The 98,480-nt window shown below is 70.8% G+C and carries 81 protein-coding genes, 3 tRNA genes and 10 pseudogenes; 47 read left to right on the forward strand and 47 right to left on the reverse strand.

Features of this window, described 5'->3' with window-relative positions; all coding sequences use genetic code 11:
• Nucleotides 1–55: 55 nt before the first annotated feature.
• Both ACTWQO_RS31740 and ACTWQO_RS31745 read right to left on the reverse strand, forming a co-directional pair.
• Nucleotides 56–904: pseudogene (locus ACTWQO_RS31740) on the reverse strand (HAMP domain-containing protein); the annotation flags it as partial.
• Nucleotides 901–1,590, reverse strand: a complete 690-nt coding sequence (locus ACTWQO_RS31745) for a response regulator transcription factor (RefSeq protein WP_443240821.1) — start codon at nucleotides 1,588–1,590, stop codon at nucleotides 901–903. The gene ACTWQO_RS31745 and the pseudogene ACTWQO_RS31740, both read right to left, overlap by 4 nt.
• Nucleotides 1,591–1,875: 285 nt before the next feature.
• Between ACTWQO_RS31745 and ACTWQO_RS31750 the strand changes: the two genes are divergently transcribed.
• The 6 genes and pseudogenes from ACTWQO_RS31750 to ACTWQO_RS31775 form a co-directional block, all read left to right on the forward strand.
• Nucleotides 1,876–2,481: a carbonic anhydrase gene (locus ACTWQO_RS31750; RefSeq protein WP_443240822.1), complete on the forward strand. Its 606-nt coding sequence runs from the start codon at nucleotides 1,876–1,878 to the stop codon at nucleotides 2,479–2,481.
• Nucleotides 2,478–4,211: a SulP family inorganic anion transporter gene (locus ACTWQO_RS31755; protein WP_443240823.1), complete on the forward strand. Its 1,734-nt coding sequence runs from the start codon at nucleotides 2,478–2,480 to the stop codon at nucleotides 4,209–4,211. The genes ACTWQO_RS31750 and ACTWQO_RS31755 overlap by 4 nt, the downstream gene beginning before the upstream one ends.
• A 30-nt stretch (nucleotides 4,212–4,241) precedes the next feature.
• The gene (locus ACTWQO_RS31760; RefSeq protein ID WP_443240824.1) at nucleotides 4,242–5,168 is read left to right on the forward strand and encodes an oxidoreductase; all 927 of its coding nucleotides are present in this window, start codon (nucleotides 4,242–4,244) and stop codon (nucleotides 5,166–5,168) included.
• A 69-nt stretch (nucleotides 5,169–5,237) separates the two neighbouring features.
• On the forward strand, nucleotides 5,238–5,648 hold the full coding sequence (locus ACTWQO_RS31765) for a VOC family protein (RefSeq protein ID WP_443240825.1): 411 nt from the start codon (nucleotides 5,238–5,240) through the stop codon (nucleotides 5,646–5,648).
• Between the two features lie 87 nt (nucleotides 5,649–5,735).
• Nucleotides 5,736–6,023, forward strand: coding sequence for a hypothetical protein (locus ACTWQO_RS31770; protein WP_443240826.1), 288 nt, complete (start codon nucleotides 5,736–5,738; stop codon nucleotides 6,021–6,023).
• 81 nt (nucleotides 6,024–6,104) lie between these two features.
• Nucleotides 6,105–6,203 (forward strand): annotated as a pseudogene (locus ACTWQO_RS31775) (excalibur calcium-binding domain-containing protein); the annotation flags it as partial.
• A gap of 108 nt (nucleotides 6,204–6,311) precedes the next feature.
• Here ACTWQO_RS31775 and ACTWQO_RS31780 read toward each other — a convergent pair.
• From ACTWQO_RS31780 to ACTWQO_RS31805, 6 genes are all read right to left on the reverse strand, one after another.
• Nucleotides 6,312–7,376, reverse strand: a complete 1,065-nt coding sequence (locus ACTWQO_RS31780) for an LLM class flavin-dependent oxidoreductase (RefSeq protein ID WP_443240827.1) — start codon at nucleotides 7,374–7,376, stop codon at nucleotides 6,312–6,314.
• Between the two features lie 128 nt (nucleotides 7,377–7,504).
• The gene (locus ACTWQO_RS31785) at nucleotides 7,505–8,272 is read right to left on the reverse strand and encodes an SDR family NAD(P)-dependent oxidoreductase (RefSeq protein ID WP_443240828.1); all 768 of its coding nucleotides are present in this window, start codon (nucleotides 8,270–8,272) and stop codon (nucleotides 7,505–7,507) included.
• 93 nt (nucleotides 8,273–8,365) lie between these two features.
• Nucleotides 8,366–8,947 carry a TetR/AcrR family transcriptional regulator gene (locus ACTWQO_RS31790; protein ID WP_443240829.1) on the reverse strand — a complete coding sequence of 194 codons (582 nt, stop codon included), beginning with the start codon at nucleotides 8,945–8,947 and terminating at the stop codon, nucleotides 8,366–8,368.
• Nucleotides 8,948–9,015: 68 nt separating this feature from the next.
• The gene (gene nirD / locus ACTWQO_RS31795; RefSeq protein ID WP_443240830.1) at nucleotides 9,016–9,369 is read right to left on the reverse strand and encodes a nitrite reductase small subunit NirD; all 354 of its coding nucleotides are present in this window, start codon (nucleotides 9,367–9,369) and stop codon (nucleotides 9,016–9,018) included.
• The gene (nirB, locus tag ACTWQO_RS31800) at nucleotides 9,366–11,972 is read right to left on the reverse strand and encodes a nitrite reductase large subunit NirB (protein WP_443240831.1); all 2,607 of its coding nucleotides are present in this window, start codon (nucleotides 11,970–11,972) and stop codon (nucleotides 9,366–9,368) included. Before nirB ends, nirD begins: the two co-directional genes overlap by 4 nt.
• Nucleotides 11,972–13,186 (reverse strand): NAD(P)/FAD-dependent oxidoreductase, encoded by a 1,215-nt coding sequence (locus tag ACTWQO_RS31805; RefSeq protein WP_443240832.1) that lies wholly within the window; start codon nucleotides 13,184–13,186, stop codon nucleotides 11,972–11,974. Before ACTWQO_RS31805 ends, nirB begins: the two co-directional genes overlap by 1 nt.
• 247 nt (nucleotides 13,187–13,433) lie before the next feature.
• Between ACTWQO_RS31805 and ACTWQO_RS31810 the strand changes: the two genes are divergently transcribed.
• Both ACTWQO_RS31810 and ACTWQO_RS31815 read left to right on the forward strand, forming a co-directional pair.
• The gene (locus ACTWQO_RS31810) at nucleotides 13,434–14,762 is read left to right on the forward strand and encodes a sensor histidine kinase (RefSeq protein WP_443240833.1); all 1,329 of its coding nucleotides are present in this window, start codon (nucleotides 13,434–13,436) and stop codon (nucleotides 14,760–14,762) included.
• Between the two features lie 15 nt (nucleotides 14,763–14,777).
• Nucleotides 14,778–15,425 carry a LuxR C-terminal-related transcriptional regulator gene (locus tag ACTWQO_RS31815; RefSeq protein ID WP_443240834.1) on the forward strand — a complete coding sequence of 216 codons (648 nt, stop codon included), beginning with the start codon at nucleotides 14,778–14,780 and terminating at the stop codon, nucleotides 15,423–15,425.
• 62 nt (nucleotides 15,426–15,487) lie between these two features.
• Here ACTWQO_RS31815 and ACTWQO_RS31820 read toward each other — a convergent pair whose 3' ends face one another.
• The 3 genes from ACTWQO_RS31820 to ACTWQO_RS31830 form a co-directional block, all read right to left on the reverse strand.
• Complete coding sequence (locus tag ACTWQO_RS31820) at nucleotides 15,488–16,621, reverse strand: polyprenyl synthetase family protein (RefSeq protein WP_443240835.1); 1,134 nt, start codon at nucleotides 16,619–16,621, stop codon at nucleotides 15,488–15,490.
• Nucleotides 16,622–16,739: 118 nt separating this feature from the next.
• On the reverse strand, nucleotides 16,740–17,402 hold the full coding sequence (locus ACTWQO_RS31825) for a class F sortase (protein ID WP_443240836.1): 663 nt from the start codon (nucleotides 17,400–17,402) through the stop codon (nucleotides 16,740–16,742).
• A gap of 142 nt (nucleotides 17,403–17,544) precedes the next feature.
• Nucleotides 17,545–18,066, reverse strand: coding sequence for a hypothetical protein (locus tag ACTWQO_RS31830; protein WP_443240837.1), 522 nt, complete (start codon nucleotides 18,064–18,066; stop codon nucleotides 17,545–17,547).
• 275 nt (nucleotides 18,067–18,341) lie between these two features.
• On the opposite strand from ACTWQO_RS31830, the gene ACTWQO_RS31835 reads away from it, so the two are divergent.
• Nucleotides 18,342–18,971: an NADPH-dependent FMN reductase gene (locus ACTWQO_RS31835; protein ID WP_443240838.1), complete on the forward strand. Its 630-nt coding sequence runs from the start codon at nucleotides 18,342–18,344 to the stop codon at nucleotides 18,969–18,971.
• 24 nt (nucleotides 18,972–18,995) lie between these two features.
• On the opposite strand, the gene ACTWQO_RS31840 is transcribed toward ACTWQO_RS31835, so the two are convergent.
• Nucleotides 18,996–19,433, reverse strand: coding sequence for a nuclear transport factor 2 family protein (locus ACTWQO_RS31840; RefSeq protein WP_443240839.1), 438 nt, complete (start codon nucleotides 19,431–19,433; stop codon nucleotides 18,996–18,998).
• A 51-nt stretch (nucleotides 19,434–19,484) separates the two neighbouring features.
• Between ACTWQO_RS31840 and ACTWQO_RS31845 the strand changes: the two genes are divergently transcribed.
• Complete coding sequence (locus ACTWQO_RS31845) at nucleotides 19,485–19,967, forward strand: MarR family winged helix-turn-helix transcriptional regulator (RefSeq protein ID WP_443240840.1); 483 nt, start codon at nucleotides 19,485–19,487, stop codon at nucleotides 19,965–19,967.
• A gap of 29 nt (nucleotides 19,968–19,996) precedes the next feature.
• Here the strand turns inward: ACTWQO_RS31845 and ACTWQO_RS31850 are convergent, their stop codons facing one another.
• Nucleotides 19,997–21,661 carry a M4 family metallopeptidase gene (locus ACTWQO_RS31850; RefSeq protein WP_443240841.1) on the reverse strand — a complete coding sequence of 555 codons (1,665 nt, stop codon included), beginning with the start codon at nucleotides 21,659–21,661 and terminating at the stop codon, nucleotides 19,997–19,999.
• A 142-nt stretch (nucleotides 21,662–21,803) separates the two neighbouring features.
• On the opposite strand from ACTWQO_RS31850, the gene ACTWQO_RS31855 reads away from it, so the two are divergent.
• The gene (locus ACTWQO_RS31855) at nucleotides 21,804–22,232 is read left to right on the forward strand and encodes a gamma-glutamylcyclotransferase family protein (RefSeq protein ID WP_443240842.1); all 429 of its coding nucleotides are present in this window, start codon (nucleotides 21,804–21,806) and stop codon (nucleotides 22,230–22,232) included.
• 6 nt (nucleotides 22,233–22,238) lie between these two features.
• Here ACTWQO_RS31855 and ACTWQO_RS31860 read toward each other — a convergent pair whose 3' ends face one another.
• The gene (locus tag ACTWQO_RS31860; RefSeq protein WP_443240896.1) at nucleotides 22,239–24,332 is read right to left on the reverse strand and encodes a molybdopterin oxidoreductase family protein; all 2,094 of its coding nucleotides are present in this window, start codon (nucleotides 24,330–24,332) and stop codon (nucleotides 22,239–22,241) included.
• A gap of 367 nt (nucleotides 24,333–24,699) precedes the next feature.
• Between ACTWQO_RS31860 and ACTWQO_RS31865 the strand changes: the two genes are divergently transcribed.
• Genes ACTWQO_RS31865 through ACTWQO_RS31875 form a run of 3 tightly spaced genes read left to right on the forward strand, consistent with a single transcriptional unit; the run spans nucleotide 24,700 to nucleotide 28,265 of the window.
• Entirely contained in the window at nucleotides 24,700–26,214 is a 1,515-nt protein-coding gene (locus tag ACTWQO_RS31865) for an amino acid adenylation domain-containing protein (RefSeq protein WP_443240843.1), read from the forward strand.
• Nucleotides 26,211–27,479, forward strand: a complete 1,269-nt coding sequence (locus ACTWQO_RS31870) for a hypothetical protein (RefSeq protein ID WP_443240844.1) — start codon at nucleotides 26,211–26,213, stop codon at nucleotides 27,477–27,479. The genes ACTWQO_RS31865 and ACTWQO_RS31870 overlap by 4 nt, the downstream gene beginning before the upstream one ends.
• A gap of 18 nt (nucleotides 27,480–27,497) precedes the next feature.
• The gene (locus tag ACTWQO_RS31875; RefSeq protein ID WP_443240845.1) at nucleotides 27,498–28,265 is read left to right on the forward strand and encodes an enoyl-CoA hydratase-related protein; all 768 of its coding nucleotides are present in this window, start codon (nucleotides 27,498–27,500) and stop codon (nucleotides 28,263–28,265) included.
• Here the strand turns inward: ACTWQO_RS31875 and ACTWQO_RS31880 are convergent.
• Nucleotides 28,252–28,929, reverse strand: a complete 678-nt coding sequence (locus ACTWQO_RS31880) for a SanA/YdcF family protein (protein WP_443240846.1) — start codon at nucleotides 28,927–28,929, stop codon at nucleotides 28,252–28,254. The genes ACTWQO_RS31875 and ACTWQO_RS31880 overlap by 14 nt on opposite strands.
• 207 nt (nucleotides 28,930–29,136) lie before the next feature.
• Between ACTWQO_RS31880 and ACTWQO_RS31885 the strand changes: the two genes are divergently transcribed.
• The 5 genes from ACTWQO_RS31885 (at nucleotide 29,137) to ACTWQO_RS31905 (ending at nucleotide 36,207) form a co-directional block, all read left to right on the forward strand.
• The gene (locus tag ACTWQO_RS31885) at nucleotides 29,137–30,045 is read left to right on the forward strand and encodes a sirohydrochlorin chelatase (RefSeq protein WP_443240847.1); all 909 of its coding nucleotides are present in this window, start codon (nucleotides 29,137–29,139) and stop codon (nucleotides 30,043–30,045) included.
• Between the two features lie 61 nt (nucleotides 30,046–30,106).
• On the forward strand, nucleotides 30,107–31,363 hold the full coding sequence (locus ACTWQO_RS31890) for a deoxyguanosinetriphosphate triphosphohydrolase (protein ID WP_443240848.1): 1,257 nt from the start codon (nucleotides 30,107–30,109) through the stop codon (nucleotides 31,361–31,363).
• Between the two features lie 146 nt (nucleotides 31,364–31,509).
• A complete protein-coding gene (locus tag ACTWQO_RS31895; protein WP_443240849.1) occupies nucleotides 31,510–32,775 on the forward strand; it encodes an NAD(P)/FAD-dependent oxidoreductase in 1,266 nt (421 codons plus the stop codon).
• Between the two features lie 29 nt (nucleotides 32,776–32,804).
• On the forward strand, nucleotides 32,805–34,703 hold the full coding sequence (gene dnaG / locus ACTWQO_RS31900) for a DNA primase (protein WP_443240850.1): 1,899 nt from the start codon (nucleotides 32,805–32,807) through the stop codon (nucleotides 34,701–34,703).
• A 235-nt stretch (nucleotides 34,704–34,938) separates the two neighbouring features.
• On the forward strand, nucleotides 34,939–36,207 hold the full coding sequence (locus ACTWQO_RS31905) for an RNA polymerase sigma factor (protein WP_443240851.1): 1,269 nt from the start codon (nucleotides 34,939–34,941) through the stop codon (nucleotides 36,205–36,207).
• A 178-nt stretch (nucleotides 36,208–36,385) separates the two neighbouring features.
• Here the strand turns inward: ACTWQO_RS31905 and ACTWQO_RS31910 are convergent, their stop codons facing one another.
• The 4 genes from ACTWQO_RS31910 to ACTWQO_RS31925 form a co-directional block, all read right to left on the reverse strand.
• The gene (locus ACTWQO_RS31910) at nucleotides 36,386–38,314 is read right to left on the reverse strand and encodes an ABC transporter ATP-binding protein (RefSeq protein WP_443240852.1); all 1,929 of its coding nucleotides are present in this window, start codon (nucleotides 38,312–38,314) and stop codon (nucleotides 36,386–36,388) included.
• Nucleotides 38,314–40,047 carry an ABC transporter ATP-binding protein gene (locus tag ACTWQO_RS31915; RefSeq protein WP_443240853.1) on the reverse strand — a complete coding sequence of 578 codons (1,734 nt, stop codon included), beginning with the start codon at nucleotides 40,045–40,047 and terminating at the stop codon, nucleotides 38,314–38,316. Before ACTWQO_RS31915 ends, ACTWQO_RS31910 begins: the two co-directional genes overlap by 1 nt.
• A gap of 172 nt (nucleotides 40,048–40,219) precedes the next feature.
• Nucleotides 40,220–41,674, reverse strand: coding sequence for an FGGY family carbohydrate kinase (locus tag ACTWQO_RS31920; protein ID WP_443240854.1), 1,455 nt, complete (start codon nucleotides 41,672–41,674; stop codon nucleotides 40,220–40,222).
• A gap of 151 nt (nucleotides 41,675–41,825) precedes the next feature.
• The gene (locus ACTWQO_RS31925; protein ID WP_210574173.1) at nucleotides 41,826–42,125 is read right to left on the reverse strand and encodes a YtxH domain-containing protein; all 300 of its coding nucleotides are present in this window, start codon (nucleotides 42,123–42,125) and stop codon (nucleotides 41,826–41,828) included.
• Between the two features lie 156 nt (nucleotides 42,126–42,281).
• Here ACTWQO_RS31925 and ACTWQO_RS31930 point away from each other — a divergent pair.
• The 3 genes from ACTWQO_RS31930 (at nucleotide 42,282) to ACTWQO_RS31940 (ending at nucleotide 42,676) form a co-directional block, all read left to right on the forward strand.
• Nucleotides 42,282–42,354 (forward strand) — tRNA-Asn (locus tag ACTWQO_RS31930).
• A 6-nt stretch (nucleotides 42,355–42,360) separates the two neighbouring features.
• A tRNA-Asn gene (locus ACTWQO_RS31935) sits at nucleotides 42,361–42,433 on the forward strand.
• Nucleotides 42,434–42,599: 166 nt separating this feature from the next.
• Nucleotides 42,600–42,676 (forward strand) — tRNA-Ile (locus ACTWQO_RS31940).
• Between the two features lie 400 nt (nucleotides 42,677–43,076).
• Here ACTWQO_RS31940 and ACTWQO_RS31945 read toward each other — a convergent pair.
• Both ACTWQO_RS31945 and ACTWQO_RS31950 read right to left on the reverse strand, forming a co-directional pair.
• Nucleotides 43,077–43,646, reverse strand: coding sequence for a dihydrofolate reductase family protein (locus tag ACTWQO_RS31945; RefSeq protein WP_443240855.1), 570 nt, complete (start codon nucleotides 43,644–43,646; stop codon nucleotides 43,077–43,079).
• A 276-nt stretch (nucleotides 43,647–43,922) separates the two neighbouring features.
• The gene (locus ACTWQO_RS31950; RefSeq protein WP_443240856.1) at nucleotides 43,923–44,105 is read right to left on the reverse strand and encodes a hypothetical protein; all 183 of its coding nucleotides are present in this window, start codon (nucleotides 44,103–44,105) and stop codon (nucleotides 43,923–43,925) included.
• Nucleotides 44,106–44,607: 502 nt separating this feature from the next.
• On the opposite strand from ACTWQO_RS31950, the gene ACTWQO_RS31955 reads away from it, so the two are divergent.
• On the forward strand, nucleotides 44,608–44,781 hold the full coding sequence (locus ACTWQO_RS31955; RefSeq protein WP_443240857.1) for a hypothetical protein: 174 nt from the start codon (nucleotides 44,608–44,610) through the stop codon (nucleotides 44,779–44,781).
• A 346-nt stretch (nucleotides 44,782–45,127) separates the two neighbouring features.
• On the opposite strand, the gene ACTWQO_RS31960 is transcribed toward ACTWQO_RS31955, so the two are convergent.
• Both ACTWQO_RS31960 and ACTWQO_RS31965 read right to left on the reverse strand, forming a co-directional pair.
• Nucleotides 45,128–46,042, reverse strand: coding sequence for a hypothetical protein (locus ACTWQO_RS31960; RefSeq protein ID WP_443240858.1), 915 nt, complete (start codon nucleotides 46,040–46,042; stop codon nucleotides 45,128–45,130).
• Between the two features lie 32 nt (nucleotides 46,043–46,074).
• On the reverse strand, nucleotides 46,075–46,509 hold the full coding sequence (locus ACTWQO_RS31965; protein WP_443240859.1) for a peptidase inhibitor family I36 protein: 435 nt from the start codon (nucleotides 46,507–46,509) through the stop codon (nucleotides 46,075–46,077).
• 363 nt (nucleotides 46,510–46,872) lie between these two features.
• Between ACTWQO_RS31965 and ACTWQO_RS31970 the strand changes: the two genes are divergently transcribed.
• The 3 genes and pseudogenes from ACTWQO_RS31970 to ACTWQO_RS31980 all read left to right on the forward strand — a co-directional run.
• On the forward strand, nucleotides 46,873–47,694 hold the full coding sequence (locus ACTWQO_RS31970) for an ArsR/SmtB family transcription factor (RefSeq protein WP_443240860.1): 822 nt from the start codon (nucleotides 46,873–46,875) through the stop codon (nucleotides 47,692–47,694).
• Between the two features lie 149 nt (nucleotides 47,695–47,843).
• Nucleotides 47,844–48,257, forward strand: a pseudogene (locus ACTWQO_RS31975) (DUF6349 family protein); the annotation flags it as partial.
• A pseudogene (locus ACTWQO_RS31980) lies at nucleotides 48,253–48,372 on the forward strand (MerR family transcriptional regulator); the annotation flags it as partial. The pseudogenes ACTWQO_RS31975 and ACTWQO_RS31980, both read left to right, overlap by 5 nt.
• Before the next feature lie 246 nt (nucleotides 48,373–48,618).
• Here the strand turns inward: ACTWQO_RS31980 and ACTWQO_RS31985 are convergent.
• Nucleotides 48,619–48,837, reverse strand: a pseudogene (locus tag ACTWQO_RS31985) (YceI family protein); the annotation flags it as partial.
• A 108-nt stretch (nucleotides 48,838–48,945) separates the two neighbouring features.
• On the reverse strand, nucleotides 48,946–50,661 hold the full coding sequence (locus tag ACTWQO_RS31990) for an LPXTG cell wall anchor domain-containing protein (protein ID WP_443240861.1): 1,716 nt from the start codon (nucleotides 50,659–50,661) through the stop codon (nucleotides 48,946–48,948).
• Between the two features lie 457 nt (nucleotides 50,662–51,118).
• Between ACTWQO_RS31990 and ACTWQO_RS31995 the strand changes: the two genes are divergently transcribed.
• The 3 genes from ACTWQO_RS31995 to ACTWQO_RS32005 all read left to right on the forward strand — a co-directional run bounded on the left by ACTWQO_RS31995 (nucleotide 51,119) and on the right by ACTWQO_RS32005 (nucleotide 55,711).
• Nucleotides 51,119–51,559 carry an Lrp/AsnC family transcriptional regulator gene (locus ACTWQO_RS31995; RefSeq protein ID WP_443240862.1) on the forward strand — a complete coding sequence of 147 codons (441 nt, stop codon included), beginning with the start codon at nucleotides 51,119–51,121 and terminating at the stop codon, nucleotides 51,557–51,559.
• A 386-nt stretch (nucleotides 51,560–51,945) separates the two neighbouring features.
• Nucleotides 51,946–54,897 (forward strand): aminotransferase, encoded by a 2,952-nt coding sequence (locus tag ACTWQO_RS32000; RefSeq protein WP_443240863.1) that lies wholly within the window; start codon nucleotides 51,946–51,948, stop codon nucleotides 54,895–54,897.
• Nucleotides 54,898–55,201: 304 nt separating this feature from the next.
• A complete protein-coding gene (locus tag ACTWQO_RS32005) occupies nucleotides 55,202–55,711 on the forward strand; it encodes a hypothetical protein (RefSeq protein ID WP_443240864.1) in 510 nt (169 codons plus the stop codon).
• A 171-nt stretch (nucleotides 55,712–55,882) separates the two neighbouring features.
• Here the strand turns inward: ACTWQO_RS32005 and ACTWQO_RS32010 are convergent, their stop codons facing one another.
• From ACTWQO_RS32010 to ACTWQO_RS32020, 3 genes are all read right to left on the reverse strand, one after another.
• Entirely contained in the window at nucleotides 55,883–56,539 is a 657-nt protein-coding gene (locus ACTWQO_RS32010; protein WP_443240865.1) for a DUF3105 domain-containing protein, read from the reverse strand.
• 104 nt (nucleotides 56,540–56,643) lie between these two features.
• A complete protein-coding gene (locus ACTWQO_RS32015) occupies nucleotides 56,644–57,072 on the reverse strand; it encodes a hypothetical protein (protein WP_443240867.1) in 429 nt (142 codons plus the stop codon).
• A 113-nt stretch (nucleotides 57,073–57,185) separates the two neighbouring features.
• Nucleotides 57,186–58,304, reverse strand: coding sequence for a CapA family protein (locus ACTWQO_RS32020; protein ID WP_443240868.1), 1,119 nt, complete (start codon nucleotides 58,302–58,304; stop codon nucleotides 57,186–57,188).
• 256 nt (nucleotides 58,305–58,560) lie between these two features.
• Between ACTWQO_RS32020 and ACTWQO_RS32025 the strand changes: the two genes are divergently transcribed.
• Nucleotides 58,561–59,697, forward strand: a complete 1,137-nt coding sequence (locus tag ACTWQO_RS32025; RefSeq protein WP_443240869.1) for a hypothetical protein — start codon at nucleotides 58,561–58,563, stop codon at nucleotides 59,695–59,697.
• 125 nt (nucleotides 59,698–59,822) lie between these two features.
• Here ACTWQO_RS32025 and ACTWQO_RS32030 read toward each other — a convergent pair whose 3' ends face one another.
• Nucleotides 59,823–60,377: a TIGR03086 family metal-binding protein gene (locus ACTWQO_RS32030; RefSeq protein ID WP_443240870.1), complete on the reverse strand. Its 555-nt coding sequence runs from the start codon at nucleotides 60,375–60,377 to the stop codon at nucleotides 59,823–59,825.
• 91 nt (nucleotides 60,378–60,468) lie between these two features.
• On the opposite strand from ACTWQO_RS32030, the gene ACTWQO_RS32035 reads away from it, so the two are divergent.
• The 5 genes from ACTWQO_RS32035 (at nucleotide 60,469) to ACTWQO_RS32055 (ending at nucleotide 64,614) form a co-directional block, all read left to right on the forward strand.
• On the forward strand, nucleotides 60,469–60,792 hold the full coding sequence (locus ACTWQO_RS32035) for an ArsR/SmtB family transcription factor (protein WP_301979890.1): 324 nt from the start codon (nucleotides 60,469–60,471) through the stop codon (nucleotides 60,790–60,792).
• Nucleotides 60,789–61,226, forward strand: coding sequence for an SRPBCC family protein (locus tag ACTWQO_RS32040; protein WP_443240871.1), 438 nt, complete (start codon nucleotides 60,789–60,791; stop codon nucleotides 61,224–61,226). The genes ACTWQO_RS32035 and ACTWQO_RS32040 overlap by 4 nt, the downstream gene beginning before the upstream one ends.
• 16 nt (nucleotides 61,227–61,242) lie before the next feature.
• Nucleotides 61,243–61,920, forward strand: coding sequence for a response regulator transcription factor (locus ACTWQO_RS32045; protein ID WP_443240872.1), 678 nt, complete (start codon nucleotides 61,243–61,245; stop codon nucleotides 61,918–61,920).
• Entirely contained in the window at nucleotides 61,910–63,148 is a 1,239-nt protein-coding gene (locus tag ACTWQO_RS32050) for a sensor histidine kinase (RefSeq protein ID WP_443240873.1), read from the forward strand. Before ACTWQO_RS32045 ends, ACTWQO_RS32050 begins: the two co-directional genes overlap by 11 nt.
• A gap of 152 nt (nucleotides 63,149–63,300) precedes the next feature.
• Complete coding sequence (locus ACTWQO_RS32055; protein WP_443240874.1) at nucleotides 63,301–64,614, forward strand: hypothetical protein; 1,314 nt, start codon at nucleotides 63,301–63,303, stop codon at nucleotides 64,612–64,614.
• A 100-nt stretch (nucleotides 64,615–64,714) separates the two neighbouring features.
• Here the strand turns inward: ACTWQO_RS32055 and ACTWQO_RS32060 are convergent, their stop codons facing one another.
• The 8 genes and pseudogenes from ACTWQO_RS32060 to ACTWQO_RS32095 all read right to left on the reverse strand — a co-directional run bounded on the left by ACTWQO_RS32060 (nucleotide 64,715) and on the right by ACTWQO_RS32095 (nucleotide 78,436).
• Nucleotides 64,715–65,755, reverse strand: coding sequence for a rod shape-determining protein (locus tag ACTWQO_RS32060; protein WP_443240875.1), 1,041 nt, complete (start codon nucleotides 65,753–65,755; stop codon nucleotides 64,715–64,717).
• Nucleotides 65,756–66,134: 379 nt separating this feature from the next.
• Nucleotides 66,135–71,027, reverse strand: coding sequence for an SAV_2336 N-terminal domain-related protein (locus tag ACTWQO_RS32065; RefSeq protein WP_443240876.1), 4,893 nt, complete (start codon nucleotides 71,025–71,027; stop codon nucleotides 66,135–66,137).
• Entirely contained in the window at nucleotides 71,017–72,024 is a 1,008-nt protein-coding gene (locus ACTWQO_RS32070; RefSeq protein WP_443240877.1) for an AAA family ATPase, read from the reverse strand. The genes ACTWQO_RS32065 and ACTWQO_RS32070 overlap by 11 nt, the downstream gene beginning before the upstream one ends.
• 65 nt (nucleotides 72,025–72,089) lie before the next feature.
• Complete coding sequence (locus tag ACTWQO_RS32075) at nucleotides 72,090–73,754, reverse strand: VMAP-C domain-containing protein (RefSeq protein ID WP_443240878.1); 1,665 nt, start codon at nucleotides 73,752–73,754, stop codon at nucleotides 72,090–72,092.
• On the reverse strand, nucleotides 73,751–74,101 hold the full coding sequence (locus ACTWQO_RS32080; RefSeq protein ID WP_443240897.1) for a CU044_2847 family protein: 351 nt from the start codon (nucleotides 74,099–74,101) through the stop codon (nucleotides 73,751–73,753). The genes ACTWQO_RS32075 and ACTWQO_RS32080 overlap by 4 nt, the downstream gene beginning before the upstream one ends.
• A gap of 89 nt (nucleotides 74,102–74,190) precedes the next feature.
• Nucleotides 74,191–75,552, reverse strand: coding sequence for a carboxyl transferase domain-containing protein (locus ACTWQO_RS32085; RefSeq protein WP_443240879.1), 1,362 nt, complete (start codon nucleotides 75,550–75,552; stop codon nucleotides 74,191–74,193).
• Nucleotides 75,545–76,983 (reverse strand): annotated as a pseudogene (locus ACTWQO_RS32090) (acyl-CoA synthetase). Before ACTWQO_RS32090 ends, ACTWQO_RS32085 begins: the two are co-directional and overlap by 8 nt.
• A 73-nt stretch (nucleotides 76,984–77,056) precedes the next feature.
• Nucleotides 77,057–78,436: an SLC13 family permease gene (locus ACTWQO_RS32095; protein ID WP_443240880.1), complete on the reverse strand. Its 1,380-nt coding sequence runs from the start codon at nucleotides 78,434–78,436 to the stop codon at nucleotides 77,057–77,059.
• Nucleotides 78,437–78,649: 213 nt separating this feature from the next.
• Here ACTWQO_RS32095 and ACTWQO_RS32100 point away from each other — a divergent pair, with 213 nt between their 5' ends.
• Entirely contained in the window at nucleotides 78,650–79,357 is a 708-nt protein-coding gene (locus ACTWQO_RS32100; RefSeq protein ID WP_443240881.1) for a FadR/GntR family transcriptional regulator, read from the forward strand.
• Here ACTWQO_RS32100 and ACTWQO_RS32105 read toward each other — a convergent pair.
• Entirely contained in the window at nucleotides 79,254–80,852 is a 1,599-nt protein-coding gene (locus tag ACTWQO_RS32105; protein ID WP_443240882.1) for an alpha/beta hydrolase, read from the reverse strand. The two genes, ACTWQO_RS32100 and ACTWQO_RS32105, sit on opposite strands and share 104 nt — an antisense overlap.
• Before the next feature lie 89 nt (nucleotides 80,853–80,941).
• Nucleotides 80,942–82,192 (reverse strand): serine hydrolase domain-containing protein, encoded by a 1,251-nt coding sequence (locus ACTWQO_RS32110; protein WP_443240883.1) that lies wholly within the window; start codon nucleotides 82,190–82,192, stop codon nucleotides 80,942–80,944.
• A 197-nt stretch (nucleotides 82,193–82,389) separates the two neighbouring features.
• Here ACTWQO_RS32110 and ACTWQO_RS32115 point away from each other — a divergent pair, with 197 nt between their 5' ends.
• The 3 genes and pseudogenes from ACTWQO_RS32115 to ACTWQO_RS32125 all read left to right on the forward strand — a co-directional run.
• Nucleotides 82,390–83,898, forward strand: a complete 1,509-nt coding sequence (locus ACTWQO_RS32115) for a serine/threonine-protein kinase (protein ID WP_443240884.1) — start codon at nucleotides 82,390–82,392, stop codon at nucleotides 83,896–83,898.
• 172 nt (nucleotides 83,899–84,070) lie between these two features.
• A complete protein-coding gene (locus tag ACTWQO_RS32120) occupies nucleotides 84,071–86,398 on the forward strand; it encodes a glycosyltransferase (protein ID WP_443240885.1) in 2,328 nt (775 codons plus the stop codon).
• Nucleotides 86,395–87,459, forward strand: a pseudogene (locus ACTWQO_RS32125) (acyltransferase family protein); the annotation flags it as partial. The gene ACTWQO_RS32120 and the pseudogene ACTWQO_RS32125, both read left to right, overlap by 4 nt.
• 37 nt (nucleotides 87,460–87,496) lie before the next feature.
• Here ACTWQO_RS32125 and ACTWQO_RS32130 read toward each other — a convergent pair.
• Nucleotides 87,497–88,711: a MerR family transcriptional regulator gene (locus ACTWQO_RS32130; protein WP_443240886.1), complete on the reverse strand. Its 1,215-nt coding sequence runs from the start codon at nucleotides 88,709–88,711 to the stop codon at nucleotides 87,497–87,499.
• Between the two features lie 141 nt (nucleotides 88,712–88,852).
• Here ACTWQO_RS32130 and ACTWQO_RS32135 point away from each other — a divergent pair, with 141 nt between their 5' ends.
• From ACTWQO_RS32135 to ACTWQO_RS32145, 3 genes and pseudogenes are all read left to right on the forward strand, one after another.
• Nucleotides 88,853–89,725 (forward strand): ATP-grasp domain-containing protein, encoded by an 873-nt coding sequence (locus ACTWQO_RS32135; protein WP_443240887.1) that lies wholly within the window; start codon nucleotides 88,853–88,855, stop codon nucleotides 89,723–89,725.
• Between the two features lie 383 nt (nucleotides 89,726–90,108).
• Nucleotides 90,109–90,414 carry a hypothetical protein gene (locus tag ACTWQO_RS32140; RefSeq protein ID WP_443240888.1) on the forward strand — a complete coding sequence of 102 codons (306 nt, stop codon included), beginning with the start codon at nucleotides 90,109–90,111 and terminating at the stop codon, nucleotides 90,412–90,414.
• Nucleotides 90,415–90,628: 214 nt separating this feature from the next.
• A pseudogene (locus ACTWQO_RS32145) lies at nucleotides 90,629–90,742 on the forward strand (NUDIX hydrolase); the annotation flags it as partial.
• A gap of 148 nt (nucleotides 90,743–90,890) precedes the next feature.
• Here ACTWQO_RS32145 and ACTWQO_RS32150 read toward each other — a convergent pair.
• The gene (locus ACTWQO_RS32150) at nucleotides 90,891–91,061 is read right to left on the reverse strand and encodes a hypothetical protein (protein WP_443240900.1); all 171 of its coding nucleotides are present in this window, start codon (nucleotides 91,059–91,061) and stop codon (nucleotides 90,891–90,893) included.
• On the opposite strand from ACTWQO_RS32150, the gene ACTWQO_RS32155 reads away from it, so the two are divergent.
• The 5 genes and pseudogenes from ACTWQO_RS32155 to ACTWQO_RS32175 all read left to right on the forward strand — a co-directional run bounded on the left by ACTWQO_RS32155 (nucleotide 91,060) and on the right by ACTWQO_RS32175 (nucleotide 94,266).
• On the forward strand, nucleotides 91,060–91,671 hold the full coding sequence (locus ACTWQO_RS32155; RefSeq protein WP_443240889.1) for a GNAT family N-acetyltransferase: 612 nt from the start codon (nucleotides 91,060–91,062) through the stop codon (nucleotides 91,669–91,671). The genes ACTWQO_RS32150 and ACTWQO_RS32155 overlap by 2 nt on opposite strands.
• Nucleotides 91,672–91,834: 163 nt before the next feature.
• Nucleotides 91,835–92,170, forward strand: a pseudogene (locus ACTWQO_RS32160) (DUF998 domain-containing protein); the annotation flags it as partial.
• Nucleotides 92,137–92,541, forward strand: a complete 405-nt coding sequence (locus tag ACTWQO_RS32165; protein ID WP_443240898.1) for a DUF998 domain-containing protein — start codon at nucleotides 92,137–92,139, stop codon at nucleotides 92,539–92,541. The pseudogene ACTWQO_RS32160 and the gene ACTWQO_RS32165, both read left to right, overlap by 34 nt.
• Nucleotides 92,542–92,574: 33 nt before the next feature.
• On the forward strand, nucleotides 92,575–92,946 hold the full coding sequence (locus ACTWQO_RS32170; RefSeq protein WP_443240890.1) for a YciI family protein: 372 nt from the start codon (nucleotides 92,575–92,577) through the stop codon (nucleotides 92,944–92,946).
• A 24-nt stretch (nucleotides 92,947–92,970) separates the two neighbouring features.
• Complete coding sequence (locus ACTWQO_RS32175; protein ID WP_443240891.1) at nucleotides 92,971–94,266, forward strand: RNA polymerase sigma factor; 1,296 nt, start codon at nucleotides 92,971–92,973, stop codon at nucleotides 94,264–94,266.
• A gap of 156 nt (nucleotides 94,267–94,422) precedes the next feature.
• On the opposite strand, the gene ACTWQO_RS32180 is transcribed toward ACTWQO_RS32175, so the two are convergent.
• The 6 genes and pseudogenes from ACTWQO_RS32180 to ACTWQO_RS32205 form a co-directional block, all read right to left on the reverse strand.
• Entirely contained in the window at nucleotides 94,423–95,013 is a 591-nt protein-coding gene (locus ACTWQO_RS32180) for a hypothetical protein (RefSeq protein WP_443240892.1), read from the reverse strand.
• Nucleotides 94,901–95,848, reverse strand: coding sequence for an FkbM family methyltransferase (locus ACTWQO_RS32185; protein WP_443240893.1), 948 nt, complete (start codon nucleotides 95,846–95,848; stop codon nucleotides 94,901–94,903). Before ACTWQO_RS32185 ends, ACTWQO_RS32180 begins: the two co-directional genes overlap by 113 nt.
• Nucleotides 95,845–96,120 carry a Trm112 family protein gene (locus ACTWQO_RS32190; RefSeq protein ID WP_443240894.1) on the reverse strand — a complete coding sequence of 92 codons (276 nt, stop codon included), beginning with the start codon at nucleotides 96,118–96,120 and terminating at the stop codon, nucleotides 95,845–95,847. The genes ACTWQO_RS32185 and ACTWQO_RS32190 overlap by 4 nt, the downstream gene beginning before the upstream one ends.
• Nucleotides 96,117–97,037, reverse strand: a complete 921-nt coding sequence (locus ACTWQO_RS32195) for a hypothetical protein (protein WP_443240899.1) — start codon at nucleotides 97,035–97,037, stop codon at nucleotides 96,117–96,119. The genes ACTWQO_RS32190 and ACTWQO_RS32195 overlap by 4 nt, the downstream gene beginning before the upstream one ends.
• 15 nt (nucleotides 97,038–97,052) lie before the next feature.
• Nucleotides 97,053–97,802: a class I SAM-dependent methyltransferase gene (locus ACTWQO_RS32200; RefSeq protein ID WP_443240895.1), complete on the reverse strand. Its 750-nt coding sequence runs from the start codon at nucleotides 97,800–97,802 to the stop codon at nucleotides 97,053–97,055.
• Nucleotides 97,799–98,480 (reverse strand): annotated as a pseudogene (locus ACTWQO_RS32205) (condensation protein); the annotation flags it as partial. The pseudogene ACTWQO_RS32205 and the gene ACTWQO_RS32200, both read right to left, overlap by 4 nt.

The following is a 98,480-nucleotide window of genomic DNA, read 5'->3' on the forward strand; positions in this document are numbered from 1 at the left end:
CCAGCCGGGCCATCGCCAGCAGGCCCTCGACCATCCGGGACAGCCGGTCCGTCTAGGTGACGGCGGCGGCGAGGCTGCCCCGGCCGCGCGCGGAGACGTTCGGCTCCAGGTTCTCCAGCCGCAGCCGCAGTGCCGCGAGCGGTGTCTTGAGCTGGTGCGAGGCCTCGCCCGCGAAGGCGTGCTGGGAGTCGAGGAGATGGGCGAGCCGGGCCGCCGTACGGTTGAACGCGGCGGCCAGCCTGCGGACTTCGGGCGGGCCCTTGGTGATCGTCACCGGCTCGGCGCAGCCGCCGTCCGCCAACGCATGCGTGGCCCGCTCCAGTTCACGGATGGGGCGGCCGGTCCAGCGGGCGATGCCGAAGCCGACCAGGGTGACCGCGGCGAGGACCCCGAGCCCGCCGAGCGCGAGCAGTAGCCACACATGGTGGACGCGTTCATGCACCGTGCGCGTGGGCACCGTGAGCCATACGGCACCCCGCGTCCCCTCCCCGACGGGCGCGGCGACGGAGAGGTACTCGACCCCGCCGATGGTCGACGTGCGGACATCCACCGTGGACGTGCCCCGGAGCGCCGCCGCGATCCCGGGACGGGTCGGCAGTGCGCGCACCGCCTGCCCGTTCAGCGGGTGCGAGGTGGCGAGCAGGGTGCCCGAGGCGTCCACGACCACCACCTTCCCGCCGATGCGTGCGGCGCAGTGCACCGCCCGGCCGGGCAGGTCCCGTTCGGCCCGGCCGGCCGTCATGGACAGCGCGGCATACGCGGACACCGACTCGGCCTCGTCCTTCGCCAGGCCCACCACCCGCTCCCGCTCGGCCCGCGAATACACGAAGCCCAGCGGGATCTCCAGGCAGAGCAGCACCAGGGCGGCCAGGCTGAGATAGCTGAACAGCAGCCGACGTGTCATGTCGGCTCGTTCGGCCCGGTCTGCACCGCCAGCCGGAAGCCGATCCCGCGCAGGGTCTGGATCCAGGCCGGGTGTCCCAACTTCCGCCGCAGCGCGGCGACATGGACGTCCAGGGTCTTGGTCGGGCCCTCGTAGTGCGGGTCCCACACCCGGTCGAGGATCTGCTGCCGGGAGTAGACCGCGCCCGGGTCCTCGGTGAGCAGCGCCAGCAGTTCGAACTCCTTGGGAGTGAGGGGGATCTGCACCTCACCGACCCAGACCTGGCGGGTACGGCGGTCCACCACGAGCGGGCCGGGCTCGTACGCCGGTTCCGGCGCGGGCTCCTGCGTGCGCTGCGTCCGCCGGGTCACCGCCCGCACCCGCGCCACCAACTCCCGTACGCTGAACGGTTTCGCGAGATAGTCGTCGGCGCCCAGCTCCAGGCCCAGCACGCGATCGGCCTCCTCGCCGCGCGCGCTGAGGATGACGATGGGGACGTCGGAGGTCTGCCGGATGCCCCGGCAGACGTCGATGCCGTCCATGTCCGGCAGCCCCAGATCGAGCAGGACCACATCGCCGTACGGACCTCTCAGACCCTCGGTGCCGGTGGCGACGCGATCGACCGTCAGCCCGAAGTGCCCGAGCCCCTCGGCGAGCGGCTCGGCGATCGTCTCGTCGTCCTCGATGAGCAACACGCGTAGGCCCATAGGTCCCGTCTCTCCGTGAATCCGGACAACAACACGACGACGTGTATGACATGTCGTGGAGTTGACACGCTACGAGGGATGTCTACCGTGCGTCGAGCGAATGCGGCACAGTGTGACCAGCCGCTCAGAAAGCGTTTGTCAGTCGCTATTTCCGCGCGTGTCACCGGCCCCGGGACAAAGAATGTCCGGCTGCTGGCCGGGCTCTGGTGTTCGCTTAACCTTCCTCTGGCCATCGCCCCTCTACGGTGTCGTGCACTGACCGAACTCCCAGTCGAGGAGGCATCGTTGAAGGCGTTGCTGGACCGTGCCCGCTCGTTCAAACGGCACGTGGATTTCGAGAGCGGCGAATACCGGAAACTGGCCGAGGGGCAAAATCCCGAGGTCCTCTTCATTACCTGCTCGGACTCCCGGGTCATACCGGCGCTCATCACCGGCGCCCGTCCCGGAGAGATATTCGAGTTGCGCAACGCGGGCAATATCGTGCCGTCGTACGGGCAGCACGGCGCCGGTGGCGAGGCCGCCACCGTCGAATACGCGCTGGAGGTGCTCGGAGTTCAGGACATCGTCGTGTGCGGTCACTCACACTGCGGGGCGATGGGCGCGCTCAAGTCCGGCGACGACCTGACCGCGCTGCCGGGCGTGGACGCCTGGCTCCGTCCGGCCCGCCCCGAGCTGGCGTCGGTGCTGGCCGGCCCGTCCGACGATCCGTCGCTGCCGGAGGTGGCGCAGCGCAACGTCGTCAACCAGCTGGCCGCGCTGCGGAGTTACCCGGTGGTGCGGCAGCGGCTCGACGCGGGCCGGCTGCGGCTGCACGGCTGGTACTACGAGGTCGACACCGGCTCGGTGGCCGAACTGGACGACGACGGCCGCTTCCGGGTGCACGCCGGATGAGCGGGGCGCATGCGCGAGGCCGGACACCGGGGCGAGCGACGGCGGGCGCGAAGGTGACGAAGGGAACGAAAAGCGCACGCACCGCCGGCGCAAAGGGCACGCGTCCCGACCTCGCCACCGAGATCACCGCCTCCCTCGTCGTCTTCCTCGTCGCCCTGCCGCTGTGTATCGGCGTGGCGGTCGCGTCCGGCGTACGGGCCGAGCTCGGGATCATCTCCGGGGTCATCGGCGGCCTGGTGGTGGGCGCGATCCGGGGCAGTACGCTCCAGGTCAGCGGGCCCGCCGCAGGACTCGCCGCACTGGTCGCGGAGACCGTCGCGGAGCACGGCGTGGCCATGCTCGGCGTGATCGTCCTGTGCTCGGGGCTGCTGCAGATCATCCTCGGCCTGGTCCGGCTCGGGCGGTTGTTCCAGGCGATCTCCCTCGCCGTCATCCAGGGCATGCTGGCCGGCATCGGACTGCCGCTGATGTTCAGCCAGGCCTATCCGATGGCCGACGCCAAGGCCCCCGGCACCCCGATCGAGAACATGGCCGGCATCCCGGCGCTGCTCGGCGACATCCTGACGGACCGGCAGGCGATGATCGCCGCCCTGCTCGGGGTCGTCACCATCGTGCTCAGCTTCCTGTGGAAGAAGGTGCCGGGGCCGCTGCGGAAGATCCCGGCCGCCCTGATCGCCGTAGGCATCGGCATCACGGTCGCCGCACTGCCCGGCTTCGATGTGAAGACCCTTCAGGTCGGCAGCCTGCTCGACTCGGTGCGGCCGCCGGGCGCCGAGCAGTTCGCGGGCCTCGCCGACGCGGCGATCATCACGTCCGTCCTCACCTTCACGGTCATCGCCTCCGCGGAGAGCCTGTTCACCGCGGCGGCCGTGGACCGTATGCACAGCGGCCCGCGCACCCGCTACAACACGGAGCTCATGGCGCAGGGCGCCGGCAACACCCTCGCCGGCCTGCTGGGCGCGCTCCCGATCACGGCGGTCGTCGCCCGCAGCTCGGCGAACGTCCAGGCCGGCGCGAAGACCCGGCTCTCCCGCACCCTGCACGGCCTGTGGCTGCTCGCGTTCGCGCTGCTGCTGCCACAGGTCCTCGCCCTGATCCCGGTCTCGGTGCTCGCCGGGGTCCTCGTGCACAGCGGCTGGAAGCTGTTCGCGCCCGAGGAGTTCCCGAAGATGTGGCGGCAGGACCGGGGCGAGTTCGTGGTGATGACGGTGACCACGCTGGTGATCGTGGCGACCGCGCTGCTCGAAGGCGTGATCGTCGGACTCGGCGCCGGGATCGTGCTGGCCGCGCTGCGCATGTCGCAGACCGTGATCCGGCAGCACATCGAGGAGGACACCGCCAAGGTCGTCATGGCCGGCAACGCCACCTTCCTGCGGCTGCCCAAGGTCATCGAGGCGCTGGAGGCCGCCGCCACGTCCGGCAAGCCGAGGATCCGCCTCGACCTGACCGGCGTGACCCATCTGGACCACGCCTGCCGCAACCAGATCGAGGAGTTCACCGCCCAGCAACGGGGGACGGGCATACGGGTGGAACTGCTGATGCCGGGCCCGGCGAAAGCGGCGGAGCCCGCTCCCACCCCCGCCGAACCGGCTCCAGCGCCCGCCGAGCAGGCCCCCGTCGACGCCGACACGGCCCCGCTGCCCGCCCCGGGCCCCGGAGCCGAATGGTTCTACCTGGACACGCGCCCCCTTCCGGCCGATTACGCCGACCGCCCGCCGCTCGTAGGCTGAGCCTCAGCCGTCAGCGGAGGGAGCTCGGCCATGGCCGGCTGGAACACGATGGAGATTCCCGATCAGCACGGCCGCGTCGCCGTCGTCACCGGCGCCAACAGCGGCCTCGGGTACGTCACCGCGCGGGAGCTGGCCCGCAAGGGCGCCCGCGTGGTGCTGGCCTGCCGCAGCGAGGCCCGCGGCACCGAGGCCGGCGACCGGCTGGTCACCGAAGCGCCGGGCGCGGATGTGGAGTACGGCCGACTGGATCTGGCGGACCTGGGTTCCGTACGGGACTTCGCGGCCTGGTACCCGTACGACCGTCTCGATCTGCTGATCAACAACGCCGGGGTGATGGCGCTGCCGTACGGGACGACGGCGGACGGCTTCGAGACGCAGTTCGGGGTCAATCACCTGGGCCACTTCGCGCTCACGGGACGGCTGCTGCCGGTGCTGCTCGCCACGCCCGGGGCGCGGGTGGTGACCGTCTCCAGCACGATGCACGCCCTGTCCAACATCGACATCGACGACCTCAACAGCGAGCGCCGCTACAGCCGTTGGATCGCCTACGCCCGCTCCAAGACGGCCAACCTGCTCCACACGCACGAGCTGGCGCGCAGGGCGGCGGCTGCCGACGCGGATCTCGTGGCCGCCGCGGCGCACCCCGGTTACGCCGCCACCAACCTCCAGACCGCCGGCCCCCGAATGGCGGGCAGCAAGCTCAGCGAACGGTTCATGCTCCTCGGCAACCGCATCTTCGCCCAGCCCGCCACGACCGGCGCCCTGCCCACGCTCTACGCCGCCACCGCCCCCGACGTGAGCCCCGACTCCTTCACCGGCTCGTCGCTCGCGGGCTGGCGGGGCGCACCGGGCCGGGCCTGGCGCGCGCCGTGGACGCTCAACGACCGGGCGGGGGAACGCCTTTGGGAGGCGTCGGAGAGGATGACCGGGGTGGCGTACGACGGCTTGAAGGTCTGAAGAGTCGGTCGTGACCGGCCCCTGTCGCCGCAGGACGCCAGTGGGTCGCGGCATGCCTACACTCCCGCTATGGCCGTGACCTTCTTCGCCGTGACCCTCGACTGTCCCGACCCCGATGCGCTGGCCCGCTTCTACCAGGGCTTCCTCGGCGGCAAGCGGGCCGTGTCCGACGAGGGCGACTTCGCCGTGCTCGTCCTGGACGGCGGCGAAGTCCGCATCGACTTCCAGCAGGCAGCCAACCCACAGCCACCCCGCTGGCCGGACCCGGCCGCCCCGCGCCGCCATCACCTGGAATTCGCCATCGACGAGGACATGCCCACCATGGAACGCCGCCTCCTCGAACTCGGCGCGACCGTGCAGGAACACCAGCCCGGCGACGACCAGTTCCGGGTGTTCGCCGACCCCGCCGGTCACCTGTTCTGCGTGGCGCCGCGCGAGACGACGTATGTGCACGGGGAGTTGCTCGACGCCGAGCACTGAAGCATCACAAGATGGTCACTTGACCTTCACAACTGTGGGCGCGGCAATACGGTCATCCCCTCGTGTAACACCTTTGGGGGAATGAGCATGAGCAACGCGTACATCACACCGCCCTTGCCGCCACAACCGCCCACCTCCAGGCCCACGCCCAAGTGGGCCAGGAAGCGGTACGTCCTGCCGGCGCTCGCGGTGGCGCTGTTCATCGGCGTCGGGATAGGCAACAGCGGCCAGGACACGACGACGGACCAGGCACAGCCCGCGTCCGCCAAGCCACGGCCCACCGTCACCGTCACGGCAACGGCGACCGCCAAGAAGGCGGTGGAGCCCGAAGCTGCGACCACCGTGACCGCCACGAAGACCTTCGAGGTCACTTAGACCGTCACGACTCAGCCCGCCGCCGACGGCGCCGGATCCAGTGACGACGACGGCTCCGGCAGCGTCTACTACGACAACTGCGACGCGGCCCGCGCCGCCGGTGCCGCTCCCGTGCAGGTGGGCGATCCCGGCTACGGTCGCCATCTCGACCGCGACGGCGACGGCGTCGGTTGCGAGTGACTGCGACGAGGCGTTGCACTCCAGGAAGATGGGGGCGCCCTGCTCTCTGGGTGTCATGACGCGCAGTGGCTGAGCTGCGGCATCGGTGGTTGTGGTCGGGCGGTCCACTCAGGCGAGGAGTTCCGCGAGCTGAGCCATCTCGGTGGGCGGGTCGATCACGGGTTGGATGAGGAGTTCGTCGATGCCGGCCTGTTCCAGGGTGGTGATGCGGGCGAGGAGGTCGTCGCGGGTGCCGACCAGGGCCAGGGTGTTCATCAGCGAAGGCAGAATCAGGTCCCGGTCCTGCGGTGTGATGCGTCCGAGGTAGTTGGGGTAGAGCTTGGTGTGCCGGTCCGGCGCGGTGGCCGTGGTGCCGCGCCGGTCGAGGAGCCGCCGTACCGCCTGGCGTTCCTCGGGGCCGAGTTGCTCGGCGAAGGCGGGTGTGTCGGCGGCTGTGTCGGCGGCGAAGGCCAGCAGCGACAGGACGAGGTGGCCCGTCGCATCCCGGGCCGCGTCGCCGTGCGGGTCCTCATCCTCGTCGAGCAGGTGGAGCGAGGTGACCACATAGGAGTCCGTGTGGGAATCGGCGTCGCGGAGTGTGTCTTGGGCGGCGTGGCGGCGGGCGTCGTGCAGCGCGTGCCAAGCGTTGGGGTCCAGCAGGCCGAAGGAGATGAGGCCGGTGTTGCGGCGGCCGGCGACGGCGGCAGCCTTCGGCCCGAGCGCGGCCACGACGAACTCGATCGGGTCGGCGGTGTTCACATGTGTCCCGGTGTGCAGGAACTGGATGTCGCGGACCCGGTCACCTTCGCGGTACACGGTCGACCGTCCGGCGCACAGGTGCTGCAGTGCGGTGGTGAAGCTCTCCAGCGTGCCCGCTGTGGTCGGCCGCATGCCCAGGGTGCGACGGGCGGTGTTTCCGGTGCCGACCCCGCAGATGATCCGGCCCGGTGCCAGGGCGTTGAGGCTGGCGAGCCCGCTCGCTGCGGCCGGGGCGGAGCGCAGTCCCGGAGAGGTCACGCCGATGCCCAGCCGGACGCGACGGGTGGCCTTCGCACACAGGCTCAAGGCGACGAAGGGATCCCCGTGGACCATCGGGGTGTCGTTGACCCAGATGCTGTGCAAGCCCAACTCCTCGGCCCGCACAGCGAGATCTTCCACACCGGGCTGCGCGGCGACGACGACGCCAGCTCGCATCAAGCCTCCAAGGTATGAGGATCGATTCGAACTCGCTCAGCATGACAGGCAACGGCGGCAGCCCGGCGGGTCCGGCACCGGTCAGCAAGGCGCCGGGCCTGCCTCCCCACACCGGCCGCCACCCCGCTTCACGCCGTCGCCCCGCTGTCCACCACCAGGTCCGTCCCCACCACCGACGCCGCGTCGTCGGACGCCAGATACAGGACGGCCGCGGCGATCTCCTCCGTCGCCGAGATGCGGCCCAGCGGCAGCGTGGTCTTCGCGCGCTCGGTGCGGTCGGCCTCCGTCTCGCCCGGCCGCAGGGACATCGGGGTGTCGACGGCGCCGGGGCTGACCGCGTTGACGCGGATGCCGTCGTGGATGTGGTCGAGGGCGGCGCCTCGGGTGAGGACCGAGACGGCGGCTTTGGAGGCGGCGTACGCGGCGGCGCCGGGGTGGCGGGTGTGGACGCCGAAGGTGGAGGCGATGTTGACGATCGCGCCGCCGGACGGCTGGGTGCGCATCTGGCGGATCTCGGCCTGAAGGGCCAGGAACACGCCGGTGACATTGATGTCGAGCTGTTCGCGCCAGTCCTCCTCCGGCAGTTCGGCCAGCGGCTGCCCGCCGCGGAAGACGCCCGCGTTGTTGACCGCCACGTCCAGCGAGCCGAAGCGGTCCACGGTGGCCTCGACGACGGCCTGCAGATCGGCGGCGCTCGCGACGTCGGCGGGGATGGCCAGCGCCTTGCCGCCCGCCCGCTCGATCAGGGCCACCGTCTCGTCGAGCGGTTCCTGTCGGCGTCCGGCCACGACCACCTGCGCCCCCTCGCCGGCGAACGCGAGGGCCGTCGCCCTGCCGATGCCGGAGCCCCCGCCCGTGACGAGAACGGTCCTGCCGGTGAAGCGAGTCCTGGTCATGATCTCCCCTATTCTTGACCGATCGGTTCAGTATGGCCTCAAAAAAAGAGGCTCCAAACAAGAGGCCTCAAAAAGAGCCGCCCACCCCGCGGCTCAGTCGAGCAGCACCAGCGCCTGTTCCGCCGCGTCCCGCACCCGCGCCGGGTCCGGTGACGCCTTGCCCACCAGTCGCAGGCCCTGCAGCAGCACCAGCAGCAGGCGGGCGAGCGTCAAAGGGTCACGGTCGGCGGGCAGTTCGGCCTGCGCCTGGGCGCGGATCAGTGCCGAGTGCAGCGCCGTCTCCAGGTGGTCCCAGTTGCGCTCGACCTGCCGTGCGGCGGCCGGGTCGTGCGGGGCGAGTTCGGCGGCGGTGTTGGTGATGAAACAGCCGTTCCGGCGCAGGTTCTCGGCGGAGGCCTCATCCGCGTAGCGCCGCACGAGGGCCCGTACGGCGGGCAGTACCGGGCCCGGCTGGGACAGCTCCCGCAGCAGGTCCGGGAGCTGCTCCACATAGCGTGCCAGTGCCTTCAGGTACAGCTCGTGCTTGTTGCCGAAGGTTGCGTAGATGCTGGCGCGGCCGATGCCGAGGTGCTCGACGAGGTCGGACATGGACGTCGCCTCGTAGCCGCGCTGCCAGAACAGCTCCAGGGCTGCCTGCAGCGCGGCGTCCGGATCGAACTCCTTGGTCCTGGCCACGTAGTGCAGCCTAGGTTCAATGAGAACGATCGGTCAAGAAATCTTCTTCGGGGACGAGGAAAACTCTCTCAAGAAGCGGCGCGCACCTCGTACGCCGTGATCCGCACCGCGTCATCGTCCAGGCACTGCCCGGTCTCCAGGTCGAAGCGCTGCTTCAGCAGGGGGGAGGCGACGAAGGGGCGGCCCTGGTGGGAGCCGGTCAGGCCGCGGGAGAGCACTGCCGCGCCGCCGAACGGGTCGCGGTTGTCGACGGCGTACAGGTTGCCCGCCCGGTCGCGGAAGAGGGCGGCCTGCCGACCGTCCGGCAGCAGGGCGGCCACGCCGCGGCCCGGCAGCAGGACGTTCAGGTCGCAGACGGTGAACCAGCTGTCGTCGAGGCGGAGTTGGACCTTCAGATCGGTCGTCTCGGGGGCCAGGGTCATCGCTGGGCGGTTCCTTCCAGGACGTCATCGGCGGGGCGCAGTCCGATGGACAGCAGCGGCAGGTCGGGCTTGATCTGGTCGCGCTCGGGGACGAAGCCGACGACCGGGTCGGGGGTGTCCGGCGCGTTCACGAAGGACACGAACCGGGCGAGCTTCTCCGGGTCGTTGATGGTGTCGGACCACTCGTCGCGGTAGTTGGCGACGTGCGCGGTCATCAGCGTCTCCAGCTCCTCGCAGATGCCGAGGGAGTCCTCGACGACCACATCGCGTACGTGGTCCAGGCCGCCCGGGATCCGCTCCAGCCAGGTCGAGGTGCGCTCCAGGCGGTCGGCGGTGCGGATGTAGAACATCAGGAAGCGGTCGATCAGCTTGATCAGCTCGGCGTCCGTCAGGTCCTGCGCGAGCAGGTCCGCGTGGCGCGGGGTCGCGCCGCCGTTGCCGGCGACGTACAGGTTCCAGCCGTTGGACGTGGCGATCACGCCGAAGTCCTTCGACTGGGCCTCCGCGCACTCGCGGGCGCACCCGGAGACCGCTGACTTCAGCTTGTGGGGGGACCTGAGCCCCCGGTAGCGCAGCTCCAGATCGATCGCCATCCGGACGGAGTCCTGGACGCCGTAGCGGCACCAGGTCTGGCCGACGCAGGACTTCACCGTGCGCAGGGACTTGCCGTAGGCGTGGCCGGACTCGAAGCCGGCGTCCACCAACCTGGTCCAGATCAGCGGGAGTTGCTCGACCCGCGCGCCGAACATGTCGATACGCTGGCCGCCGGTGATCTTCGTGTAGAGGCCGAAGTCGCGGGCGATCTCGCCGATGACGATCAGGCCTTCGGGGGTGATCTCACCGCCGGGGATGCGCGGGACGACCGAGTACGAGCCGTTCTTCTGGAGGTTGGCGAGGAAGTGGTCGTTGCTGTCCTGGAGGGCCGCCTGCTCGCCGTCGAGGACGTAGCCGCTCGCGCCGATCGTGGGGGCGAGGGAGGCGATGATCGACGCCACCGCGGGCTTGCAGATCTCGCAGCCGTCGCCGCCCCGGGCGTCCTCGCGGCCGTAGCGGTCCAGCAGGTCCTGGTAGGTGTTGATGCGCAGGGCGAGGACGATCTCGTACAGCTCCTCGCGGGTCTGTGAGAAGCAGCCGCACAGGCCCTTGTCGACCTCGACGCCGCTGGCCTCCAGCTCCGCGGTGACCAGCTGGCCGAGCACCTTGACGCAACTGCCGCAGCCCGTACCGGCCTTGGTGCACTTCTTCACCTCGGGCACGGTCGTGCACTGGTGGTCGGTGACCGCGCCGCGGATCGTGCCCTTGGAGACGTTGTGGCAGGAGCAGATGACCGCGTCGTCCGGCAGCGCGGACGGGCCGAGCTGGGCGCCGCCACTCGCGCCGGCCGGCAGGACCAGCGACTCGGGCGAGATCGGCGGGACCGAGCCGGTCAGCGCGCGCAGGGTGCCGTACGCGTCCGCGTCGCCGACCAGGATGCCGCCGAGCAGCGTGCCGTCGCGGCCGATGACGAGCTTCTTGTACAGGCCGGCGCGGGAGTCGGAGTAGACGACGTCGAGGCAGTCGTCGGTGGCGCCGTGCGCGTCACCGAAGGACGCCACGTCCACGCCGAGCAGCTTCAGCTTGGTGGACAGGTCGGCGCCGGTGAACTCCGCGTCGTCCTGCGCGATGGTCGCGGCGGCCGTCTCCGCCTGCTCGTAGCCCGGCGCCACCAGGCCGTACACCCGGCCGTCCGACGCCAGCGCGCACTCGCCGATCGCGAACACGTGCGGGTCGGAGACCGTACGGCACTGCTCGTCGACCGTGATGCCGCCGCGCTCGCCGACCGTCAGGCCGCAGTCGCGGGCCAGCTGGTCGCGGGGGCGGACACCGGCGCTGAACACGACCAGGTCGGTGGCGAGTTCGGAGCCGTCGGACAGCTTCATGCCGGTCACGGCGCCGTCCGCGTCGACCACGATCTCCTGCGTGCCGACGCCCGTGTGGACGCTCAGGCCCATGTCCTCGATGGTGCGCAGCAGCGCCGCGCCGCCGCCGTCGTCCACCTGGACGGGCATCAACCGGGGCGCGAACTCCACGATGTGGGACGTGAGTCCGAGGCCCTGCAGCGCGCCCGCCGCCTCCAGGCCGAGCAGACCGCCGCCGACGACCGCGCCGGTCGTCGCCGTCTTCGCGTACTCCTCGATCGCGAGCAGATCCTCGATCGTGCGGTAGACGAAACAGCCGGTGGCGTCCTTGTTGGGGACGGGCGGCACGAAGGGGAAGGAGCCGGTGGCGAGGACGAGGGTGTCGTACTCGAAGACCTCACCGGACCTGGCCGTGACCTTCTTCGCCTCGCGGTCCACGGAGACGGCCGGGTCGCCGACGCGCAGCTCGATCGCGTGCTTCTCGATGAACTCCATGTCGGTCATCGACAGGTCCTCGGGCGTCTTGCCCGAGAAGTACGAGGTGAGGCCGACGCGGTCGTACGCGGGACGCGGCTCCTCGCACAGCACGACCACGCGGTGCGTGGCGGTCAGGCCGCGCTCGGCCAGCGCTTCGAGGAAGCGCTGGCCGACCATGCCATGGCCGACGAGCACGATCGTGGGGGTGGCCCCCAGGGTGGCGGTCATCAGGAGCCTCCATCGTTGGTGAGCAGGTGGAGCAGGGGGGCACCGTCGGCGGGGAGCGGCTCTGCTCCCTCCCAGGCGCGGGCGAGGGCGCCGACGGTGCCGAGTTCGCCGACGAGTACGCCGCCGACCACGCGGTCGTCGCGGACGACGACCTTGCGGTAGGTGCCGCGGGTGGCGTCGGCGAGCTGGACGACGTCGTCGCCCGGCAGCGGCACGGTCTCGCCGAACGCGGCGAGGTCGAACGCGTCCGTCCCGTTCAGCGTGAGCCGGGTCAGCGAACGGGTGCCGGAGTAGCGCGCGCCCGCGTCCCCCGCCAGCATTTCGGCCAGGACGTCGGCCTGTTCGAGAGCCGGAGTGGCGAGCCCGTACAGGACGCCGTCGTGCTGGGCGCAGTCGCCGATCGCCCGGATGTGCGGGTCGGACGTGCGCAGTTCGTCGTCGACGATGACGCCCTTGCGCACCGCGAGCCCGGCGATCTGGGCGAGGCCCACACGCGGGTGGACCCCGCAGGCGAGGACGACGAGGTCGGCGTCGAGGGCGTATCCGTCGGCCATCTCCACCGAGCGGACCGCGCCGCCGACGCAGCGCACGTCGCGTACCCGGCACTCGGTGTGGACCTCGACGCCGAGTTCCTTCAGGTGCCGCAGCACCAGCTTCGAGGCGTTCGGGTCGAGCTGGCGCTCCATGAGCCGCTCGGACTGCTGGGCGAGGACGACCTGGGCGCCGCGCATGGCGAGCGCGCGGGCCGCGGAGACCCCGAGAAGCCCGCCGCCGATGACGACCGCCCGCACACCCGGCCGTACCGCCTTGGACAGGCCGAGGCAGTCGTCCATGGTGCGGAACGCGTGCACGCCCTCGGGCAGCACATGGTCGGGGGTGAACAGGCCGCGCAGCGGTGGGAGCACGGGGTTGGAGCCGGTGGCCAGGACCAGCGTGTCGTAGGGGACCGTCGAGCCGTCCTCGCACTCCACCTGCCGCCCGGCGCGGTCGATCCCGGTGACCCGGGCCCGGACCAGCCCGGCGGGGGAGGGCAGGGCGATCACCTCGGGGGCGTACCGGCCGGCCAGCACCTCGGCGAGCAGCACCCGGTTGTACGGCCGGTGCTCCTCCTCGCCGATCAGCGTCACTGGCGTGCCGAGCTCACCGAGCCGCCGGGCGAGACGTACGCCCGCGAGGCCGGCGCCGATCACCACCACACGCGTATTCGAGGTCATGCCCTTGAGCGTGCGGTGCCGGTGTTACCCGGCCGCATCACGTCTGTTTCCCGTGAGGAACGCTGCCCTCAGCGACGGCCGGGGGTGTGTGTGAGGGTTCGGACGATGCGCAGGTCGCTGGCTGTGAGGCGATGCCGGTGCGGGTAACCGAACCACCGGTTTCCGTGCGGCCACCATCGTCTACGAACCGGGGGCGGGCCAGCCTGGAGGCGTCGGCTTTCAGCAGCTCACGCCCAGGAGGCACACGATGGACACCGCCTTGCTCAGGTTGCTGTCCATGGATGGCCTCCGTACGCTCGTCGCCCGCCTCCGGGCTCTCGCCAGGGCCACCTTCGGCCGCCGCGCCCTGGCCGCCGCGCTGTACGTGCTGCTGGCGTTTCCGCTCGCCTACGTCGGGTTTCTGCTCACGCTGGTCGGGCTGGCCGTCGGCGGGGCGCTGTCGGTGACCACGCTGGGGCTGTGGCTGATGGCGGGGACCGTGCGGGGTGCGCTGGCACTGGGCGCGGTGCAGCGGCGGCTGGCACGGCGGCTGCTCGGGGTGCAGATCGAGGAGCCGGTGCGGGCGGAGGGCCGCGGGATCTTCGCGTGGCGGCGAGCCGTGCTGGGGGACCGGGTCGGATGGCGGGCGGTGGGGTGCGCGCTGCTGACCCCGTTCACCGCCGTACTCGGGGTGATCGCCGTCGGCATCGGATACGTGTACGGCGTGCTGCTCACGCTGCACCCGCTGCTCGCGCGCGTGAACTACGAGACGGTGCACCACCCGGACGGTTCGGCGTCCCGCGTGTCCCTGGAGTTCTTCGGCCACCAGGTCGACACCTGGCCGCGCTGGCTGATCCCGCTCACCCTCGGACTGCTGCTGCTCGCCGTCGCCCCCTGGCTCCTCCGGTACGCGCTCACCCCCCACCGCCTCGTACTGACCGCGCTGCTCGGCCCGAGCGCCGCGGACCGCCGTATCCGCGCCCTGGAGGAGACCCGCGCACACGCCGTCGAGGACGCCGCCGCCACCCTCCGCCGTATCGAGCGCGACCTGCACGACGGCACCCAGGCCCGGCTGGTCGGCCTCACCATGCACCTCACCATGATCCGCGAGCTGATCGCCGCCGACGCCGCGCCCGACCGGCTCCTCTCCGTCGTCGACACCGCCCAGGGCAACGCCACCCAGGCCATCACCGACCTGCGCCACCTGGTCAAGGGCATCCATCCCCCCGTACTCGACGAAGGCCTGCCCGCGGCGCTCGCCACCCTCGCCGCCGACAGCGCGCTGCCGGTCGCCCTCACCACCGACATCCGCACCCGCCCCACCCCGGCCGTCGAATCCATCGCCTACTTCTGCGCCGCCGAACTCCTCGCCAACGCCGCCAAGCACAGCCGCGCCGCATCCGCCACCGTCGACGTCACCGGCCGCGACGGCCTGCTGCGGCTGCGCGTCACCGACGACGGACGCGGCGGCGCCGCCCTCGGCAAGGGCTCCGGCCTCACCGGACTGCTGGCCCGCGCCCGCACCGTCGACGGCACACTCACCTGCGACAGCCCGCCGGGAGGGCCTACGGTGGTCACCGTCGAGCTGCCCCTGTGACGTGACGGGAGTGGGATGCGCGTCGTCATCGCCGAGGACTCGGCCCTGCTGCGGGACGGACTGGTCCAGCTGCTGGCGCTCCGGCAGGTCGAGGCCGTCGCGGCCGTCGCGGACGCCGACGCCCTGCTGGCCGCCGTCGCCGAGCACGCCCCTGACGTCGCCGTCGTCGACATCCGGCTGCCGCCCACCCAGACCGACGAGGGCGTACGAGCGGCCGTACGGCTGCGTGAGGAGCACCCCGGCACCGGTGTGCTGCTCTTCTCGCAGTACGTCGAGACCGCACACGCCGCCCGACTGCTCGGCAACCCTGCCGGGGTCGGGTATCTGCTGAAGGAACGGGTCGCGAACATCGCCGAGTTCGTCGGCGCGCTGGAGCGGATCGCGGCCGGTGGCACCGCCCTCGACCCCGAGGTGGTCGCCCAGCTCTTCGGCGCGAGCCGCCGCAGCAACGCCCTCGACACGCTCACGCCCCGCGAACGCGAGGTGCTGGAGCTGATGGCCGAGGGCCGCACCAACCACGCCATCGCCACGGCCTTCACCGTCTCCGAACGCGCCGTCGAGAAACACGTCGCCAACATCTTCACCAAGCTCGACCTGCCGCCGTCGGAGACGGGGAACCGACGGGTGCTGGCGGTGCTGCGGTATCTGGAGAGCGCGGGATGAGACTCGTGGGAGCGGCAGTCTTCATGCGGCGGTCTTCATGCGGGTGACGAGGACGGCGTACGTCATCCGCCTGCCCGTTGCCGGACCGTCTCGTGGAGCCGGTCGATGAGGTGGCCCTTGCGCTCGATCGTCACATCGAAGTACGCCGCACTGCGCGCCGAACGGCACACGCGATGTACGCCATCCTTGGCGGAGCGCTTCAACTCAACTGCCTCGCCGGAGAGTTCGAGAAGGGTCTGCTGAAGTCCCGGATGACCGAGCACGAACGACTTCAGCTGCTCACCCTGCGCGGGCGGCCGGGCGGAGTCGGTCAGCTCCAGGAAGACGCGGTTGCTCAAGCCGTCGAAGTCCTCGTGGGTGTTGGCGCCGCCGAGCTCCGGCACGACGTCGGTGAGGTCGTTGAAGAGCTGGCTCGCCAGCCCGAGTCGGCGCATCGCGTCGTCCAGCGTGCGCCGCTCGTCCTCGACGACACCGAGCCCGGCGACCGCCGCGTCCAGCGGCATCCGGAACAGCGTCCCGGTCTTCAGCGCCGCCACCGACTCCCAGAACCGCACCCGCTCCCCGTGCGACGCGGCAAGCAGCTCGGCGCGGGTGCGGGCGGCCCGTGTCGACATATCGCCCGCCTGGCCGGTGAAGCCGTTGCCCACCGCGCGGACGAGGCCGGCCACCACCGCCGGATCGGCCGCGTGCCGCAGCGCCGCCATGATCAGCCAGGAGGCGGTGTTGAGCGCGAGCGGCACCCCGTGGGTGACGTGCAGTGCGGGCTCGCCGTACCGTACGTCGCTGCCGTCCTGGATGTCGTCGAGCACGACCGCGGCCTTGAGGAGGATGCGTACGGCTATGGCGGTGCGGCGGATGAGTGCGAGGTCGGGGGTGTCGTCGCCGGTCTCGCGCGGGAAGCCGCGGTAGTTGCGGTAGGCCCAGTAGACGATCGAGGGCCGCAAGGGGGGCCCGCCGTGACCGGGTGCTCGTGGAGCCGGAGGCAGGGCCGCCTGTCCCACTTTGGATGCGAGGGCATCGGCGACCGGTGCGTAGAGGGAACGGCTCAGGGCCGCGCCGTACAGGTCCCCCTCGGTGGGAAGCGACCCGATGAACGCGCGCAGGTCGTCCTCCAGCAGCGTGGCGTCGTGCCGCACCACCGCCTCGACTTCGGCCGTCCCTGTGGTCGTCGTCGCCGTACGTGCCGTGGCTGCCATGTCCACCTCCCCGCCCTGATGGCCACGGTCCGCCGAGCTCACGGTTGCGGTCCAGATCCACTTTTCGCCATATCTGTATGGGTATGTGGGGGCGTATGGGGTCCATGTGAGGGCTGAGTCATCGACTGCCCGTCAGGTGCGCGAAGACGACCACGTTCCCCTGATAGCCCGTCGTCCGTGAGTAGCCCCCGCCGCAGGTGATCACCCGTAGCTCGGGCCGCTTCGCTGCCCCGTACACCTTCTCGTCGGGGAAGTCCTTCGCGTCGTACACCTCGACGGCGTCCACGGTGAACACGGCAACCCCGCCGTCGCGCCGGTCCACCTCCACCGTGCTGCCCCGCTTCAGGGCGCCGAGGCCGTAGAAGACGGCGGGTCCGTCGGCGTTGTCGACGTGGCCGGCGACGATGGCGGTACCCGTCTCGCCCGGGGTGGTGCCGGCCTCGTACCAGCCGGCGAGGTTCTTCCGCTCAGACGGCGGGACGTCGAGACTGCCGGTCTTGGTCAGCCCGAGGCCCATCAGGGGGGCGTCCACGCGGAGCGAGGGGATACGGATGCGGTCGGGAGGGGATGGGGGCAGCGCGGGGATGGCGGATACGGCGGAGTGCCGTACGGACGCTTCGGCGTGTGCTTCCTGTGCTTCCTGTGCTTCCCGGGCGGACGGCTGCGGAGGGGCGTGCGTCCGGGCGCCGCTGCTGAGCAGCCAGGCGCCGGTGCACAGGGCGGTCAGCGTCACGGTCGCTATCGCGCCATTGGCTATGGCGGCTTTGCCCGACCTGCGCATGACGACCTCCCGGCCCCTTGAACTGGCCCCTTGAACTGGCCCTTTGAAACTGGACCCGATCCCCCTCCGGGCCGCGAGGGGCGTCGGACCCGGAGGGGGAGGGGACGTGCGGTACCGGCGGACGGACAGCGGAGGGTGTCCGTCAGAACCCGTCGCCTCTCGCCCGGCGATGCAGGAGCCAGGTACCGCCCGCGGCGGCGACGGCCAGAGCCGCAATGCCGGCCGCGGTCTGCACGGGATCGGGGCCCAGGGCGCCGCCGACCCCCGTCTTCACGCTTCCTCTGGGATGCACCTGCTCACGGGGCGCCGTCAGCGTGACCACCAGGTCGCCGGTCACCCGCTTGCCGTCCTCGGCGCAGGTCGCGACGATCTCGTACGTCCCCGGCTGCGCGCTCGGCGGCACCCTGAACTGCCCGATGGCGTTGTCCTTGTGGGTGCTCGGCGCGAGCGTGAACGTACCGGCGCCGACCGCACTGGCATCACCCGCCGCCGTACCCGTGTCGCCGCACGCCGTCGTGTTCACCGAGACCTGGCCGCCCGGCACGACGGAGGACGGAAACACGTCCAGACTCCCGGCGTCCGCCGCGTACGCGGGCACGCTGCCGAGGCCCGCGACGGTGACGGCGAGTGCGGCACCGGACAGCAGGCGGGCGGTACGTCGCATTCGGTGCTCCCTCGAGATCAGCGGTGGTTTCCCTTCCGAGGTAAAAGGCAGGACGCCGAGCGCGCTTCCTGAGAGGGCGGCGGAAATGGGGTGAATGGGTGCGGGGCGGGTCGTCCGGGGGCGTCCTGGGCTGGCATTTCGGCAGGTCACCGGCGTGTGCGAGGCGGCCGTCGGTAAAGAACGCGAAGGAGGCGGGGCGGGGGTGTGAACGGGTGACCCGGGAGCGGTGGGCCGGTCCTTGACCTCAAGTTAGGTTGAGATACGAGGCTGGGCGCATGCAGACGAAATCCACTCCTGAATCCGCTCCTGAATCCACTCTCGAGTCCGCTCAGGACACTCCCCTGAACCTGACCTTCGTCATCGGCAGCAACCGCCACGGCCGCTTCGGCCCCGTCGTCGCCGACTGGCTGCTCGCCCGCCTCCGGGACCGGGACGACCTGATCCCGCAGGTCGTGGACGTAGCCGAGATCTCCCTCCCGACATCCCTCGCCCCGACCCCGCAGGCCACCGCCGAACTGTCCACGGTCACCCCGAAACTGGCGGCCGCCGACGCGTTCGTCGTCCTGACCCCTGAGTACAACCACTCCTACCCGGCCGGCCTCAAGAACCTCATCGACTGGCACTACACCGAATGGCGCGCCAAGCCCGTCGCCCTCGTCTCCTACGGCGGCCTGGCAGGAGGCCTCCGCGCCGTCGAACACCTCCGCCAGATCTTCGCCGAACTCCACGCCGTGACGATCCGGGACACGGTGTCCTTCCACAACGCGGGGGCGTCCTTCGACGACAACGGACGCCTGAAGGATCCGTCCGCGGCGGACGCGGCGGCGAAGGGGATGCTGGATCAGTTGGTGTGGTGGGGGAGGGCGTTGCGGGAGGCCAAGGGGCGGTGGCCGTATGCGGGGTAGGCGCCCCGGTCACCCCTCCACCGCCTAGATGAGTGAGTCCGAAGCCGCAGGGCGGAGGCGCTCGTAGCAGTCGTAGTTGCGCTGAGCAATGATCTTTCCGTCGCGGAATTCGAGGAACGCCGCGATGTGGGCGCGCAGCACCTGCCCTGCGGTCAGGTCGCCGAGGGATACGGCCAGCGTGCCGGACCACGTGACTTCCAGAGCGACCTGGGCGCCGGCGGCGACCGCGTTGATCACTTCGAAGTGCTGCTCGGCGAGCAGCTTGCGTCCCTGCTGCGCGGCGGCGATCAGGTCCGGCAGACGGCGGACGGTGCCGTCCGGGAAGAGCGCGTTGGGCAGCTGGGTGTGGACCGCGTCCGGGTGGAAGAAAGCAGCAAGTTCCTCGCCTGCGGCGAAGTGGGACACCGCCTGGTGGTAGCGGACGGCGGTGCGGATGTTGGGGTGCTCGTGGAGCTCCGACATACCAACAACCATAGTTGCACAACCAAGGTTGTCAAATGGCAGAGTGGACCCATGCAGCAGCCACTCGATCCACATGACCTCGACACCGGCACCCTCGCCCTCTTCGCGGGCTTCGCCGCCGCCTCCGCCGTCCAGGACGAACTCGCCGCCCACGGCTTCCCCGACCTGCGCATGTCCCACGGCTACGTCTTCCAGCACCTCCTCCACGCCCGGCCCACCATCGGCGACCTCGCCGAGAAGCTCGACATGACCCAGCAGGGCGCCTCCAAAGCGGTCGCCGAACTCGAGCGCCTCGGCTACACCGAACGCCTCTCCGACCCCCACGACGCCCGTATCCGCCGCGTCACGCTCACCCGCCGCGGCCACGAAGCCGTCGCCGCCGCCCGCCATGCCCGGGCGGCACTGGAAGAACGCCTCCGGCACCGCTTCGGGGCCACGACCCTCGACGCCGCCCGCACCCTGCTCGCCGACCTCCTCGACGACCTCGGAGGCGCTGCGGCCGTCCAGCGCCGCGAGGTCAGGCCGCCCCGCTAGCCGTCGACGAAGCGGCCGCTTCCCGCCACTCACCCCACGTTCACTGCACTCCAAGCCGCAGCCACGGCGTCATGCTCAACACTCCCAGCCCCATAAAGATCCGAGGCCGCCCTCAACGTAGCCCCCCGAGCCCCCGCATAATCCGTCGACGACGTCATATACACCGTCAACGCCCGGTACCAGACCGCCCCCAACTTCCCCCGCCCGATCCCCGCAACCGAAGACCCGTCACACGTAGGCGAGTTGTGAGCAACCCCGCCGATCGTCTTCGGCCCGCTCCCCTCCGCCAGCAGATACGCGAAGTGGTTGCCGACCCCCGACGAGTAGTGGACGTCCAGCTTCCCGGTCCCCGCGCTCCAGCAGTCCACCGAGTTGCCGTCCTTGGACGGCCGGTCCATGTACCGCAGCGCATCCCGCCCCAGCCCCGAGCGGACGATCTTCTCGCCGATCAACCAGTCACCGGGATCCTTGGCATTCGCCGCGTAGAACTCCACCAGCGTCCCGAAGATGTCCGACGTCGCCTCGTTCAGCCCGCCCGACTCGCCCGAGTACGTCAGCGCCGCCGTCGCCGACGTCACCCCGTGCGACATCTCGTGCCCCGCCACATCCAACGACACCAACGGACCGAGCTGCGTCCCGTCACCGTCCCCGTAGGTCATGCAGAAGCAACTGTCGTCCCAGAAGGCGTTGTTGTACCGCGTCCCGTAGTGCACGCGGTTGTACGAGCCCACGCCGTCGCCGCGGATTCCGGAACGCCCGTGCATGTTCTTGTAGTAGTCCCAGGTGACGTCGGTGCCGTACTGCGCGTCCACCGCCGCCGACGCGCGGTCGGTCGTCGCGCCCGTGCCCCAGTGGTTGTCGGTGTCCGTGAACACCGTGGCGGGGGCGCGGCTGAGGCAGATCGTCGTCAGCAGGCACAGGTCCGTCTTGTTCGCCGCGTCGCCGGTGTACGTGTCTCCGCGCGTCGGGTCCTTCAGCTGGTACGTCGACCCCGTCGCCGTCGTCTCCAACGGCACCGTGCCCGCGTACAGCGACTCCCCGTCACCCGTCGCCGTCTCCAGGACATCCCACGCGTCGATCTGCTCACCCGTGACGGCATCGGTCAGCACCGTTCGCGCGACCGGGTTGCCGAGCGAGTCCTGAGCCGTCGCGTCCGTCCGCCAGGCCAGCTTCGGGGCGCCGTGCAGGGCGTCGACGACCAGCTGCGGCCTTGACGTCAACTTCTTCAGCGTCTCGCCCAAGTTGGCCGCCCGCAGCGCGTTCGCCGCCAGGTCCGCCGCCCGGGGGCCCGACAACTTGGGCGTCACGCTCGACAGCGCCACCGCCTGCCGGGTCGCGCGCGAGACACTTCGGTACGCCCCGTCCGGATCCAGGTGCACGACGAAGTCGCCGCCCAGCACTGGTAGGTGACGGTACGTCCGGTCGTACCGGACGTGTTGCGTGCCGTCCGGGTCGACGATCACGTCCCGGACCTTTGTCTCCTGCGCAGAGGTGAGGCCCAGGGACGACGCGTGCTGAGCGAGCGCCGCTGCCGCGTGCTCCAGCGCCTTGGCTCGGGTCGGTTGGTCGGTGGCGTCCGCGGTGGGGGAGAGGACGGCGGCCAGCAGAGCGGCTGCGGTGGCCGCCGTGCCGGCCGCGGTGAGACGGGAACCTCGGATGGTCCGGGTCCGTGTCCGTATACGTATACGGCTCATGGGTCTCCTCAGGGAGGCGCCTGGGGCGGGCGCGTGGGGACGGGGGCGTGATCGTTTCTGCGGTCCTGCGATTCAAGGGGCCGCTGACCTGCCATGTCCATGGCGCTGATGAGGAGATGTGTGAGGAGAGAGAATCGTTTCTGTGAGATCCGCGAGACTTCCGTTCTTCGTCTACGGCACCCTCCGCCCCGGCGAGCCCAACCACGACCTCTTCCTGCGCGGCCGCACCGAGGCCGAGGAGCCGGCACGGCTCACGGGCGCGCTGCTCTACGACGGGCCCGGATATCCGTATGCCGTGGAGGATGTGGGCGGCCGCTTCGTGTGCGGGGAGCTCGTCACCGCGCGCCCCGAGGCTTACGGCGAACTCCTCGCCGCCCTGGACCAGTTGGAGGAGTACGCCCCCGGCGACCCGCGCAACCTCTACGAGCGCGTCGTGCGTGACGTGACGCGCGAGGCGGACGGGACGGCCGTATGCGCCTGGGTGTACGTCGCGGCGCCCGCAGTCGCCGTACGACTGCGGGCGCGCGGGAAGCTCATCGAGGGCGGGGACTGGCGGGCCGCCCGGCGCTGAGCCGGACTACGGCTTCACCGTCTCCAGACGAACCGCACACGCCTTGAACTCCGGCATGCGGGAGGTCGGGTCGAGGGCCGGGTTCGTCAGCGTGTTGGCGCGGCCCTCGCCCGACCAGTGGAAGGGCATGAAGACCGTGTCCGGGCGGATCGTCGTGGTGATCCGCGCGGGGGCCACCGCTCGCCCCCGCCGGGACACGACCGCCAACGCGTCGCCCTCTTTGGCGCCGAGCCGCTCGGCCAGCCGCGGATGCAGCTCCACGAACGGCCCCGGCGCCGCGGCGTTCAGCTCGTCCACGCGCCGCGTCTGGGCGCCGGACTGGTATTGGGCCACGACCCGGCCCGTCGTCAGGAGCACCGGGTACTCGTCGTCCGGCTCCTCAGCGATCGCCCGGTGCGAGACGGGGACGAAGCGGGCGCGGCCGTCCTCGGTGGCGAAGCGGTCGAGGAAGAGGCGGGGGGTGCCGGGGTGGTCGCCGGCGCCGGAGGTGTCCGCCGGGGTCGGACACGGCCAGAACACCCCGTTCTCCTCGATCAGCCTGCGGTAGGTGATGCCGGAGTAGTCCGCGGGGCCGCCCGCGCTCGCCCGGCGCAGCTCCTCGAAGACCTCCTCGGGGTCGGTCGGGAAGCCCTTCTCCACGCCGAGCCGGTCGGCCAGTTCGTGCATGACGTCGAGGTCGCTGCGGATGCCGTCGGGCGGGGTGATGGCCTGCCGGCGCAACAGCACCCTGCCCTCCAGGTTCGTCGTCGTGCCCGTCTCCTCCGCCCACTGGGTGACCGGGAGGACCACGTCGGCCAGGGCTGCCGTCTCGGACAGTACAACGTCACATACCGCAAGGAAGTCGAGAGACTTGATGCGCTCCTCGATGTGCGCGGCCCGCGGCGCCGACACCACCGGGTTCGACCCCATCAGCAGCAGCGACTTGATGTCCGAACCCAGCGAGTCCAGCAGCTCGTACGCACTCCGCCCCGGCCCCGGCAGCGAGTCCGGGTCGACGCCCCACACCTCCGCCACATGCTGCCGCGCCGCTGGGTCGGTCAGCTTGCGGTAGCCGGGCAACTGGTCGGCCTTCTGGCCGTGTTCGCGCCCGCCCTGTCCATTGCCCTGCCCGGTCAGACAGCCGTACCCGGACAGCGGGCGGCCCGCCCGGCCGGTCGCCAGGCACAGGTTGATCCACGCGCCCACCGTGTCCGTGCCCTTGGACTGCTGCTCGGGCCCGCGCGCGGTGAGCACCATCGCGGCCTCGGGCTCGCAGAACATCCGTACGGCCTCGCGGAGTTGGGGCACATGGACGCCGGTGATCCGCTCCACGTACTCCGGCCAGTGCGCCATCGCGGCGGCCCGGGCTTCCTCCCAGCCGGTCGTACGCTCGCGGATGTACTCCTCGTCGGTGCGGCCCTCGGCGACGATCAGGTGCAGCAGGCCCAGGGCGAGTGCGAGGTCGGTGCCGGGCCGGGGCGCCAGGTGCAGGTCCGCCTGCTCGGCGGTCTTCGTGCGGCGCGGGTCGATGACGATCAGCGTGCCGCCGTTCTCGCGCAGCTCGCTGAAGAAGCGGAGCGCCGGCGGCATCGTCTCCGCGAGGTTCGAGCCGACGAGGATCACGCAGCCCGTCTTCGGGATGTCCTCCAGGGGGAAGGGGAGGCCGCGGTCGAGGCCGAACGCCTTCATCCCGGCCGCCGCCGCCGAGGACATGCAGAAGCGCCCGTTGTAGTCGATCTGTGAGGTGCCCAGCACCACCCGCGCGAACTTGCCGAGCGTGTACGCCTTCTCGTTCGTCAGTCCGCCGCCGCCGAAGACCCCGCACGCGTCCGGACCATGTTCCGTGCGCGTGCGGGACAGCCCCTCGGCGATCCGGTCCAGTGCCTCGTCCCAGGACGCGGGCACGAGCTTGCCCTCGGCGCGCACCAACGGGGAGGTCAGACGCACCCGGGACGAGAGCACCGCCGGCGCCGTACGGCCCTTGCCGCACAGCGCACCCCGGTTCACCGGGAAGTCCACGCGCTCGGTCACCTCGACGGTCCCGTCAGGGGCCGGCGTCAGATTCATCCCGCACTGCAGGGCGCAGTACGGGCAGTGCGTGGGCGTCGCGGAGTTCTGCATGTCATTCAGCATGCTTCGTCCTTGTTACGGGTCAGGACGGCCCTTTGTTACACGGCCGGGACAGCGACCTCCCCGCCGCCGCCGGACCGGCGTGAGGCGCACGGCAGCCCACCCCTGAGTCGCCGCCGGTCGGTGCGGAAGTTGCCTTTGATGTGAAAGGCGTCACATGTGGCTCGTTTCTTACTGTAGTTGGCCGATCGCAGGTTGTTGAGCGTTGGAGTACAGGCCCCCTACAGTCGGGCCTTCGCGCGACTCCGTACGGCGTTCGACATACCGGGCATGCCCGCCGCTCATCCCGGATCCGGCAAGGCAAGCAACCGCCATCGAAACAGCCCGTCAAGCGAAACAGCCAGGAGGTACCCCAGTCATGCCCCTGCGCCATTTGTCCCCCCATGACCAGCACCTTTTCCGGCGATACGGTCGTGGTCCCACGGTTCCCGTCCCGGACCCCCTCGTCCACCGCGCCGTCGAACGGCACGCCGCGGCCACCCCGCACGCCGTCGCCGCCGAACACCAGGGCGCGCTGATCACCTACGGCGAGCTGGACCGCCAGGCCGACGCGCTCGCCGCCCGCCTGGCCCGCGAGGGCATACGGCCCGGCGATCACGTCGGCCTCTTCGTGCGCCGCTCCCTCCCGATGCTCGTAGGCCTGCTCGGCATCCTGAAGGCGGGCGCCGCCTATGTCCCCCAGGACATCGGGCTCGCGCCCCCCGCCCAGCTGGCCCACGTCGTCCGCACCGCCCGCACCCGCGTCGTCCTCACCGTCGCGGAACACGCGGCCCGGATTCCGCGGGGCCCGCGCATGATCGCCCTGGACACACCCCTGCCCCCTGCGACCGTCCCCCGCCCGCACATCAGCCCCGACGACGGCTGCTACGTCCTGTTCACCTCCGGCACCACCGGCCGGCCCAACGGCGTGAAGGTCACCCACCGCAACGTCGCCAACATCCTCCTCACCGCCCCCGGCGACCTGGGCATCCGCCCCGGCGACCGGGTCGCCCAACTCCTCAACATCGCCTTCGACATGGCCGCCTGGGAGATCCTCGGCTGCCTCGCCCACGGCGGCACCCTAGTGATCCGCGGCAAGGACATCGCTGCGGCGGCCCGTACGGCCGACGTCCTGATCGCCACGCCGACCGTCCTGTCCGGCATCGACCCGGCCGCCTGCCCGCGTGTCCGCACGGTCGCGGTGGCGGGCGAACCCTGCCCGCGTCCGCTCGCCGACGCCTGGGCCGCCCGCGCCGCCTTCCACAACTGCTGCGGCCCCACCGAGACGACCATCGTCAACACGATGCGCCGCCACGACCCGGCCGACCCACTCCTCACCATCGGCCGGCCCACCCCCAACAACACGGTCTATGTCCTCGACGCCGCACGCAGTCCGCTGCCCATCGGCGAGATCGGCGAGATGTGGGCGGGCGGTGACTGCGTCTCGGCGGGATACCTCGGCGATGACCGGCTCAACGCCGAGAGATACGCCCCCGACCCCTTCCTCGGCGGCGACCGCCGAATGTTCCGCACCCGCGACCTCGGCCGCTGGACCCCCGACGGCGAACTGGAACACCTCGGCCGCACCGACGACCAGGTCAAGGTGCGCGGCTTCCGCGTCGAGCTCGACTCCGTGTCCTCGGTGCTGGAGTCGGTGCCGGGCTGCCGGCGCGCGGTGACCCTGAAGCGGGACGCCCGCACGCTGGTCTCCTTCGTCTGCCCCGCCGACGTCGACCCGGACACCGCCCGCGGCGCCGTCGCCGACGCCCTGCCGTACTACTGCGTGCCCGACGAGGTCCTGCCCCTGCCCTTCCTCCCCGAGACCGACCGCGGCAAGATCGACAAAACGGCGCTGCTGCGGATGGTCGAAGAGCGGATGGCGGTGGCCCGATGACCACCTCACCTCCGCGCACCCGGCGGGACACCACCGAGCTGCCCCCGCTCGTCTCCGGCCCTCGCCGCCTGCTCAAGCACCCACGCCTGATGCACTACAACCGGCTCGCGGCGCTGGTGATCCTGGCGAACCTCGCTTTCCTGTACGCCCGTTGGCCCTTGTCGACCGAGGCCCTCGGCCACGCGGCCCTCGCCAACCTCGCGCTCGCCGTCCTCGTACGACAGCAGTACGTCATCAACCTCTTCTTCCGGCTGGCGACCTGGGCGCCGACGCACTGGCCCCTGAAGATCCGCTGGACGCTGGGGAAGGTGTACCACTTCGGCGGGCTGCACGCGGGCGGGGCGCTGGCGGGGACGGGCTGGTTCCTGGCGCTCACGATCAGTACGACCCATGGGCCGGCCAGTGCGCCGCTCAGGACCGTGAGCTGGACCCTGATCGCCCTCCTCGCGGTCATCGTCGCCACCGCCCTGCCGCCCTTCCGCTCCCGCCACCACGACCACTTCGAGAAGATCCACCGCTTCGGCGGCTGGACCGCCCTGGCCCTCTTCTGGACGCACACGCTCCTGTCGTCACCGGGCCCGGCAGAAGTCACGGTCCTGTCGGTGGTCACCTTCAGCGTCGCCCTGCCCTGGCTACGGCTCCGCAAGGTCGCCGTCCGTCTCGAACGCCCCTCCCGCCACGTCGTACTGGCCCGCTTCGACCACGGCGAGACCCCCTTCGCGGGCTCCTCGACCGCGATCAGCCGCAGCCCGCTACGGGAATGGCACTCCTTCGCCAACGTCCCGGCCCCCGGTGAGCCCGGCTTCCGGCTCACCATCTCGCGGGCCGGCGACTGGACGGGCTCGTTCATCGACGACCTGCCGCCCAAGGTGTGGGTGAAGGGCATCACCACGGCCGGGGTCGCCAACATCGAGGTCCTGTTCAAGAAGGTGATCTACGTCGCGACCGGCAGCGGCATCGGCCCCTGCCTGCCCCATCTCCTCGCCGCCGAGGTCCCCTCCCGCCTGGTCTGGGCGACCCGCGACCCCCGCACGACGTACGGCGACGCCCTCGTCGACGAGATCCTCGCCGTCCAGCCCGACCCCGTCATCTGGGACACCTCCCGGCACGGCAAGCCCGACATGGTGCGCCTCGCGTACGCCGCGTACCGCGACTTCGGCGCCGAGGCGGTGATCTGCATCTCCAACAAGAAGCTCACCTGGCAGGTCGTACACGGGCTGGAGCGGCGCGGGATTCCGGCGTACGGCGCGATCTGGGACTCGTAACCCTCGAAGGGATTCCGTATGAGAAACGTGAAAGTCGAACAGCACGGCCGAGTGGTGACCGTCCGCCTGCACCGCCCGCACGTGCTCAACGCACTGAACTCCGAGTTGCTGACCGAACTCCTCGACGCTCTCCGCCCCTTGGACGCGGACCCCGAGGTCGGCTGCTTCGTCGTCACCGGCTCGGAGCAGGTGTTCGCCGCCGGCGCCGACATCAAGGAGATGGCGGGGAAGTCGGCCGCGGAGATGGCGGCGGAGGACTACTTCTCGGCGTGGGAGGAGTTCGCCGATCTCCGTACGCCGAAGATCGCCGCCGTCAACGGGCCTGCCCTGGGCGGCGGTTGCGAGCTGGCGATGATGTGTGACCTCGTCATCGCGGGCGAGTCGGCGGTGTTCGGTCAGCCGGAGATCAAGCTCGGGGTGATCCCGGGCATCGGCGGCACCCAGCGCCTGACCCGGCTGGTCGGCAAGGCCAAGGCGATGGACCTGATCCTCACCGGTCGCACCATGGACGCACGGGAGGCTGGACGCTGCGGTCTCGTCTCCCGCGTCGTACCCGACGACCAGGTCCTGCCGGAGGCCCTCGAAGCGGCCGCGACCATCGCCTCGTACGGCCGCGCGGCGGTCACCGCGGCCCGTGAATGCGTGAACCAGGCCCTGGAAACCGGCCTGCGAGACGGCATCCGCTTCGAACGCCGGGTGTTCCACGCCCTGTTCGCGACGGAGGACCAGAAGGAGGGCATGAGCGCGTTCCTGGAGAAACGCGCCCCGCACTTCACCGGGCGCTAGCGAGCGCCCGAGCCACCCCCGGTTCCCGCGGTCCGAGGAACCGGGGGTCCGGCTCGAACACGGCGTCCACGGCGGCCTTCCCGGCGGCGATCAGCTCCCGGACACCGCCGTAGTACCAGGTCGCGTCGTGCACGGCGTCCACCCCGACGCCGTACGACGACACCCCCGCCTCCTCACACAACGCGACCGCGCGCCGAATATGGAAGCCCTGACTGATCAACACAGCCCGGTCCACCCCGAAGATCTTCCTCGCGCGGACACAGGAGTCCCAGGTGTCGAACCCCGCGTAGTCACTCACGATGCGCACGTCCGGCACACCCCGCCGGGTCAGATAGCTGCGCATCGCGTCGGGCTCGTCATAGTCCTCGCGGCTGTTGTCGCCGGTGACGAGAACGACCTCGATACGGCCCTCGCGGTACAGCTCGGCCGCCGCGTCGAGCCGGTGCGCGAGATACGGCGACGGCTCGCCGTCCCACAGACCCGCGCCGAAGACGACCGCGACCTCGGTGCGGGGCACGTCCGCCGTGGTCCGCAGCCGGTCGCCGGCCACCACGTACATCCAGGTCGCGGGAAGCAGCGCCAGCACACACCCGAGCATCACGGCCTGCACCAGCCGCCGCTGCCCGGTACGGGTACGCGGCAGACGGGGTCTGCGCACCTTCACGGTCCCTCCCTGGTGGGTTCTCGACAGTGACAGACGTCCCGTACAGCGCTCCGGTTCGGCCCCGGCCATGTGACCAGCTTCACCATCCCCACCGAAACCGCAGGTCACGCCGCCTCACACACCCCGTGCCCCCCATCGTGAACCCCGCGAAAAGACCCGTGACGCCCACGCAACGGGGTGGCAACCTCCCGCCCCCACCATCGGTTCATGACGGCGTCGAAACACCTCCACGACGAGTCCACGACCCTCCCGCACGGGGCCCACCTCGACAGTACGGCGCACATCATGAACCGGATCACCAGCCAGCTCGCCGACCAGCTCAGCCTCGTCTCCCGCGACGGCAGGCGACGCCCCGAGCCGCCCGCCCTGGTCCTCGTGGCCCACGGCAGCCGCGACCCGCGCACCCTGCGCACGGTCACCGCCCTCGTCGACCGCGTCCGCGAACTGCGCCCCGGCCTGCCCGTCCGTCTCGGCCACATCGAGCTGAACGAGCCCCTGCTCCCGGACACCCTCGCCGCCCTCGGCACCTCCGAAGCCGTCCTCGTGCCGCTCCTCCTCAGCCGCGGCTACCACGTCAAGCGCGACATCCCCGACATGGCCGCCGCAGCCCCGGCCCGCACCCGCGTCGCCACCGCCCTGGGCCCTCACCCCCTCCTCGTGGACGCCCTGCACGACCGCCTGACCGAGGCAGGCTGGCGCAAGGGTGCGGAAAAGACCGGAGTGGTCCTGGCCGCGGCAGGCTCCCGCGACCCCGACGCGGCAACAGACACAGGCGTTACGGCACAACTGCTGGCCGACCGCTTGGGCGCACCGGTGATCCCCGCGTACGCGTCGGCAGCGAGGCCCACGGTCGAGGAAGCCGTACAAGCCCTGACATCCCGAGGCTGCCGCCGAGTAGCCGTAGCGAGCTACTTCACGGCCCCCGGCTACTTCGCGACCCAGTGCGCGGAGGCGGCCCCGTGGATAGCGTCGGCCCCCCTGGGCACCCACCCGGCGATGGCCCGCTTGGTCCTGCACCGATACGACGAAGCACTGACAACGCAGGGTGACTGGACGTACCTAAGGGGCGCGGGGAACGGCGCGACCAGCCACCCACAACCCGCACTCGCCGGCTAACCGCACCCGGCAGACGCCAAGGCGCACTCCACTCGCCACCACCGGCGATTACTGTCGAGACATGCCGTACGACCTGCAGTCAACCGAACGCTGGGCCCCCGAACCGGACAAACGCCCCGGCCGAACCGCCTTCCAACGCGACCGCGCCCGCATCCTGCATTCCTCCGCGCTCAGAAGGCTCGCCGGAAAGACCCAGGTCGTCACACCCGGCGAACGCAGCGCTTCGGCCTGGGACGCCAGTCCCCGCACCCGCCTCACCCACTCCCTGGAGTGCGCCCAGGTCGGCCGCGAACTGGGCGCAGCCCTCGGCTGCGACCCCGACCTGGTGGAAGCCGCCTGCCTCTCCCACGATCTCGGCCACCCCCCGTTCGGCCACAACGGCGAACAGGCCCTCAACGAATTCGCCGAGGACTGCGGCGGCTTCGAGGGCAACGCCCAGTCCCTGAGACTCCTCACCCGCATCGAGCCCAAACGGTTCACCCCAGAGGGCTCCGTCGGCCTCAACCTCACCCGAGCCGCCCTCGACGCGGCCACCAAATACCCCTGGCCCCGCGGCGCCCACCCCACCGACCCCAAGTCCCGGAAGTTCGGTGTCTACGACGACGACCGCCCGGTCTTCGAGTGGGTCCGCAAGGACGCCCCCGGCACCCGCACCTGCTTCGAGGCCCAGGTCATGGACTGGTCCGACGACGTGGCCTACTCCGTGCACGACGTCGAGGACGGCCTGCACGCCGGCCACATCGACCCCAACTGCCTGCACGCCGAACCGGAACGGCAGGCGGTCTTCTCGGTCGCCATCGGCCGCTACGTCCCCCCGGACACCGACCCCGCCGAACTCGCCGAGGCCCTCGACCGCCTCCTCGACGAGGACTGGTGGCCGCACGGCTACGACGGCACGGCCGTGGCCCAGGCCCGTCTCAAGGACGCCACCAGCCAGCTCATCGGCCGCTTCTGCCTGGGCGCCGAGGCCGCCACGCGCGCGGCGTACGGCACCGGCCGCCTGACGAGGTACGACGCCGAACTCGTCGTACCGCGCGAGGTCCGCCTCGAATGCGCCGTCCTCAAGGCGGTCGCCGACCGGTACGTCATGCAGCGCGCCGAACAGGAACGTCTCCGCGCCGACCAGCGCATCGTCGTCGCGGAACTCGCCGACGCGCTCACCACCCGCGCGCCCGACGGACTCGACCCCCAGTTCCGCGCGCTGTTCGACCGGGCGCCCGACGACCGCGCCCGCAAACGCGTGATCGTCGACCAGATCGCGTCGCTCACGGACGCGTCGGCGCGGTCGTTGCACCAGAGGTTCACGGGGCGGCAGTGAGGTGAAACAAGCCCGAATGTGACCCTGCGTGGCCTGATCGGGCCACTCCCTCTTCCCCCATCACGCTCCGTGCGGGACGCTCGCATGTGGCGACACCGTGCAGTGTTCAACTGGGGGAAACCCCCAGACCCCCGAGGAGGCATCAAGTGGTCGACGCGGATCAGACATTCGTCATCGTCGGAGGCGGACTGGCCGGCGCGAAGGCGGCCGAGACACTCCGCGCGGAGGGCTTCCACGGCCGCGTGATACTGATCTGCGACGAACGCGATCACCCGTACGAGCGCCCGCCGCTCTCCAAGGGCTATCTGCTCGGCAAGGAGGTGCGCGACAGCGTCTTCGTGCACGAGCCCGCCTGGTACGCCCGCAACGACATCGAGCTGCACCTCGGCCAGACCGTCGACGCCATCGACCGCACGGCGAAGACGGTCCGCTTCGGCGAGGACGGCACCGTTGTCCGCTACGACAAGCTGCTCCTCGCGACCGGCGCCGAGCCCCGCCGCCTGGACATCCCCGGCACGGACCTCGCGGGCGTCCACCACCTGCGCCGCCTCGCCCACGCCGAACGCCTCAAGGGCGTCCTGACCTCCCTGGGCCGCGACAACGGCCACCTCGTCATCGCCGGCGCCGGCTGGATCGGCCTGGAGGTCGCGGCGGCGGCCCGGGAGTACGGCGCCGAGGTCACCGTCGTCGAGCCGGAGCCGACCCCGCTGCACGGCGTCCTCGGCCCCGAGCTCGGCAACCTCTTCGCCGAGCTGCACCGGGAGCACGGTGTCCGCTTCCACTTCGGCGCGCGGCTGACGGAGATCGCCGGCCAGGACGGCATGGTCCTGGCCGCCCGCACCGACGACGGCGAGGAACACCCCGCGCACGACGTGCTCGCGGCGATCGGCGCCGCCCCCCGCGTCGCGCTCGCGGAGTCGGCCGGGCTCGACATCGCCGAGCGCGCCTACGGCGGCGGCGTGCTGGTCGACGAACAGCTGCGCACCTCCGACCCCGACATCTACGCGGCCGGCGATGTCGCCGCGTTCCCGCACGCCCTGTTCGGCACCCGGGTACGCGTCGAGCACTGGGCCAACGCCCTCAACGGCGGCCCGGCGGCGGCCCGCGCGATGCTCGGCCGGGACGTCACCTACGACCGCGTGCCCTATTTCTTCTCCGACCAGTACGACCTCGGGATGGAGTACTCCGGCTGGGCGCCCCCGGGCACGTATGACGAAGTGGTGATCCGGGGAGACGCCGGGAAGCGGGAATTCATCGCCTTCTGGGTGAAGGAGAACCGCGTGCTGGCCGGGATGAACGTGAATGTGTGGGACGTCACAGACCCGATCCAGCAGCTGATCCGGTCCAGGGCCCGGGTAGACACCGAGGCACTGGCGGATCCACACGTTCCACTCGAAAACCTCGTCCCGTAAGTGTCAGCGCACCACCGTAGAATTCACGCGTGGCAGGACGGATCAACGACGAGGACGTGAAGGCGGTTCGGGACGCGGTCCCGATCGACGCCGTCGTGTCCGAGTACCTCCAGCTGCGCCCCGCGGGCGGCGGCAACATGAAGGGCCTCTGCCCGTTCCACGACGAGAAGTCACCGTCCTTCCAGGTCAGCCCGAGCAAGGGACTCTTCCACTGCTTCGGCTGCCAGGAGGGCGGCGACACCATCACGTTCGTGATGAAGGTCGACCACCTCTCCTTCTCCGAGGCGGTCGAGCGCCTCGCCGGCCAGGCCGGCATCACCCTGCGGTACGAGGAGGGCGGGTACAACCCCTCCCACCAGCGGGGCGAACGCATCCGCCTGGTCGAGGCCCACAAGATCGCCGCCCAGTGGTATGTGGAGCAGCTGGCCACCAGCCCGGAGGCCGACACCGGCCGTAAGTTCCTCGCCGAGCGCGGCTTCGACCAGTCCGCCGCCGAGCACTTCTCCGTCGGCTACAGCCCCCAGGGCTGGGACCACCTCACCCGCTACCTCCGCGGAGAGGGCTTCTCCGACAAGGAACTGCTCCTGTCCGGCCTCTCCCAGGAGGGCCGCCGCGGCCCCATCGACCGCTTCCGCGGCCGGCTGATGTGGCCGATCCGCGACATCGCCGGCGACGTGGTCGGCTTCGGCGCCCGCAAGCTGTACGAGTCGGACAACGGCCCCAAGTACCTCAACACCCCCGACACGGCGATCTACCGGAAGTCCCAGGTCCTGTACGGCGTCGACCTCGCGAAGCAGCACATCGCCAAGACCAGCCGCGCGGTCGTCGTCGAGGGCTACACGGACGTCATGGCCTGCCACCTCGCCGGCGTCACCACCGCCATCGCCACCTGCGGCACGGCCTTCGGCGGCGATCACATCAAGATCCTCCGCCGCCTGCTGATGGACAACGGCTCGGCCCGCGTGATCTTCACCTTCGACGGCGACGCGGCCGGCCAGAAGGCGGCCCTGCGCGCCTTCGAGGACGACCAGAAGTTCGCCGCCGAGACGTACATCGCGATCGCGCCCGACGGCATGGACCCCTGCGAGCTGCGCCTGGCGAAGGGCGACGAGGCGGTGGCAGACCTGGTCGAACCCCGCACGCCCCTCTTCGAGTTCGCGCTCCGCCAGATCGTCAGCCGCTACGACCTCGACACCCCCGCGGGCCGCGCCTCGGCGCTGGACGAGTCGGCGCCGATCGTCGCCCGCATCAAGAACTCCGGCGCCCAGCACGAGGTCGCCGTCCAGCTCGCGGGCATGCTCGGCATCCTCGACACACAGTTCGTGGTCAAGCGGGTCGCCCAGCTGGCGCGCTGGGCCAGGGACCGCGGCGGCAAGGGCCCGGCCCCCGCCCAGCAGCGCCCCACGCAGCAGTACGACACGGTCCGCGCCCCCTCCGGCCCGGCCCTGAACCTCCGCAACCCGGTGTACGCCACCGAACGCGAACTCCTGAAACTCGCCCTCCAGCGCCCCGAGTTGGTCTCCCCGGCCTTCGACGCCTACGGCGTCGACGAGTTCACCGCCCCGCCCTACGCCGCCGTACGCCAGGCCGTCATGGACGCGGGCGGCGCGGAGTACGGCATCCAGGACCCGCAGGAATACCTGGTCCGCGTCCGTGAGGCCGCCCCCGACGACCAGGTCCGTTCGATGGTGACGGAGCTGGCGGTGGAGGCGATCATGCGCCGCACCGTCGACGAGATCTACGCCGGCGACCAGCTCGTCATGGTCCGCCGCCGCGCCGTGGACCGCCGCATCCAGGAGATCCAGGGCACCCTCACCCGCCTTACCAACGGCGGCGACCCTGCACAACTGGCGGCCGTACAGAACGAGTTGTGGGTGCTTCAACAGTACGGGCAGGCGCTGCGGGAGCGGGGCGTGGCGGCGCTCTAGCCCGCTTCCGGTTCCTCTTTGCCCTGGGCTGGTTCCCCGGCATATGACGGGGAACCCGACAAGAAGGCATCGGCCGGTCCCACAAGGAACCGGACGCCCTCGGATCGCCGCAGATCAGGGCGCGAACGAGCACCCGGGTTTTCCGCGAGGGTAACCACGCGGTCACGGACCGGACTCAAAAAGTCACCGCACGCCCCTCGTGGCGGCGATGTGTCGTACTCCACACTGGGTTCCGGTGCCTGAGTCCTCGGAGCGCGGCCGATCCGTCCCCAACGGATCCCACACCCCCGCGGTTCCGCTCATCGCGTACGGGACGGACAGCGGCGTGGCCGCCGACTCCGCCCCTGAAGCAGCGCTGCCGCACACCTCAGCAGCGATCATCCTGGAGGTCGCCCCCGTGCAGACCCAGACCCTGACCCAGACTGACATCACGGAGCCGGACGCGGAGACCGACGTGCTCGTCGCCGTTCCGCCGCAGAGCCGTGTCGTGCACCATCCCGAGGCGGAGCCGGAGGCCCCGCAGGAAACGGCGGAACCGGCCGTCGAAGCGGAAGCCGAGCCCGTGGAACCTCCGCGCCGCGCCGACACCAGCGGCCCGTCTTCGGACCTGTTCCGCCAGTACCTCCGCGAGATCGGCCGCATCCCCCTGCTCACCGCGGCCGAGGAGGTCGAACTCGCCCGCCGTGTCGAGGCCGGCCTGTTCGCCGAGGAGAAGCTCGCCGGCGCCTCCGACCTGGACAGCCAGCTCGCCCTCGACCTCGACAAACTCGTCGTCATGGGCCGGATGGCCAAGCGCCGCCTCATCGAGGCGAACCTGCGGCTCGTCGTGTCCGTCGCGAAACGGTACGTCGGCCGCGGGCTGACCATGCTCGACCTCGTCCAGGAGGGCAACCTCGGACTCATCCGCGCCGTCGAGAAGTTCGACTACGCCCGCGGCTACAAGTTCTCCACGTACGCCACCTGGTGGATCCGCCAGGCCATGTCCCGCGCGCTCGCCGACCAGGCCCGCACGATCCGAGTCCCGGTCCACGTGGTCGAGTTGATCAACCGCGTCGTCCGCGTCCAGCGCCGCATGCTCCAGGAACGCGGCTACGAACCCACCCCCGAAGAGGTCGCCGCCCACCTCGACCTCCCGCCCGAGCGCGTCAGCGAGGTCCTGCGCCTGGCCCAGGAACCCGTGTCGTTGCACGCCCCCGTGGGCGAGGAGGACGACGTAGCGCTCGGCGACCTGATAGAGGACGGGGACGCGGCGAGCCCGGTGGAGTCGGCGGCGTTCCTCCTCCTCCGAGAGCACCTGGAGGCCGTCCTCTCCACCCTCGGCGAACGCGAACGCAAGGTCGTCCAACTCCGCTACGGCCTGGCGGACGGCCGCCCCCGCACGTTGGAGGAGATCGGCCGCATCTTCGGCGTGACGCGGGAGCGGATCCGCCAGATCGAGTCGAAGACGTTGAACAAGCTGCGCGACCACGCGTTCGCGGATCAGCTAAGGGGCTATCTGGACTGATGCCGACTGCGGGCCGGTGGGGGCCGGTCGCGCAGTTCCCCGCGCCCCTGGGCGTTGCAGCTCGCGCAGCTGCGGGCATGCGTGCCGCCTGGGGCGGCACGGGTGGGCGCAGGCGGCACCCCGTCAGCGCCGGGCTGCGCCACGCCCCCCGCCCCAGCCCCGACGCCGGGAAACCCGCTCAGTCCACCTCAGCCACCGCCTGCGCGAACTGCGCCTTGTACAACCGCGCATAAGCCCCGTCGGCCGCCAACAACTCCCCGTGCGCCCCCTGTTCCACGATCGCCCCGTTCTCCATCACCAGAATCGTGTCGGCATCCCGAATCGTCGACAGCCGATGCGCGATGACGAACGACGTACGCCCATGTGCCAGCTTCGCCATCGCCTTCTGAATCAACACCTCGGTCCGTGTGTCCACAGAACTCGTCGCCTCGTCCAGCACCAGGATCACCGGATCGGACAGAAACGCCCGCGCGATGGTGATCAGCTGCTTCTCACCCGCGCTGACCCCCGTGCCCTCGTCGTCGATCACCGTGTCGTACCCGTCGGGCAGCGTCCGGACGAACCGGTCCGCGTGCGCCGCCCGAGCCGCCTCCTCGATCTCGCCCCGGGTGACCTCCCTGGACGCCCCGTACGCGATGTTCTCGGCGATGGTCCCGCCGAACAGCCACGTGTCCTGGAGCACCATGCCGATCCCGGCGCGCAGTTCGTCCCGGGACATACGCGCGATGTCGACGCCGTCGAGGGTGATCCGCCCGCCGGAGACGTCGTAGAACCGCATGAGCAGATTGACGAGGGTGGTCTTGCCGGCACCCGTGGGGCCCACGATCGCGACCGTGTGCCCGGGCTCGACCTTGAGGGAGAGGTCCTCGATGAGCGGCTTCTCGGGGTCGTACCGGAAGGACACATGCTCCAGCGCCACCCGCCCGCGCAGCTCCTCGGGCCGCTCGCCCGGCATCGGATCGGCCTCCTGCTCCTCGGCGTCGAGGAGTTCGAAGATCCGCTCGGAGGAGGCGACCCCGGACTGCACGAGGTTCGCCATCGACGCGACCTGCGTGAGCGGCATCGAGAACTGCCGGGAGTACTGGATGAAGGCCTGCACATCACCGATGGAAAGCGAGCCGGACGCGACCCGCAGGCCACCGACCACCGCGACCAGCACGTAGTTGATGTTCGACACGAACATCATCAGCGGCTGCATGATCCCGCTGTTGAACTGCGCCCGGAACCCGGCCTCGTACAACGCGTCGTTCTGCTCGGCGAACTGCTGCGCCGACTCGTCCTGCCGCCCGAAGACCTTCACCAGCGCGTGCCCGGTGTACATCTCCTCGACGTGCGCGTTGAGCTTCCCGGTGGACCGCCACTGCTGCACGAAGTGCGGCTGCGACCGCTTCCCGACCCGGGTGGCGACGACGAACGACAACGGCACGGTCACCAGCGCCACCAGCGCCAGGATCCACGACACCCAGAACATCATCGCGAGCACACCGATGATGGTGAGCACGGAGTTGATGAGCTGCCCCATCGACTGTTGCAACGTCTGCCCGATGTTGTCGATGTCGTTGGTGGCACGGGACAGCACCTCACCGCGCTGCCGCTTGTCGAAGTACGACAGCGGCAGCCGCGACAGCTTCGTCTGTACGTCCTCCCGCATCCGGTACATCGTCCGGTTCACGGAACGGTTCACCAGCCGCGTCGCCACCAGCATCAGCAGCCCCGCCACCACGAACACGCTCAGCGCGAGCAGCAGTACGGAGCCGACCGCATCGAAGTCGACGCCCTGACCCGGCGTGAAGTCCGTGCTGCGGAGCATGTCGGCGACCGAGCCGTCACCCCGCTCCCGCATGGCCTGGAGCACCTGCTCCTTGGTGGACCCGGCCTCGAACTGCCGCCCGACGATGCCCGCGAAGACCAGGTCGGTCGCGTGGCCGAGGATCTTCGGCCCGACCACCGACAGGCCGACGCTCACCACCACGCACAGCAGCAGCGCGTAGATCGTGAGCCGCTCCGGTCTGAACTGGGCGACGAGCCGTTTGCCCGACCCCTTGAAGTCCATCGAGCGGTGCTCGGGGCCGGTCCCGGCCATCATCCGCCCCATAGGCCCGGCCATCAGGCAGCCTCCGCTTCCGTCAGCTGGGAGAGCACGATCTCCCGATAGGTCTCGTTGTCCGCCATCAGCTCGTGGTGCCGGCCCGTCCCGACCACCCGCCCTTCGTCGAGTACGACGATCCGGTCCGCGTCCCGGATGGTCGCCACCCGCTGGGCGACGATCACGACGGTCGCCTCGGCGGTCTCCCGGGCGAGCGCTGCACGCAGCGCCGCGTCGGTCGCGTAGTCGAGCGCGGAGAAGGAGTCGTCGAAGAGATAGATCTCCGGCCGCTGGACCAGCGTCCGGGCGATCGCGAGCCGCTGCCGCTGACCACCGGAGACGTTCGTGCCGCCCTGCGAGATCGGTGCGTCGAGCCCGCCTTCGAGCCCCTCCACGAACTCCTTGGCCTGCGCCACCTCCAGCGCGTGCCACAGCTCCTCGTCCGTCGCGTCCGGATTGCCGTACCGCAGATTGGTCGCCACGGTGCCCGCGAAGAGATACGGCTTCTGCGGGACGAGCCCGACCGTCTTGGCCAGCAGCTTCGGATCGAGGGAGGCCACCTCGACGCCGTCGACGAGCACCTCCCCGTCGGTCGCGTCGAACAGCCGCGGCACCAGCCCCAGCAGCGTGGACTTGCCGCTGCCGGTCGAGCCGATCACGGCGGTCGTCTCACCGGGCCGGGCCACCAGGTCGACGGCCTTCAGCACCGGCTCCTCGGCACCCGGGTAGCGGAACCCGGCCCCGCGCAGTTCCAGATGCCCGTGCCGGAGCAGCTTGACCACGGGCGCGGTCGGCGGAACCACACTGGAGGAGGTGTCCAGCACCTCCTCGATGCGCTCGGCGCAGACCTCCGCGCGCGGCACCATCATGAACATGAAGGTGGCCATCATCACGGACATCACGATCTGCATCAGATAGGCGAGGAACGCCGTCAGATCGCCGATCTCCATCCGGCCGCTGTCGATGCGATGCGCGCCGAACCACACCACCGCGATCGACGACAGGTTCACCACCGTCATCACCATCGGGAACATCAGCGCCAGCAGCTTGCCGGTGGCCAGGGACATTTCGGTGAGCTCGGCGTTCGCGTGCCGGAAGCGCTGCTGCTCGTACTCGTCGCGGACGAAGGCGCGGATCACCCGGTTGCCGGTGATCTGCTCGCGCAGCACCCGGTTCACGGTGTCCAGCCGCTCCTGCATCGTCCGGAACAGCGGCCGCAGCCGCCGCACGATCAACGTCACGCAGATGCCCAGCACCGGCACCACCGCGACCAGCACCCCGGACAGCGGCACATCGAGCCCGAGCGCCAGCACGATGCCGCCCACGCACATGATCGGCGCCGACACCAGCAGCGTGAAGGTCATCAGCGCCAGCATCTGCACCTGCTGGACGTCATTGGTCGTACGCGTGATCAGCGTGGGCGCCCCGAAGTGACCGACCTCACGGGCGGAGAAGGACTGCACCCGGTCGAAGACGGCGCCCCGGATGTCGCGGCCGAGCGCCGCCGCCGTACGGGCGCCGTAGTACACGGCACCGATGTTGCAGACGACCTGCACCAGCGAGATGCCGATCATCAGGGCGCCGTAGGAAAGGATGTAGCCGGTGTCTCCGTTCACGACACCGTTGTCGATGATGTCCGCGTTGAGCGTGGGCAGGTAGAGGGTGGCGCAGGTCTGCAGGAACTGCAGCAGCACCAGCAGAGCGATGGGTTTCTGGTAGGGCCTGAGATAGGTCCGCAGAAGTCGTATGAGCACGCTACGTCTCTCGGAGTCGGCGGTGGGGGCGGTGGTTGCCCCTGGCCCCTATCGTCGAACACTCCACCCGCGTTACCTCAACCGATTAAGCCGTCAGCAGTGCTTCGTACGGCCTTATGGGTACGGATTCGAGCCGACTCCTACCGGTCTCTTACGTTCCGCAAGGCCGCACTCACATCCGGAACGCCCCGGGATGGGTCTGCTCCCGCACCGACACGAACTGCTGCCGCACCGCCTGTCCCACCGCCAGTTCCTCGCCGGGCTCCAGGATCTGCGCGGCCGGTCCCTGCCAGGCCGGCGGGGTGCGTGGGTCGAGGGTGCCCTGCGAGGTGCCGAGCGCCCACGCCGCCTGCCGGGCGGCACCGATCGCCCCGTAGTCCGCGGGCTGCGGTACGACGACCTGCGCCCCGAACAGCGCAGGCGCCGCGGCCTGTACGGCGGGCAGCTCGGCAGCGGCCCCGAGCAGGAACACCCGCCGCACCTCGACCCCCCGCCCCCGCAGCACATCCAGCGCATCCGCCAGCCCGCACAGCATCCCCTCGAACGCCGCCCGCGCCAGATGCTCCGCCTTCATCGACTCCCGTCTCAGCCCTGCGAGCGTCCCCGCGGTGTGCGGCAGACTCGGCGTCCGCTCACCCTCCAAATAGGGGAGGAGCACGAGTCCATGGGCGCCCGGCGTCGACTTCATCGCCAGGTCGGACAGGCTCTCCAGGTCGGGCAGCCCGAGCAGTTCGGCGGTCCCGCGCAGGGTCCGTACGGCATTGAGCGTCGTGACGACCGGCAGGTGCATGCCGGTCGCGTCGGCCAGCGAGGTGATCATCCCGGTCTGGTCGACGAGCGCCTCGGGATGCACGGCCATCACCGACCCCGAAGCTCCCAGCGACACGACGGCATCCCCGAGCCCGATCCCGAGCCCGAAAGCGGCGGCCATCGTCTCGCCGGTCCCGGCGGAGATCAGCAGCCCCTCCGGCGTCGTACCGGCCGCGTCGGACGGTCCGATCACCTCGGGCAGCATCGCCTGATGCCCGAGCGCCAGCTCGACGAGATCACCCCGGTAGGCGCCGGTCGCCGCGGACCAGTACCCGGTACCGGAAGCCCCGCCGCGATCGGTGGTCCTGCGCACGGGCCGCCCCAGCAACTGCCACACCAGCCAGTCGTGCGCCTGCATCAGCACCGCGGTTCGTACGGCGTTCTCGGGCTCGGTCTTCGCCAGCCACCGCAGCTTGGTCACGGGCTGAGCGGCCTGCGGCACACACCCCACCGCCTGCGCCCACGCCTCACGCCCGCCGAGCGCGTCGATCAGATCGGCCGCCGCGACCTGCGCCCGCTTGTCACCGCCGACCATCGCCGGCCGCACGGTGTTGCCCTGCGGGTCCAGCGGCACCAGCGCGTTCTGCTGCGCCGACACACCGATGGCCTGCACGCCTTCGAGGAGACCGCCCCCGGCCGCCTCACCGAGGGACAGCAGCCAGGCCTGCGGGTCGACGTCGGACGGTCGCGAGCCGCCTTCGGCGCCTTCGACCGGATGCGGGGCGTACCCCTGCCGGAGCACGGCTCCGGTGTCCGCGTCGCAGACGACGATGCGAGTGAAATCGGGCGCACTGTCCAGCCCGGCGACTATCCCCATGACACAAAATTCTGCCGCACGCGCCGCTGTGGTTGGGCCGGGGAGACCGTAGGGGTGCGTGTGGTCTGTTGAGTGCGGGTGCGTTGTGGCTGGTCGCGCAGTTCCCCGCGCCCCTTGGGACGTCGGCGCGCCCGGCATCGAAGAGGCAATGTTATGTGTTGCTGGTGCCCCAGTCGTCCTCTACTGCGCCGTTGGTGTTGCGGTCGCGCAGGGCGCGGACCCTTTCGGCTACCGAGTCGGGGACGTGGACCTTCTCGGTGACCGTGTGGTAGGCCTTGCCGGCGAACTGGCGGCCCTGTTGGGCGGCTGATTCGGCGGTGTTGCGGACGGCGGGGTTCTGGGAGATCTGCTGGGCGGACTTCTTCAGCTGCTCGTAGCGCTCGCGTCCGGCCCGCGTGCCCAGCACGTAACCCAGAGCGAGTCCGGCGACGAACGTGAGCCGGTAGCGCATGGCGGCCACCCTTCCTTGTCGAGTCCCTGGTGTCGGCGTCGCGCCGGGGGGAACCGATTGGCGGAGCACCCCCCTGCTTGCGCTAATGTATGTGTCGCAGCGAGCGCGCGCCCCCTGGCGAATACCCAGGGAGGTACGTTCGATGCAACGAGGCGATCCTCCGTAGCTCAATTGGCAGAGCAGCCGGCTGTTAACCGGCAGGTTACTGGTTCGAGTCCAGTCGGGGGAGCTTCGATCTTCCGTAGCTCAATTGGCAGAGCAGCCGGCTGTTAACCGGCAGGTTACTGGTTCGAGTCCAGTCGGGAGAGCACCTGATGAGGACCCCGTTGGGGTCCTTTTTCATGCCTGGTGGAACCGCCCAGGGCAGGCCGAAGTCCTCATGGGCGTGCGAAGTCGACCATCCGAGGCAGGAGATCGTATGAGCGGCTATGCTGCGGCAGACGGCGCGTACAAATGTGCGCGACACGCCGCTATGGGGCGGTAGCTCAGCCGGTTAGAGCAGCGGACTCATAATCCGTCGGCCGTGGGTTCGAGTCCCACCCGCCCCACCAAGCGGTCCCGGTGCAGAAACGATGTGACCTGGTCGTACGTGAAGGCTCCCGCTCGTTCGGGGGCCTTTCTTCGTCCCTCAAGATCGCTAGCTCGCTCGATGCTCGCCCGAAGTGAAATCACCCTACTCTGACGGCTCGACCCGCTGAAGGGGGCCGGGAAACCGGCCCCCTTCGCGCGCAACCTCGGCGGCCCTCACGGCCACGCCCAGTCGTTTCTGCATGATGTGGGCGCTCTCCTCGTCAGCGAGCGCTCGTGGCTCGCTGACGGGCACGCACGCGTTGCTGGTGCCACGTCAGGCAACGTTTGCCCTGTCCGCTACCGGCACCTCGGGGCGATGTCCCCCGTCGATATGTCCGCGCGTTCGGGGGCACGGCCAGCGCGGGGCAACGACAAATCACGTCAAGCCGTAACTCGCGTGGGCCGGTATCGCTGGGCGACCGCCCCCGACCGGAACTCATGGCGGTCCACGGGCTCGAGCTGGATGCGCTCGCGCAGACCGGCGAGCAACGTCGGCCCGTGTCCGGCAAGGACCGGCTGCACAAGGAACTCGTACTCGTCGATCAGTCCCAGATCTGCCAACGCCAGGGGGAGCGTCACGCCACCCACCCACAGGCCCTCGCCTGACTCCTGCTTGAGCCGCTGAACCGCTTGCCCCAAGTCGCCTCGCACCAGGTCGGCATTCCAATCGACCCCGCTCAGCGTGCTCGACACGACGTACTTCTTCGCCCGGTCGATGGTCTCGGCGAACGGGATCTGCCACTCATCCATCCAGTCAGGCCACGTGCCCGTGGTCGGCTTCCGCCACGCCGACTCCATCATCTCGTAGGTCACCCGGCCGAACAGCAGGGCATCGGCTCGCTCCATCTCAGCGGTCCAGTAGCGCATCGACTCCTCGTCCGGGGGGAGCCCTGCCTCGTGATGGCAGCAGCCGTCGAGCGTGACGTTGATCGAGTATCGAAGTGGTCTCATCTCGTTGCTCTCCCTTGATGCGCGCAGCGCGTTTTCACCGGACCGTACTCAGACGACTGTCGGCGCCATTTCTCATCGGCGCCCGATCCCACCTACTCAACACCGTCGTGATGCGAACCAGACCGCAGACCGAGCGCGCGACCGATTCGGCGCTCGGGGCACTTAGGTTCACAACGGGACGGCGCCCATAACGCTCGACTTCGATGCACGGTGCCACGTCACCTGCCGTCGGCTCAGGGCCAACGACGAACCTCGCAAACGTTGCCTGACGCGGCACTAGTTGAGTGCGGCAGCGACGTCCCGGGTCTCGATGTGCCAGCCCGCCGGCACCCGCCAGGAGTCCACACACAGCGTCCACGTGCGGTCGACCCTCCCTCCGGCCGGGATGGGCGTGGGCAGTTCGCGGGTCTGCTCGATCGTCTTCCAGTGAGGAACTCCACGGTCACGTCCTCGCACCACCGCTTGTCGGTCTCCGCGCGCTGAACCTTCCCGACCGTGAGCTCGGCAGGCATCCCCGGCCCCGGATTGCTCGGCGTTGGCCTTGGCGTCGTCTCAGGAGGGGTCTCGTTCTCAGGAGGGCTCGCGTTGGGGGCCTCCGGAGAGTGCGCAGGTGGCGCAGGCTTGTCGGACGCCCGCGGTGAGCCCGATGTCTCCGTGCCCTGGCCGAGAGGATCCGCCTCGCTGCTCGGCGGCGCCTCCGGCGGTTCCCCCGCGCCGGAGGCGACGACCTTGAACCTGCTGGTCTGGAGCGGGCCGCCGCCTCGCGCGTCCGCCTTGCCCTCTCCCTTGCCCTGGTCGTCTGAGCCCGGCTCCGGGCTCTGGGCAGCGCTGTCGGCGAAGCCGGGAGCTGCGCCTGACCAGTGAGCAGAGGGCGGCTCTGCGCGTCGTTGAGGCCGCGCTTCCCCGCCCGCTGCTCGCCCAACTGCCCGGCCAGCGGATCCCGGGCAGCAACTACCGCACGGTGCTCGCCGCCCTCGACTCCCGCACCCCCGCGCAGATCGCCCGACGGATCGGCCGCAGGTGGGTGGGCTGGGGCTTCGAACCCGCCTTCTACGACGGCCTGATCCGTAACCCCATCGGCGCGGTGATGGCGTTGATCCCCCCCGACGCCGTACTGCCCCGACCCGTCGTGTGAGGACGGTGTCATGGTCGACACGGGCTCCGAGTGCCGGGCCTGCGTCGAGCGACACATCAGCAAGATCGCCGTCAGCGAGTACCACCGGCCCCGGCGTGAGCGCGGATCCGGAACCGATTCGAGGTAGGGGACCAGGTCAGCGATCCGGTCCGCATCCGGCGGCCCCAGCTTCTCCAGCGCGGCAGGGATAGGGCAGATGCAACAGCAGGCACGGGACGTCCTCGTGATCATCTGGCTTCGACACCACAATGATCACGAACCCCCGTGCCTGCTCCGCTATCCGCCCCTACCGGCCTGATCGTCAACCCTCCACGCAGGCACGGAACTTGACGGAGCCCTGCCTGGGTCACCGGCGGAGGATCGCCTCCGCCCGTTTCAGTGCTTCGCTCTGGTAACTCGCCAATTCGGCCAGAAATGCTTGATCCATCTTCGGAAGAGTGGCAATGAGTGCACGTCGAACCCGCACAGCTGTTCCGGGGACATCGGCCTCGATGGCGCATTCTCCATCAGCCACGGCGACCGCTTTCTCGCGTTTCCGGAATTCTCCCTTCGACGACTCATTTCGGCGGTTGTTTTCCAGGAGGCGGCGATTCAGTGAGTCGCGTGCCTCCTCTGGAGTCCGGTACGCGTATCCGCGTGCCGCCATGCACAAACGCCAGGCAGACATTGCGGTTGTGAATTCCCGAGCCCTGGGTACCTTGGCGTCGAGGCGGCCGTTGAGAGCTTCGGGGGCGTAGTACATGCGGGCCCACACCGTGACGTCGCCGGTCAGGTCGCGGCGGGCTTCGGCGTCGCAGCCCTGCCGCCGTACTCGTACGGTCCCGGTGCCCGTCGAGACGTCGTCGCCAGAATCCGAGGGGCCGGAGAAGGCCAGGTCGAAGAGGCGTTTCCGGTCCGGCGTCAGGTCGGTGTAGTACGGGGCCGGTGGCGGCCCTGACTGCTGGGGCGTGGTGGCGATGGCATAGCCGTGGCTTCTGCGGCCGGGGAGGTCCACGACTGCGGCGGTGTCGTCGAGCGACGTCGGCAGCGGGGCCCGCTTTGCGGGGTAGGCGAAGCCCTTGTCCTTCATGCACCGGTGGACGAGCTTGTTGACCGCCGTATCCAGGGTCTGCTGCGCTCGTGGCCAACTCCCTGACCTGGTCACCATGTCGAGGGCCTCGGGGCTCAGCCGCCCGCTGAACGCAGGCGGCTTCGGCAGCGGCGTTGCCGCCGTGTCCGGCTGAGCGTCGGCGCAGCCGGACGCGGCGGCAAGGGCGGCCACGGTGAGCCACAGGACCCTTGAGGGTCGCCTCATCACCTCGGCGAGCACCAGTGGTTGGAGCTGATCGTGTCGTTGAACGCCGGGTCGTTGTAGCCGACGGGCGGCGCCGCCCCGAAGTCAGGAACCTGGTCGTTCCTGCCGAGGCTGTGATAGCGGCCGTTGTAACCGGCGTCCGTCCAGTAGTAGACCGTGCACTCCCTGCCGCGGTTGGCGATGGAACTGATGCAGTCATTCCAGGTGCCACCGCGGCACTGACTCTGCGCGAAGGCCGTGAAGTTGGGGTTATCGCCCGCGACGCGGCCCCGGGCACCGCCGTAGTTGCTGTTCACCCAGAAGCACGTATCTCCGGCCGCACAGGTGAGGAGCGGCTCCACCCTTTCGTCGGAGTTCGCCGTGGCGGGCGCTGCGGTGAGACCGCCGAGCACCAATAGCGTGGATCCTGCGGCTGCGGCCAGCATCTTTCGCATGGCTGTCCTCTCTTCTTTTGCGGATGCTTGGAGCTGTGCATCCTTTCCTGTCCGAAAAGAGAATGCAGCCACTCCCCGGAATGCTGGTAGAAGTATGCGGCTGAACGCAATATCCCTGGTCCGAGCCGGTCACGGCAAACGCCAACCACGGGTCTTGACCGTAAAAGAAGAGGTCAGGAGGGAAACGGAATGCTGAGGATCCATTTCGCCTCGGAGGATCTGGCCCACACGCGATTAGCCGAGGGCCCAGACCCGATGTGGGAGCTGTGTATCAGCCTCCACCGTCTCCAACGCCGTGACGCCTCCGTGCTCTTCGGGGCATGGCGACACCAAGTCGTGCCCCACGTCCCGGCTGCGACTCGCGTGCTCTCGGCCCTGGCGCCGGCGGTCGGCTACAGCTGCGACTTCCTCACACCGCGGACCGGCGCGGGTCTACCCGAGCAGACCCAGGCCCTGCGCGCGACGCCGCGCTCCCGCCTGCTGGGTGACCTGGAGACGTACACCCGGTTAAACCCCCAGCGGCATCTGCCGCGTTGGGCGGGGGATCTGGCCGACGGCGAGGCTCACCTCCTCGACATGATCGGGGACGTCGCCGACAGCTATTTCACCGCCTGCCTCGCGCCGTACTGGGAGCGGATACGCACCCAGGTCGGCAAGGATCTGCAGTTGCGCACCCGTACACTTGTCGCGGCCGGCTGGGATGCGGTCTTCAACACCCTGCATACGTCGGCTCGCTGGAGCTATCCGGTCCTGGAGCTCGACTATCCCGTCGATCAGGACATGCACCTGGAGGGTCGTGGGCTGTTGCTGCAGCCGTCGTTCTTCTGCCGGTACACACCCACCGCCCTCGTCGACCCCTTCTATGATCCGGTCCTCGTCTACCCCATCGAGCACCAACCCGACTGGGCCTCCCCCGGCACCGTCGACAACGGTCACAGGCCGCTCATCGCCATCCTGGGGACGGCACGGACCAGCTTGCTGCAGGCGGTGGCCGAGGGCACCGGCAGCACCACGGAGCTGGCCCGCCGTACCGGCCTGACCCCCTCCAACACCAGTCGCCATCTCACTGCGCTGCGCGAAGCCTGCCTTACCTCCAGCCAGCGCCACCACAGCGCCACTCTGCACTCGGTGACCGGCCTCGGTATCGCCCTGCTCAACGGCACGCTGCCGCAACTCCCCGCCTGACCGGCCCAGATCGGTCAACCGCTCTCCTCTGGAGCGCCATGAGTAACGACACCGGAGCTATCGCCCGCCAGCGCCACTCCGCCACCCTCCGGAACGTGGACAGAGAAGTCCTCCGCCAGACCTGATCCACCGGATACGCGGACCCAGGGTTCACCACCCAGTTCGGAACCCCTCCAGAACCCAGCTGCCACCACACGGCAACGTCCATCGTCAAAATCGTCACTGACACCAGATGGATGCACCGCGGCGCCTGCCTCGCCTGCCCCTGGGAAGGCCTTGAAAGTGGCGGGGCCTGGCCACGCGGAACGACAAGAGCTCCGAGACCTACCTCGCCGGTCTCCACCTACGAAGGGCGATCCCCTGAGTCCGCAGCCTCCGCCCCGCCATGTGACCTCAACTCAGAACAGGCCCTGGTAGGACTCCGTCAGGTTGCTGTGATGTGCGGGTACGCGGACCCCGGGACTGTCGGCCCGGCGAACCGCCGGGTGGGCTCGCGCAGGTCGACGCTGTGGCCCTTGCCGCCGGTCGGCGAGACCGGCGGCAAGGGCCGCGAACAACCTTGACCGGGAGCGGTATCTTCAGCTGCTCGCAGTGATCAACGGCTGGTCGCCGCCGGAAAACCTGGCACCGGTACTCGACTGGTTCATCCAGGCCTTGCGTGCCCGGATATCGGGGTAGCGGCCCGGTCGCGACGCGGCGTGGCCGGACCGGTTCCGAGTGGCGGCGCGGCCGCCGGTACCGCGGGAGGCGATGCCGCGCGGCTTGACGTCGACCGGCCCGCCGCAGCCGCCGGACTCCTCCCGATATCACGCTGTACGGCAGCCAGGACGGTGTCGACGTCCTGCTCAGCCACCAGGAGGCACGGCCACAGACGCCTCGGCCCCTGCTTCCCGAGTGAGGCAGAGGGCCGAGCCGTCTCCGCCGTCAGGCGAGCGGCGGAAGCTGTTCGCCCTGAGCGGCCTGGAGGTCGTTTCCGACGCGGAGCGTGGTGCCGATGGCGGCCATGCCGACCTGGACGACCTGGTTGTAGTTCATCGCGAAGTCCTCGCGCGGCAGTTCCACGGTGGCCCGCAACGCGGCCCGTGGGCCGCCCCACGGGTCGGGACCGGTGCCGAGGCAGGCCAGCTCCAGGTCAACGACCCGGGCCTTTCTTGTTTCCTGACCGCCGACGCCGGCGCGGAGGCCGACGGCCCGGCGCGCACGCCACGGGTCGGTGGTGTTGCTGCCGGGCCGTCAGTCACTCACGCGGTCTCACTTCCCGTGCAAACCCCTGCGGCGACGTCCGCGAAGCACCAGCACGCCGCCGGCAGCGATGACCAGCAGGCCACCGAGGGCGCTGTACGTGCCGGCGTTGCTCACCCCGGTGGAAGCCAGGTCGCCGGACGTGCTGCTCGGGGTCGGCTGGCCGACGGGTGCGCCGATCTCCCCCTGCGCACGGGTGCCGGTCGTACCGGAGGCGGAGACAACCGGCGTGGGGACGGTCGGCGTGGGGGCGGGCGTCGGCTTGTCAGCGCCGGCGGTCCCCGACGCGGGCTTCAGCTGAAGAGTCGTGATCGAGTACGGCGGCAGCTTCTGTGCGACCGCCGTGCCCCGCTTCGCCGTCGTCAGGGCGGTGTGTCCCTTGGCATACGAAACGGTCGTGACCGCCCCTGCGGCCGGGGTGAATCCGGCGTACGAGAGCGACACCTGCGCCGCGTTCTGCGGGCTCTTGTTGATCAGCATGACGTTCAGACCGCCGTTGCTGCTCCGCACCGCGTGCACAGCAACCGACGAGTTGCGCGAGGACGACTTGACCATGGTGTCGCCAGGCTGCGCCAGTGCGGTCAGCGAGCGGATGCCCCAGTAGGTGGGGAAGGGCGTGTCGCGCGGCGGTTCGCACTTCCCCCCGGCGCAGGTTCCAGCGGAGAGAATGCCCCCGTCCTGGTAGTCGGTCTGGCCGTGGACGGTGGTGGGTGCTTGGTCCGTGCCGTTGTGCAGGTTCCACCAGTCCACGTGGGTGGCACCCTGCTCGAACCAGGTCATGTAGGTGTCCGGCGCGAACAGGGCCGCGGCCTGGCTGGTCAAGGCGGGCGAGCCGACGCCGTCGGTCTCGGTGACCGCGATCTCCACCGAAGCGGCGCGCGAGCCCGTGTACTTGGCGATCAGCGAGCGCAGCTCGGACGTGGTGGCGGCGATCCGGGAGGGGGTGTTCAGCAGGTCGGACGTGGTGGTGCCGCCCGGATACCAGTGGACGATGACGAAGTCGATCGAGCTTCCCGCGATGGAGAGCACCGTGTTGTTCCAGTCGGCGGTGTCACCGGGAGCCTTCTCCTTGTCCGGCCAGCCGCCGGGGGTGGTGAGCACCGCTCCGATCTTCACCGTCGGGTCCACGGCCTTCATCGCCTTCGAGTAGGCGACCAGATTCTTCCCGTACTCCCTCGGGCTCTTGTCGGCGTGATCGTCTCTTTCCCAGCCCTTGCCGTCGCCGTAGTACCCGTTGCCGTAGACCTCGTTGCCGATCTCCCAGTACTTCACGCCGTAACCCTTGTCGACGTTGGCGTACTTGACCCAGTCGGCGGCCTCCTGGGGGGTGCCGGAACCGTAGTTCGCGGTCAGGATCGGCTGGGCGCCGACCCTCTTCGCGGTGGCCATGAAGTGGTCGAAGTCGGTGTTGGAGGGGATCCAGCCCTTGCCGTCGCCGGAGGTGTGGGTCTTCCAGTGGTATTCGTCCGCGCCTGAGCCGCCGGGATAGCGCAGCTGCCGAACTCCCGCGGCCTTCATCAGCGATGACACCTTGGCGGTCCCCATGTGCTCGTCGCCGAAGCCCGTGTTGAGGCCGATACCACTGCTGGGCACCGTGCCCAAGGAGGTACCGGCATCCACACGGATGCCGACGGTCGGCGCGGCGCCCGCGCTGGGCGCCAGGGCGCCGACACCGGCCGAGGCGGCGAGCACCGCCACCGCCCCCGCGACAAAATGCCGGAGCATCCGGCTACGGCCGGGCGTGCGACCCCGAGGCATCGGCTGCTCGGCGGATCTCGGGTCGTCTTGTGACACGTGGGGCTCCGATCGGGTGTTGACACAGAAGGCGTAGCGCCGCTGACCACGGCTCGCCCTCGTCGGTACGCCCCTGAGTGGCCACTCAGAGCGGAAAGGTTGCCATCTCAATCGTTTTTCGCCGAGATGCGGTCGCACCGTCTCACCGGACCCGGTGCCCCGGTGACCCCGTGACCCGGTGACATGCCCGGGCTCCCTTTCCACGCGCCTTCTGGTCGGGGCTTCGGCAGGACTGCGGGCGAGGCAGGTTCCATGTCCGGTGCCACGTGGTTTCCAAGATGTGGACGATTGATTCGAGCTTGCGAGCGATGAAATCGACGGCGCCTCACGCGTATTGCGCGTGAATCGATCGTATGCTTATCTGTTCACGCACTTGGGAGGTGATCTCATGGACGATATCGATCGGGCCATCCTGCGCGAACTGCAGACCGACGGCCGCATCCCCTACGCCGATCTCGGCCCGAAGGTCGGCCTGTCGGCGTCGGCCGCTCGGCAGCGGCTGCAGCGGCTGATCGACACCAAGGCGGTGCAGGTCGTCGGCGTCACTGACCCGATAGCGATGGGCGGGCAGGCCATGGCCCTGCTCGGGCTCCGCGTCGACGGCGATCCGCGAGCGGTGGCCGACGAACTCTCACGCCACGACGAGGTCGTCTACGCCGTCTTGACCGCTGGCACCTTCGACTTGTTCGCTGAGGCCGTCTGCAGGCATCCGCGTGACCTGCTGGACTTCGTCAACGACGTCGTGCGTCCCATCGAGGGCGTGACAAAGGTGGAGAGCTTCCCCTACTTCGGGATTCACACGCACCGGTTCTTCTGGAACGTCGGCTGAACAGCGCCCTGCTCACCGTTTCCCCGCCCTCAGTACGCGAGCGGCTCGTGTCGGCCTGAGGCCACTGTCGAGTTCGGCAACCGCCGCACACCTTTTGCTGGGCATGGCACGGCCGCCCGCAGATCAAGCACGTCATGTTCGAACACCGCCTGGCCGCAAGGACTGGCACCGCACGATCTTCGGGCACGATAGCCCGCCACACAGTCGGGGACCGTCCACCCGGGCCGACCTCCACCTCGTCGAGCGCGCCGACCCGCTCGACTCTGCCGCCGTCGAACTCCGATGGGCACCAGGAGATCGACCGCCGCGGCCTCGCCGAGGGCCAGGAGCACCCCGGCGCGTGACCGGGCTGTCGCGGGTCAACCAACTGACGAACGGAGAATTCGATGGGCATCTCCCCTGCCGAGTGGCTGGTGGCGCCGATGGTCGCAATCGAGGAGGAGCGGGCCGCGGCCCTCCTCACGGAGCGATTCGGCATCGAGGGAACACTCGAGGATCTGGGCAGCAACCACGACCGCAACTTCCGGGTGCGCACCGGGCTGGATGAGCACGGGTACGTCTTCAAGGTCTTCAACCCGGTCATCGACCGCGCGGTACTGAGGGCGCAGTCCGAGGCCACAGAGCGCCTCGCCCGGGCGCTGCCGGAGCTGCGGCTACCGCGGGCCCGGGTTGGAGCCGACGGGGAGCACATCCAGACCGTCTCTGTGGACGGCCAAGACTACGACTGCCAGTTGCTCGACTATGTTCCCGGTGAACCCATCATGGACAGCCGCTATCTGGCTCCGCGGGTGGTGGCGCGGCTGGGAGAGCTGGCCGGACGCATCACCGCGGCCCTGGAAGGCCTCGACGTGCCGATTCCGGAAAGGCCGATGCTGTGGGATCTGCGCAACGCCCTCGAAGTCGTCGAGGCCCTGGCCCCGCACATGGTCGACCAGCGAAGGGCCGAGCGGGTGCTGCGGGCTGCCCGCGCGGCACACCAACAGGTGGAACGGCGCGCTGCGCGGCTGCCCATACAGGTCATTCACGGTGATGTGACCGACAACAACGTGGTGTGCCGGACGGACCTGGACGGCCGCCCCATGCCGGTCGGGCTGATCGACTTCGGAGATCTCACGCACAGCTGGGCCGTGGCCGAGCTGGCGGTCGCCTGCACATCCGTCCTGCATCATCACGGGGCCACACCGGCTTCGGTGCTGCCCGCGGTCCGCGCGTTCCACGCCGTACGGCCGCTCGTGGGAGACGAGCTGGACGTGCTGTGGCCCCTGATCGTGCTGCGCGGCTGCGTGCTGGTGGTATGCGGGCAGCACGCCGCACTGCAGGACCCCGGCAACGGCTACGCTACGGCGGCCCTTGACCGTGAGTGGGCCATGTTCGAGGCCGGTGCCTCGGTACCGGCCGAGGTGATGGCGGCCCACTTCCGGCAGGTGATCGGCGAACCCGCCCCGCACAGCGATCCGCCGACCTCAGGCCACTCTCTTCTCCCCGAACTTCCCTCCGAAGCAACGGTGCTCGACCTGTCCGTCACCAGCGACGCGCTGCACGGCGGCGGCTGGCTCGACCCCGACGCCGAGTCCGCTGTGGTCGCACGGGCACTCGCCTCGGGCGGCACGGCAGTGCTGACCCGGCACGGAGAGTGCCGTCTCACCCGCACACGGGTCGACAACACAGAGCAGAGCGCCACGCTCGCGCTCGGCGTGGAGGTGCACCTCACCAGCCCGCTGGCGGTCCACGCGCCGTGGGTCGGCACGGTCACGCGGCACGCCGAGCACGGAGTGACCCTGACCGCCGGAGAGCTGCACCTGGTGCTCGACGGCATCGACCCGGCTGTCGCGGTCATCGACGCGGGAGAGGCCGTATCCGGTCAGCAGTTGGGCACTGTCGCCGCACAGGGCAGCTGTTATCGGTTGGATGTGCAACTGTCCCGGCTGGGCGCGGGAATTGCACCACGCTTCACCCCACCAGGGCTGGACGCGGGCTGGCTGACGATGTGCCCTGATCCCACCGGCCTGATCCTCCCCTCAGTGGACCGCCCCGTGGCGGACACGCCCCCCGAGCCGGAGAGCGTTCTGCTGGAGCGCCGAGTGAAGTCTTTCGCCACCGTGCAGGAGCACTACTTCGAAACCCCTCCGCAGATCGAGCGAGGCTGGCAGCACCACCTGGTGGACACCCGCGGCCGCGGCTACCTGGACATGCTCAACAACGTGACCGTCCTGGGCCACGGTCACCCGCGACTGGTTGAAGCAGTGCACGGGCAGTGGCAGCGGCTCAACACCAACTCCCGTTTCCACTACGCCTCGGTGGTGGAGCTGTCGGAGCGGCTGAGCGCGCTCCTGCCGGACGGACTCGACACCGTCTTCCTCGTCAACAGCGGCTCCGAGGCCGTGGATCTGGCACTGCGGCTGGCCTGGGCCGCTACCGGGAGGCGCGATGTCGTCGCGGTGGAGGAGGCGTACCACGGCTGGACCTACGCCGGTGACGCCATCTCCACCTCGACGGCCGACAACCCGAACGCCTTGGCCACGCGCCCCGCGTGGGTGCACACAGTCCCCACACCGAACAGCTACCGCGGCCCGCACCGCGGCCCTGATGCGCACCTCTACGGCCCCGAGGCCGCGGCCGTGATCGCCGACCTGGTCAGGTCCGGACGTCCTCCAGCGGCGTTCGTATGTGAGCCCTACTACGGCAACGCCGGCGGAATGGCTCTGCCCGATGGTTACCTTGAGCAGGTCTACGCCGCCACCCGGGAATCCGGCGGTCTCTGCATCGCAGACGAGGTGCAGGTCGGTTACGGGCGGCTGGGCTCCTACTTCTGGGGCTTCGAGCAGCAGGGCGTCGAACCGGACATCGTCGCTGTCGCCAAGGCGATGGGTAACGGCCACCCCCTGGGGGCGGTGATCACCCGACGCGAGATCGCCGACGCTTACCGTTCGCAGGGCTACTTCTTCTCATCGGCCGGCGGCAGCCCGGTCAGTTCGGTGGTCGGACTGACCGTGCTCGACGTGCTCCGCGACGAGGGTCTCCAGGAGAACGCCCGCACGGTCGGCGCACACCTGCGAACGCGGCTGCTGCGACTCGCCGACAAGCACCCGCTGATCGGCGCCGTCCACGGCAGTGGCCTGTATCTGGGCGTCGAGTTCGTCAGGGACCGCGAGACACGGGAGCCGGCGACCGAGGAGACAGCCGCCATCTGCGAACGGCTACGAGAGCTGGGCGTGCTGATGCAGCCGACTTCGGACCGGATGTGCGTCCTGAAGATCAAGCCGCCGCTGTGCCTGACCACGACGAGCGCCGACGTCTTCGCCGACGCCCTCGACGACGTGCTCACCCACGGATGGTGAAACACGGTACGGACGTACCTGTCGGCTGCTGTTCTGTGGCACCGATCAGCGGTGGCACCAGGTCAATACAGCCAAGTCAGAGCCCGGACGGGTACCGGGTGTGGCGGCATGGCCGGAGGCCGGGGCTGCTGCGTAAGGCGGCGCGGCAGGGTGCTGGCCCTACGGTCGTCGAGGCGCCCGCACCCCTGCTGCTCGGTGCTCGCGAACTGTTTCCTCCGGTGAACAGCCACCGGCGGACACCCGTACCTCTCGTCGTAGGCCTGGCCGCTGCCGCGGCGGGAGCAGTACGGAGACGGAGAGGTTCGTGCCACACCTACCCGAGGAGTCACGGCGGCCCGCGCGAGGGAGTACCGGGCACGGACCGCCTGCCGCCCGTCTGTTGCGCGCCGCCGCGTCGGTCGTGAGCCTGGCCCTTCTTCCTCTGGTCGCCGCGTGCAGTGGCAGTGAGGGTGACGCGTCGGCGGACATGAAGCCGTCGGAGATGTCGGCCGCTCCGGCGGCCGGTGTCGAGGCGCCGGCGAAGGTCGAGGTGATCGCCTCACTGACCGGGTGCAAGCCCAAGATCCGCATCGAGGCGGAGGAGTTGCGCCAGGGGGTGTGCCACACGAAGGAGGTCGACTACCTCATCACCACCTTCCCCGAGGAGAAGTACACCCAGGCCTGGCTGGACTCCGCCGCGGTCTACGGCGGCAAGTACCTGGTCGGCGAGCGCTGGATCGTCAGTGCGAAGCCGGAGATGCTGGAGGGGTTCCGGGACAAGATCGGCGGGACCGTTCGGGAACTGCGGGGCGCGGGGCCCACGGCCGGTTCGTAGGCGGGGGCGCGCCTATGACCGCCGGTCGGCCCGGCGCTTTTGGTGACCGAAGGTCGCGAGCACGGTGCCGAGCACTGCGAACGGGCCGGCCCGCGCGCACGTCCCCGTGCGACTGGCCCGGCCCGTCCCGGCACGCCCGGTCACGTGATCACGCGGCAGGGCGGCTCATCTTCATGCCCCGGTCAGGCCCCCGCTGCAGGCGGCGCCCGGCTCGGGGGTCTGCGCACCCTGGACGTACTTGGTGAAGAACTGCTCCACCCTCGGGTCGGACGCCTTGTCCACGCTGAGCTGGCGGCCCCAGGCCGACAGCATGATGGGCTCGGACTGGTCGTCGTTCGGGCTCATCAGGGTGTACGGGGTCCGGGAGACCTTGTCGCCGAGCGTCTTGATGTCGGCGTCGGCGGCCTTGTCGTTGTACGTCACCCAGACCGCGCCGTGCTCCAGGGAGTGCACGGCGTTCTCGTTCGGGACGGGCTTGGTGTAGACCGTGCCGTCGCAGGTCATCCAGGCCTGGTGGTGGTCGCCGCCGACGGGTGGGTCCATCGGGTAGTCGACGGTGCCCTCGACGTGGTTCTGCGTGAGCTCCTTCTTCGCCCAGGTCCGCTCGCCGCGTACGGGCTTCTTCGCCGCGGCGGCCTGCTGCTCGTCCTTCTCGTCGGCCTTGTTGAGGGCGTATCCGCCCCAGCCGATCAGTCCGGCGACGATGATCGTGCTGAGCGTGATGGTGATGATCCGGTTGCGACGCTCGCGGGCCTGGTCGGCGCGGCGCATCTCCTCTATTCGGGCCCGCCGTGCCTGGGCGGCGGCCTTCTTGCTGGTTCTGCTCATGGCTGTGTGTTCCTCGTCCCCGCCGAACGGCGGTGAGTGCAGGGGTGGATGGACGTACGCCGCTGGGCCGTGCGAACGCGTGCGTGCAGGGCCCGGGTGTTCGTCTAAGTCCGCTGCACCTGGAGGACGTGGAGATCGGGAGCGCGACAGGCCGGCGTGGGCCCGGCGATGCGCCGGGCGGTGACCGGCGGCCGGGTCAGGCCCGGCGAGCGGGGCAGGATCGCCGGGAGGGGGTGGGCGGGAGCGGCGAGCACGGCTCGTACGGCGTCGACGGCCCGGTGGCAGCACATGTCGCCGTAGGGGCAGTCGGAGGCGTGCGCGGCGGGCGCCACGAGGTGCTGCTCGGCAGGGGAGCCCGTCGCCGCGGTGGACATGGAGATCGTGGAGGCGTCGGCCGGGGTGCTCTGACCGTGCGTCACGAGGCCCAGACAGAGCACCAGTACGGAGAGCAGTACGGCGGCGGCAGGGCAGAGCGCCGCGAGTCGCGCGGTCCACCGCGTGCCGCGGGTCGCGTCCTGCGCCCGGCTCTTCATCGCGTTGATATTAGGCGGTACTTGTGAGCGAGCTGGGGTCGGTGTCCCGGGTGCGGATGTGCGGCGGCCTTCCGTGATTCGTGCTCATCCGGGCCGAAGGCGACGGCTGATGATCAGCCCGGCATGTCGGCAAGCGCCAGCCGAAGCGTGCCGTCGTGCGCCGCGGCGATCCGCGGCCCGCCGCTGATCCGGCTCAGCGTCTCGGCGAGCCACGCGCGGTCATCCGGCGGCGCGGGCTCCAGCCGCATCCGCCGTGCCCGCAACGGCACCAGGCGCAGCCCGGTCAGCCGTCCCGTGTCCGCGTCCAGCGAGACGAGGTGGGCGAGGCGCAGGTCGTCGCGGTACTGCTCGTAGCCGGAGATGCCTTCGTAGTCGTCGATGAAGTCGCCGCAGCCGTGCAGGATCAGCCGGTCGCGGTAGACCTCCAGCGGGCGGGGATGGTGCGAGGAATGCCCGTGGACGACGTCGGCGCCGCCGTCGACCAGGGCGTGTGCGAACGCGGTCTGGTCGTGGGGGACGCGGTAGCCCCAGTTGGAACCCCAGTGCACGGAGACGACCACGAGGTCGCCCGCGCGTCTGGTCTGTCGTATGCGTACGACCGTCGCGGCGGCCTCGGCGGCGGAGAGCTCGGGTACGTAGGCGACACCGGAGCGGTCCGTCGTCGCGGCCCAGTCGGGCGGGATGCCGCTGGACCACGCCCCCAGGGCGAACACCAGCACCCGGTGGCCGTGCCCGAGCGGGACGACCGCCGGCGCGTACGCCTCGTCGGCGTTCCGTCCCGCTCCCGCCGTCCGCAGGCCCGCGCCGGTGAGTGAGGCGAGGGTTTCGTCGAGTCCGGGGCGGTCGAAGTCGAGGACGTGGTTGTTGGCCAGGACGCACACGTCGGGGCGGGCCACGGTCAGGGCGGGCAGGTTGGCCGGGTGCATCCGGTAGTGGACCTCCTTGCCGGGCGCGAACGTGTCGCTGCGCGTGACGGACGTCTCCAGGTTCAGGATCCGCACGTCAGGCGCGGCCTCGTCCAGCACGCGCAGCGCCTCGCCCCACGGCCAGGACGGCGGTACGGGCGCGGGGACGGGCCCGTTCGCCGCCTCGGCCAGATCGACGTAGGAACGGGCGTCCGCGACCCATGTCTCCCGCAGAACCGGATCGCCCGGGCACGGGAGGATCTGGTCGACGCCCCGTCCGAGCATCACGTCGCCGCACAGGAACAGCGTCACCACGCCGCCACCCATACAGCCACCTTAGGCGGGTCGGGCGAAGCCGGCCGACGGTTCGGCAGCGCCCCGAAGGGGCGCGGGGAACTCCGCGACCAGCCACGACGGCGCCGCAGACGGCCGACGGCAGGGCCCTGTCCGTCGCCCATTTACACTTGCGCCGACGCGTCAGCCCCGGCCCACCGGGGGCGACGCCGCCCTGGGGGGACCGGCGGGCGGAAGGCTCGATGTGGTCCGGTGATGACGGTGGACGTGGACGAGGGGGAGCAGCAGCATGGCCGGACAGCCGTCCGACGAGACGCCCATTTCCGACGAGGAGTGGGAGCGGTTCCTCAAGGACGCGGAGCGGGAGATACCGGCCTCGGCGCCGAAGGAACCGTCCGCGCGGGCCCGGATGGTCACCGCGCGGCTGCGTGAGCAGGACGCGCGGGGGCAGGCGCCCGAAGCGTGGCGCGCCGGGCCCGACCGGCGGGTGACGGAGCGGCGAGGCGCACGGCGCCGGCGGCTGTGGGCGATCCTCGGCGTTCCCGTGGCGATCGTCGTCGCGCTCGTGGCGGTGAAGCCGTCGCTGCTCCCCGGGGACCCCTTCGGAACCGGCGCCTCGGACGACGTCGGCGCCGCGTCCCCGCTGCCCGCCGAAACCGTCCGTCCCACCGCACCGCCGTCCTCGGTGGCCCCGGACACCGCCACCCTCGCCGACCCGTTCGCCGGCTCACCGGCCAAGGAGTACGCCGACGGCGCGGACGGGATCGTACTGCCGAAGGCGACCGCGGTCGGCGCGTTCTCCGCGGCGCGGGTGGGCCAAGCCCTGCGGCAGACCCGGGAGTTGCTGGTCGACGCCAACCTCGACCCGGCCACGCTGCGTGGCGGCCGGCCCGAGACCGCGCTCGGCGTGATCGAGCCGAAGCAGACGGAGCTTGTGCAACTGCTCAACACGTCGCTGCGCAAGCCCGACAGGGACCACGACCCCCTGACCATGTTCAGCCGCTTCGATCCCGACGAAGTCCGTCTCGCCGGTGACGTCGTCAAGACGCGCGGGCGGATGACCTTCGAGGCCGGCGAGGACGGCTCGCTCGCCGTGCACGCCGACTACACCTTCGTCTATCCGCTGGTGAAGGCGGGCGACGGTGCGACCGAGGTGGCCAGGACCGTCGTACGCCGCCTGCTCGACCTCCGCCTCGACGACCCCGCCCGCTACCAGGTCACCCCGGGAAAGCTCGGCGTCCAGCGGTACGACCAGGAGATCGGCAACTCCGCCTGCGACGTCTACGACGGCTTCCTCCACCCCGGTTTCGACTCGGACACCCCCACCGGCCCCTCGCCCTCCGGTTCGGCCGTCGACCCGTACGACCGCAGCCGCACTCCGGACCCGAACCGCGAGGAGGAGTGCGGGACGGTCACCCGTACGTGAGCGCTCCGCTGGTGGTGCGGTGCGGTGCTGTGCCGTGACGGGCCGCGGTCGTCTGCTGGTCCGTTGTGGCTGGTCGCGCAGTTCCCCGCGCCCCTTCGGGGCGCGGCCGACTCCGCCAGGCCCGCTCAGCCGTTCCACGCTGGGTTGCGTCCGCTGGCGCCCAGTGCCTGGTGGAGGGCGGGGGCGTCGGGTGCGACCGGTATAGGGGGACCGTAGCCGCCGTTGCTCCTGGCCTGGTCGGCGATCTGCTCGACGGCGGTGAGGACGGCCTGCGCGGTCTCGTCGCCGAGGGTGAAGGGCTGACCCGTGGCGCAGGCCAAGTCCCAGCCGTGCAGGGCGAGTTCTTCGAGGGTGACCGTGGCGGCCAGGGCTGCCGGCATCTCGCCGGGGCCGAACACGGTGGTGCCTTCGTAGGCACCGGGGCGGGCCCAGGCGGCGGCGACCTCCGTGGCGGTCCGCGCGACGATCGCCGGGGACATCCCCGCGTCCGCCTCGGACTGCGGTTCCTTACGGGCCGCCCGTGCGGAGGACGCCAGCGTGCCGCCGAGGTGGTCGAGCAGTTCGGCGACGGTGAACTTCTCGCAGGGCGTGCGCTCGCCGAGTTGTTCGGCACGGATGGCGGAGGCGGTGGCCGTTACGGCGGCGGCACATTCCTCGATGGCGGGGGTCAGGGCGTTCATGGGCGTTCCTTCCTCATGACTCATGCTTTAGTCGAGACTAAAATGAAATCCCCGCGAAGCGCAAACTGTAGCCGCGGCTAAAATGAAACCCATGGATGCGGTACGGGCAGTCGCCGAGCCCAGACGGCGTGAGATTCTGCGGCTCGTCTGGGACGCCGAGCTGTCCGCGGGCGAGATCGCCGAGCGGTTCGACGTCACCTTCGGGGCGGTCTCCCAGCACCTCAAGGTGCTCAGGGACTCCGGCCTGGTTACGCTGCGCCAGGACGGCAAGAAACGCTTCTACCGGGCCGACCGGGAGAACATGGGCCCGCTCGCCGACTACCTCCAGTCCATGTGGGCCGCCAAGCTCGACACCCTGGCCGAGCTGGCGGAGGCCGCCGAGCGGGACGCGCAATCAAAGGGAGCCACCTCGTGAACGCAGGCGCGGTCACCGTCGAGCGGCACATCGCCGCCCGCCCCGAGACGGTGTTCTCCTTCTTCACCGACCGGGACAAGTGGCTGTCCTGGATGGGCCGTTCCGGCGAGTTCATCTTCGAGCCCGGCGGCGCCTACCGCACGAACGTCAACGGCGAGAACATCGCCGAGGGCCGCTTCATCGAGATCGACCCGCCCAAGCGCCTCGTCTTCACCTGGGGCTGGGCGGAGGGCGACATGCCCGTCCCGCCCGGCTCGACCACGATCGAGATCACCCTCGAACCCGTCCCCGACGGCACCCTCCTCCGCCTGACTCACCGCGGCCTGCCCTCCCCGGAGGCCTCCGCCGCGCACGAGCAGGGCTGGGCGCACTACATGGACCGTCTGGCGACCGTGGCTGTGGGCGGCGACCCGGGGGCCGACCCCTGGATGTGAGCGGGGTGAGCCCGGTATGCGCGTACTGGTCATCGAGGACGAGGAGCGGTTCGCCGCCGGGCTGAAGGACGGGCTGGAGGCCGAGGGCTTCGCCGTGGACGTCGCGCTCGACGGCGTCGACGGACTGTGGATGGCCCGCGAGAACATGTACGACGCGATCGTCCTCGACATCATGCTGCCGAAGCTCAACGGCTACCGGGTCTGCCGGGCGCTGCGCGGCGAGGGCGACTGGACGCCGATCCTCATGCTCACCGCCAAGGAGGGCGAGTGGGACGAGGTCGAGGGCCTCGACACCGGCGCCGACGACTACCTGACCAAGCCCGTCTCCTACGCCGTACTCCTCGCGCGGCTGCGGGCACTGCTGCGGCGGGAGGCGCGGGAGCGGCCCGCCGTGCTGGCGGCCGGGGATCTGCGGCTCGATCCGGCGGCCCGGACGGTCAGCCGGGCGGGGCAGGACATCGAGGTCACCGCGCGGGAGTTCGCGGTGCTGGAGTTCCTGCTGCGGCGGTCCGGTGAGGCGGTGACCAAGCGGACCATCCTCGACCACGTCTGGGGAGACGACTTCGAGGGGGACCCGAACATCGTCGAGGTGTATGTACGGCGGCTGCGCAACAAGCTCGACCGGCCCTTCGGACGCCGGTCGCTGCTGACCCTGCGGGGGCACGGGTATCGGCTGGTGCCCGATGACGGCTGACCAGCATGCGCGGCGGTTGCGGGCGGTACGGGTCCGGGCCACGGTCGTCGCCGTGCTCGCGGTTGCCGTCGCGCTGGTCGCCGCCGGGGTCGGGCTCGTCGTCGGGCTGCGCACCGAGCTCACCGGCGACGTACGGGACGCCGCCCGGGCACGCGCGAGCGATGTGGCCCGGGTCATCGAGGCCGGACGCGGGGTGCCCGCGCCCACGGTGACCAGCGCCGACGAGGAGTTCCTCCAGGTCGTCGAGGAGGACGGCACGGTCGTCGCGGCCAGCGGAAACGTCGAGGGACTGCGGGCGCTGGCCGATCTGAGCCCCGGCGAGAGCACGTCCGTCGACACCCCGCTCGACGACGACCCCTTCCTGGTAGTAGCGGTCGGCGCCCGGGACGGGGACCGGGAACTGGTCGTCCTCGACGGCAGGGACGCCTCCGGAGTCTCCGACGCGACCGACACCGTCACCTGGCTGCTGCTCATCGGCCTGCCCGTCCTGCTCCTACTCGCCGCCGCCGCGACCTGGTTCGCCGTCGGCCGGGCCCTGCGCCGGGTGGCCCGCGCCGAAGCCGCCCAGCGCCGCTTCGTCTCCGACGCCTCGCACGAACTGCGCTCACCCGTCGCCACCGTGCGCCAGCACGCCGAGGTCGCCCTCGCCCACCCCGACCGCACGCACATCGAAGCGCTCGCCGGGACGGTCCGCGACGAGTCCGTCCGTATGCAGCGCCTCGTCGACGACCTGCTGCTGCTCGCCCGCGCCGACGAAAGCGCGCTGAGCCTCGCCCGGCACCCCGTCGACCTCGACGACCTCGTCCTCGAGGAGGTACGACGGCTGCGCACGGTCACCGGCCTGCGCATCGACAGCACGGCGGTGAGCGCGGCCCGCGTCACCGGAGACCCCGACGCGCTACGGCGCCTGGTGCGCAACCTCGGCGAGAACGCGGCCCGGTACGCCCGTACCCGGGTGGCGTTCTCGCTGGCCGACAGCGGCGACGGCCGCGTACGGCTGGTCGTCCAGGACGACGGTCCGGGCATTCCGGCCGCCGACCGCAGGCGCGTCTTCGAGCGTTTCGTACGGCTGGACGAGTCCCGTTCTCGGGAGGCGGGCGGCGCGGGGCTCGGGCTGGCGATCGTCGCCGAGGTGGCGGCGGCGCACCGGGGGACAGTGGAGGCGGGGGAAGGGGAAGGGGAGGACCGGGCGCGGTTCACGGTGACGTTGCCGTCGGCGGGGGAGTGAGCCTTTCGAGAGCCGCTTCCTGAGCAAGAGCCGCCTTCTGAGCGAGAGGCGCCTTCTGGTCAAGAGCCGCTTTCTGACTGCCGGTTCAGGGTTGTTCAGGGCCTGTTCAGCGGTCGCGCGGGACGCTCGGGGCGAGAGCCGAGGAGGCCGTCATGCGTGTGCACCGCAAGACCCTGCTGCCCGTCGTGGGAGCCGCCGTACTGCTGGCCGGAGCCTGTTCGTCCGCCGGTTCGCAGGCACAGGGAAGCGAGAGCGACTGCGTCCGCGTCGTCGACGCGGAGGGCCGGACCGGCGAGGACTGTCTGCCGCTGGCCCCCGAAAGCGCCCGCGTCGACCGCGTGTCACCCACCTTCACCGACCCGACGAACGTCACCAACCCCCTGCACCCCACCGGCACGCTCGACCAGACGATCTACGGCGGCCAGGTGGACGGCAAGCCCTTCCGCACCGAGGTCACCCCGTTGCCCGGCACCAAGACCATCACCTGGGGCGACCGCACCGTCAACGCCCTGATCTCGCAGTACGCGGCCTTCTCCGACGGCCGTATCCACGAGGTCGCCCTCGACTGGTACGCACAGGCCGACGACGGCGCCGTCTGGTACCTCGGCGAGGACGTCTTCAACTACGAGAACGGAGTCGTCGCCGATACGGAAGGGACCTGGCAGGCGGGCAAGGACAAGGCACCGGGCGCGATGATCATGCCCGCCGATCCGGAAAAGGGCGATGTCTACCGTCCCGAGAACCTCCCCGGCGTCGTCTTCGAGGAGGTCACGGTCAAGGCCGTCGATCAGACCGTCGACGGGCCGTACGGCAAGGTGGCGGGCGCGATCACCGTGCGCGAGCTGCACATGGACGGCTCGACCGAGGAGAAGGTTTTCACGCCGGGGTACGGGGAGTTCTCCACCGGGACCCCGGACGGTGAGCTGGAGGCGGTGTCGCTCGCGGTGCCGACCGACGCGAAGGGCGGCTCGGTGCCGACGAAGCTGGCCGCGCTGGACCGGGTTGTCGCTGCGGCCCACGAGAACCCGACCCCGGCCGCGGTCGCCGAAGTGCGCGACGCGTGGGAGGCCTACCGTGCCTCCGACGTCGTACCGGAGCTGCTGGGACGGCAGATGGAACGGGACGTGGACGCACTGGCCAAGGCACCGGCGGACCGCGCGGAGCCGCTGCGGATCGCACAGAACATGACCGACCTGCGGCTGCGTTACGAGCCCGTACGGACCGTCGATCTTGACCGACTCGCCCTGTGGGCACGGCAGTTGGGCATCGACGCGGCGGCCGGGGACACGGGCGCCGTGGCCGGGGACGTCACGAGCCTCGAACTCGTCCGGCAGCGGCTGGAGGGCGACACGACCGCTCTGACGGCCGACGTGAAGGAGGTCAGGGCGGCGGCCGACCGGAAGGACCTAGCGGAGGTGGAGCAACTGGTGCCGCAACTGACCGAGACCATCGCCGAGTTGAGCTGAGGGTCAGAGGGGCGCCTGCGACGTCACCGCCCGAGGTCGGTGCCGACGCTGAGGACGGCTTCGAGGAGTGCCGGGAGGGAGTCCCCGGGCACGGTCGTCGTCAGGCCGTCGTGCTCGTGTCGAGTGCGATCGGCTCGATCTCGCCCTCCAGCATGCAGCCGAGACCCTGTACGGCACACACGTCGGGCCGTTCCGCGATGCGCACCGGCATGCCGGTCGCCTGCCGCACCATCTGGTCGAGTCCGGGAATCAGGGCGCTCCCGCCGACCATCATGACCCCCCGGTCGGACAGGTCGGCCACCAGGTCGGGCGGGCAGTCCCGCAGCACCTTGCCGATGCCGTCGAGGACGGCTGTGAGCGGGGTCTGGATGACGTCGCGTACGGCGGCCGTGTCGACATGTACGGAACGGGCGAGACCGGTGGCGACGTCCCGGCCGTGGATCTCGGTGGAGGCGGGCCCGTGGGGCGTGAGCCCGTTGCCGGAGAGGGCGAGCTGCAGGGGTCGTACGGACTGGCTCGGCAGCATCAGTTCGTGCTGGTGCCGCAGGTGCTGCACGATCGCGCGGTCGACGGCCTCGCCGCCCACGGAGATACGCTCGGCGGTCACGATCGCGCCCAGCGACAGCACGGCGATCTGCGTGGCGGCGGCCCCGCACACCAGCACCATCGTGGCCTCCGGCTGCTCGACGGGCAGCCCGCAGCCGACGGCGGCGGCGATCAGCGTGTCCACCAGCTCGACCCGGCGCGCACCCAGCCCGACGAGCGTCTCGATCGTCGCCCGCTGGGCCAGCGGGTCCGCGTCGTGCGGTGTGCAGGCGGCGGCCCGCAGGAACGGCTTGCGGCGCAGCGAGCGGCGGATCTTGTCGCCGAGCAGATGCCGCAGCATCCGCTGCGCCATCTCGATGTCGACGACACTGCCACCCGATACGGGCCTGACGACCCGGATGTACGGCGGCGTACGGCCCGTCATCCGCTCCGCGGCCTCCCCGACCGCGATCAGCGCACCGGTCCTGGTGTTCACGGCCGCCGCCGACGGTTGGTCGACGACGAGCCCGGCCCCCTTCAGATAGACCCGGGTTCGTGCCGCCCCCAGGTCAACGGCGAAATGGCAACGGCGCAACTGGTTCAGACTGTCGGTCACGGCAGATCCTCCCGAGTGTGCAGAGCGTGGCGGGCCGCCGGACGCGTCGGCCGGCCTCGATTCGCGGGCCGCCGGGCGGCGGGCCTCTCCCTCGCATCGTGCGGGGGCCGGGACGGGGCGCGCCTGTTGTGGGGGGCCGGGTGGGGTGCGACTGGACGGGTGATCCTTGATCTTCGCGCGGCGCGTCGCTGCCCTGTCCTGTGCGCTCAGCGGTATCGGATCCCTGCCCTGTCGGCTCAGCGGGTTCGGTGAAGTCCGGTGCGGTTCGGCAGCGCCCCAAAGGGGCGCGGGGCTGTATAGATGTGCGGCTCCGCCGCGCGACCAGCCACGATGAGCCGCGCAGACGAACGACGGCCCATCGCGGCACTTCCCGCGGCGCTCAGCGGTATCGCGCGGCGGTCACGAGCGGGCGCAGGCTCGTGACCAGTGGTGTCTCGGCGTTCGTCCCGCGCAGTCGCCGCCGGGCCTGCTCGTCCGCACTGAAGCCGATGAACGGCAGGCCGATGGCGCGGGCGGCGGCCTGCTCGGCGACGCTGGAGCCGATCAGTACACAGCGGGCGGCGGGCACGCCGAGCCGGTCGAGGGCCTGCTGGAGGACGTGCGGATGCGGCATGAGCAGAGCGAGGTCGGTGCCGCGGCCGTGGACGCCGCCCGTCAAGTGCCGGGTCAGGTCCCGTCGTACCAGGTGGCTCATGACCGGCCCGGTCGAGCGGTCGGTCGCCACGGCCAGCGGGACGTTCCCCGCGCGCAGAGCGTCCACCAACTGGTCGGCCAGCGGGGTGGGCCGCGCGGTCGGCGCAAACCGCGCCTCGTGCCAGTCGATCCTGCGCCGCACCTCCTGCGCCAGGCCGTGCCCGGCGAACGCCCTGAGCAGATCGAGGGAGTTGGCGTGCCCCTCCAGCGGCGGGACCGGCCCGCCGCCCGGCAGCAGCGGCTGCCCGCTCAGCGCGTCCTCGGGATCACGTTCCTCCGCGATGAGCCGCGCCACGTCCCGCAACACCTCCCGCTCGGCGCCTGTCGGGAACAGACGGGCCAGTACCTCGTCGAAGGCCAGAATGACCGCGTCGGCGGCGGCGATGAGGGCCGAGGAGGCCTTGGCGGGACGGGACCGGTCGGGCCGGGTACCGAGCGTGGCGCTCTGGGACTCGGCGGGCAGGAACCAGTGGATGACATAGCCGGGCACCTTCGTCCGGGCCAGCGCCTCGCGCAGTCCGTCGCCGTACAGGCCCCGCGCGCCGAGCAGCGCCTCGGTCAGCAGGCCGGGCAAGTCGAGACCGGGGCTGCTCGCGGCCTTCACCGGGTCCTTGACGGACCATCTCACCCCGACGCCGGACACGGCATCCGGCGCGAGGCCGCGCTCCGTCAGGTCGACCGTGAAGTAGCTCCATGTCGCACGGACGTGTGCGGGTGCGACGCGGGCCAAAGACGAGTCCAAGGGGACGAGTTCGCCGCCGGGGAGGGACAGGACGACGACCTCGGGCGCCGCCCTCTCCGCAGGTACGAGTCCCCCGTCGGCCGGCATGGGGAAGGGGCCGCGCACCGCGGGGGCCGTCGCCGTGATCACTTGGGCCGCGCCGGAGAGATGGATCACGACGTCTGCCCCAGGCGCTTCGCGCGGCTCGTCGGGCCGGACCGCTCGACACCACCCCGTCCCGTCGCCCAACGCCTCGAACTGCCCCGGGTCCGCCTCGGGATTCTCGTCGACCTCGACTTCGTGCCAGAAGTCCGAGAAGGCGAGGACGGCCTGCGCACCGGACGCGTTCAGTGCGGCCATCACCGCCTCGGAGCCAGGCCGGTGGCTGTCCTCCCCGCTGCTGTCCGGCCGGAACCAGGTCTGCCAGAACTCCACCCGGAGGCGGCGGCCGTCCAGGCGCTCCAGCAGCTCCGGCAGCCCGGCCGCGGTCGCCCGGAAGAGGGGGCCCCCGTCCAGGTATGGCGCCATCAGCACGGTGAAGCCCGTGCGGAGTTCGAGCAGTTGGTACTGGTGAGCGTCGAGACCACTCGCTGTGAGCAGGAGCGTGACCAGCCGGCGGAGGTCGTCCAGCGCCTCGTCGGTAGCCGGACCGTCCACGAACTCGAAGCCGGCGCAGTCGCGCGGATCGACGTCCGGCTCGTCGTCCCCGTTGTCGAAGGCCTCCGGCGGGAGCTCGTCGCGCGGGTCGACCGGCACGTCCTCCTGGGGGAGTGGCTCCTCCGACGGCTGCTCCTCGGCCGCCGTGGCGTAACCGAGCAGGTAGTCGGTGACGGTGCTGTCGGCGGCGGGCTCCTCGTACCCGCCCTCCGGAGGGTCGTCGAACCTCTCCAGCTCGACGCGCAGTTCGTGCCCCAGGGTCCGCAGTTCCGGATTCTGGCCGCCGGACACCTCGTACTCCTCGTACGCCTCCAGAGCCTCCTCGGTACGGCCCTGGCGGCGGAGCGCGGTGATGTACAGGCGGCGGAAGTCCTCACGGGCGGGATGGGCGCGGAGCAGCTCGGCGAGGTCGGTCTCGGCGCGCTCGAACTCACCGCGCTCCAGGTCGAGTTCGGCGCGGGAGCGGTAGAGGCCGAGGCGGAGCTGCTGGAGCTGGACGCGGGCGGTGTGCGCGGCGGGGCCGGGGACGCCGGCGAGGGGTTCGCCGCTGCGCCAGAGCTTCAGGGCCCGTTCGTAGTCCGCGCGGTCGCGGGGCGTGCGGGCCACGAGCCGTTCGCACTCGATCAGGTCGACGAAGTCGGCGCTCGTGTGCAGGGCATAACCGTCGGGCTGGACGGCGAGGGTGCCGGGACCCAGCAGGGCGCGCAGCTCGGACGCCTGCCGGCGCAGCTCGGCCACGGTGTCCCGCGGCGCCTCGCCCGGGCTCCACACGCCGGCGGCCAGCTCGTCGTGGGTCACCTTGCGGCCGTGTCGGAGCAGCAGCATGGCGAGCATGGGCCGGAGGTCGGGGGGGAAGGGGATGTCGCCGTTCGGGCCTTCCACGTGCAGTGGACCCAGGACGTAGTGGAACCGCTGTTCGTAGTCCTCCGTGGCCGCCGGCAAAAGGTCCGGGGAGATGAGCTGTTCCAGGCCCACCATCTGAGTGTTCAGGACCTGGGACAGCAGCAGGCCGATCGCCTCCCCGAACTGCGGACGCAAGCTGCTCGGCAGATGCGCCAGTTGGTCCGGCCGCACCGGCCGCGCCAGCCACGCGGTCCCCGCCGCCAGTTCGAGCACCAACTCGGCCAGGGCCCGCAGATCCTCCGCGCGCCCCTGAGGGCCGGAGGTCCGGCCCGGCGTGAAGAGGCTGAGCTTGACCGTGCCGTCGGGCAGGAGGACGACCCGCCCCATTTCGAGCCCACCGTGGGTGATGCCGGACCGGTGGCAGGTCAGCAGGGCACGCGCGAGCTGCGTTCCGATCGATACCAGCAGCGGGGGCGGAAGTCGGTAACCACCCGGCGCGGCCATCGTGTTGAGTGGGATGCCGTCCAGATGCTCCATCACGACGTAAGGGGTGTCGTCCTCGATGCCGAAGTCGTGGACGGTCACCACCCCCGGGTGCTTGATGCCCTGGAGGATCCGTGCGTCCCGCAGGAAGGCCTCCCGCCGGTCGGGGTCGGTGATCGGCCGTTGCCACCGGATCACGACGCTCCGGTCCGCTTCTGTGTCCTGGGCCTGCCACAGCGTGCCGCCCTGTCTGAACCGGCCCAGCATCCGGTAGCGGCCCGCGAGAACCGGCGGCACGGACCCCGACGCCCCGGCACCCCCGCCGGTCAGCTGCCGCACGCTCTCCGTGGTGACCGTCGCGAACGCCTCCCCGTCCACGACGGTCGGCGTACCGCTCGCCGCCGGTGTGGTCGCCCGGAACTCACCCGGCGCCACTCCCGCCCGCTCTTCGATCAACCCGCCCACCCGGGTGAGGAGTTCGGCCGTACGCCCCCGCGCGGTGCGCGGCAGGCTGCGCAGCAGCAGGTCGCCCACGCCGGGCCGGAAGGCATACGACCCGGCCGGGCCGGGGACCGCGGTGAGCATGCCGCTGAGGATCACCTCGGCGAGATGCTGGGGGCGGGGGCGGGGCTCGACGGCGGCCTGGACGAGGCGCATGACCGGCAGGTCCGGGCGGCCGAGGGCGAGATGGCCGGCCAGCCGGAAGGCCTCCGGCGAGGCCGTCGCGCGGAAGCGGAGGACCAGGTCCTCGGCGGACAGGCCGGTGATGTCCGTACGGTTGTCGGAGGCAGCCGGCAGCGGTCCGCCCAGCCGGGCCGCGGAACCGGGAAATTCCTGCCCTCCCGGCGCCGCGACCAGCGCCGCCCAGTTCGCCAGCCAGCGCGGCCCCGGCTCCAGCACGGGCAGCGGGACGGTGCCGTGCGGCTCGTCGAGGGCGTCGTCGTACGGCGTGAACGCGAGCGAGGCCGCCGGTGCCGCCGGATGCGGTGCCGACAGGCGGCCCGGCGTCGACGGCAGAGCCGTGTCCCGCCACAGGTGTTCCGGGAGGGGCTGTACGACGGCCAGCGGCATCCGGCGCGCCCAGCGGGCCAGCGTGCCGAACCAGCGGGTGCCGGCCGGGCCCTGCCGCCACTGCGGGCCCATGCAGTCGCTGACCAGGAGGGTGACCGTTCGGCCGTCGCCGGGGACGGGGAGGGAGCGCACGGTGCCGTCCGGGTGGGCGCGGTGCAGGGTGACCGTGCGGAAGATCCCGGACTGGACGAGCGCGGTGTGCAGTTCGCGGATCAGGGGGCGCCAGACCGGCATGGTCGGGCCCGTGTCGTACACCAGGTTCAGCCGCAGCCAGCGCTCCCGCGCGGGCCGCAGCACCGGCAGCCACCACTCGGGGGCCGCCCCGAGGCGGGCGATGCGGTCGGCCGTGGCCCGCTCGTCCAGTTCGAGCCGGTCGGGGGCGTCGGTACGGCGCTTGAGCGGGCGTAGGGAGCGTTGCAGGGCCAGGGGGTGGCGCAGCATCGGGGGCGCGGGGGCGAGGAGGGTGGTGTGAGGTTCGGCCGTCGTCTGGGGTTCGGTGACCGGCGCGGGTAGGTGCAGCGGGGCGCGAGGGGAGGGCGGTGGCGGGGACGGCTCGCCGATGTTCTGTTGCCCGGCTGAAGATGACGGCGGTGTCTCCGTCGCGGCTTCAGGAGGGCGTACGACATCGGCGGGGGCCCGCGCGGCCGGAGCGACCGGGGGTTCGGCCCGGGGCTCCATATGGCGTGCCAGCCATAGCAGTTCGGCCAGTTCGAGCGGGGTCGGGTGCGGGCCGCCGGACGCCTCGGCCAGCATGTCGGCGAGGCGGAGCAGCGGCGTGCGCGGTCCGGGGCGCTCAGAAGGCATCGGTCTGCGGTGCCTCGCTCAGATACGGCATCAGCTGCTCGGCCAGCTCGTCGAGGGACTCGGCGGCCAGGTCGGAGGAGCGGGCCAGGTAGATGGCGTTCAGCAGCTGGTCGGTGGCGAGGTCGCCGCCGCCCACCCGGGACAGGAAGCGGTCGATGAGGGTCTGTGCGTAGGCGTCGGGCTCCTCGTCGAAGTGGGCGCGGACGATGTCGGCGAGGTGGCTGTCGTCGGGCTGCCGCAGGTGCAATGTCACACAGCGGCGCAGGAACGCGGGCGGGAACTCGCGCTCGCCGTTGCTGGTGAGGACGACGAAGGGGAAGGCCCGGCAGCGCACCCGGCCGCGCCGCACCGGCACCCGCTGGTCGGCGCCGTCGATCATCACCTCGGCCGTGCGGGCGCCCCGGATCAGTTCGGGGATCTCGTACTGGCCCTCCTCCAGCACGTTCAGCAGGTCGTTGGGCAGGTCCAGGTCGCTCTTGTCGATCTCGTCGATGAGCAGGGCGCGCGGCCGGGCGTAGGGGAGGAGGGCGGTGCCGAGCGGGCCCAGCCGGAGATGGTCCTCGATGCCGCCCGCGCCGCCGGTCTCCGCCGCCGGGGTGTGCCGGGCCGCGTACAGGCGGGACAGCGGGTCGTACTGGTAGAGGCCGTCGTGCAGGGTGCTGCGGCTGGTGATGTTCCAGCGCAGGACCGGACCGAGGCCCAGCTCGCGCGCGACCGCGTACACCAGGGAGGACTTGCCGGTGCCGGGCGGGCCGGTCACCAGCAGCGGGCGCCGCAAGTACAGGGCCGCGTTGACCAGTTGGACCGTCTGCGGGGTGGCCCGGTACGTCGCGGCGCGATGGGTGCGGTCCGGGGAGACGGCCGACGCGTCGGCGGCCCCGTCCGGGGCGTCGAGCACCGGGCCGCCGTCGAAGGCCCGCCAGGGTGGGGGCGGCGGCAGCCGGTCGATGCCGTCGTGCGGCTCGGTCGTGCCGGTGTAGACGGGCCACAGGGGCATGGATCTTCTCTCCGTGGGTGGTTCGTGTCGTGGTGGTTCGTGTCGTGGGGTGGTCGGCGGGCGGCTCAGGCGACGGGTGAGTGCAGGGAGGTGGCGGGCTCGGGGAAGCAGCGCGGGTCGTCCCAGAGCAGCTGGACGTCCTTCGCCCAGTGGCTCTCCGGATCGTCGTCCGCGTCTGCCGCCTCCCTCAACTCCATGACGTGACGCGGGAGTTCGACGGGCGGGACACCGGCGACGGAGGCGGCGAGTTCGTCGAGGAACGCGGCCCCGGAACAGGGACCGTCGTGCCGCAGGTCGGCACAGCCCGTGCGCGACCACAGCAGCACCGGCACCGGGGTGTTGAGGCCCACATCGAAGTGCGGCTGTGCGGTGGACGGCGGGAAGGCGAAGCCTGCCAGGTCGGCGGAGTGGTCGCGCAGCCGCTTGCGCAGGCTCGGCGGCCGCTCCGGGGCACCGCACTCCACGCGGTGCAGCCGCGCACCGGGACAGGCGTCCAGCTGCTGCCATCGCTTGGCCAGCCGGTGCCGCAGCCGCCCGCTGCGGTGCCGGGACCGGTCCACCACGACCAGCGGATAGGCACAGCCCAGCGGGGTGGAGTCGTCCGCACCGCACTCCCAGTGCGCCACCGGCTCGTTCAGCCACTCGCGGGGCAGCACGAACGTGATCAGCTCGTCCGCGTCCGGAGCGAGCTGGGTGAACGCCTCGTCGATGCGCTCCTGGACGTACGCCCGTACGGCGGTGCGCGGCAGCCTGCGCGACCCGATGCGCCGCCGGTGCCCGTCGCGGTAGGCGGACACCTCGACGGTGACCTGGTCGACGCCGGCACCGCTGTGCTCGATCTCGACCAAGATCGGCGACCATGCGTGCGCGGCGGCGGGCCGGGCGGGCGGCGCGTCCAGCAGCTCCTGCAGCCGGTCGGCGAACCGGCCCACCGCCTCCGCGCCTGGCACCTCCCACTGCACATACCCGGCAGCCGCCCCCAGCGAGGCGAACCCGCCCTCCGGCAACTGCGGCCCGAACGGGCCCACGGCATCGACGTACAGCCGGTTCGGATCGCAGTCCACGTCGTGCGCCACCGCCCTTCGCACCAGCGTGTACAACCGCCGTACGGCATCGGGGTGATGGTCGGGAGTGGGGACCCGCTCGCCCAGCTCGGGCCAGTATCGGGCCATGACCTGGGTGGGCAGCATCCGCCCGACCCGGATGTCCCGCGCACCCGCGACCGACGCCACCATGCCGACGACCCTGCCGTCCGGGAGGGTCACCGCCGCGCCGCTGAAGCCGGCCGCCAGGGGCTGCCCGTGGGCCGTCACGGCCTCCAGCTGACGCCACTCGTCCGACACCAGTGCGCCGGGCACGGCCTGGTACCGGGCGAGCATGCCCTCGTCGTACCCCTTCGGGAAGCCGTAGGCGACGAGCGTCGGCGCGGGGTCGCCCAGTTCGGCGCCCGGCGGTGCGAACTCGGCGGGCGCCAGCGGGACTTCGCGGTCCAGTTCGAGGACGGCCAGATCACCGGGGTCGGCCGCGCCGCCCGACCAGCCGCCGTGGGCGGTCACGGTGGCGGGCAGCGGATCGAGGCCCCGGCTGCTGGGGAAGGTCACCGTCACTGCCGACGTGCCGCTCTGGCGCACGACGTGGGCGCAGGTGAGGACACGGCGGGGGGAGATCAGGAAGCCCGCGCCGACCTCGTTCCCGCAGGAGATCCGGGCGTGCCAGGCAGCGCTGCTCATGACCGGCCGGTGGCCTCCGGTGCCGCCGGGGTCTGTCCCGGGGACCAGCTGAGCTTCACCACCAAATGGCCCTCCGCCGACCCCTTGGCGATGACCGCTCCGGACTCGGCGGTCAGCTTCACCCCGAACTCCAGCTCCACCGACTCCGGCCGCAGCGAGCCGTCCCGGAAGACCCGCAGCGCCGACTCGGCCGCCGCCCGGACCCCGTCCAGCGCGCCCTCGAACGTGCGCGCCGCCCGCGCCGGCCCGTCGCCGCGCGAGACCAGCCGGGCACCCGACTCGTCCTCGACACCCTCCACGACCACCATGGCGCCGCCCTCGGTCTGGAACTCCATCAACCCGTCCATGGCGCCGCCTGCCCCCGTGATGTATGTGACCTGTACGAACTCCATTGTTACGGACGGTGCTTGGCGATGTCACCGGGTTCCGCCGGGAGTCAGTCGGCCACGCCCCGGATCACCCCCAGCTCCACCAGATCCTGCGGCCGGATACGAAGCTGATCCGCCGTCGCCTCGACCTCCCCCGCCGGCCGCTTCAGGATCGCCGCCGCCAGCTCCGGTGCGATCACCGAGAAGTAACTGTCCGGTGTGGCCCAGGTGTTGCCGGGCGCGGCCAGCGCCAGCGCGCCGCCCGAGCCGCCCTCGCCGATGAGGAGCGTGGTGATCGGCGTACGGGCGGCGGCCACCGCGGCGAACACGTCCGCGATCGCCGCGCCCACCCCCTGCCGCTCCGCCTCGGCGTCATTGGCCGCACCCGGGGTGTCCACCAGCGTCAGCACGGGGATGCCGAGCCGGTCGGCCAGCCGGATCAGACGGGCGGCCGTACGGTAACCGGCGGGCCGGGTCGCCGTCCCGGTCTGCGCCGCGTACGCGACCGTACGACCGTCATGCTCGCCGAACCCGCAGAGCATCCCCCCGTCGGTGCCGCCGCAGCGGTCGCCGCTGAGGGCGGCGCGGTGGGTGAAGTAGGCGTCCAAGTAGGCCTCCGCACGCGGGCGTTGAGGCGAGCGGGCGCGCTGGACGGCGGCCCAGCCCGTTGGCGGGAGGTTCGGGGTGCCACCGGCTCCGGCTGCGGGGGGCTCCGCCGCGGCGCCCAGCGCCCGGGGGACCGGCGCCTCCTGTGCCGACGATCCCATCAGAAGCCTCAGCCACAGTCCCAGCGTCTCCCGCAGTTCCTCCGGCCGTACGACCGCGTCCGCCGCACCTGCCGCCACCTGCGCTTCCGCCGTGTACGCGGCAGGGTCCGCGTCCGGGGGCCGCACCCGGGAGCCCGCGAAGCCGACCTGGGCGCCGGGCATGGCGAGGACGACATCCGCACCCGCGCCGAGCGTGGCCCAGCCGCCGCCGGTCGTCGGGTCGCGGAGCACGGCGACCTGGGGCAGACCCGCCTCGCGGGTGAGGGCGGACTGCCGGGCCACGCGCTGGAGTTGGGTGAGCGCGAGCATGCCCTCCTGCATGCGGCTGCCGCCGGTGGCGACGAGCGGGACGACGGGGAGACGGTGGGCGCGGGCGTGAGCGTAGGCGGCCTCTATGCGGTCGCCGGTCCGTTCGCCCAACGAGCCGCCCAGGAAGCCGAATTCGAAGACGATCAGCAGTGCGCGCGTGCCCTCGATGTGTGCCGTGCCGCAGACGACGGACTCCTGCTCGCCGGTGCGTTCGGCGGCGCGGGCGCGCGAGGCGTCGTAACCCTGCCAGCCGAGAGGGCCGTCCGCGGCGGACTGCCCCGGCGGGGGAGGGAGTTCGGAGAAGTCGTCGGCGACGAGGGCGATCGTCTCGCGGGCGGTGAGGCGGTCAGCCATCGGTGCTCAGCGCCCGCTTCATGATCTTCCCCATGTCGTTGCGGGGCAGGGCGTCGAGGTGGCGGACGACGCGCGGTCGCTTGTGCGGGGCGAGGCGACGGGCCACATGATCGGCCAACTCGTCGTCGGCGGGCGGGGATTGGGGGTCCGCAGGGACGATCCAGGCGACGATCCGCTCACCAAGGTCTGCGTCGGGCTCACCGGTGACCGCGGCCTCCCGCACACCCGGGTGCTCCAGCAGCGCGTTCTCGATCTCACCCGCCCCGATCTTGTACCCCCCGCTCTTGATCAGGTCGGTGGCCTTGCGGCCGACGATCCGGACATAGCCGTCGGGGTCCCGCACCGCCATGTCGCCGGTCCGGAACCAGCCGTCGGCGGTGAACGCGGCGGCCGTCGCGTCCGGCCGGTTGAGGTACTCGGTGAACAGGTTCGGCCCGCGCACCTGGATCTCCCCCACGGTCTCGCCGTCGTACGACGTGATCGCCGCCCCGTCCTCCTCGACGAGCCGCAGCTCCACGCCCGGCAGCGGTACGCCCACCGTCCCCGCCCGCGGCTCCCCGTCGGCCCGCACGCTGGTGTTCATCAGCGTCTCCGTCATGCCGTACCGCTCGATCACCCGCCGCCCGGTCGCCGCCGCGATCCGCTCGTGGTCGTGCACGGGCAGCGCGGCCGACCCGGAGACGAGCAGCCGGGCATGGGCGAGAGCCTTCGCCAACTCCGGGTCCTCGGGCAGGGCTTGGGCGATGCGGTGGTACATCGTCGGCACGCCGAACAGCATGGTCGCACCGTCGTTCAGCTCGCGTGTCACTCCCTCGGTGGTGAAACGGCCGAGGTGGCGTACGGACCCACCGCGCCGCAGCGGGCCGAGGACGCCCAGGACGAGACCGTGCACATGGAACAGGGGGAGGCCGTGGACGAGGACGTCGTCGCCGGTCCACTGCCAGGCGTCGGCGAGCGCGTCGAGGGTGGTGGCGATCGCGCGGCGCGGGAGGACGGCGCCCTTGGGCGGGCCGGTGGTGCCGCTGGTGTAGACGACGAGGGCGGCGTCCTCGGGGGACGCGGGGGCTTCGGCGGAGGCGCCGGTTGCCTGCGGGTCTACGTCGACGCGCGGCAAGTCGCTCAGGGGGGAGGGGAGTTCGGTGCCGGTACTGCCGACGGGGCGCTGTCGGCCAGGATGTGCCCCAGCTCCTTCTCGCCCGACTTCGGGTTCAGCGGTACGACGGCCACCCCGGCCTCCAGCGCCGCCACCACGGCGACGGCCGTCTCCAGTGCCGGGGTCGCCCAGACGGCCACCCGCCCCGCGCCCCGGATTCTCCCGGCCGTCGCGCCGGCCGCGGCGGCGAGCTGCCCGTAGGTCAGGGAGCGGTCGCCGAACCGCAGGGCGGGCCGGTCGGTCGGGCCCTCGGTCAGGGCGGGAAAGAGAGAGGACACGCGTCGTACTCCTTAACTCGAACCTGTTGTCACGCTGCAACGGTCACCTTGCGGCGGCGCAGGCCGGTGAGGCCTACCCCCAGCCGGGCACCACCAGCACCAGCCACACCACCGCGGGTACCGCCGCCACCACGATCCCTCCGTACACCATCAGCTGCCTAAAGAATCGCTCGCGGTCGACGTCCGGCGCGGCGGCCAGGACCAGCGCGCCGTTCGTCGAGAACGGGCTGACGTCCACCACCGTCGCCGACACCGCGAACGCCGCCACCATGCCGACCGCGCCCACATCCCCCTCCGCGAGGAACGGCACCGCCAGCGGAATCAGCGCGCCCATGATCCCCACGGACGACGCGAACGCCGAGACGAGCGCGCCGATGTAGCACAGCAGCACGGCGGACAGCAGCGGCACGCCGATGTCGCTGACGCCCTCGCCCGCCCACGTGATCGTGCCCATCTCCTCCAGCACACCGACGTACGTGAGCACACCGCAGATCACCAGCACCGTCGGCCACGCGATCTGCCCGACCGCCTTCTTGCTGTCCTCCGGCCAGGCGGCGCTGAGGACCACGGCGAGCGTGATCGCGGTGAGCCCGGCGTCGAGGTCGAAGGCGAGCACGGCGACGACGAGGGCGACCAGGGCGACGAGGGTGGTGATACGGGCGGGGGTGAGGCGGATGTCGGGGGGTGTGTCGGGGCGGGTGTCGGTGGTGGTGACTGTGGCCGTGGGGGTGGGGGAGGTGCCGGTGCCGTTCGGCTCCGGGCGCTGCTTCCCCGTACCGCCGCTGCCGCCGGAGTCACCAGCTTCCGTTCCCGTTCCCGTCCCTGTCCCGGTCTCCACCGCGCCCTGGGTCCACAGCTTCAGCCCGCCGAAGAGGACGAACACCACGCCCGCGATGACCAGGTTGACGAGGAGTGAGGCGAGGAAGAGGGCGAGTTCGTTGCCGGGGAGCTTCTCGCGCTCCACGATCCCGTTGACGATCGAACCGTAGATGCTGATCGGCGAGAACCCGCCGGCCTGGGCGCCGTGCACCACCATCGCGCCCATCAGCAGCGGGCTGATCCCGTAACGGGAGGCGAAGCTCAGCGCGATGGGCGCGACGATCGCGACCGCGGCCGGACTGACCGCGCCGATCGCCGTGAGCGCCCCGGTGATCGCGAACATCACCCACGGGATCAGCGCGATTCGCCCGCGCACGAGCTGGATGGCCGCGTGCACCAGCCAGTCGGTGGTGCCGTTGGCCCGCGCGATCGCGAACAGATACGTGACGCCGACGAGGACGACGAACAGGTCCCCGGGGAAGCCGGCGAAGATGCCGTCCGCGTCGAGGTCGGCGACGAGCTCGCCCACCGCGAAGGCGGCGGCGAAGGCGAGCGCGCCCATGTTGATGGAGCGCGTGGTGGCGATGACGAACACCACGACGAGGACGAGGATCGAGATGAGTTCGGAGGACATACGGGCTCCCGCCTTTGGGTCCCGGAGCGGTGAGTGGACGGACCGATCGCGAAGGGTGAGTGGACAAGTGGCTGAACCACTTCGCCCGACTGGCTGGTTAGCGTGGGCCCGTCTGTCCGACGCGTCAAGGGGTCGCGCAAGAATTGGCTCAGCCACTGCACCAATGAACCACTCGACCACCCAGTGTTACCCTCCCCACGAGAGGGGGACCCTGTGACCGACGCCCTGCGCCCCATGAGCAAGCAGCGCCTCTACGAGCAGGTGCTGGACCGGCTGCGCCAGTACGTCGCCGAGGGTGACCTCAAGGCCGGCGACCGTCTCCCGCCCGAGCGGGACCTCGCCCAGCGTCTCGGCGTCAGCCGGGCCTCGGTGAAGCAGGCCATCGTGGTGCTGGAGGTCCAGGGCCTGGTGGAGGCGCGGCACGGCGGCGGCACGTACCTCGTCCGGGACAGCCTCGACGTGGAGCCCGTGGAGAAACTGGTCGAACGCCGCCGACGCCTCCCCGACGTCCTCGACGCCCGTGAGGCCCTGGAGACGAAACTCGCCGAACTGGCCGCGGAGCGCCGTACGGAGGACGACCTGACCGCGATGCGCCGGGCCCTCGCGTACATGGCCGAGGAGATCGAGCACGGCCGCCCCGGCGTCGACGGCGACCGCCTGTTCCACGCGGCGGTCACCGCTGCCGCGCACAGCAGCATCCTCGCCGAGTTCATGCGCTCCATCTCCGACCAGATCGCCGAGAGCCGCACCGAGTCCCTCCGCCAGCCCGGCCGCCCCACCCGTTCCTACGCCCAGCACGAGGCCATCCTCGACGCGATCACCGACCGCCGCCCCGCAGCTGCCGCCGCGGCGATGCGGCGGCATGTCCGGACGGTCGCGAAGGTACGGCTGCTGGACTGGGATCCGGGGGAGGGGGAGTAGGCGCGAGGCCGGCGTTCACGGCGGGGCAGCTGGTGCCCCGTGGTGGGACTGCCAGGTCGGTGAGGTAGCTGTCCACGGCGTCCTCCATACACGGGCCGCTGGTGACGCTGCCGTGGCCGTGGCCCTCGTAGGTGAGGAGGACGCCGCTGCGGCCGAGCTGCCGGGCCACCGAGACCGCCCACTGGTAACCGGTGGCGGGGTCGTGCAGTGCGTTGGACACCAGGATCGGCGGGGCACCGTGTACGTCCAGGCGGTGCTGCGGGTTGGCGGTCGGCGCGCCCAGACACGCCGCTGCCATGTGGATCGGCAGCAGGTAAGGCAGGTCAGGCGCCGTCATGTTCATCATGGCGACGAGCGAGGCGTACTCCCGGTAGTCGCGCACTGGCAGCTGCCAGTCCGAGCAGAAGACCGGCGTGGCCGGAGGCAGCGGCGCTGTCGAGGTGGGCGACGCGGGCAGCGGCTTGCTCGCCTCCATCGCCGCGATCGCCTTGGCCAGGCCCGCGTAGTCGGCCTGGTAGAACTTCCGGAACGCGATCTTGTTGACCAGGTCCGAAGACGACAGCGAAGTGCCCGGCTTCGCCGGGTCCGCCAGCTCGCCGCGCCCGGCCCGGGCCAACAGGCCCTGCCAGACGGCGCGGACGTCGCGGCCGTGCAGCGCGCAGTCCGCGGCACCGTCGCACCACTTCACGAACTCCTGGAAGGAATCCTCTGCCGTGGCCGCCTCGGACCGCAGGAAGGCACGGGTGGTCGGGACGCTGTGGTCCATGACGCTCTCCAGCACCATCGCGCGGACGCGGCGCGGGTAGGTCTCGGCGTACTGCGCCCCGAGCAGCGTGCCGTACGAGCTGCCGTGGAAGGTCAGTTTCCGCTCCCCGAGGGCAGCCCGCAGGGCGTCCAAGTCCCGTACGGTCTGGGCGGTGTCAAGATGGTCGAGCACCGGGCCGGTACGGGCCCGGCAGTCGGCACGGAGCCGCCCGTTGTACGCCACGGTGGCGTCGAAGTCCGCCTGGCTCTTCAGCTCCGGTGTCGGCCGCTCGGCCAGCAGGTCGCCGGAGCAGGTCACCGGGTTGCTGCCGCCCACGCCGCGCGGGTCAAAGCTGACGATGTCTAACCTGCGGCGGACCTCGGGGCTGAACCGGCTGATACGGCCCACCACCATCTCCACACCCGAGTCGCCCGGCCCGCCGGGGCCGAACACCATCGAGCCGACGCGTGCGCCGGGGTCGGTGGCCTTGCGGCGGGCCACAGCCAGGTCGAGTCTCGGCCCGTCCGGGCGGGCCCAGTCGACCGGCACCGAAAGAGTGGCGCACTCGGCTCCCGGCTTCTCCGGCTCGTCACACGGTGCCCACCGCAGGACCCCGGTGGCGGACGGAGACGACGCGTGGACCGCGGGAGCGGCGGCGAGACCGGTGATGACGGCCATGGCAGCTCCCACGGCCATGGTCGTGCCCTGTACGGCGATGCGCCGCAGCGCGGATCTGCCCCTTGACGGCATGGGTCCTCCTCGTGAAGAGCGCGGTTGTGCCAGGCCCTGGCAGGGGCTTTCGGGGGTCGAGCCGGGGACTGCTGTGCTCCTACGCGCCTCTAACCGCGCCCTCCGCACACCGCGCGCTCGATCATCCCGTACGTCGCCTTCTCCTGCTCCGCCGAGCGCTCCTGGTCGCCGAAGCGCGTGGTGAACACGGCCGCAGCGGCCGAGACCTCGCCGTCCGGAGTGACGGCGGCCTCGGAGACCGTGCCGAAGGACGTGCCGCCGTGGTACCAGACGCCGGTGTCGCAGCCGTCGACGGGGCGCCAGGCGATGCCGAGCCCGTAGCGGGCCTTTTCACCGCCGGCGAAGTCGGGGGCCGGCACCGTGGTGCGCATGTGCTCAAGCTGCTTCGGCGGCAGCAACGTGCCGTCCATCAGGGCGCGCAGGAAGGTGTTCATGTCGGTGGTCGTGCTGACGATGCCGCCGTCCGCGCCGCCGTCGACCTGGAGCGTGGTGTCGGTGAGGTCGTCCCGGCCGGGGAACTGGAGGTAGGCGGTGGCGGTGGGCTGGGGGACGTAGGCGGAGGTGCCCAGCGTCAGGGTGTGGCGCAGGCCGAGCGGCTCGATGATCCGCTCGTGGATCTCCTGCTCCCAGGGATGTCCGGTGGCCCGCTCGATGATCATGCCGATCAGGACGTAGTTGGTGTTGGAGTAGGCCCACCGGGTCTCGGAGCCGGGGTCCTCGGCGTCCGGCAGCCAGCCCGGAGCGCGTGTCATGGCCAACGCGACCTGCTGTTCGGGGGTGCGCGCCGTGAAGCGCTTCGCGCGATAGTTCTCGGGCGTCAGTTCCTTGGGGTCACTGAACAGGATGTCCGTGTAGTTGGGCAGGCCGCTGGTGTGCTGGAGCAGGTTGCGGATGGTGATGCGGCTTCCGTCGTTGCCATGGCCGGTCACCACCCCGGGCAGCCACTTCTCGACGGTGTCGTCGAGGGCCAACTCGCCCTCGGCCACCAGCTGAAGAGCGGCCACGGCCACGAAGGTCTTGGTGTCGCTGCCGATCCGGTAGTACGCGTCGAAGGGGACCCGCCCGCCCAGGTCCAGATCCCGGACACCCGCCCTGGCCTCGCGATCGCGCCCGCCGGCGTCACGCGCCCGCACGACCAGACCGGAGGCGCCGGTACCCACCACCGCGTCCGCGTCCCGCTGCAACCGCGTACCGCCCACCGAGCCGCTGTCGTCGCCCTGCGCCCACGCTCCCGAGCCGAGCACGGTGGCCCCCACGACCGCCGCACCGACACCGGCCGCGACCAGCGCCACCCTCGGCCGGACGAGCCGGCCCCACTGCTTCCGCATCGTCGTCAACACGGATCAGACGCTACGGACCGGCACACCGCGGGCCCATCCGGCAGCCCGGAACCTCGAAACTGGGGGTAGCCCCACCCGTGCGTGCCCCACCCGTCCATGTGATCGAACCATTGGCGTGCCCGTACGTCCGTATGGGTTATCGTGCCTCGTCGGCCTCGACTGTTCACTAACGGGAAGCGGAGAAGGTGACGATCTCGGTGTCCGATCTTGGGCGACTCGTCGCCGGCCGTTACCTGTTGGTGGAGCGGGTGGGCAGTGGCGGCATGGGCACCGTGTGGCGCGCCGAGGACAAGCTGCTGGGCCGTCATGTCGCCGTGAAGAAGCTGCGTATCCCGTCGCACCTGCACGACGACGAGGTCCGGACGCTCCACGAGCGCACCCGCCGCGAGGCCCGTAGCGCCGCCCGGATCGCGCACCCCAATGTGATCGTGGTGCATGACGTCGTCGATGACGAGGGCCTGCCGTGCATCGTCATGGAGTACATACCGTCGGCCACGCTGAGTGACGTGCTGAAGGAGCGGGGTGCGCTGCCTCCTGAGGAAGCGGCCCGGATCGGCCTGGCCATGGCCGCCGCCCTGCGCGCCGCTCACGATGCCGGGGTCCTGCACCGGGACGTCAAACCCGCCAATGTCCTGCTCGGTGACGGCGGGCGGATCGTGCTCACCGACTTCGGGATCGCCATGGAGTCGGGAACGTCCTCCCTGACCAAGCCCGGTGAGCTGATCGGCTCCATCCGCTATCTGTCGCCCGAACGCCTCCGGGGAGCCGAGCCCGGTCCCGCCAGTGACCTGTGGGCCCTGGGGGCGACGCTGTACCAGGCGGTCGAGGGGCAGCACCCGTTCGCCCGCGACACCCCGATCGAGACCGCGTACGCCATCGCAACGGATCCGTACGAGCCCCCGCGCAACGCCGGGGACCTGGCCCCGGTCATCGAGGGTCTGCTCACCAAGGAACCCGGGCAGCGCATGGACGTGCACGAGGTCGAACGCCGGCTGGGCGATGTGACCGCCACACGGACCGCTCGCCTCGATCCGCCCACACGGTCGGAACGGGCCGAGGCCCCCTCGCCTCCCGCGAGGAAAAACAGCAGGGTGGTGCGGTCGGTCGTGGCAGTGGTCCTCGCCGCCGCTGTGGCGGGCGGCGGCGCACTGTGGTGGCTCAACCGCCCTGCCGATGAGCCGAGTTCACACCCGTCCGGGTCCGGTGCCTCCGCATCTCCCAGTACCAGTCCCCGTCCCAGCGCCACCCTGCCGCCGGTTCCCGACGGATATCAGCTCAGGAAGGCGGGCAGCGGTTTCTCCGTACCCGTGCCGGACGGCTGGACCCGTAAGACGCTGGACGGCGGTGAAATCGTCTACATCGACCCGTCCGGCCTGGTCGGGCTCAGGGTCAACGCCATCGAGTTCGCGGGCACCGATCCGCTACGGCACTGGCGCGAGACGGAAGAGGAACAGACCGCCCGCGACAACCCCGGCTATGAACGCGTGCGGATGGCCGAGACGACCTTCCGCGGACGACCCGCCGGGTACTGGGAGTTCACCTTCGACGGCAGGGCACGGCAGTACCGAGCGGCGGAGCTGGCGTTCTCCAGCAGCGACGGCACGCAGTACGTGGTCTACCTCTCCGCGCCGAACGCGCAGTGGCACAAGTACCGGCAGGTCTTCGACACCGCCGCCAACGGAGTCCGCGTGAGCGAGACCGGCTGAGGGAACCGTCCCGCCCGTCCCACCGTCCCACCTCCGCAATTTGGGCATGAACACGACATAGAAGTGTTACGCCACTGAAGGGGCGGTGTCACAGCGGTCGTCGAAGCTGGTGCATCGCACACACCACATCAAGGTCCTCCCCCCACAATCCGAACAGGATGGGACCCCATACATGCACACCCAACTGAGGCGCACACCCGCGCCCCGGGACGCTCTGGCCTGCCCTCCTCCGGAGACAGCCGGACGTGTCCTCACCGTCGGCACCCCGGGCCCGAGGCGTGAACGGCTCACCCGGACGCTCGAGTCGACCGGCTACGAAGTCGTCCACGCCCTGCCCGGTGAGGTGAACCGGCAGGTCCGCCAGGCCCCGCCGGACGCGATCGTCGCGCTCGACGAACATGCGCGCGGCGTCGACGTCGTCCGCGAGATCCGCACCGCCCCCGAAGGCCAGACGGTTCCGCTGCTCATGGTCACCGACGACCGTGAACCGGCCGCCGTCGCCGACCTGTTGACCCACGGCGCCGACGACTGTGTACCGGACGCATCCGACCCCGTGGAACTCTCCGCGCGCATCACCGCCAAGCTCAACCGCGTGCCGGTCCCCGTCGAGCGGCTGGCCCTGGACCCGCGGACGGGCCTGTACTCCGCGCCGCACTTCCGCGCCGAACTCGACCGCGAACTCCGCCGCCCGGTCACCGGCCGGCGAAGCGGCGTGCTCGCCGTCGTCCAGGTCGCCGAAATGGCCACGCTGGAGGAGCGGTTCGGGCCGCGGGTCCGGCAGGAGGTCGCCGAGCGGCTCGCGCAGGTCGTCGAGCGGCTCGGCGGCGGCTGCGACCGGCTGGGCCGGGACGAGGACGGGCGGCTGCTCGTACTGATGCCGGGCCTCGACGAGGAGACGGCCCGGCGCCGGCTGCACCAGTTCGCGACCACCGCGGCGGGCACCCGGTTCGTCGTCGCCGACGAGAACGTACGGCTGACCCCGGCCGTCGGCTGGGTCCAACTCGCCGACCAGACAGGCGAAGCCGCCCACGTCACCGCCCAGGCCGTCGCCGCCGTCGCCGAGGCACTGCGCCATCGCGACCTGCGGCCCGTCCGCTACGAACCGTGGATGCGGGCCAGCACCCCGCACCGCCGCGCACGCCGTCCTCGTATACGTCCGTTACTGCTGGCGATGTCCCCGCTGCTCGCCCTGCTGCTCGGCATCGGCGCCCCCTTCCTGCTCTACGAGCAGACGTACGACGCGCTCGGCTGGGACCTCGCCGGAACCGTGTACTGGGTGGTGGTCGCCGGGCTGCTGCTGTCGGCCGCGCTGATCATCCTGGAGTGCCTCTTCTCGCTCGACGCCCCCGCGCGGCCTGCCGAACCCGCGCAGCCGTATCCGCCCGCGAGCGCCGTCATCGCCGCGTATCTGCCGAACGAGGCGGCGACGATCGTAGACACCGTCGAGTCGTTCCTGAGCCTCGACTACCCGAACGACCTCGAGATCGTCCTCGCGTACAACACCCCGCACCCACTGCCGGTCGAGGACACCCTGCGCGCCGTCGCCGCCCGCGACCCACGCCTGGTCCTGCTCCAGGTGCCGGGCAGCACCTCCAAGGCGCAGAACATCAACGCGGCCGTGACGCAGGTGCGCGGCGAGTTCGTCGGGATCTTCGACGCGGACCACCATCCGGCGCCGGATGCCTTCCGCCATGCCTGGGACTGGCTGTCCAACGGCCACGACGTCGTCCAGGGCCACTGCGTGATCCGCAACGGCGACGGCTCCTGGGCGGCGCGGCAGGTGGCCGCCGAGTTCGAGGCCATCTACGCGGTCAGCCACCCCGGCCGGGCCCGGATGTACGGCTTCGGCATCTTCGGCGGCTCCAACGGCTTCTGGCGCACGGACATCCTCGCCCGCACCCGGATGCACGGCTCGATGCTGACCGAGGACATCGACTCGACGCTACGCGCGTTGACCCAGGGCGCGCGGATCGCCGTGGACAGGACCCTGATTTCCCGGGAGTTGGCGCCGACGACCCTGCGGCCGCTGTGGAACCAGCGCTCGCGGTGGGCGCAGGGCTGGCTCCAGGTGTCGCTACGGCATCTCGCGCGGGCGCTGCGCTCGGACGCCTTCACCACCCGCCAGAAAGCAGGCCTGTTCGTGCTGCTCGGCTGGCGCGAGGTACAGCCCTGGCTGACCCTCCAGATCCCCGCGATCCTGCTCCACTCCGTGTGGCGAGCGGGCGGCGTGGACCGCATCGACTGGGCGGTGCCGACCTGCCTGCTCGCCGCCGCGTTCACCGTGTCGGCGGGCGCGGTGCAGGCGGCGTTCGCATGGCGGCTCGCGGTCCCCGAACTGCACCGCCGACGCGGCTGGTTCTGGCGCTACCTGCTGGTCTCCACCGTCTTCTACACCCACTTCAAGAACATGGTGGCCCGTCAGTCCCACCTCAAGGAGCTGCTGGGCGACCGTCGTTGGCGGGTCACGCCGCGCGCGGTGGCGAAGGCGGTGGCCCGATGACGCTGACGACCGTACCGCCTGCTGAGGCGCCCACTCGCAAACGCACCCGGACCCGCACCCAGGAACTCCAGGGCGTCCGGGGCCTCGCCGCCCTCAGCACGGTCGCCTTCCACGTCTGGCAGCAGTATTACGTGTACGACGCGACAGGCAGCCACCCGCCGGTCGACAACCCCCACCTGGCCGCCCTGCTGTCCCTCGAGGTCATCGACCTCTTCTTCGTGATGTCCGCGTACCTGCTCACACTCCCGTACGCCCGCGCCGCGATCGACGACGAGGGCACGGTCCGCACGGGCCAGGACTTCCTGTTCCGGCGGGCGATCCGGATCCTGCCGGTGTACGTGACGGCGGTCCTGGTCGTCTGGGCGAGCCGCAACCCGACCCTGCCCGGCGACTGGCGCGACCTGCTCGAACACCTCACGTTCACGCACATCTTCGACCGCGAGCGGATCTTCTACACCCTGGGCCCCACCTGGTCCCTCTCCCTGGAGATCAGCTTCTACCTGGTCCTGATCGCACTGGGCCCGCCGGCGATCCGCGCCTTCCGCCGCCTGCCCACCCGCCGAGCGCGCATCACGGCCAGCATGGCGGGCTGCGCGACCCTCTACACCCTCCCGCTCGCCTGGATCACCATCGCCCACTACACCCTCGGCATCCCGCACACCGACTGGCCCGTCTACTTCGGCCCACAGGCCCGCTTCGGCGGCTTCGCGGCAGGGATGGGCCTGGCGGTGCTGCTGGTGGCCCTGGAGGACAGGGGACGACTGGGCGTACGGATGGCAACCACACTGGCGGCGACCGCGGCAACGGCCCTGTACGCCCTGTCGTACATCGCCCGTGCCACCGGCCCCGAGGGTTTCTGGCGCACGTACTACCACCCCCTGGCGGCCCTGCTCTGGCTCGCACTGCTGCACGCCATCCTCCACAACCGCACGCAACCACGCTGGCAGGGCGCCCTACGCGCCCGCTGGCTCACCGCCGTAGGCCTGATCAGCTACAGCCTCTACATCTGGCACGAGCCGGTCATGCTCTTCCTCTACGACACCGGCCTGCTCCCCTCCGAGGGCTCTCGACCGGGCTTCGCCCTGGCCGTCGCGATCGTCACGGCGACGGCGGTGCTCGCCGCGACGGTGAGCTACTGGGCGGTGGAGTACCCGGGCAGCCTGCTGGCCCGGGCGCGGGACCGGCGCGGGCGCCCCCGGGACTTCTACCCTCCTCGCCCTGACCCGACGCCCGCTCTCCGGCCCGGACGACGTCAGCCACGACACAGCTGACGTTGTCCGGGCCGCCGGCGTAGTTGGCGGCGTCGACCAGTGCCCGTACTGCGGTGTCCGGATCCGGGACGGAGAGGAGGAGCTGCCGAATGCGGTCCTCGGGGACGACGCCGTACAGGCCGTCCGAGCAGAGGAGGTAACGGTCACCGGCGCGGGTCTCGTGCAGACGCAGGTCAGGGACAGCGGGCGGGCCGCCGCTCCCCAGGGACTTGAGTAGGAGCATCCGCTGCGGATGGGCCCCGGCCTCCTCCGGCGCCAACCGGCCCTCGTCGATCATCGACTGGACGACGGTGTGATCGTGGGTGATCCGGAAGAGGCCGCCGTCCCGCAGCAGATACGCGCGACTGTCGCCGATGTGGACGAGGGCCAGCTGGGACCCCGTCCACAGCACGGCGGTCAGGGTGGTCCCGGCCTCCTGGCCATCGGTCGCAACATCCCGAACAGCCTCGCTCGCCCCCTGCACGGCATCCTCCAGCAGACTGAGGACGCTGCCGGCCGGCACCTCCTCCCCGTCCAGGAACTTCAACGCCTGTACGGCGGCGCTGCTCGCGGGCGCGCCCGCCGGCCCGTACCCGTCGGCCACGGCGAGCAGCCTCGCGCCCGCGTACGCGGTGTCCTGGTTGGCGGGGCGCACCCGCCCGATGTCCGAGTGGGCGGAGTAACGCAGTTCCAGCATGATGGTGCCCCTTCCCGATATACCCGGTCCATCCGCTACGACGGACAGCTGATCGACGAGGAACGCGGCGAGGTCACGCCGGACCGCCGTCTCGGCCTCGACGCCGGCCCAGTAGGCACGGATCTCCCGAGCGGCGGCAGCGCGCTCAAGCCCACACACCGCACGAATCCGCGCCAACGGCATCCCCAGCCGCCGCAGCCACGCCACCAGCCGGGCCCGCTCCAACTGGCCGGGCGCGTAGTAGCGGTAGCCGGTGTCGGGGTCGACGTGGGCGGGCCGCAGCAGGTCCAGTTCGTCGTACAGCCGCAGTGCTTTGGGCGTGAGCCGGGACGCCCTGGCGAAGGCGCCGATAGTGAGCAGATCCATCGCCATCTGATCCATCCGTGAGCTCCCCCTGTTCCGCCACCGATGCTGGGGCTTCACCAAAGGTGAAGGTCAAATGGGTTGTCGCGGTTGCGGGCACGGCGGTTAGCCTGCGGGGACGCCGTACGAGAATGGAGTCCCGCCGTGCCCCGAGTCGCCCTCGTCACCTACGACCCCCGCCCGGAGCCCAGCAAGGACGCCGACCTCCCCGTGCTGCTGCGGGCGCTGCGTGAGGCCGGGGCCGAGGCGGAGGCGGTGTTCTGGGACGACCCCGACGCCGACTGGGCCGCGTACGACCTGGCCGTCATCCGCTCCACCTGGGACTACAGCTGGCGGGCGGACGAATTCCTGGCGTGGGCACAGAAGTGCGCGACCCTGACGAGGCTGGCGAATCCGGCGGAGGTCGTGCGCTGGAACGCGGACAAGCGGTACCTCGGGGAGCTTGCGGGGGCCGGAGTGCCGGTCGTCTCTACCAGCTACATAGCGCCCGGGGATACGGCCGACCTCCCCCACGACCACGAGTACGTCATCAAGCCCACCTCCGGCGCCGGCGCCCGGTACGCCGCCCGCTACACGCCCGACGACCACGACACGGCCGTACGGCATCTCGGGCGGATGCACGAGGAGGGGCTGACCGCGATGGTGCAGCCGTACATGCGCGGCATAGACGTCAGCGGCGAGCGCGCACTGCAGTTCTTCGGCGGAGGGTTGCTGCACGCCAGCCGCAAGCGCGCGGTACTGGCACCCGGCACGGCATACGACGCGCCCAAGGTGGCCCACCCGAACCTCGAGCCCTGGACCCCCACCGCGTCCGAACTTGCTGTCGCCGAGCGGGCGTTGGCTGCTGTGCCGGACGGGGTGGAGTTGCTGTACGCGCGCGTGGACCTCGTGGACGGCCCCGACGGCGAACCACGGGTGATGGAACTGGAACTGGTCGAGCCGAACCTGTTTCTGTTCTTGCATCCGGGGTCGGTGTCAGCGGTCAGTGACGCGATCCTGGCGGCGGCTGCTCGCTGACGGCGGTCAGTTCGGGGAGTCCGCGCGGCGCGACCACTGGGCCGTCAGAACAGGATCGGCCCGAAGCCCTCGTGTCCCGCGGGACGGTTGGGCGCCCCTGTGCCGCCCGGCGCCCTGAGCGCCCAACTGGCGTACGCAGCAGGGGTGGACGGTGATTCCCCTGGCTCGTTCGCCCCCGGCTGTCAGGTGGCGTGTCCTCCCTGGGGTGGCGGTGGGACTGGCAGCGCGTGTGACGCTAAGAGACGGGCGAGGTCCGGTTCACCGTCACGGGGGGCCTTGCACCACCAAGGCCGACGTGCTGCGATGACCCGGGTGCAGGGCCCACCCTCCCCGGCACGCGCACCGTGTACGGGTCGGCTCACGGCCTCTTTGGCGGCTTGAGGATGACGGCCACTGGGACGGTGCACGGTCAGACGCTGGAGCAGCGCATCGAGGCTCTGGAGGCGGCACAGCGCGGTCTGCGTGACGAACTCGACCGTCGGGAAGAGAGGGCGAGGGAGCGCCTCAGGAATGAGTTCCAAGGCGCCCTGAAGGCTTCCGAGAAGACCATCGACGACCAGTTCACGAAACTGCGGGGATACGTCGTGGGCGATGGTCAGACGTCCCGGACCAGGGCGTACCTCGGGCCGATCGTGTTGGGCATCGGCATCGTGGTCGGCCTGGTCGGCAACATCTTCTCCAGCCTCTGACCGCAGAGATCAGGCAAGGGTGGAACCGCACAGAGGATGCGGTGTGTTGGCTTTGACCTGCGGTTTCATGTGGAGGATGTTCACGGGGGTTCAGGCGAGACCTGCAAGCGTCGCGGCTCGCACGAAGTGACGCTAAAAGGGGCGAACGTGCGCCCTCCGGAGTACCACGTCGTTCGCCTCCGGCACTTGGCTGTGGCTGCCGTGGTCAATGACCGCCAAGCCGGCCAACGGGATCACCGACTCGCAGCACCACGTCTTCCGCGTCGATGGCCCCACTTACGCCAGTCCGCCCACCGAGAAGAACGAGTCCGACCGCATCGAATGGCTATCCGCTGACCGGTGGGAGGAGTTCCCGCAGCCGCGCCTCGAAGGCCGGGGCTACGGGCTTCTGCCTGTGTCGGGCCAACTGGTCGTGGAACTCCCTGAGATCCTGAAGCCCTGTCCCGGCACTTCCGGCCGGGACAGCGGCCGCGTGGCTACGGTTCGAGGCCGCTGGCCTTGGCGATCGCCTCTACCTCGCGGCGGAGTTGTTCGCGCTCGGTGGTGCTCTGATCGGGATCCTTGCCTGTAGGGGTTTCGACGTCGACGAACGTATGCGCGCCGAGTGGGCCCAGGAGGGTCAGGAGTTGGTGGAGGATGGATTCCATGACTTCCTCGTCCTTGCTGTCCGCCGCCGTGATCACCTCGGATCGACTGCGGCTGCGCAAGGCCCATGACGCCGACCGCGACGGACTCATCGAGCTTCAGACCAATCCACAGGTTCGGATGTACCTCGGCGGACCAAGGCCCCGGAGTGCTGTCGAGCAGTATCTCGACGCGGCCGGTATCGCCAACGTGGCCAACAAGCCCGGCACGTTCGTCATCGCCGACAAGACGACCGACCGGCTCATCGGAACGCTCGTGCTCGACCGGCGCTCCGCCGACCTTCCCGGGCACGTCACCGAGGACGGTGGGGAATTGGAACTCACCTACCTGCTGCGGCACAGCGCTTGGGGCGCGGGGCTGGCGTTCGAGGCCGCCACGGCCGCGTTGCGCGCCGCTGCCGACGAACTGCCCGACCAACCGGTCCTGGTCGTGACCCAGACAGCCAACGAGCGTTCGCTCAAGCTCGCCACCCGCCTCGGCTTCCAGCGCATCAGCACCTTCGAGGCGTACGACGCGGAGCAAACCCTCGCCGCCACCAACCTGCACTTGTTCAAGGTCCCTGTGCCCCTTGACGGCCCTCTGGAGCCACCCCGTGCGGGCGCGGACGGGTAAGAGCACCAGCGGGCTCGGTGAGCGCCCGTCGGCGCAGGGACTGGGGTACGTCGACGCGGTTCGAAAAAATCTTGGTGGGCGATGTCGAATCCTCCTCTTCCCGTTCGAGCTCCAGTTGAAAGGGCTGGAACGCCGGCCCTCGGGTTCGAAGGGAACAGGGACGATGTCGCAGACGAATACGGCGACAACGGCTGCGAAGGCCGCAACCCGCGTGCGCATCCCGGCCACGCGGAAGGAGAAGGGCCTGCTGGCCTGTGGTGTCATCGCCGGGCCGTTCTACGTCGTGATTTCGCTGACCCAGGCGGGGGCCCGTGAGGGCTTCGACCTGACACGACACGCGTGGAGCCTGCTCGCCAACGGCAGCCTGGGCTGGATCCAGATGACCAACCTGATCGCGACCGGCTTGCTGGTCATCGCCGGTGCCGATGGCCTGCGTCGCGTGCTCGCCCAGGGCAGAGGCAGCAGCTGGGCCCACCGGCTGCTGTCGGTCTATGGGTTGAGCATGGTGGCAGCCGGGGTCTTCCGCGCAGATCCGGCGCAGGGCTTCCCCCGGGTACGGCCGAGGAGGGCACCTCCACCAGTTGGCACGGCATGCTGCATTTCGTGTCGGCGGGCATCGGCTTCATCGGCCTCGTCGCGGCGTGCTTCGTACTGGCCCGTCGCTTTGCAGACGCTGACCGGCGGGGATGGGCGATGTCCTCGCGTACCACGGCGGTCGTGTTCCTGGCGGCCTTCCTGGCGCTGGCCGCCAGTGGCGGACGCGTCTGGGCGAACCTGACGTTCACCGCGGCGATCCTGCTGGCCTGGGCGTGGCTGTCGCTGATCTCGATTCACTTCTACGGCGCCGCCACACGCCCATCGGCCGCATAGCTCATAGCTCCCACCCACGAGAGAGGTCCGAACATGCGATACCTGGCGCTGCTCAAGGCAGCCCGACCCACCACCCCGCCCCCGCCCGAGCTGATGGCCGCGATCATGAAGCTCGGCGAGGACGCGACCAACGCCGGCAGCCTGCTCGACACCGCCGGCCTGGCCCCGAGCGCGACGGGCGCCCGCGTCAGCCTGTCGGAAGGGAAGCTGGCCGTGACCGACGGCCCGTTCGCCGAGGCGAAGGAGATCATCAGCTACGCGCTCTACGAAGTACGCACCAAGGAGGAGGTCGTGGAGTGGACGTCGCGGTTCATGCAATTGCACCGGGACCTGTGGCCGGGCTGGGAAGGAGACGCTGAGATCCTGAAGGTGATGGGACCCGAGGACTTCGCCTCGCCCGCCTAGCGTGGGGATGGTTGGATCGGCGGCATGGCAGCCGCCGGTCCGACCGATCCCGAAGACTCCTTCCGCGCGACCCGTCGGGCCGTGGAAGCGGTCTGGCGCATCGAGTCGGCCCGGCTGATCGCGGGACTCGCCAGGCTCGTACGCGACGTCGGCCTGGCCGAGGAGCTGGCCCAGGACGCCCTGGTGGTCGCGCTCGAACAATGGCCCAGAACCGGCATACCCGACGATCCCGGCCCGTGGCTGATGGCGACCGCGAAGCATCGCGCGATCGATCTGCTGCGGCGCCAGGAGCGGTACAGGACCAAGCTCGACCTGCTGGGCCGCGATGCCGAGATCCAGCAGGAATCCGCACAGGCAGACCTGGACGCGGCACTGGATGACCACATCGGCGACGATCTGCTCCGCCTGATGTTCACCGCGGCGCATCCGGTGCTGTCCGCCGAGGCGCAGGCGGCGCTGACCCTCCGGCTGCTGGGAGGACTGACCACCGGAGAGATCGCGAGGGCCTTCCTGATCCCGGAGCCCACCGCCGCACAACGCATCGTGCGGGCCAAACGCGCGCTGGCCGACGCCGGCGTCCGGTTCGAGATGCCCACGCCCGATGACATGACCGATCGGCTTTCCTCGGTCCTGGGGGTCATCTACCTGATCTTCAACGAGGGCTATTCCGCGACAGGTGGTGCGAGCTGGACACGCCCCGAGCTGTGCCAGGAGGCGCTACGCCTCGGACGCATCCTCGCGTCCCTGCTCCCGAACGAGGCAGAGGTGCACGGTCTGGTGGCTCTCATGGAGCTGCACGCCTCCCGCCTGTCGGCGCGCACCGACGCCGCCGGACAGCCGGTACTCCTCCGGGACCAGGACCGCCGACGGTGGGACCGGCTCCTCATTCGCCGTGGTCTCGAAGCCCTCGACCGTGCAGAGTCTCTGGGCGGCGGCCCCTGCACGCTGCAGGCCGAGATCGCCGCCTGCCATGCCCGGAGCCCCTCCGCGGAAGAGACCGACTGGCCACGCATCGCCGCTTTGTACGAGGTGCTGGCCTACCTCCAGCCGACTCCCGTGATCCTGCTCAACCGGGCCGTCGCGGTGGGCATGGCGGACGGCCCGGATCGCGGACTGACGCTCGTCGACGAGCTGACCGAGGAGCGGGCACTCCGCGACTATCCGCAACTCCCGGCCGTACGCGGAGAGTTGCTGACCCTGATGGGCCGACGTGACGAGGCGCGTGCCGAGTTCGCGCGGGCCGCGGAGCTCACACGGAACCAGGCTGAACGAATCCTGTACCTCAAGAGTGCGGCCGCCCCCGGCCGACAGCCGGAATAGGAAGCAGCGGATCGACTGGGTACCGCCATCGTGCACCCCTTTGGCGCCGGCGGTCTCGTTCTCCGCGCCCTCCAGGGACAGCGATGGTGTGTCCCGCTGCGGACACCAGTATCGAGCCACGCTCGCACCAACCTGGCGAACCATTTCAGTCAGGCACTAGTCACCGACCGCCGTCCGCTGCAGCAACCCCCACGTGAACTCCGCGACCACCTTCCGTGTCCTCCCCTCCGCATCCGGCGCCGTGAACGCCAGCCCCCACCGAGTCGGGGCCGAACCCTCCAGTGGACGGGCCGGGGCGAACGCTCGGGCCGCCTCGTCGACCGTGCAGGACCAGGGGGTGAGGTCGTCCAAGGTGCGGAGAGTCGGGCCCTCGGCGCCCGGCGCGCGGACCAGCCACTCGTTCCATACCGCGCCGTTCGGGGCGGTGAGGACCTCGAAGCGGAGGTCGGGCCAGAGGGGGAGGGGCCATTGCCAGGCCTCGCATTTCAGGTCGCCGATCGTGCGGGTCGCGGAAGACTCGGGGGTGCCCAGGATCGAGCGGTAGCGGGAGGCCGCCGCGCGGGCGCGCGGTGAGTGGCGCATTGCCTGCCAGCGCTTGTTCGCCTCGCGCATGTCCGCGATGGAGACGCCCAGTTCAGCTCGCGCGTCCGCCACCAGGTCCGGATTGTGGTCGGCCATGCGGCGCAGCAGGACCAGCTGGAAGTCGAGGGGGGTGAAGGGGCCTGGGGGGCGCGTTGCGGACGGCATGCCCCCCATCGTCGCTCACCTCGTCCCGCACCTCGTCTCTCACCACGCGACCTCCCGGACGGCGGCCGTCCGGGAGGAAGAGGACGGAGTTGACGTAGCGGGGGCGGTGGCGGAAGGGGAGGACGCGGGGGAGCAGGCCCTGGGAGACGACGTGGGCGGCCTCCGCCTGGTGGGCCTCCAGAGGGAAGGAGGCGAGCGGGACCCAGGTGTCGCCGGGCAGGACCCAGCCGTCGTAGCTGAGGAGGGAGAGGTAGGTGACTACGCGGGCTATCGGCTGGATGCGGGACTCCAACTCGACGAACAGAGCCGGGCGGTCGCGGGACAGGATGCCCGTCGCGCCGCGCAGCACCGCCAGTTCGCCGCCGTCCACGTCGATCTTGATGAAGTCGACATTCCGGAGCCCCAAGTCGTCCAGGGCTACGCATCCCACGTCCAGCGCACGGCTGTGGATGTCGCGGCGGATGAGGGAGGACACGCCCCTGTCTCCTGGGTCGTCCGCCGGGAGCCAGAGGCGGGCCACGCCGGGGTGGTCGGAGGCGGCGGCGCGGATCACGCGGACGTTCGGTGGGGATGTGCCGGCGAGGAGGCGTGCCAGGTGGGGGACCGGTTCCACGGTCACCACCTCGCGTGCTCGCCTTGCCAGGCGGCGCGTCCAGGGGCCGTACCAGCCGCCGATGTCCACCGCCGTGCCGCAGTCCGGCGGGCACAGCTCGCCGAGCCGGGCCAGCTCCGGTTCGAAGCGGGGGTAGACGGCCCGGGCGGCTGCCGCGACCAGGCGGGTCGGGAGCAGGGGCGCCACACGGGCGGCGAGGGTCCTGGGGGCCGTGGGCATCATGGGGCCGTCCGTTTGAGGGGGTTGAGTCGTTTGAGGAGTTCCTCGTGTTCGTCGTCCGTCACCTGCTCGCCGGACGAGGGCAGCAGCTGCGGGATGCCGTCGACGATCGGATAACGGCGGCGCAGGCGCGGGTTGTACAGCAGCTCCTCCCTGTCGGACTTGTCCGTCTCGCCTGTCGCGTCCGTCTCATCCGTCTCGTCCGTGACTAGGTGCAGCGGGCCCTTGTCGAGCGGACACGCCAGGATCTGGAGCAGGGGGTCGTCGGGTTTCACGGTGGTGTCAACTCCTTGGCACCGAGGGAGGGTTGGGCGGCTGCCTGCCGGTCGTGCTTGGGCATGGTCAGCAGTACGGTGATCGCCAGCGCCGTGCCCGCGAGCCGCAGCGCCAGCCGCAACGGCTCCTGCGGCAGCGCCTCGCCGAACGACAGCGTGCCGAGCACCGCCGTATAGAGGCAGGTCACCGTCGTACACACCGGCACGATCAGTGAGGCCCGGCAGCGTTGCAGCGCCGCCTGGGACATGACCAGCCCGAACGCGCCGGTGAACAGCAGGAGATACGGATACGGGGAGCGGAGGAGATTGAGCAGCGCCTCGCCGATCCCGCCTGCCGTGAGGTCCGTGAGGTAGTTGGAGACGCCTTTGATCGCCAGCGAGCTGACGCCGTACAACACGCCCACCGCCACGCCGTATTCGACGCCGGTCGTCGGCAGCCGGTGCCGGTGGCGGGCGCGGCGCTCGGCGGAGCCGTACAGCCAGACGCCCGCGGCGAGCGACGGTACGCAGACCAGCAGGATCAGGGGGTACGGCGCCTCGCTGCCCACGGTGTCCGCGTCCTCCCGCAGCGACAGCACGACCATCAGCAGCGCGGCGAGGATCGCGCCGAGGGCGTACCGCTCGCGGCCGGTGGTCTCCTCGCCGAGCAGCCGCGCCGACAGCAGTACGAGTAGCACCAGGCCGGAGACGAAGATGCCCTGCGCGGCGGCGATCGGGAGCGTGCGGTAGACGACGAGCTGTGCGGCGAAACCGGCGGCCAACGACAGCGATCCGCCTATCCACAGCGGGCTGCCGAGGACCAGCCGCAGCAGCTTCGCCGGTTCGCGCACAGTCACCTGGGGCAGGGCCGCGAGCGCCCGTTTCTCCAGGACGAAACCGGTGCTGTACAGGACGTTCGCCAACAGGGCCGCGGCCACTCCCCACCACATCGGCTACGTCCTTCGCGCGTGCAGGAGGAGGATCGAGGCGAGTGGGGCTCTGGAGCAGGCGAGACGGTCGAGCGGGCGCAGGGGGCGCGGTACGCCGTGGAAGGGGGCCCCTTTGAGTCGTACGACGTCGAAGCCGGCCGCGGTGACGTACTCGCGGAGGGCGCGGGCCGTGTAGAGCCGCAGATGTCCTACGACCTCCCGCCCCGGCCGGCCGTGGATCGCGCGCAGGCTGACCTCCGAGAAGACGGGCTGCACGCCCGCGAGGAGGAGGGCGCGGTTGTACCAGGCGGCCAGGTTCGGGGTGGACAGCATCAGATGGCCGCCCGGGCGCAGCACCCGGCGGATCTCGTCCAGGGCGGCGTCCGGGTCCACGAGGTGCTCGATCACCTCGCTGAACAGCACGGCGTCCGCCGAACTGTCCCTGAAGGGGAGGGAGTTGAGCTCGGCGCGGAGGGTGTACGGGATTCTGGTGTGCGCGCGTTTGAGGGCGTCCTGGGACCAGTCGACGCCGATGATGCGGTGGCCGGGGAGGAGAGGTGCGGTGGTGGCGGCCGCCGTGCCGTCGCCGCAGCCGATGTCGAGGATCGTGCGGGTGTGGCCGGCCGGGCCGGTCGACGGGCCGAGGGCGGTGGCCAGGAGGCGGGCCTGGCGGAGGGTGCGGGGGGTGCCGGAGGCTACGGGGACCGCCGGGTTCTCGTAGAAGTCGCGGAGTTCTGTGCGGGGTGGGGTGGTGGTCGTGGACGTGGTCGTCATGGGGCCACCTCCGTGGTGTGCAGATAGTGCTCGAAGAGGTCGCGTAGGTGCGCGCCGTCGCCGTGGCTGAGCAGGGCGCGGGACCAGCGCAGGGCCAGGTGCAGGCGGCCGGCGGTGGAGGCGGTGGTGACGGTGAGGCCGCGGGGCATTCTCGCGGGCGCCGAGAACCAGACGGCGTGCGCGCGGCCGGCTTCCTCGCCGAAGTCCAGGGGGTACGGGATGCGGCCGATGTTGCTGAGGAGCGTGGTCGAGGTCCAGGGGGCGGCTGCTCGGCGGAGGGTTCTCGTGAGGGCTGCGCGCCAGGACACGGGGGTGACCGGGGCGGTGAGGAGGGTGGCTCCGTGGCCGAGTTGGGGGCGGGGGAGGGACTTGAGGGCGCGGGTGCGGAGTGCCGTTCGGCGGAGGAGTTCGGGCATGTCCGTCGGGTTCAACTCGTCCGGGGTGAAGGGGACTTCGACCAGGCGGGTGCCGTTGCCTATCGGCATCGTCGTGTCTCTGGGGCGGTCGTCCACGGGCATCGTGATGCGGAGGGGGCGGGGGTGTTCGCCGTGTTCCCTGTTCCAGTGGCTGATCATCAGGGCTGTGGTGACCATCAGCTGGTCGTTCACCGTGTAGGGGGAGCCTTTGGGGCGGTGGGGGAGGGGGAGTTCGGTGACGAGCATGCCGTTGCCGGGGGAG

Source organism: Streptomyces sp. 4N124 (genome assembly GCF_052245395.1).
In the GTDB taxonomy this organism is placed as follows: Bacteria; Actinomycetota; Actinomycetes; order Streptomycetales; family Streptomycetaceae; genus Streptomyces.

Excerpts from the sequence above, each read along its gene's own strand:
- ACTWQO_RS31755 (WP_443240823.1), top strand. The coding sequence starts at position 2,478 with ATGAGCGGGGCGCATGCGCGAGGCCGGACACCGGGGCGAGCGACGGCG.
- ACTWQO_RS32130 (WP_443240886.1), bottom strand. The coding sequence starts at position 88,711 with ATGGATCTGCTCACTATCGGCGCCTTCGCCAGGGCGTCCCGGCTCACG.
- ACTWQO_RS31890 (WP_443240848.1), top strand. The coding sequence starts at position 30,107 with ATGCCGTACGACCTGCAGTCAACCGAACGCTGGGCCCCCGAACCGGAC.
- ACTWQO_RS31990 (WP_443240861.1), bottom strand. The coding sequence starts at position 50,661 with ATGCTCCGGCATTTTGTCGCGGGGGCGGTGGCGGTGCTCGCCGCCTCG.
- ACTWQO_RS31820 (WP_443240835.1), bottom strand. The coding sequence starts at position 16,621 with ATGGCAGCCACGGCACGTACGGCGACGACGACCACAGGGACGGCCGAA.
- ACTWQO_RS32020 (WP_443240868.1), bottom strand. The coding sequence starts at position 58,304 with ATGGGTGGCGGCGTGGTGACGCTGTTCCTGTGCGGCGACGTGATGCTC.
- ACTWQO_RS32080 (WP_443240897.1), bottom strand. The coding sequence starts at position 74,101 with ATGGACGGGTTGATGGAGTTCCAGACCGAGGGCGGCGCCATGGTGGTC.
- ACTWQO_RS32075 (WP_443240878.1), bottom strand. The coding sequence starts at position 73,754 with ATGAGCAGCGCTGCCTGGCACGCCCGGATCTCCTGCGGGAACGAGGTC.
- nirB (WP_443240831.1), bottom strand. The coding sequence starts at position 11,972 with ATGACCGCCACCCTGGGGGCCACCCCCACGATCGTGCTCGTCGGCCAT.
- ACTWQO_RS31760 (WP_443240824.1), top strand. The coding sequence starts at position 4,242 with ATGGCCGGCTGGAACACGATGGAGATTCCCGATCAGCACGGCCGCGTC.
- ACTWQO_RS32200 (WP_443240895.1), bottom strand. The coding sequence starts at position 97,802 with ATGACGACCACGTCCACGACCACCACCCCACCCCGCACAGAACTCCGC.
- ACTWQO_RS31815 (WP_443240834.1), top strand. The coding sequence starts at position 14,778 with ATGCGCGTCGTCATCGCCGAGGACTCGGCCCTGCTGCGGGACGGACTG.
- ACTWQO_RS32055 (WP_443240874.1), top strand. The coding sequence starts at position 63,301 with ATGCGTGTGCACCGCAAGACCCTGCTGCCCGTCGTGGGAGCCGCCGTA.
- ACTWQO_RS32150 (WP_443240900.1), bottom strand. The coding sequence starts at position 91,061 with ATGGAATCCATCCTCCACCAACTCCTGACCCTCCTGGGCCCACTCGGC.
- ACTWQO_RS32140 (WP_443240888.1), top strand. The coding sequence starts at position 90,109 with ATGACGGCCACTGGGACGGTGCACGGTCAGACGCTGGAGCAGCGCATC.
- ACTWQO_RS31995 (WP_443240862.1), top strand. The coding sequence starts at position 51,119 with ATGGACGATATCGATCGGGCCATCCTGCGCGAACTGCAGACCGACGGC.
- ACTWQO_RS31845 (WP_443240840.1), top strand. The coding sequence starts at position 19,485 with ATGCAGCAGCCACTCGATCCACATGACCTCGACACCGGCACCCTCGCC.
- ACTWQO_RS32120 (WP_443240885.1), top strand. The coding sequence starts at position 84,071 with ATGCACACCCAACTGAGGCGCACACCCGCGCCCCGGGACGCTCTGGCC.
- ACTWQO_RS31875 (WP_443240845.1), top strand. The coding sequence starts at position 27,498 with ATGAGAAACGTGAAAGTCGAACAGCACGGCCGAGTGGTGACCGTCCGC.
- ACTWQO_RS31825 (WP_443240836.1), bottom strand. The coding sequence starts at position 17,402 with ATGCGCAGGTCGGGCAAAGCCGCCATAGCCAATGGCGCGATAGCGACC.
- ACTWQO_RS32045 (WP_443240872.1), top strand. The coding sequence starts at position 61,243 with ATGCGCGTACTGGTCATCGAGGACGAGGAGCGGTTCGCCGCCGGGCTG.
- nirD (WP_443240830.1), bottom strand. The coding sequence starts at position 9,369 with ATGACCCTGGCCCCCGAGACGACCGATCTGAAGGTCCAACTCCGCCTC.
- ACTWQO_RS31920 (WP_443240854.1), bottom strand. The coding sequence starts at position 41,674 with ATGGGGATAGTCGCCGGGCTGGACAGTGCGCCCGATTTCACTCGCATC.
- ACTWQO_RS31745 (WP_443240821.1), bottom strand. The coding sequence starts at position 1,590 with ATGGGCCTACGCGTGTTGCTCATCGAGGACGACGAGACGATCGCCGAG.
- ACTWQO_RS31765 (WP_443240825.1), top strand. The coding sequence starts at position 5,238 with ATGGCCGTGACCTTCTTCGCCGTGACCCTCGACTGTCCCGACCCCGAT.
- ACTWQO_RS32010 (WP_443240865.1), bottom strand. The coding sequence starts at position 56,539 with ATGAGCAGAACCAGCAAGAAGGCCGCCGCCCAGGCACGGCGGGCCCGA.
- ACTWQO_RS32025 (WP_443240869.1), top strand. The coding sequence starts at position 58,561 with ATGGCCGGACAGCCGTCCGACGAGACGCCCATTTCCGACGAGGAGTGG.
- ACTWQO_RS31840 (WP_443240839.1), bottom strand. The coding sequence starts at position 19,433 with ATGTCGGAGCTCCACGAGCACCCCAACATCCGCACCGCCGTCCGCTAC.
- ACTWQO_RS32065 (WP_443240876.1), bottom strand. The coding sequence starts at position 71,027 with ATGCCTTCTGAGCGCCCCGGACCGCGCACGCCGCTGCTCCGCCTCGCC.
- ACTWQO_RS31925 (WP_210574173.1), bottom strand. The coding sequence starts at position 42,125 with ATGCGCTACCGGCTCACGTTCGTCGCCGGACTCGCTCTGGGTTACGTG.
- ACTWQO_RS31835 (WP_443240838.1), top strand. The coding sequence starts at position 18,342 with ATGCAGACGAAATCCACTCCTGAATCCGCTCCTGAATCCACTCTCGAG.
- ACTWQO_RS32050 (WP_443240873.1), top strand. The coding sequence starts at position 61,910 with ATGACGGCTGACCAGCATGCGCGGCGGTTGCGGGCGGTACGGGTCCGG.
- ACTWQO_RS31885 (WP_443240847.1), top strand. The coding sequence starts at position 29,137 with ATGACGGCGTCGAAACACCTCCACGACGAGTCCACGACCCTCCCGCAC.
- ACTWQO_RS32095 (WP_443240880.1), bottom strand. The coding sequence starts at position 78,436 with ATGTCCTCCGAACTCATCTCGATCCTCGTCCTCGTCGTGGTGTTCGTC.
- ACTWQO_RS32105 (WP_443240882.1), bottom strand. The coding sequence starts at position 80,852 with ATGCCGTCAAGGGGCAGATCCGCGCTGCGGCGCATCGCCGTACAGGGC.
- ACTWQO_RS32180 (WP_443240892.1), bottom strand. The coding sequence starts at position 95,013 with ATGCCGTCCGCAACGCGCCCCCCAGGCCCCTTCACCCCCCTCGACTTC.
- ACTWQO_RS32035 (WP_301979890.1), top strand. The coding sequence starts at position 60,469 with ATGGATGCGGTACGGGCAGTCGCCGAGCCCAGACGGCGTGAGATTCTG.
- ACTWQO_RS31860 (WP_443240896.1), bottom strand. The coding sequence starts at position 24,332 with ATGCAGAACTCCGCGACGCCCACGCACTGCCCGTACTGCGCCCTGCAG.
- ACTWQO_RS31910 (WP_443240852.1), bottom strand. The coding sequence starts at position 38,314 with ATGGCCGGGCCTATGGGGCGGATGATGGCCGGGACCGGCCCCGAGCAC.
- ACTWQO_RS31780 (WP_443240827.1), bottom strand. The coding sequence starts at position 7,376 with ATGCGAGCTGGCGTCGTCGTCGCCGCGCAGCCCGGTGTGGAAGATCTC.
- ACTWQO_RS32070 (WP_443240877.1), bottom strand. The coding sequence starts at position 72,024 with ATGCCCCTGTGGCCCGTCTACACCGGCACGACCGAGCCGCACGACGGC.
- ACTWQO_RS32085 (WP_443240879.1), bottom strand. The coding sequence starts at position 75,552 with ATGGCTGACCGCCTCACCGCCCGCGAGACGATCGCCCTCGTCGCCGAC.
- ACTWQO_RS31945 (WP_443240855.1), bottom strand. The coding sequence starts at position 43,646 with ATGAGACCACTTCGATACTCGATCAACGTCACGCTCGACGGCTGCTGC.
- ACTWQO_RS31965 (WP_443240859.1), bottom strand. The coding sequence starts at position 46,509 with ATGCGAAAGATGCTGGCCGCAGCCGCAGGATCCACGCTATTGGTGCTC.
- ACTWQO_RS31770 (WP_443240826.1), top strand. The coding sequence starts at position 5,736 with ATGAGCAACGCGTACATCACACCGCCCTTGCCGCCACAACCGCCCACC.
- ACTWQO_RS31830 (WP_443240837.1), bottom strand. The coding sequence starts at position 18,066 with ATGCGACGTACCGCCCGCCTGCTGTCCGGTGCCGCACTCGCCGTCACC.
- ACTWQO_RS31785 (WP_443240828.1), bottom strand. The coding sequence starts at position 8,272 with ATGACCAGGACTCGCTTCACCGGCAGGACCGTTCTCGTCACGGGCGGG.
- ACTWQO_RS31850 (WP_443240841.1), bottom strand. The coding sequence starts at position 21,661 with ATGAGCCGTATACGTATACGGACACGGACCCGGACCATCCGAGGTTCC.
- ACTWQO_RS32170 (WP_443240890.1), top strand. The coding sequence starts at position 92,575 with ATGCGATACCTGGCGCTGCTCAAGGCAGCCCGACCCACCACCCCGCCC.
- ACTWQO_RS31810 (WP_443240833.1), top strand. The coding sequence starts at position 13,434 with ATGGACACCGCCTTGCTCAGGTTGCTGTCCATGGATGGCCTCCGTACG.
- ACTWQO_RS32015 (WP_443240867.1), bottom strand. The coding sequence starts at position 57,072 with ATGAAGAGCCGGGCGCAGGACGCGACCCGCGGCACGCGGTGGACCGCG.
- ACTWQO_RS31870 (WP_443240844.1), top strand. The coding sequence starts at position 26,211 with ATGACCACCTCACCTCCGCGCACCCGGCGGGACACCACCGAGCTGCCC.
- ACTWQO_RS32000 (WP_443240863.1), top strand. The coding sequence starts at position 51,946 with ATGGGCATCTCCCCTGCCGAGTGGCTGGTGGCGCCGATGGTCGCAATC.
- ACTWQO_RS32030 (WP_443240870.1), bottom strand. The coding sequence starts at position 60,377 with ATGAACGCCCTGACCCCCGCCATCGAGGAATGTGCCGCCGCCGTAACG.
- ACTWQO_RS31805 (WP_443240832.1), bottom strand. The coding sequence starts at position 13,186 with ATGACCTCGAATACGCGTGTGGTGGTGATCGGCGCCGGCCTCGCGGGC.
- ACTWQO_RS32155 (WP_443240889.1), top strand. The coding sequence starts at position 91,060 with ATGACTTCCTCGTCCTTGCTGTCCGCCGCCGTGATCACCTCGGATCGA.
- ACTWQO_RS32185 (WP_443240893.1), bottom strand. The coding sequence starts at position 95,848 with ATGATGCCCACGGCCCCCAGGACCCTCGCCGCCCGTGTGGCGCCCCTG.
- ACTWQO_RS31865 (WP_443240843.1), top strand. The coding sequence starts at position 24,700 with ATGCCCCTGCGCCATTTGTCCCCCCATGACCAGCACCTTTTCCGGCGA.
- ACTWQO_RS32175 (WP_443240891.1), top strand. The coding sequence starts at position 92,971 with ATGGCAGCCGCCGGTCCGACCGATCCCGAAGACTCCTTCCGCGCGACC.